103 protein-coding genes, 1 other RNA gene and 5 pseudogenes (1 of these 109 only partly in view) are annotated in these 115,343 nt (G+C 40.3%); 29 read left to right on the top strand and 80 right to left on the bottom strand.

What is annotated here, in order from left to right; genetic code table 11:
- Positions 1–89: 89 nt before the first annotated feature.
- The 4 genes from K5J94_RS03165 to K5J94_RS03150 all read right to left on the bottom strand — a co-directional run bounded on the left by K5J94_RS03165 (position 90) and on the right by K5J94_RS03150 (position 4,961).
- Positions 90–758: a zinc ribbon domain-containing protein gene (locus tag K5J94_RS03165; RefSeq protein WP_002303394.1), complete on the bottom strand. Its 669-nt coding sequence runs from the start codon at positions 756–758 to the stop codon at positions 90–92.
- An 840-nt stretch (positions 759–1,598) separates the two neighbouring features.
- On the bottom strand, positions 1,599–2,402 hold the full coding sequence (gene lnu(B), locus K5J94_RS03160; protein WP_002294514.1) for a lincosamide nucleotidyltransferase Lnu(B): 804 nt from the start codon (positions 2,400–2,402) through the stop codon (positions 1,599–1,601).
- A 53-nt stretch (positions 2,403–2,455) separates the two neighbouring features.
- A complete protein-coding gene (gene lsa(E), locus K5J94_RS03155; protein WP_002294513.1) occupies positions 2,456–3,940 on the bottom strand; it encodes an ABC-F type ribosomal protection protein Lsa(E) in 1,485 nt (494 codons plus the stop codon).
- A gap of 442 nt (positions 3,941–4,382) precedes the next feature.
- Positions 4,383–4,961 (bottom strand): recombinase zinc beta ribbon domain-containing protein, encoded by a 579-nt coding sequence (locus K5J94_RS03150; protein ID WP_088186203.1) that lies wholly within the window; start codon positions 4,959–4,961, stop codon positions 4,383–4,385.
- Between the two features lie 67 nt (positions 4,962–5,028).
- Between K5J94_RS03150 and K5J94_RS03145 the strand changes: the two genes are divergently transcribed.
- Positions 5,029–5,487: a hypothetical protein gene (locus tag K5J94_RS03145; RefSeq protein WP_002325145.1), complete on the top strand. Its 459-nt coding sequence runs from the start codon at positions 5,029–5,031 to the stop codon at positions 5,485–5,487.
- A 50-nt stretch (positions 5,488–5,537) separates the two neighbouring features.
- On the opposite strand, the gene K5J94_RS03140 is transcribed toward K5J94_RS03145, so the two are convergent.
- The 41 genes and pseudogenes from K5J94_RS03140 to K5J94_RS02935 all read right to left on the bottom strand — a co-directional run bounded on the left by K5J94_RS03140 (position 5,538) and on the right by K5J94_RS02935 (position 45,104).
- Positions 5,538–5,828 carry a hypothetical protein gene (locus tag K5J94_RS03140; protein ID WP_010733534.1) on the bottom strand — a complete coding sequence of 97 codons (291 nt, stop codon included), beginning with the start codon at positions 5,826–5,828 and terminating at the stop codon, positions 5,538–5,540.
- Between the two features lie 178 nt (positions 5,829–6,006).
- A complete protein-coding gene (locus tag K5J94_RS03135) occupies positions 6,007–6,816 on the bottom strand; it encodes an ANT(9) family aminoglycoside nucleotidyltransferase Spw (protein ID WP_002294509.1) in 810 nt (269 codons plus the stop codon).
- A 131-nt stretch (positions 6,817–6,947) separates the two neighbouring features.
- Positions 6,948–7,475 (bottom strand): phosphoribosyltransferase family protein, encoded by a 528-nt coding sequence (locus K5J94_RS03130; RefSeq protein WP_002294507.1) that lies wholly within the window; start codon positions 7,473–7,475, stop codon positions 6,948–6,950.
- 43 nt (positions 7,476–7,518) lie between these two features.
- Positions 7,519–8,382 carry an aminoglycoside nucleotidyltransferase ANT(6)-Ia gene (locus tag K5J94_RS03125; protein WP_002294505.1) on the bottom strand — a complete coding sequence of 288 codons (864 nt, stop codon included), beginning with the start codon at positions 8,380–8,382 and terminating at the stop codon, positions 7,519–7,521.
- 32 nt (positions 8,383–8,414) lie between these two features.
- Complete coding sequence (locus K5J94_RS03120) at positions 8,415–9,149, bottom strand: class I SAM-dependent methyltransferase (RefSeq protein WP_000662263.1); 735 nt, start codon at positions 9,147–9,149, stop codon at positions 8,415–8,417.
- Positions 9,130–9,999: a nucleotidyltransferase domain-containing protein gene (locus tag K5J94_RS03115; RefSeq protein ID WP_000228166.1), complete on the bottom strand. Its 870-nt coding sequence runs from the start codon at positions 9,997–9,999 to the stop codon at positions 9,130–9,132. The genes K5J94_RS03120 and K5J94_RS03115 overlap by 20 nt, the downstream gene beginning before the upstream one ends.
- A gap of 102 nt (positions 10,000–10,101) precedes the next feature.
- Complete coding sequence (locus K5J94_RS03110; RefSeq protein ID WP_000567888.1) at positions 10,102–10,347, bottom strand: single-stranded DNA-binding protein; 246 nt, start codon at positions 10,345–10,347, stop codon at positions 10,102–10,104.
- 35 nt (positions 10,348–10,382) lie between these two features.
- Positions 10,383–11,048, bottom strand: a pseudogene (locus tag K5J94_RS03105) (IS1182-like element IS1182 family transposase); the annotation flags it as partial.
- A gap of 162 nt (positions 11,049–11,210) precedes the next feature.
- Positions 11,211–11,471, bottom strand: a pseudogene (locus K5J94_RS03100) (topoisomerase DNA-binding C4 zinc finger domain-containing protein); the annotation flags it as partial.
- Between the two features lie 169 nt (positions 11,472–11,640).
- Entirely contained in the window at positions 11,641–12,378 is a 738-nt protein-coding gene (gene erm(B) / locus K5J94_RS03095) for a 23S rRNA (adenine(2058)-N(6))-methyltransferase Erm(B) (RefSeq protein ID WP_010725603.1), read from the bottom strand.
- A 124-nt stretch (positions 12,379–12,502) separates the two neighbouring features.
- Complete coding sequence (locus K5J94_RS03090) at positions 12,503–12,586, bottom strand: 23S rRNA methyltransferase attenuation leader peptide (protein WP_001814874.1); 84 nt, start codon at positions 12,584–12,586, stop codon at positions 12,503–12,505.
- A 48-nt stretch (positions 12,587–12,634) separates the two neighbouring features.
- Positions 12,635–12,804 (bottom strand): annotated as a pseudogene (locus tag K5J94_RS09720) (MLS leader peptide).
- A 191-nt stretch (positions 12,805–12,995) separates the two neighbouring features.
- Positions 12,996–15,140 (bottom strand): type IA DNA topoisomerase, encoded by a 2,145-nt coding sequence (locus K5J94_RS03080; RefSeq protein WP_000108743.1) that lies wholly within the window; start codon positions 15,138–15,140, stop codon positions 12,996–12,998.
- Positions 15,140–15,757, bottom strand: coding sequence for a recombinase family protein (locus K5J94_RS03075; protein WP_001062587.1), 618 nt, complete (start codon positions 15,755–15,757; stop codon positions 15,140–15,142). Before K5J94_RS03075 ends, K5J94_RS03080 begins: the two co-directional genes overlap by 1 nt.
- 13 nt (positions 15,758–15,770) lie before the next feature.
- Positions 15,771–15,941, bottom strand: coding sequence for a hypothetical protein (locus K5J94_RS03070; RefSeq protein ID WP_000713595.1), 171 nt, complete (start codon positions 15,939–15,941; stop codon positions 15,771–15,773).
- A gap of 105 nt (positions 15,942–16,046) precedes the next feature.
- The gene (locus K5J94_RS03065) at positions 16,047–16,844 is read right to left on the bottom strand and encodes a hypothetical protein (protein ID WP_015695726.1); all 798 of its coding nucleotides are present in this window, start codon (positions 16,842–16,844) and stop codon (positions 16,047–16,049) included.
- Between the two features lie 35 nt (positions 16,845–16,879).
- A complete protein-coding gene (locus K5J94_RS03060) occupies positions 16,880–18,508 on the bottom strand; it encodes a helical hairpin domain-containing protein (RefSeq protein WP_015695727.1) in 1,629 nt (542 codons plus the stop codon).
- On the bottom strand, positions 18,480–18,854 hold the full coding sequence (locus K5J94_RS03055) for a plasmid mobilization protein (protein WP_015695728.1): 375 nt from the start codon (positions 18,852–18,854) through the stop codon (positions 18,480–18,482). The genes K5J94_RS03060 and K5J94_RS03055 overlap by 29 nt, the downstream gene beginning before the upstream one ends.
- A gap of 306 nt (positions 18,855–19,160) precedes the next feature.
- Positions 19,161–19,460 (bottom strand): hypothetical protein, encoded by a 300-nt coding sequence (locus tag K5J94_RS03050; RefSeq protein ID WP_015695729.1) that lies wholly within the window; start codon positions 19,458–19,460, stop codon positions 19,161–19,163.
- A 57-nt stretch (positions 19,461–19,517) separates the two neighbouring features.
- A complete protein-coding gene (locus K5J94_RS03045) occupies positions 19,518–24,155 on the bottom strand; it encodes a PBECR4 domain-containing protein (protein ID WP_221913500.1) in 4,638 nt (1,545 codons plus the stop codon).
- A 13-nt stretch (positions 24,156–24,168) separates the two neighbouring features.
- A complete protein-coding gene (locus K5J94_RS03040; protein ID WP_015695731.1) occupies positions 24,169–24,525 on the bottom strand; it encodes a hypothetical protein in 357 nt (118 codons plus the stop codon).
- 48 nt (positions 24,526–24,573) lie between these two features.
- On the bottom strand, positions 24,574–26,310 hold the full coding sequence (locus K5J94_RS03035) for a DNA topoisomerase (RefSeq protein ID WP_015695732.1): 1,737 nt from the start codon (positions 26,308–26,310) through the stop codon (positions 24,574–24,576).
- Positions 26,311–26,368: 58 nt separating this feature from the next.
- On the bottom strand, positions 26,369–26,512 hold the full coding sequence (locus tag K5J94_RS03030; RefSeq protein WP_015695733.1) for a hypothetical protein: 144 nt from the start codon (positions 26,510–26,512) through the stop codon (positions 26,369–26,371).
- 35 nt (positions 26,513–26,547) lie between these two features.
- Positions 26,548–28,614 (bottom strand): VirD4-like conjugal transfer protein, CD1115 family, encoded by a 2,067-nt coding sequence (locus K5J94_RS03025; RefSeq protein ID WP_117479888.1) that lies wholly within the window; start codon positions 28,612–28,614, stop codon positions 26,548–26,550.
- On the bottom strand, positions 28,614–29,105 hold the full coding sequence (locus tag K5J94_RS03020) for a DUF3801 domain-containing protein (protein WP_161513842.1): 492 nt from the start codon (positions 29,103–29,105) through the stop codon (positions 28,614–28,616). Before K5J94_RS03020 ends, K5J94_RS03025 begins: the two co-directional genes overlap by 1 nt.
- 11 nt (positions 29,106–29,116) lie before the next feature.
- Positions 29,117–29,926, bottom strand: a complete 810-nt coding sequence (locus K5J94_RS03015) for a hypothetical protein (RefSeq protein ID WP_142426136.1) — start codon at positions 29,924–29,926, stop codon at positions 29,117–29,119.
- Positions 29,926–30,201: a hypothetical protein gene (locus K5J94_RS03010; RefSeq protein WP_001006384.1), complete on the bottom strand. Its 276-nt coding sequence runs from the start codon at positions 30,199–30,201 to the stop codon at positions 29,926–29,928. Before K5J94_RS03010 ends, K5J94_RS03015 begins: the two co-directional genes overlap by 1 nt.
- Positions 30,202–30,216: 15 nt before the next feature.
- Positions 30,217–30,603 (bottom strand): single-stranded DNA-binding protein, encoded by a 387-nt coding sequence (locus tag K5J94_RS03005; protein WP_000934359.1) that lies wholly within the window; start codon positions 30,601–30,603, stop codon positions 30,217–30,219.
- An 11-nt stretch (positions 30,604–30,614) separates the two neighbouring features.
- Positions 30,615–31,220: a hypothetical protein gene (locus K5J94_RS03000; protein WP_142426137.1), complete on the bottom strand. Its 606-nt coding sequence runs from the start codon at positions 31,218–31,220 to the stop codon at positions 30,615–30,617.
- Positions 31,221–31,234: 14 nt separating this feature from the next.
- On the bottom strand, positions 31,235–33,898 hold the full coding sequence (locus tag K5J94_RS02995) for a phage tail tip lysozyme (protein WP_221913497.1): 2,664 nt from the start codon (positions 33,896–33,898) through the stop codon (positions 31,235–31,237).
- Positions 33,899–33,934: 36 nt separating this feature from the next.
- Positions 33,935–36,295, bottom strand: a complete 2,361-nt coding sequence (locus K5J94_RS02990) for a VirB4-like conjugal transfer ATPase, CD1110 family (RefSeq protein WP_015695740.1) — start codon at positions 36,293–36,295, stop codon at positions 33,935–33,937.
- Entirely contained in the window at positions 36,261–36,626 is a 366-nt protein-coding gene (locus K5J94_RS02985) for a PrgI family mobile element protein (RefSeq protein WP_117479583.1), read from the bottom strand. The genes K5J94_RS02990 and K5J94_RS02985 overlap by 35 nt, the downstream gene beginning before the upstream one ends.
- Before the next feature lie 105 nt (positions 36,627–36,731).
- Entirely contained in the window at positions 36,732–37,193 is a 462-nt protein-coding gene (locus K5J94_RS02980) for a helix-turn-helix domain-containing protein (protein WP_015695742.1), read from the bottom strand.
- A gap of 9 nt (positions 37,194–37,202) precedes the next feature.
- Positions 37,203–37,955 carry a hypothetical protein gene (locus tag K5J94_RS02975; RefSeq protein WP_117479585.1) on the bottom strand — a complete coding sequence of 251 codons (753 nt, stop codon included), beginning with the start codon at positions 37,953–37,955 and terminating at the stop codon, positions 37,203–37,205.
- A 69-nt stretch (positions 37,956–38,024) separates the two neighbouring features.
- Positions 38,025–38,564, bottom strand: coding sequence for a hypothetical protein (locus K5J94_RS02970; protein ID WP_015695744.1), 540 nt, complete (start codon positions 38,562–38,564; stop codon positions 38,025–38,027).
- Positions 38,565–38,644: 80 nt separating this feature from the next.
- Positions 38,645–38,872, bottom strand: coding sequence for a hypothetical protein (locus K5J94_RS02965; RefSeq protein ID WP_000379152.1), 228 nt, complete (start codon positions 38,870–38,872; stop codon positions 38,645–38,647).
- 196 nt (positions 38,873–39,068) lie between these two features.
- Positions 39,069–42,443, bottom strand: coding sequence for an SspB-related isopeptide-forming adhesin (locus K5J94_RS02960; protein ID WP_117479587.1), 3,375 nt, complete (start codon positions 42,441–42,443; stop codon positions 39,069–39,071).
- Positions 42,444–42,466: 23 nt separating this feature from the next.
- On the bottom strand, positions 42,467–43,276 hold the full coding sequence (locus K5J94_RS02955; protein WP_117479589.1) for an LPXTG cell wall anchor domain-containing protein: 810 nt from the start codon (positions 43,274–43,276) through the stop codon (positions 42,467–42,469).
- A 12-nt stretch (positions 43,277–43,288) separates the two neighbouring features.
- On the bottom strand, positions 43,289–43,615 hold the full coding sequence (locus K5J94_RS02950; RefSeq protein WP_014295381.1) for a hypothetical protein: 327 nt from the start codon (positions 43,613–43,615) through the stop codon (positions 43,289–43,291).
- Positions 43,616–44,005: 390 nt separating this feature from the next.
- Positions 44,006–44,938 (bottom strand): replication initiator protein A, encoded by a 933-nt coding sequence (locus K5J94_RS02940; protein WP_015695747.1) that lies wholly within the window; start codon positions 44,936–44,938, stop codon positions 44,006–44,008.
- Between the two features lie 4 nt (positions 44,939–44,942).
- The gene (locus tag K5J94_RS02935; RefSeq protein WP_006531779.1) at positions 44,943–45,104 is read right to left on the bottom strand and encodes a hypothetical protein; all 162 of its coding nucleotides are present in this window, start codon (positions 45,102–45,104) and stop codon (positions 44,943–44,945) included.
- Positions 45,105–45,515: 411 nt separating this feature from the next.
- Between K5J94_RS02935 and K5J94_RS02930 the strand changes: the two genes are divergently transcribed.
- Entirely contained in the window at positions 45,516–46,847 is a 1,332-nt protein-coding gene (locus tag K5J94_RS02930; RefSeq protein ID WP_221913495.1) for an Nramp family divalent metal transporter, read from the top strand.
- Positions 46,848–47,059: 212 nt separating this feature from the next.
- Here K5J94_RS02930 and jag read toward each other — a convergent pair whose 3' ends face one another.
- The 16 genes from jag to K5J94_RS02850 form a co-directional block, all read right to left on the bottom strand.
- A complete protein-coding gene (gene jag / locus K5J94_RS02925; RefSeq protein WP_221913491.1) occupies positions 47,060–47,944 on the bottom strand; it encodes an RNA-binding cell elongation regulator Jag/EloR in 885 nt (294 codons plus the stop codon).
- Positions 47,945–47,954: 10 nt separating this feature from the next.
- Complete coding sequence (locus K5J94_RS02920) at positions 47,955–48,788, bottom strand: YidC/Oxa1 family membrane protein insertase (protein WP_269437379.1); 834 nt, start codon at positions 48,786–48,788, stop codon at positions 47,955–47,957.
- Entirely contained in the window at positions 48,775–49,113 is a 339-nt protein-coding gene (gene rnpA, locus K5J94_RS02915; RefSeq protein WP_159543500.1) for a ribonuclease P protein component, read from the bottom strand. The genes K5J94_RS02920 and rnpA overlap by 14 nt, the downstream gene beginning before the upstream one ends.
- Positions 49,114–49,515: 402 nt before the next feature.
- On the bottom strand, positions 49,516–50,253 hold the full coding sequence (locus K5J94_RS02910; RefSeq protein ID WP_159548506.1) for a response regulator transcription factor: 738 nt from the start codon (positions 50,251–50,253) through the stop codon (positions 49,516–49,518).
- A gap of 3 nt (positions 50,254–50,256) precedes the next feature.
- Entirely contained in the window at positions 50,257–51,561 is a 1,305-nt protein-coding gene (locus K5J94_RS02905) for a GHKL domain-containing protein (RefSeq protein ID WP_159564414.1), read from the bottom strand.
- Positions 51,548–52,897: a GHKL domain-containing protein gene (locus K5J94_RS02900; protein ID WP_159543298.1), complete on the bottom strand. Its 1,350-nt coding sequence runs from the start codon at positions 52,895–52,897 to the stop codon at positions 51,548–51,550. Before K5J94_RS02900 ends, K5J94_RS02905 begins: the two co-directional genes overlap by 14 nt.
- Before the next feature lie 977 nt (positions 52,898–53,874).
- The gene (gene gltX, locus K5J94_RS02895; protein ID WP_159543300.1) at positions 53,875–55,320 is read right to left on the bottom strand and encodes a glutamate--tRNA ligase; all 1,446 of its coding nucleotides are present in this window, start codon (positions 55,318–55,320) and stop codon (positions 53,875–53,877) included.
- 485 nt (positions 55,321–55,805) lie between these two features.
- Positions 55,806–56,297 carry an LURP-one-related/scramblase family protein gene (locus tag K5J94_RS02890; protein WP_159564420.1) on the bottom strand — a complete coding sequence of 164 codons (492 nt, stop codon included), beginning with the start codon at positions 56,295–56,297 and terminating at the stop codon, positions 55,806–55,808.
- A gap of 130 nt (positions 56,298–56,427) precedes the next feature.
- Complete coding sequence (locus K5J94_RS02885; RefSeq protein WP_221913487.1) at positions 56,428–56,922, bottom strand: beta-class carbonic anhydrase; 495 nt, start codon at positions 56,920–56,922, stop codon at positions 56,428–56,430.
- Between the two features lie 207 nt (positions 56,923–57,129).
- Complete coding sequence (gene radA, locus K5J94_RS02880; protein ID WP_159548488.1) at positions 57,130–58,491, bottom strand: DNA repair protein RadA; 1,362 nt, start codon at positions 58,489–58,491, stop codon at positions 57,130–57,132.
- A 75-nt stretch (positions 58,492–58,566) separates the two neighbouring features.
- A complete protein-coding gene (locus tag K5J94_RS02875) occupies positions 58,567–59,013 on the bottom strand; it encodes a dUTP diphosphatase (protein WP_221913485.1) in 447 nt (148 codons plus the stop codon).
- Positions 59,014–59,329: 316 nt separating this feature from the next.
- Positions 59,330–59,707 (bottom strand): YbaN family protein, encoded by a 378-nt coding sequence (locus K5J94_RS02870; RefSeq protein WP_159548485.1) that lies wholly within the window; start codon positions 59,705–59,707, stop codon positions 59,330–59,332.
- Positions 59,708–59,780: 73 nt separating this feature from the next.
- The gene (locus K5J94_RS02865; RefSeq protein ID WP_159560508.1) at positions 59,781–60,551 is read right to left on the bottom strand and encodes an epoxyqueuosine reductase QueH; all 771 of its coding nucleotides are present in this window, start codon (positions 60,549–60,551) and stop codon (positions 59,781–59,783) included.
- A gap of 272 nt (positions 60,552–60,823) precedes the next feature.
- Positions 60,824–62,608, bottom strand: a complete 1,785-nt coding sequence (locus K5J94_RS02860) for an ABC transporter ATP-binding protein (RefSeq protein ID WP_221913483.1) — start codon at positions 62,606–62,608, stop codon at positions 60,824–60,826.
- Positions 62,608–64,320: an ABC transporter ATP-binding protein gene (locus tag K5J94_RS02855; protein ID WP_221913481.1), complete on the bottom strand. Its 1,713-nt coding sequence runs from the start codon at positions 64,318–64,320 to the stop codon at positions 62,608–62,610. The genes K5J94_RS02860 and K5J94_RS02855 overlap by 1 nt, the downstream gene beginning before the upstream one ends.
- Positions 64,313–64,762: a MarR family winged helix-turn-helix transcriptional regulator gene (locus K5J94_RS02850; RefSeq protein ID WP_221913479.1), complete on the bottom strand. Its 450-nt coding sequence runs from the start codon at positions 64,760–64,762 to the stop codon at positions 64,313–64,315. The genes K5J94_RS02855 and K5J94_RS02850 overlap by 8 nt, the downstream gene beginning before the upstream one ends.
- A 195-nt stretch (positions 64,763–64,957) precedes the next feature.
- On the opposite strand from K5J94_RS02850, the gene K5J94_RS02845 reads away from it, so the two are divergent.
- Together K5J94_RS02845 and galU are read left to right on the top strand one after the other, a co-directional pair.
- Positions 64,958–65,974, top strand: a complete 1,017-nt coding sequence (locus tag K5J94_RS02845; protein WP_221913477.1) for an NAD(P)H-dependent glycerol-3-phosphate dehydrogenase — start codon at positions 64,958–64,960, stop codon at positions 65,972–65,974.
- Between the two features lie 23 nt (positions 65,975–65,997).
- The gene (gene galU / locus K5J94_RS02840; protein WP_159548476.1) at positions 65,998–66,903 is read left to right on the top strand and encodes a UTP--glucose-1-phosphate uridylyltransferase GalU; all 906 of its coding nucleotides are present in this window, start codon (positions 65,998–66,000) and stop codon (positions 66,901–66,903) included.
- Between the two features lie 133 nt (positions 66,904–67,036).
- On the opposite strand, the gene K5J94_RS02835 is transcribed toward galU, so the two are convergent.
- From K5J94_RS02835 to K5J94_RS02825, 3 genes are all read right to left on the bottom strand, one after another.
- Positions 67,037–67,708: a rhomboid family intramembrane serine protease gene (locus K5J94_RS02835; RefSeq protein WP_159564432.1), complete on the bottom strand. Its 672-nt coding sequence runs from the start codon at positions 67,706–67,708 to the stop codon at positions 67,037–67,039.
- A complete protein-coding gene (locus K5J94_RS02830; RefSeq protein ID WP_221913475.1) occupies positions 67,705–68,232 on the bottom strand; it encodes a 5-formyltetrahydrofolate cyclo-ligase in 528 nt (175 codons plus the stop codon). The genes K5J94_RS02835 and K5J94_RS02830 overlap by 4 nt, the downstream gene beginning before the upstream one ends.
- 203 nt (positions 68,233–68,435) lie before the next feature.
- Positions 68,436–68,597: a hypothetical protein gene (locus K5J94_RS02825; protein ID WP_221913472.1), complete on the bottom strand. Its 162-nt coding sequence runs from the start codon at positions 68,595–68,597 to the stop codon at positions 68,436–68,438.
- 169 nt (positions 68,598–68,766) lie between these two features.
- Between K5J94_RS02825 and K5J94_RS02820 the strand changes: the two genes are divergently transcribed.
- A complete protein-coding gene (locus K5J94_RS02820; RefSeq protein ID WP_221913471.1) occupies positions 68,767–69,513 on the top strand; it encodes a LexA family transcriptional regulator in 747 nt (248 codons plus the stop codon).
- A gap of 1 nt (position 69,514) precedes the next feature.
- Positions 69,515–70,093, top strand: a complete 579-nt coding sequence (locus K5J94_RS02815) for a nucleotidyltransferase family protein (protein WP_221913469.1) — start codon at positions 69,515–69,517, stop codon at positions 70,091–70,093.
- A gap of 37 nt (positions 70,094–70,130) precedes the next feature.
- Here K5J94_RS02815 and K5J94_RS02810 read toward each other — a convergent pair whose 3' ends face one another.
- Positions 70,131–71,666, bottom strand: a complete 1,536-nt coding sequence (locus tag K5J94_RS02810; protein ID WP_221913467.1) for a M protein trans-acting positive regulator PRD domain-containing protein — start codon at positions 71,664–71,666, stop codon at positions 70,131–70,133.
- A 386-nt stretch (positions 71,667–72,052) separates the two neighbouring features.
- Between K5J94_RS02810 and K5J94_RS09600 the strand changes: the two are divergent.
- Positions 72,053–73,531 (top strand): annotated as a pseudogene (locus tag K5J94_RS09600) (accessory Sec-dependent serine-rich glycoprotein adhesin); the annotation flags it as partial.
- A 53-nt stretch (positions 73,532–73,584) separates the two neighbouring features.
- Here K5J94_RS09600 and K5J94_RS09595 read toward each other — a convergent pair.
- Positions 73,585–75,237, bottom strand: a complete 1,653-nt coding sequence (locus K5J94_RS09595) for a hypothetical protein (protein WP_269437376.1) — start codon at positions 75,235–75,237, stop codon at positions 73,585–73,587.
- Positions 75,238–75,289: 52 nt separating this feature from the next.
- Between K5J94_RS09595 and K5J94_RS09590 the strand changes: the two genes are divergently transcribed.
- The 13 genes and pseudogenes from K5J94_RS09590 (at position 75,290) to K5J94_RS02745 (ending at position 90,008) form a co-directional block, all read left to right on the top strand.
- Positions 75,290–75,457 carry an LPXTG cell wall anchor domain-containing protein gene (locus K5J94_RS09590; protein ID WP_269437415.1) on the top strand — a complete coding sequence of 56 codons (168 nt, stop codon included), beginning with the start codon at positions 75,290–75,292 and terminating at the stop codon, positions 75,455–75,457.
- Between the two features lie 217 nt (positions 75,458–75,674).
- Positions 75,675–76,916, top strand: a complete 1,242-nt coding sequence (gene secY2, locus K5J94_RS02800; protein WP_221913464.1) for an accessory Sec system protein translocase subunit SecY2 — start codon at positions 75,675–75,677, stop codon at positions 76,914–76,916.
- A 10-nt stretch (positions 76,917–76,926) separates the two neighbouring features.
- The gene (asp1, locus tag K5J94_RS02795; RefSeq protein ID WP_221913462.1) at positions 76,927–78,477 is read left to right on the top strand and encodes an accessory Sec system protein Asp1; all 1,551 of its coding nucleotides are present in this window, start codon (positions 76,927–76,929) and stop codon (positions 78,475–78,477) included.
- 12 nt (positions 78,478–78,489) lie between these two features.
- Complete coding sequence (gene asp2, locus K5J94_RS02790; protein WP_221913461.1) at positions 78,490–80,115, top strand: accessory Sec system protein Asp2; 1,626 nt, start codon at positions 78,490–78,492, stop codon at positions 80,113–80,115.
- Entirely contained in the window at positions 80,112–80,648 is a 537-nt protein-coding gene (gene asp3, locus K5J94_RS02785; RefSeq protein ID WP_221913459.1) for an accessory Sec system protein Asp3, read from the top strand. Before asp2 ends, asp3 begins: the two co-directional genes overlap by 4 nt.
- 10 nt (positions 80,649–80,658) lie before the next feature.
- Positions 80,659–83,046 carry an accessory Sec system translocase SecA2 gene (gene secA2, locus K5J94_RS02780; RefSeq protein ID WP_221913457.1) on the top strand — a complete coding sequence of 796 codons (2,388 nt, stop codon included), beginning with the start codon at positions 80,659–80,661 and terminating at the stop codon, positions 83,044–83,046.
- A 14-nt stretch (positions 83,047–83,060) separates the two neighbouring features.
- Complete coding sequence (gene gtfA / locus K5J94_RS02775) at positions 83,061–84,572, top strand: accessory Sec system glycosyltransferase GtfA (RefSeq protein ID WP_221913455.1); 1,512 nt, start codon at positions 83,061–83,063, stop codon at positions 84,570–84,572.
- Positions 84,565–86,706 carry an accessory Sec system glycosylation chaperone GtfB gene (gene gtfB, locus K5J94_RS02770; protein WP_221913453.1) on the top strand — a complete coding sequence of 714 codons (2,142 nt, stop codon included), beginning with the start codon at positions 84,565–84,567 and terminating at the stop codon, positions 86,704–86,706. Before gtfA ends, gtfB begins: the two co-directional genes overlap by 8 nt.
- 21 nt (positions 86,707–86,727) lie before the next feature.
- A complete protein-coding gene (locus K5J94_RS02765) occupies positions 86,728–87,720 on the top strand; it encodes a nucleotide sugar synthetase-like protein (RefSeq protein WP_159565016.1) in 993 nt (330 codons plus the stop codon).
- Positions 87,721–87,735: 15 nt separating this feature from the next.
- Positions 87,736–87,906 carry a hypothetical protein gene (locus K5J94_RS02760; RefSeq protein ID WP_159548434.1) on the top strand — a complete coding sequence of 57 codons (171 nt, stop codon included), beginning with the start codon at positions 87,736–87,738 and terminating at the stop codon, positions 87,904–87,906.
- Positions 87,907–87,948: 42 nt separating this feature from the next.
- Positions 87,949–89,154 carry a glycosyltransferase family 8 protein gene (locus K5J94_RS02755; protein WP_159565018.1) on the top strand — a complete coding sequence of 402 codons (1,206 nt, stop codon included), beginning with the start codon at positions 87,949–87,951 and terminating at the stop codon, positions 89,152–89,154.
- A gap of 354 nt (positions 89,155–89,508) precedes the next feature.
- Positions 89,509–89,679 carry a DUF6290 family protein gene (locus K5J94_RS02750; protein WP_221913451.1) on the top strand — a complete coding sequence of 57 codons (171 nt, stop codon included), beginning with the start codon at positions 89,509–89,511 and terminating at the stop codon, positions 89,677–89,679.
- Positions 89,680–89,728: 49 nt separating this feature from the next.
- Positions 89,729–90,008, top strand: a pseudogene (locus K5J94_RS02745) (type II toxin-antitoxin system RelE family toxin).
- A gap of 500 nt (positions 90,009–90,508) precedes the next feature.
- On the opposite strand, the gene K5J94_RS02740 reads toward K5J94_RS02745, so the two are convergent.
- The 8 genes from K5J94_RS02740 to K5J94_RS02705 all read right to left on the bottom strand — a co-directional run bounded on the left by K5J94_RS02740 (position 90,509) and on the right by K5J94_RS02705 (position 98,036).
- The gene (locus K5J94_RS02740; RefSeq protein ID WP_231700369.1) at positions 90,509–90,721 is read right to left on the bottom strand and encodes a hypothetical protein; all 213 of its coding nucleotides are present in this window, start codon (positions 90,719–90,721) and stop codon (positions 90,509–90,511) included.
- Between the two features lie 491 nt (positions 90,722–91,212).
- Positions 91,213–91,575: a PTS glucitol/sorbitol transporter subunit IIA gene (locus tag K5J94_RS02735; RefSeq protein ID WP_221913447.1), complete on the bottom strand. Its 363-nt coding sequence runs from the start codon at positions 91,573–91,575 to the stop codon at positions 91,213–91,215.
- Positions 91,576–91,605: 30 nt separating this feature from the next.
- Positions 91,606–92,592 carry a PTS glucitol/sorbitol transporter subunit IIB gene (gene srlE, locus K5J94_RS02730; protein ID WP_221913445.1) on the bottom strand — a complete coding sequence of 329 codons (987 nt, stop codon included), beginning with the start codon at positions 92,590–92,592 and terminating at the stop codon, positions 91,606–91,608.
- 9 nt (positions 92,593–92,601) lie between these two features.
- Positions 92,602–93,153 carry a PTS glucitol/sorbitol transporter subunit IIC gene (gene srlA / locus K5J94_RS02725; protein ID WP_221913751.1) on the bottom strand — a complete coding sequence of 184 codons (552 nt, stop codon included), beginning with the start codon at positions 93,151–93,153 and terminating at the stop codon, positions 92,602–92,604.
- A 12-nt stretch (positions 93,154–93,165) separates the two neighbouring features.
- Positions 93,166–93,642: a transcriptional regulator GutM gene (locus tag K5J94_RS02720; protein WP_221913443.1), complete on the bottom strand. Its 477-nt coding sequence runs from the start codon at positions 93,640–93,642 to the stop codon at positions 93,166–93,168.
- Positions 93,642–95,504 carry a BglG family transcription antiterminator gene (locus tag K5J94_RS02715; RefSeq protein WP_221913441.1) on the bottom strand — a complete coding sequence of 621 codons (1,863 nt, stop codon included), beginning with the start codon at positions 95,502–95,504 and terminating at the stop codon, positions 93,642–93,644. Before K5J94_RS02715 ends, K5J94_RS02720 begins: the two co-directional genes overlap by 1 nt.
- 25 nt (positions 95,505–95,529) lie before the next feature.
- Positions 95,530–96,330 carry an SDR family oxidoreductase gene (locus K5J94_RS02710; RefSeq protein WP_221913439.1) on the bottom strand — a complete coding sequence of 267 codons (801 nt, stop codon included), beginning with the start codon at positions 96,328–96,330 and terminating at the stop codon, positions 95,530–95,532.
- Between the two features lie 356 nt (positions 96,331–96,686).
- Positions 96,687–98,036: a glucose-6-phosphate isomerase gene (locus K5J94_RS02705; protein WP_221913437.1), complete on the bottom strand. Its 1,350-nt coding sequence runs from the start codon at positions 98,034–98,036 to the stop codon at positions 96,687–96,689.
- 189 nt (positions 98,037–98,225) lie between these two features.
- Between K5J94_RS02705 and K5J94_RS02700 the strand changes: the two genes are divergently transcribed.
- Positions 98,226–99,470 (top strand): transglutaminase domain-containing protein, encoded by a 1,245-nt coding sequence (locus tag K5J94_RS02700; protein WP_159565022.1) that lies wholly within the window; start codon positions 98,226–98,228, stop codon positions 99,468–99,470.
- 351 nt (positions 99,471–99,821) lie between these two features.
- On the top strand, positions 99,822–101,063 hold the full coding sequence (locus tag K5J94_RS02695; protein WP_221913435.1) for a Fic family protein: 1,242 nt from the start codon (positions 99,822–99,824) through the stop codon (positions 101,061–101,063).
- Between the two features lie 82 nt (positions 101,064–101,145).
- Here the strand turns inward: K5J94_RS02695 and ffs are convergent.
- An RNA gene (gene ffs, locus K5J94_RS02690) (signal recognition particle sRNA small type) lies at positions 101,146–101,240 on the bottom strand.
- A gap of 336 nt (positions 101,241–101,576) precedes the next feature.
- Here ffs and K5J94_RS02685 point away from each other — a divergent pair.
- From K5J94_RS02685 to K5J94_RS02655, 7 genes are all read left to right on the top strand, one after another.
- Entirely contained in the window at positions 101,577–103,187 is a 1,611-nt protein-coding gene (locus K5J94_RS02685) for an LPXTG cell wall anchor domain-containing protein (RefSeq protein WP_221913433.1), read from the top strand.
- A 271-nt stretch (positions 103,188–103,458) separates the two neighbouring features.
- Positions 103,459–105,000: an LPXTG cell wall anchor domain-containing protein gene (locus tag K5J94_RS02680; RefSeq protein WP_221913431.1), complete on the top strand. Its 1,542-nt coding sequence runs from the start codon at positions 103,459–103,461 to the stop codon at positions 104,998–105,000.
- 271 nt (positions 105,001–105,271) lie between these two features.
- Complete coding sequence (locus tag K5J94_RS02675; RefSeq protein WP_221913429.1) at positions 105,272–106,909, top strand: LPXTG cell wall anchor domain-containing protein; 1,638 nt, start codon at positions 105,272–105,274, stop codon at positions 106,907–106,909.
- 366 nt (positions 106,910–107,275) lie between these two features.
- Positions 107,276–107,563, top strand: coding sequence for a type II toxin-antitoxin system RelB/ParD family antitoxin (gene relB, locus K5J94_RS02670; protein WP_221913749.1), 288 nt, complete (start codon positions 107,276–107,278; stop codon positions 107,561–107,563).
- Positions 107,553–107,900 carry a type II toxin-antitoxin system RelE/ParE family toxin gene (locus tag K5J94_RS02665; RefSeq protein ID WP_221913427.1) on the top strand — a complete coding sequence of 116 codons (348 nt, stop codon included), beginning with the start codon at positions 107,553–107,555 and terminating at the stop codon, positions 107,898–107,900. The genes relB and K5J94_RS02665 overlap by 11 nt, the downstream gene beginning before the upstream one ends.
- A gap of 600 nt (positions 107,901–108,500) precedes the next feature.
- Positions 108,501–108,596 carry a type I toxin-antitoxin system Fst family toxin gene (locus tag K5J94_RS02660; protein WP_159543377.1) on the top strand — a complete coding sequence of 32 codons (96 nt, stop codon included), beginning with the start codon at positions 108,501–108,503 and terminating at the stop codon, positions 108,594–108,596.
- A 664-nt stretch (positions 108,597–109,260) separates the two neighbouring features.
- Positions 109,261–110,868 (top strand): LPXTG cell wall anchor domain-containing protein, encoded by a 1,608-nt coding sequence (locus K5J94_RS02655; protein ID WP_221913425.1) that lies wholly within the window; start codon positions 109,261–109,263, stop codon positions 110,866–110,868.
- 240 nt (positions 110,869–111,108) lie between these two features.
- Here the strand turns inward: K5J94_RS02655 and tadA are convergent, their stop codons facing one another.
- The 5 genes from tadA to K5J94_RS02630 form a co-directional block, all read right to left on the bottom strand.
- Complete coding sequence (gene tadA / locus K5J94_RS02650; protein WP_221913747.1) at positions 111,109–111,603, bottom strand: tRNA adenosine(34) deaminase TadA; 495 nt, start codon at positions 111,601–111,603, stop codon at positions 111,109–111,111.
- A 35-nt stretch (positions 111,604–111,638) separates the two neighbouring features.
- Positions 111,639–112,415, bottom strand: a complete 777-nt coding sequence (locus tag K5J94_RS02645; RefSeq protein ID WP_221913423.1) for an MBL fold metallo-hydrolase — start codon at positions 112,413–112,415, stop codon at positions 111,639–111,641.
- A gap of 105 nt (positions 112,416–112,520) precedes the next feature.
- The gene (locus tag K5J94_RS02640) at positions 112,521–113,054 is read right to left on the bottom strand and encodes a biotin transporter BioY (protein ID WP_221913746.1); all 534 of its coding nucleotides are present in this window, start codon (positions 113,052–113,054) and stop codon (positions 112,521–112,523) included.
- A gap of 510 nt (positions 113,055–113,564) precedes the next feature.
- Positions 113,565–114,707: a tRNA guanosine(34) transglycosylase Tgt gene (tgt, locus tag K5J94_RS02635; protein ID WP_159563908.1), complete on the bottom strand. Its 1,143-nt coding sequence runs from the start codon at positions 114,705–114,707 to the stop codon at positions 113,565–113,567.
- 437 nt (positions 114,708–115,144) lie between these two features.
- Positions 115,145–115,343 carry the 3' end of an ADP-ribosyltransferase gene (locus K5J94_RS02630; protein ID WP_221913422.1) on the bottom strand. It continues 554 nt past the right edge of the window, so 199 of the gene's 753 nt are visible here — the last part of the coding sequence; its start codon lies off the right edge, out of view — the gene reads right to left on this strand; its stop codon occupies positions 115,145–115,147.

The raw sequence follows: 115,343 nt of genomic DNA, 5'->3' as shown, positions 1-115,343 counted from the left end.
GCAATAGTCATTAAAATATTATTATAATCAGCAATTAAAAGAAAACCCACAACTCTACTTCAGAGTCATGGGCTATTTACTTCTGGTTTTCATATTTCCATTTCGATACCTGGTTTGAAGGCTATGACGAAGTGGTCTTCATAGACCTTAACGTTCTGGATTATCTTCCTTACAAGCTTATCATCATATTCTAAGGTGCGGAATTTGTTCTTGCGGATAAATTCAATCAACTCATTGATGCGCTCGTTCTCGCCACTGAGGGAGGCATCTTCTACTAAAAGAGTCTGACGCTTATCTCGCATCTCATCGATCTCATCTACCAGGTATTCATAATCTTGACCTTTATTGGCCAGCTTGATTAGTTCTTTTTGTTTTTCATCTAGTAGGGTATTAATCTCTGAAATTTGGTATTCTGTGGTTTCTCCAATCACAGCATGAATATTTTCTTCCAGTGTCTTTATCATATTGTTGCCACCAGCAAGTAGCTTATTAATTGCGGTCATTACCGCACCATAGAGTTCATCTTCTTTTACGGTTCGGTTCTTACATACCTCGGGACCCTGCTCGATTCTAGTCACGCATCGCCAGACAAATTCTTTTCTGCCATGAATATTCCAATAGGTTCTCCTATAAATATCGCCACAATATCCACAGAAGGTGATGGCACTTAAAGCGTACTTGCTACTATAAATTCTTTTGTTCTTGCCTTCTCCTGTGTAGATATTACTTCTCCGATAAATTTCTTCTTGAGCCTGCAAAAATAACTCTTTAGAAATAATCGCTTCATGGCTATTTTCAACATAATACTGGGGAAAATGAGAGATTAACTACAGTCTCACTTACTGGCTAGTGACAGTAAGCAGACACACTCAACGTTTAGTACTCAGGCGATTTAGGGATCAAGTCAACAAACACTAAAAACTATTGATTGCATAGGATTTTTAAGCATCTCCTAACAACCCAACATCTAATCTATCACTTCATTTAAGTAGGGTATTTTAGTTTCGCTGTTAAAATCAAGCCTATTTTTATCTGTGGATGTAAATCCTACTAATATCCGATTCTCCACTCCCTTAAGCCATGCAAAGAAATTCTAAACCATATTTGCACCAAAAAGAGATTAACCACTAGCGGATCGAAGAAAAACACCTTGTCTCAGCTACGTCAAAAGATGAAATGTGAGTGACGCTAGATTCGTGCTTCAGCAATTCTAGGATCGAAGCGGTCTCGCAGCCCCTCACACAAGGCGGTTTTCCATAGGATAGCGCGAGATTCAATCACCACTATTTGCCAAAGAGCCCAAAAAACCGCTAGCCAAAAATCGGCTACCGGTTCTAAAAATGATGTTTATCCTTTTCGAGTCTAACAACTCGTCAGGACGAACAATAATTATTTTCTTGTTAACAGACATACTGCTTCCACATGGATTGAGAGGACAGAATGAATGTCATTTGTGTATGTCCGTTCTCGGAAACATATCCACGACACTTTTTGCACTATCGGTAGACGGGAACATATCCATAGGCTTCGCTGTTTTTTGAAAAACTGAGGTATGCTGTTAATTTTCAGTACCCAATACTGTGAATAACGTTACTCTCCTATTCACTAATGTAATTCAACAATCTTTCTAAAATGTCATGTGTAACTTTTAAGTTGTATTGTTCAATAAGGTGACTTTGCAAATCCATAACTAATAGCAAAGAATTTTTATAGGCTTCAAATAATTCTACCTTATCTAATCGAGCAGTGGTCTTTGCAAATTTTTTATAATTTTCAAGGCTAATTTCTTTTTCAAGGTTTTTACTCATGTTTAGCCAATTATCAGCATTTTTTTCTGCCATACGTATAAGTTGTAGTGTATTTTTTTGAAGTTGTGATAAGAGTTCTAATGAACGAGCATATTCTCCTCTTTTTAGAACGTTGATTCCCATCAACCATAGATTAGAGAAATTACACAACAAAAAATTAGCATTTTCTTCAGTAAGTCTATTTGGTCTTGCACCACTTATCTCTGATAAATAATTTTCTAATTGCCCTGTTTCATCGTAAATAAGCATAGCCTTCGTATCAGGAATATAACCTGAATCTTTAAATGAGGGGATTATGTTCATATCTTTTTCAGAAAGGAAATGAAATTCCCCACGTATAAGATTATCAAAAATAACTACCTCTGTTCCGTACTCATTTTTATAAAGCATCAAGTACGGAGCTACGTCAAACAACCAGTTGGATGAATCAAAGTTCGAGGTTATACTATCTTTCAAAAATATATAGAACTCTATATCAGAGTATTGGTCACCTTCTCCTTTGGTAAACGATCCATACATCATACAAGCTGTAATTCGTTCATCTGACTCAGTAAGATTCTTAACGTTTGCAATTAATTCTTTTTGTTTTAACATTTCTTCACCCTTTCATGTAAATATCTTTTAGTTATTGTGGCAACTCAAAATCTCTACAAACCTAAATTAATATTTTTCGTACAAATGTTATTGCAAAAAGCATCATCATGCTCCACAAACAATAGTGTAGGACAATATTCCAAAATCATTTTTTCAATTTGGATACGTGAAAAAATATCAATATAGTTCAATGGCTCATCCCATATATACAAATGTGCACTTTCACAAAGGCTTTTAGCAATTAGTACTTTCTTTTTCTGACCAGCACTAAAATCCACCATGTTCTTATCAAACTGCTCTCTATTAAAATCCAGTTTACGAAGAATCGTTTTAAATAGAGTTTCATCGATCTTATTATTATAGGCAAATTCAGATAGATTACCTTTTAAATATGAAGTATCTTGCGAAATATAAGAAATTTTTAGTCCACTTGCTAGCATAAAATTTCCGGTAAATTTAATATCATCTCCATTAATCAATTTTAGGATACTAGACTTACCACTCCCATTTTTTCCGATAATGGCAACTCTATCACCAATATTGACTCTGAAATTAAGATTACTGCATACTTCTTTATCTCCATAAGACAATGATAAATCATTCGCTTCTATTAAGCACTCTTTGTGAAATTCAAGTGGTGAAATTTTTAAGTCATCATATTGTTCAATGTTGTGGAGCAGTTCTGATTTTTGTAAAACGGCTTCCTGATGTCTTGACTCAATATTTTTGGCACGTTTCATCGCTTTTGCAGCCTTATGTCCAACATAACCCTTATCCAGTTTTGAACCAGAATTTGTTGTTCCATATTTACTTTTTTCTACTTTATTTGACCAGTTTGAACTACGTTTTGCTGCATAAGACAACCTTCCTATTTCTTTAAGGAGTTTCTTGTTTTCTGCCAGTTCAAAATTATCTTGTAACGTTTTGTTCTCCCACCAAGAAGTAAAATTTCCCTTTTGGATTTCGATATTCGTTTTATTGATAGATAGTATATGGTCAACACATTGATCAAGTAAGCTTCTATCATGAGATACCAAAATAAACCCCTTCTTGCGTTTCAAATAGTTTTGCACTACATTACGTGCATCGATGTCAAGATGGTTTGTAGGTTCATCAATAAGCAGGAAACAACTCGCTGTAAGGAATAAAGCTGCAAGAAGGACCTTCGTTTGCTCACCATTTGACAATGTATTAAACGGACGATATAAAGCATCTTCTTGAACATCAAGCAATGATATTTCACGAAAAATCTCCCAATCCATACATTCCGTACAAATACTCTTCATTACTTCAATTGTATATAGACTCTTATCTTCCACATCATAAGGAAAATACTCAAACTTAACTGTAGAACTTATATTGCCGGAATACGCATATTTGCCAAGCAGTAAATTTAAGAAAGTAGTTTTACCGCGTCCGTTTCTTCCAATAAAACCGAGTTTCCAATCTGTATCTATCTGAAAACTTACATTTTCAAAAATATTGTCATAACTTCCTTCATATGAAAAAGTTAGATTTGAAACATTTATTAAGGACATATATTTCTTCCTCCTTTACATTATAAAAATTTTATAAGCAAAGTCGGTTTTCGGCATTAATTACTCTATAATGTTATCCAACTCTGCAAGGATTTTGTCATGAATGACATAGTATCATTGTCTATCACGTTTATCTTCCTTTCTTTTACAAATATTAAAAGCCGCAAGAAAGTAAATTCTTACGGCTCAAAAACAAATACTATTATTACCTTTTGTTATACATAACATAAGGTTACTGTAATGTATTATTGAGTGTAGAATACTTAACTTTCTTGCAATTTGCATAACAAAACAAACGGTTCTATAGCCGTTTCTTTAAATATCTTATTATGCATCATATAATTAGCAAGAAAAGTTATACATTCTTCCACCTCCAAGTCGTTTTATTATATCATATTATCTTTAAAAATCCAATATAATTCTTCTGTTCTCTTTCTAAAGATTACCCTTCTACATCAATCTCGACTCCTGATTTGAATTCAACGGCGAACTTATCATGAAATACCGTAACTTTTTCTATAAGCCTCCTTACTAACTGCTCATCATATTCCTCTAACTCACAGGATTGTTCATTAAAGAAATCAGTCATTTCAGCGATTCGTTGCCTTTTTCCTTCACGCTCTGCATTTTCAACAAGTGCATTTTGCTTCAATTCTCGAAGGTGGTAGATTTCATCAGCCACATCTTCATAGTCATTCTTGGATTTTGCTTGGATAAGAAGCTGTTGTTGTAATTCTTCCAATTTGCTATCAATATCATTGGTGGCATTATCATTTTCTTCATTAAGTATAGTAGCTATGTTTTTCTGCAACGCCTGGAGGAAGGGTTCTTTGTTAGCCAAAAGTTCGTTAATAGCCTTGACCACTGCTGTCTGCAATGTTTCCTCGTTTATGGTAGGGGCAGTACATTCAGATCCTTTTTCCTCCAAACGGCTGACGCATCTCCAAACAATAGACTTGTAACCTCGGTTATTCCAGTGTACCCGGCGGTAAATATCACCGCACTGGCGAGCAAACTGCAACTGCAACTATGCAGGCACTTAATCTTAAAAGAACTACTTTCTATAAACTGGTGAAGGAAGTGATTGTATGATGACGATGTGTCCACGATGTTTAGAGCTATACAGTGAAATTTGGTCGAAGCCTTGTTGTAAATGCGCCGATAAGACCATTCCTGTTGATATTGAACTCATCAATGTCGTTCAGATGCTGCTCACTAGAGGCTTCGATGTATCTTATGCCACTTGTTACCCAGATAAAGAACAAGGTGAGATCGAAGCTATGGAAATTGAGATTCACTTTAGGGAATTGTATCCGCAGGCTCTCTTTGATGGTCTCCCACCTGACTGGATTGTAATTGACGAATACCCAGTTCTTGGCGGTAAGGTTCTTGATGAACCTGTTGATATCCTTACATGTGCAATCGAATATCGATTTGAAGAGAGCATCCATATTCAAAAGGATATCGCTATAAGCAATCTGGAAACATGGCTCGAAGAGAAAGACCCGCAATCTTGTAGGGCTATCCTTACATTGGCCGGCTTCTGAAAAAGTAAGACCCTCTCAACAGTAATGATCTGCTGAAAGGGTACTTTACTTTAATCTATGACCTTGAAGTGCCTTAATGCGTCTTTAATAGCTTCTACTTTATATTCTGGTGCTGGTTTATATGGGCGTTTTAGTTCTTCAACTGCGTTTGGTGCGTCGTACATCGGCAGGCCTAAGTTTCTTTTGACCTCTGCAATGTTTGCAGTGTGAACTTTGAAGCCGTACTTTTCTTCGATATACTCCTGAATAAGCCTGTAGGTGATACGATCTGGCTGGATTTTTCGGTCGTCTGCGTACTCCATTTTTACACTGATAAAATCGTCTGCACTTTTGTGGGACAATAAAACACACGTCTCAACGTGGCTCGAGTTGATGGCATTGATGTCTTAAGCTGATTTTTAACCCTTTCGTTCGCGGGAACGTATCAACGGTATTTTGATTATTTTTTAAGAAACTGATATATGGGGGAACATATCGAAGCAATCAATAATGCACATTAACAACTAGTCTTTGTTATATTTAAACTATTCGAAAAGGTAATTGGATATTAAGGGAAGACTCTATAGACTTTTTCATATGATTAACGAGTTCAGCCACCTCAGATTCCATTCCTTCCCACTTGTCAACACACTCTCCTAAATAAGCCTCTCTCGCTTTGTTGAGTAAAGTAGCATGCTCATCGGGTAATTGAGGTATCGCCCATTCAGCTGCCAGATCTTTTGAGCGAATTTCACCAGTAGATGCTGTCAGCCACATTCTGGCTAAAGTTAAAATCACATTGCGTTCGTCACCGTTAATGCTAGCTATCAACCCGGGCAACGATTCTTTAATTGCTTTTCGAATATCTGTCATTGGCACAGGCTCAATTACTTCTGTTGCCTTTGGTCCCAAAAGGTTAATACTATTTTTTCTTAGTTGTGCTAAAAGTATTGCTAAATCCGGATCATAAGTCGACTCAGGAATTTCTCCCTTTTCAAACTGCTCTCTTAGCCACTCGCCATACATAAATTCATATTTGGGGGGGAAATGCCAAGGGACAATATCCTTTTGATTTATGACCGTAACTTCAAGAGGCCTCATATCTTTTATGTTTCCTATTTTCCCAGATATAAGCATTAACCTATTTGTAAGATTCCTTCGAGTTTTTTCAGATAAACTTTGATTTGTTATTACCAAAATATCTACATCGCTATTCATACGTAAACCACCCATTACTGCCGAACCATACAAATACACCCCAATTAACATATTATCAAGTAGTTCCGCTATAGTTTTTAATGCTTGAATTGCTTCTTTCGGAATTTTTTTGTTACTTAAATCTATACTCAACTTCGATCTCCTTTCGTCTGAAAACTGTTTTTTAACGCCTCTTAAAATTTATAAAAAAAGAGTAAACATCTTTCGTTGTATTGTAAATTAACGCCATCCAAAATTTTGATTCAAGATTTTCTTTCGGTTTATTATATGTTTGAGCCAATATAAGCTACAAAACTGCTGTCTATCCATTTTTGAGTAACCTCATTTATATCAATCCCAATAGTAGCCAACCCAATAATGCTGCAATCCAATTTCTCTAACAAAGCTATTAAAGCCTTCATTTGAGAACCTGTCTCTATCCAATCATCTACAATCAAAACTCTTTTGTTCCTCACAATAGAACTCTTAGATATTTCAAAGCTTTTATCTTGACCTGAATAGTCGGTAAAATGTGTCGAAATAATCTCTTCTTTTGCGTATGGCAGCTTATCACCTTTTCTTACTCCAATAAACCCCACTCCAAGTTCTTTGGCTATGGCAGTGCCTAGTATCCATCCAATTGCTTCTGGGGCAGCCACATAATCTACTTTATTTTGAAAATCCAATGATAGTACTTTTACAATTTTATCAAAAACGGTTTTATGTGTAAAAATAGTTAGTAAATCATATTTTCCAATTGAGTTACGAGGTAATATACCTCTAATTTCATTTATAACATCAGTACTTTCCATACATTTACACCCCTTGCTTATGGTTAATAATCTTTGCTAATCTTTAAAAATAGTCATTTTCAACATATTTTTTATACATGTCCTCGGTATATCTTGTTATGTTCTTACCATACTCTGGATAATCAAACCCCAGTAGTTCTGCTACCTCTTTGGACACTTCCCTGAACAATTGGTGGCATATAAATAATGACTTCCAAATATTTTCATAGGAATCCATGCGATATGTAGATAATAATCTATTCCATAGATCTTCATCAATGTATTTGTTAATATACTTATAATTTTTCCCAACACTTAATGAAAATTCTGTCTTTATCCCAACCTTCCACGACATCATCCTAAGTAGTTCAAACCGTAGAATCTGGTTCAGATGATCGATTGCAAACAGTATCTCTTTGCGGCACAATCCTTTAATAACATAAGGTGTTACATTCCAAAATTCATTGCAGCAATCATCATACTCCCTTGCGCTTGGCTTTCTTACATGATAATCTATATCAGTCGGAACTATGTCCCTTTTAATTCTACAATCTTTATCAATTAGAACCTTTATTAATTTATCGCCCTTTAGGTAATTATCTAACTCTTCCAAGGGCAATAAGGTAAGATCAATTTTATTGTAATCATCAAATAGCATAAGATAGGAAAATCCCTTTTCTTCAGGTGGGAATAATTCCATATCCTCCGGCTTTTGCATCATTATTATATTCCCAAATTGATTAAGCCAGTCATCATTAGATATAAACGGTTCTATATCACTTACAAAATATGTAATATCATAATCCTGAAATTCATCTTTAGGTATATTAATATTTGCGCGTGACCCCTCAAGGGTCACAATTCGAATACGTTCATCCTGTTCTGCTAAAGAAAGTACTAAATCCATCATTTCTTTTTCTGATCTCATTTACATACTCCTCGTTTATTTTTTCTATATTATTACATCTTCTTTTTTGCCGATACAATCAGCATCATTGGGCGTCGCATTTCATCCGCCATCCCCGGAATATCCATCATGTTCTCTGGCGGCTGTGGCTCCACAATCTGATTTATTATAAAACTATTTGAAAGCAGTGTATTTAGATATGTGGTCAGTGTTCTATGATATTTTGTAACCTTTTCTTCCAAAAACATAGCTGTCCGTTTGCCCTCATAATAATAATTGTCCACCGGGAAATGCAGTATTTCTCCTTTTTCGTTATAATACCAGTCTTGTGTTCCATGAGCAGTAAAAACAGGATGTTCAACTGTAAAAACTAAATTGCCACCAGCCTTCAGCATCCTATATATCTTTTTTATTAAATTCTCATAGTCTGCTACATAATGAAACGCAAGCGAACTTAGTATTACATCAAAGCTCTCCTCTGGGAAATCCACATCTTCTATGGCACAGCATTCATATTCAATCTGTGGAAAATGGGTTTTTCCTTTTGCTACTTCGAGCATTTTATGAGAAATATCAACACCTACTACAGAGGAAGCACCGTTTTCCATCGCATATATACAGTGCCATCCATAGCCGCATCCTAAATCAAGCACACGCTTACCCTTAAAATCAGGTAGCATCTTTTTCAAAGTCTCCCATTCTCCCGCACCAGCCAGTCCTTTCTGCGAGCGACTCATTTGACTGTATTTTTGAAAAAATATATTATCATCATATTTGTTTTCTTTCATCTGAACTCTCCTCGTTTAAAAAGTTATTTATCTCCGATACAATTTCATTCACTTCATTATAAAGCTTCTCGGTCATGTCGTAGCATTCAAAAAGTGAGATACCGAGTACTTCAAAAATATGATTTACCTTCTCGGTATATTTTTCAGGTTTATGTTCAAAAGTTTCAAGCAGTTTTATAGCTTTCTTTTCGTTGATACAATAAGCATTATTACATGCAAATAACACTTGATTTAAACATGAAACTATACGAAAAACATGACCCGCAATATAATATTTATCGTCTGTTCCCGAATTTGCTTTTACAAACATTAAAGAGAACCCTGCTTCAAACATAAAAAAGTTAACTAAACTTTTCTGCAAAGCATTGGGATAAGTTTCTGCCTGTTTTTTTAATTCGCATAAGCTTTCATTCTTAGCATATAGTATTTTGCTAATCGCTAATTCTCCTCGATACATTGCACTAATATAACCATGGGGATGCCCAGTCTGATAATTGGCAGTAACAATTCCGTGCTCTGTATCTTTCATTATTTGTTCCACACGTTTAATATCACGTAAAATTAAATCCACATGATACCCGTTTATGACTAACCATCCGCCGCCATTAATCCAATCACCCCATGCTCCGGGAGGTACAACAAGGTTATTTCTATGCTCATCATCCAGCTTTGTAGCGAATTGATTAATAGTATTTATGTCAAATGATTCTGAATTGTAATAGATGCCGATATCTATATCCGAATCCTCTGTATGGGTGCCCCTTGCACGTGAACCACCTAAAACAATACCTTCTATATAAGACAGAGAGGATAATTTCTCTGCTACTGATTTAATAATATTATCTACCATCAAGCATGCTCCTTTTATCGATTCACTGCTGTAAAAATTCCAAGCCAAATCTTTTGCTTTTACTCAACATATTTATAATTTTTTTAATTTCACAAAAGATAGTTAAAACTTATCAATTGTCTTTTTATACCTCTGCTGATTAGATGAAGTCTTTTCAATAGCCTTTAAATTACCATTCATTTTGCTAACATGGTTTAAAAATAACGTTCCAAGCAGAAGTCGATCCTTTCTGGGTATCCTATTCCCCACATATCCCTTGAATAAATCTTTAACAAGAAAAACTTCGCCATCATTTAGATTTTCAGTTTCTCTAATAGCTTCTTCCAATAGCTCATTTACATCAATCATGTTGTCCACTCCTTATTAATAATGGGTCAGCCCCCTTCTACTGTTTCGGTTTGGTCAATCGCTTCAATTAATTGATTTTCCTTTTCTTCCAAAGATTGACGAATCCTTTCAATCTCTTCTATAGAAAGTTCATCCTTTAAATCATCTATTAACTCAGGTAAGATTTTTGTTTCCACCATTTGTTGGTAGTTTTCAAGGGCTTTTTGATCAAGGCTATCCTTATACTTTAAAATACTTTTTTTCCAAACGAAAGAGTATTTATTCGCATCCGCTTCAATTTTTGTACCATCAATGTATAGAGCACTGCCACTGATTAAGCCACTTTGAACCAGTAGCTCACGAAATTGAACAAATGAATGATCTAGAATATCGTTCATAATCGGATGAACGCGAAAACGATTAATAGTACGAAAGTTAGGGAATTGCTCTTGAGATAAGTAGCGCATCCGAATACTATCTATCAGCATATTTTGTATTTGGCGGCCCGAATAAACCCCTTGAATATAGGCACAAAGAATAATGGAAAGTAGCATACGAGGATGATATTGGGGTCTACCCATAGATTGATAATAAGGAAGAAAGACTTCATCGGGAATAGAGTCAACAAACTGCACAATGGCATGAGCAAAATCATTTTCTTCTAATTTAATTTCAAGATCTATAGGCAAACAAAGTTGGTTTATGGTATAATTTTGATACATGATAAAGCACCTCTCTCAAATGGATTAATCACCTATATTATAGCAGAGTGTGCTTTATTTTTGTATTCACTTTCAAAAGATAAATAGAGGTCTTTCCACTACTATCTAAATGGAAAGACCTCTATTTTTCATATAGGAGCTACTTTTGGGTCAGCCCCATGTTTATTTTGAAAAAGAGATAAAATCAATATATCCCTTTTCCCCAATTTTTACAACGGCATTGTAGGGCTTTTTCTCTTTGTTTTTGATTCCTTTTACCAGGGTTTCTTTTCCCTCCAGTAATTCTTTTACATTCGTTTTGGTTAGTTTTTTCTTTCTAAAATGTTCAGCTAAAGTAAACTTACATTCAGGATAATTTGAACAACCATAAAACGATTTTTTTAATACAATATTGTTGCCACACTTAGGACATTTTCCTACAAGGGGTCCCGAGCGCTTAGTGGGAATTTGTACCCCTTATCGATACAAATTCCCCGTAGGCGCTAGGGACCTCTTTAGCTTCTTGGAAGCTGTCAGTAGTATATCTAATAATTTATCTCCATTCCCTTTAGTAACGTGTAACTTTCCAAATTTAAAAAAGCGACTCATAGAATTATTTCCTCCCGTTAAATAATAGATAACTATTAAAAATAGACAATACTTGCTCATAAGTAACGGTACTTAAATTGTTTACTTTGGCGTGTTTCATTGCTTGATGAAACTGATTTTTAGTAAACAGTTGACGATATTCTCGATTGACCCATTTTGAAACAAAGTACGTATATAGCTTCCAATATTTATCTGGAACATCTGTGGTATGGCGGGTAAGTTTTATTAAGACACTGTTTACTTTTGGTTTAGGATGAAAGCATTCCGCTGGCAGCTTAAGCAATTGCTGAATCGAGACTTGAGTGTGCAAGAGCAACCCTAGTGTTCGGTGAATATCCAAGGTACGCTTGTAGAATCCTTCTTCAACAATCAGATAGATGTCAGACGCACGGCTTTCAAAAACCACTTTTTTAATAATTTGTGTGCTTAAATGGTAAGGAATACTCCCAACAATTTTATACCTCTGTTTGTTAGGGAATTGAAACTGTAGAATATCTTGGTGAATTAAAGTGACACGAGTGTTCAGTTTTAATTTTTCTGACGATAAGTTGAATAGATGACTGTCTAATTCAATAGACGTTACCTGTTTACTTATTTTAGCCAGTTTCGTCGTTAAATGCCCTTTACCTGTTCCAATTTCGTAAACGGTATCGGTTTCTTTTAAATTCAATTGTTTTATTATTTGGTTGAGTACTTTTTCACTCGTTAAAAAGTTTTGAGAATATTTTATATTTTTGTTCATGTAATCACTCCTGAAGTGATTACATCTGTAAATAAATACAGAAGTTAAACGATTTGTTTGTAATTTTAGTTATCTGTTTAAAAAGTCATAAGATTAGTCACTGGTAGGAATTAATCTAACGTATTTATTTATCTGCGTAATCACTGTTTTTAGTCTGTTTCAAAACAGTAGATGTTTTATCTACATTACGCATTTGGAATACCAACATGACGAATCCCTCCTTCTTAATTACAAATTTTTAGCATCTAATTTAACTTCAATTCCTATTATACACAAAATTTTAAGATACTGCACTATCAACACACTCTTAAGTTTGCTTCTAAGTCTTATTTCCATAACTTCTTTTACGTTTCCGCCATTCTTTGCTGTTTCGATTTTTATGATATGGTGCAAGTCAGCACGAACACGAACCGTCTTATCTCCCATTATATCTTTTTTTGCACTGATTGGTGTATCATTTCGTTTTTCTTTTTGTGCGCCTAAATTTCCCACAATCACTCACTTCTTTCTATTTCTTCTTATTCTTATTTTATCATCAACAATCACAAATCACTTGTGATTTGTGATAAGTGATTTGTGATTAATATATAAAAGCCCTCTTTAAAGGGCTTTTATGTTTATTTTGAGAAAGATATAAAATCAATATATCCCTTTTCCCCAATTTTTACAACGGCATTGTAGGGCTTTTTCTCTTTGTTTTTGATTCCTTTTACCAGGGTTTCTTTTCCCTCCAGTAATTCTTTTACATTCGTTTTGGTTAGTTTTTTCTTTCTAAAATGTTCAGCTAAAGTAAACTTACATTCAGGATAATTTGAACAACCATAAAACGATTTTTTTAATACAATATTGTTGCCACACTTAGGACATTTTCCTACAATACTTTTTTCTGCTTCTTTTTCTTTCTGTTCCTGGTAATCAGAAAAATTTAGTTTTTCTATATCGTTAGGTACAGCTTCCAGTAAATGAACAATGAATTTTTTGATATTCGTAATAAAGTTCTCTTGATTGCCTTCTCTTTTACCGATTTTTTTTAAATACGTTTCCCATTTAGCCGTCATTTCAGCACTCGTTAAAAGGTGCTGACTTTCAACTGCCTGGCACAATAATTTTCCTTTTTCAGTTACAACAAGCTTATTCTTAATCACTTGGATATATTCTTTTTGTTTTAACGCTTCAATAATACTTGCTCTTGTCGCTTCTGTTCCAATCCCCTCAACTTCTTGTAAAATCTTGATTGCTTCTTCATCATCAACCGTTTTATTCGCCGTTTTCATAGCAGTTAATAATGTACCCTCTGTAAAAGCTTTTGGCGGTTGCGTTTCTTTTTCAACACTCTTAACACCAACTTCGGCACGTTCGCCAATGATAACGAGTGGTAACGTTTGAACGTCCTCTTTTTCTTCTTTGGTTTGTTGTTTGAAAAGAATTTTCCACCCTTCTTGCTTTGGTGTCTTTCCGATCGATTGAAACAGCAAATCAGCTACTTTCGTTTGTATCTTGGTTTCTTCATACAAGTAATCAGGTAAAAACATGGCAACGGTCGTTTTAACGACTAAAGCATAAATTTTTCGTTGTAAATCGTCCATTTTCGCTAATGCAGATTCGGTAGGTACTTGTTTTGTTGGGATAATGGCGTGGTGTTCCTGTACCTTACTACCGTCCACATAACGCTTTCTAGGCTCTGTTTGAACCATTTCAAGATCAAGTCCTAAAAAACCGCTATATTTGCCAAAATTCGCTTTTAAATAAGCAAATTCGTTCTCTGTAATAAATGGTGTATCTGTTCTTGGATAACTCAATAATTTTGCTTCATACAGTCCTTGCATAGCTTTTAAAGTTTGGCTCGCTGTCGCTTTATAAAGCTGATTGACTTTTGATTGCAAACTACTTAAAGAAAACAAACTCGGACTATTCGTTTTCTTCTCTTTGGTTTGAACATCAGCAATTATCCCCTCTTGATTGCCTATTTTAGCTTGTTTAGAAGAAACAAAAGCTAAAAGCTCCTCTTGGGTTTTAAAACGCTGTGTGGGGCTTAGAACGCCCTTAAACGACCCTTGGTTTACTTTTATACTAGCTTCCACCTCGAAAAAAGGTTCTTTTTTAAAATTCTCTATGGCTTCCTGGCGCTGAAAAATAAGGTATAAGGTGGGCGTTTGAACACGTCCTAGTGAAAATGTACCTTGTACGCCCTTCTGTTGTAAATTTAACGTATACAAAGGGCTTGCGTTCATGCCGATCAACCAATCGGCAATTTGGCGTGTTTGCGCTTCTTGATAAAAGGGATAGTAATTCATTCCAGGTTGCAAATTTTGAAAACCGCTTCGGATTACATCTTTTTCTAAGCTATTGATCCATAGTCTTTTAAATGTTTTATCTTTTGAAAAGGCATTTGCTTTATGGATAATCGACCAGGCGATATTTTCACCTTCTCTGTCGCTATCTGTTGCAACAATAATTGTATTTGCCTTTTTGAGAAGTTCTGCAACAATTTTAAACTGCTTTCCCTTATCTTTTGCAACTTCAAAATCGTATCGATCAGGAAAAATCGGCAAAGATTCAAGTTTCCAATTTTGCCACTTTTCGTCATAATGACCTGGTTCTGCTAATTCCACTAAATGCCCAAAACCAAAGGTGATAAACGTTTCATCTGTAAATAGTGGGTCTTTGATCTCAAAATAACCGTCTTTTTTGGTGCTTTGTTTTAAAGCACTTGCGTAGGCTAATGCCTGGCTTGGTTTTTCAGCTAAAATAACCGTACTCATTAACTATCCCTCTTTTCATTGTTTTTTCTTTGATCGACTGTCACGTTATATCTTGCTCGATACCTTCTAAACGTTCGGCGATTGATTCCAGTTTGTTCTTCAACTTCTTTATCGGATAAACCATTCAAAAACAAATCGAAAGCATGCTTTAAACGTGGATCATTTTCTTTAAATTTATGCTGACGACCTTTGAATTTGCCTTTTTTCTTAGCAATTTCGATTCCTTGTGCCTGACGTTCCTTAATTTTTTTTCGTTCTGATTCTGCTTGATACTTGTACAATTCAATGACAAGGCTATTAATCAAACGCCTTAAATTTTCATCTTCAATACCATTCATTGAGGGTAAATTTAAGACTTCCAGGGTTGCCCCCTTAATTTGAATTTGATTCATCAATTCTGTTAATTCTTTATTATTTCGTCCTAATCGATCTAATTCAGTAACAATAACAATATCCCCTTCACGAATATAGTTAAGCATAGCTTGTAATTGTGGGCGTTCGACCGATTGACCGCTTAATTTGTCTGAAAAGACCTTAGAAACGCCCTGTAACGCTTGTAATTGCCGATCTAAGTTCTGTTCTTTGCTACTGACACGTGCATAACCAATTTTAGCCATTTTCAACCAACCTCTAAAATTCTCTCGGTTGCAATAACCAATCAGCAATATCTACTTTTTCAATTTCAAATTGCTTATCAGAAATTGTCTTTTCGTAAGCGATAAAATCTTGCGCATATTGTTGCTCATTAAAAATAGCCACCACTTCGTCATTTTCTAAAACTCGATAAATAAATTTTTTCATTTTACTCCTCCTATTATGCCCAACTTAAATGACCTATTCACCAAGTCAATTATACTGCTAAAATCATATTAGGACAAATAGGTATACTTAAATGTCCTTTTTGTTTTACAAATGCAATGCACTCACAAAACCAATTCTTACAAAATAATATGAAAATCCATCCTTGTACGGATATGGAGCTGGCGCTAATGTTTCTCCAAGAACTTGAAAATCTAGAAGCACACCAAGCTCTTTTTTATTTCTTCGAAACATATCATTATAAGATAGCTTTAATTCTATCCGAATAAGATTTTGACTAGTATTTTCATCTTTTAAAAACAAATAATTAGGAAAATTGATGATGACATCTGCTTTTTCATCAACCAAAATATCTCCCATAGACAATGGCAGATTTGAAGCAATATAAAGTTTGCTATCATCATCCCAGCTTACTTCTTCGATTTTTACACTATCCAGTGAGACATCAACTGCTTCTCCTCTTCCCTTATTTTTAAAAAGTACATGAAAAGAAGTCATACATTTCATTTGTTCTTCAGAAATTCTTTCTTTTTGCCCTCTTAAAGGATCATCATTAAAATACCATACTGGAAAACGAACACTTAATTCTCGATTTACAATAAAATCGGAATATTCATTCTCTACTGAAGCAAGTTTTATGATTGGTTTATATTTAATTGCGTCATCCGCTTCTGATTGTTTAGTCTGATAATTCAGAGTCATAACAACACCAACCAAGGTAATAATACCACCTAACAATGAACCATAATAAGAAAGTAAGTCACCTGCTCCCCACTCAGCAGTAAATAATGGAGCTAAATACACTTTAAAGGAAAGGTTGATAAAGATAGGAACAATAACAACTAAGATAACACTTACAAGTATAATAATTTTTTTGTTTTTCATATTTATATATTATAACCTTTTTCCTGAAGTAAGCATCATAATTTCTTACTATTTTTATGTGCCATTTCCTCACGCTCTTCTTTCATCTCTTTTGCAAAGTCATAATCTTTTACAATTTTATCTCTGTGCTTTTTGAGTGTATCACGTTCAATCTGAAGTTCTTTAATTTCTTTTTGCAAGTCTTCTAGTTTTGTATTCTTATCAATTTTACCTTTTTCAAGAAGTTCAAGACTTACTTCTGAAGGAACTATATTATTTTGATAATCTGATAAAGCACCCATAAGTTTATTAAGATAAGTCATCTTTTCATCCAAGAACTCTAAAGTCTTATCGGTTTCATCCAATTGTTCCAAAAATTGATTTTGTAATTCTTCAAATTGTTTTGAATTGGTAACTTTGTTAATTGCCAAAAAGTTAAATTCATCAACTAATCTATCTAAATTTGTAATATTTTTGTTTTTAGTCAAAATCATTTCACCATTTTGAGCAGATAGTTGCTTGATTAAAGTTGTTCCGTTAATAAAACGATTTTGTTCAGAATGGTCAGCATTCAAAAAGTAAAAGAAATCATTCTTTTTAACAAAAGCTGTAAATGTTCCATCTTCATTTTGGTCAAGCATTCTTGCTGGAATAGAAACCGTTCCTTTTCGATCTAAGCCGAAAGTAATTGGAACATAAATAGATTGACTAGTAAGTTGCTGCACTTGCCAAGGTTCAATTGTGATTTGCAACTCAAAATCATCTTGTTTATTTTCCTGTTCTTCATCATATTTTTCCTTTATGACGTTTAAATCATAAACAACTTCGTTTGTCGCAATTTGTTCTTTGATTTTTTCAAGTGAGAACTTACCTTTTTTAGATAATGTACGATCACGAACAAAACGCTCTTGTGGTTGATCCATTAACATATATTTAACGTACTTACCACTCGTATCAATTCGCAAGTTTAAAGCTTTTGCTTTTTGTAAAAAGTCATTCATATCTAACGAGTGCTTTAACAAAAAGTTCAACCGTTCTTTAATCTCAAAACGATAATTATTTTTTCTTCTCCATGCAGCATATTCTGTGTGGGAATTTCTAAGCCTTGGTTCTAAAACTTTCGCACCATAAAGCTCAGCATACTTATTTGAAATTTGAAATAAGTTACGAGCTGTATTTATTTGCCAACGAAATTTTTTTAACGTAACTTCGTTAGTTGTGTTAAAAATGATATGGTTATGTAAATGACCTTTGTCCATATGTGTGGCAACTACAAATTGATAATCACCACCAGTTAATTCTAAAGCTGTCTTTCTTCCAATCTCATTAACTTGTTCAGGTATTAAACCATCTTGCGGAGAAAACGATTGAATGATATGATGCGCTAAAACTCTATCGTCATTTTTTAAATCTGATAAGGTATCATTATTGTATAAAACATCAACTGACTCTTTCAATAAAATAAAATCTTCATAAATCGTTTGTGGATCAGATATATCTGTCAAATCATGACCAGAGACTAATCGTTTCATCACTTGACCATTAACAATTTCAAAAGAATAATCTTCATCACCTTCTAAATGTTCTGTATCTAATTTCAAAGTTGCATTGTCACGTGTGATATAATCAATTGCACGTTTTAAATTGCGACTTGTTTTAATCTGAAGAACCTTCGTCACTACCATTTAATTTTGCATGTCCTTTCGTTTTAAATTCATCAAAAAGCATTTTCTTCATGTCATCAATCTCAGCTTGCAAAGCTTTAAAAAGTTCATTATCAATCTCATCAAAAGTGTTAACATAGCGAACTAACTGATTGACATTTTGACCAATGCGATTAACTTCTATTCTTAATTTTTGCAATTCTGAATAATCATAGGTTACTATTTTTCCATTTTGCAACATCTCTAAAGCATATGCTTGAAACGTTTTTTTGTTGGCGTGAGAAAAGCGTTGACGAATTTTATTAGCTTCATCTTTAGTAGCTCTTAATTTAAATTCAACTGAACGTTTTCGTTTTTTATCTGGCATGTCCTGATTCCCTTTCTAAAAATACGATAAAATGTAGGGCTTTGCCACCCCTCAGAGAAAGGACTACTTTTACTCTGGCAAGATTAGCAAGTGGTACCCCACTTGCAAAAATAAAAAGCAAAAAAGCCTATTTGTAGGGCACCCCACAAACAGACTTTTGACTTTTTATACTTTGAGGAAATCCCCAATCCCCTATTTGGCACTTCGTGCATTTTTCAAAAATGACAATTTTTGATAACTGCATTTTGATAAAATGCAACAATAGAAAAACTGACAATTTTCAAATTGTCAGCATTCTTTCTTATGTCATTTTTCGTTTTTTTGGCTTGGTTCCCAAGAAAAAACTTCTGTTTTTATCTTTTGATAATTGTCTTCCGATAATTCTTCCAGTGTAGCAATGCTAACTGAAAGCTCATCGAGATACTCATTATTATCTTCTGTAGACAATTCTTCAAAATCAGATTTTAACATATCCAATAAATCATCTTTTGATTTTTGGATAATATCAATATTAACTGTTTTAACTCCTTTGAGCCATTCACTCATATCAAAATAATAGCTCATTAATAACTTTTCAGTTGTCATCATCATTTCTTCTGTTATCATAACTTATTTCTCCTTCCACTTTTAAAGTCAATCCTTTTTTATGCGACCTACGCTGCGTTACTGCTTCATAGGTCGATTGACTTTTTTTGATTGTTCTTCTTTAGCGGATGCTGTTTGAACAGTTTCACCTTTTGCTTTTTGTAAACTTTGATAAAATGGATTAGCTGTTTTTTCTAATTCACGTTTTTGATTTTCGTTTAATTTTTCATCTTTTGAAACCGTGAGATTTTGATATTTTGCTAAATGCTTATCAATACGTTTCATGAGAGAACTTGCTTCTTCTTGAACAATTTCAAGCTGTGCTTTTAGATTTTCTAGTCCATCTGGTTCTTGTGACCAAGAAGCAAGATAGGCAAATGAGTCATTACTTGTATCAAAACCTAAATGATTAGATACAACATAAGCAATTGACTCAGCTTGTAATTCTTTTGAAGAACGTGTCAATTTACCTTCAAAACGTTCCGTTAAACTCTTCTTATTGTGTAATTCAGAATGTGCCATTTCATGAATTAGGGTTGAAAGAGTTTGTTCGTAAGTCATCCCTTTTTTAATTGTGATTTCATTTGTTTTAGGACTGTAAGAACCATCTGATTTTTCAAGTTCTCTAAAACGAATTGGAATACCATTTTCTTTTTGAGAAATATCCCTTAATGAGCGGTAAACATTTTGATAATACTCTTTAGTAATTTGGCTAGGAATGACTTCACCCATTTTAGGTAAATTCAATTCTTTACCTTTTACAGGTGATACTTGACTAATATCAAAAACAGGAACAGGTTTAAAGTAGGTAAGAGTTTCTTTTTCTCCCGTTTCAGAATTAATAATAGGGTTGCCATCAACATCCTTTTTAATTACTGTGATTGGTGCTTGAACATAAAGAGCTTTTTCACCTTTATTAACATGACCGTTTCGCTTCTTCCACTCATTAAAAGAGGCAACCATACTAGCTTTAGGTAATTGAGCTTTTATTAACCTAATGTTTCTTGCTGAATAATTGTTGAAGTGTGACATTCCTTCAAGGTAGTTCTTATAGTTGTCACTATCAAAATAATCTTTAATTCCTTCTTGTAAATGTTGATTGAGTGCTGCTGTATTTTTAGCTTTAATCATTTCTGATAATGTTAAGTCACGTTTAGTCATTTCTTCTTTTCGACTGTCTGGTGTATCTGATGGATTAGTGGCATCCGTACCACTTGCTTTTTCAACACTATCTAAAATACCATCTCCATCTGTATCTGGACTGTATGGATTAGTACCTAACGCAATTTCTTCATCATCTGTTAGACCATCTCCATCTGAATCTTTCACTTTTTTATTTTCTTCTTGAATTTTTTTGAGCCACACTTCTCTATAAAAATCTGAATTTTCATCAAGCAGATTATCTGCTCTTGCAGCCTTAACAATAACATCAAAATTATTGTCATATCTTTCAGCGTATTCAAAGTATTTGTCCCAGGCAGGATACAGGTTTTCTGAAATATTTTTTCTGTTGTCTTTTCCGACTCGTGCACCAACATTGTAGACGGCATCTAAGACTTTTGAAAAATCTTCAGCTGTCAATTCTCTTTCAGCTACCTTAACAGCTTTTTCAGGTGCTAGCTCTTGTTCAAGAAATTTGTAAATTTCTTCATTTCTTTCCAAACCATCACCTACATCAAGACGTTCTTGTTGTACTACTTTATTATCTTGAATTTTATTAAAGTAGAATTTATAATAGCCTTCACCTTCACCATTTAAACTTGCTAGATACAAACGATAATCATAATCTTTAATGCGTTCAAGTAATTCTTCTGTCAGACCAGCACCTGTAAGACTAGGGATTTCTACATTACCTGATAAATTAGTTTCATTAAATTCAATAACCCATTCAGCTTTTGGGATTGTATTTGATAAGTCTTCAAGTTGTCCATTTTTAACAATTGATAACATTTTTTCACCACCATCTTTGATAACTTCTTCATTAACAGATAAGACTTTAAACTCTCCGTCTTTTTCACCGATAATACCTAAAACATCTTTGTTATTTGCCATCGACAATTCAGATTCTAGCTTATTAGTAACTTTCATTAATGAAGCTGGAAGATACTCACCATCAACATTTCTAAAAGCAATTAAAACATCCTTGTCTTCAGTACGAATAGCTTTTGCTAAATCAAGTCGCTTCATGCGTTCAACTTCTGATAAATCATCAAAAATAAAACTATTTGAGTCAACAACTGCTTTGAAGTCAGGTAATACTTGGATTTTACTGAAGGTTGCACCTCGATTGGCAATCATAATATTTTGATAATCACCTTTACCAGATGCTAAATCATCTAACGTTTTACTTGCGCTTTGGTCATCATCGATAGCAAAAATACCAACTAGATGTGGATATTGTTCTGCTTTAAAAGTTACATTTAAAGCTTCTAGATTGTCATTGTTCTTATAAAAATAAGTTACATTACTATTAGCCAATTCGTTTTTATACCAATTTGCATTTTCTTGAATTTGAGCTGCATAACGGTTTAATTTATTTAACTCTTTCTTATTAACAGGATGATAACCAGTCTTATAAATTGACTTTTCAGGTGCTGAAATGGTAAAATGAAGCAAAGGTTGAGACTGAGTTTGGGTCGGTGACGACTCATTCAAAGAGTGCTCCTCATGAGCACTAGGTAGAGGTGCTGCCTCCTGACTTTGCTCAGGTAAATCCCCGATTGGGTTCTCAACCTTTTTTTGGTGCTCAAAATTAGCTTTTTCTGTCTCTTGAAGTATTTCAGGAGCTTTTTCTTTTGCTGAAGATAAGCCATATTGAGCTACAATTGTATTAAATTGTTCATCATAGTGATCAATGACCTTGTCCCAAGTTTCATCAACTGCAGTCTTTAAATTCTTCAAAAATAGTACTTTTTTATCAAAAGTCCAATCTTGTTCAGCTAAATAATCTTCAATGCTATCAGTATCAATTGGATTACCATCGAATGAAAGATACCCTGTAACACCATCAGCGGACGACTCCTCAACATAAAGATGAATATTATTTTGATTATACTCAATATCTTTTAGATGATAATGAAAATTGATAAACGCTTCATCAGGTGCGTTTAGGTTTTCTAGTTCTTCATCGTGCCATAAATAGTAAGTTTCACCATCAGTAATATCTGCAATCATTCCATCAAGTGCACGTTGACGTAATTCTTCTCCTTCTTTTTGACTTTCTCCAAAATCATAAATACCTCCACCTTTAAGAACGAACTCACCTTTTTGGGGTTCAACTGCTTGTGTGGTAGCTAAAAACGCATTGACGTCTTTTTGAGTGTATAAATGATTTGTGACTTGATTATCCTTAACCCAATTTTCAAGATTACCTAACTCATCTTCAATATCAAAGTCATTCCCCCAGTCTTCACCATAAGCTAGATAGCCAAGTGATTGTCCATTCTTCATGACTTCAAGTGTCCAAGGTGCTGCAACGTCCGCTAGATTTTCTACCTCTTCGTTGCTATGAATAGCTAATGAAAGACTGTAGCCCTGGTTTAAATAGACTTCATTCATATAAATAACGTCAACAGCTTGAGTTCCTACTAAATCACTTTCTTGAGATAGTTGCTCCTGAATATCATCAATATCCCAAGTTTCGTCAACTGTATTGGTTTTAGGCTTAACTTCCTGTTTAAGAAAATCATTCCAATCCATTTTCTTTTGAGCTGCTTGACGTGGTGGTAAATCTGGTATTACAGGAATACCTTCCTCTTGCAACCCTTTAACAAAATTTTGACCAGCTTCATCATTATCAACCGCTAAAGTAATCATATCTGGATGCTCTTGTAAAAGGTTTGTAGTCTTATTTAAAGCATCTAAAGCTCCTCTTATTTGCTCGCTAGACATAGTTTGTGGGTACTTGCCATCAGTCAACATATCAGCGACATAACGACTAATAACACTCTTTTTAAGCCCATCCATGGCTACTAATTTGACATCCTGAAGTTCATCTTTATGTAATTCATAATAAGACATTAGATCAATTGGAGCTTCAGCAAAGACTAAACGTTTTGGATTTCCAATATCTAAGCTAAAGCCTGCAGTCCCATCTGAGTTCTTCATAATCTGTTTAAGGCGTCCACGTTCGGGGTGCTGAACACGATTTTCAACAATTCCTTGAAGACTTGCACCAATCATTTTACCATCGTTATCACAGCTTTTAAAAACAATAACAGGTTCAAAATAATCACCTTTTTTATGAGTAGCTGTCGCTAAATTTCCTGATGCTAAAAATGTATCAATCGTTTCATCAGACAAACCACGTTCTTCTTTCAAATATTGTCTTCCAATATTAAAATCAGAATGTTCATAGCGTTCTAGATAATACTCAAATGGCTCTTTAACAGGTGGTTGTACCGTTACATTCTCAAATTGACCAGTTTCAAGAAAAGCTGCAGCTTCCTTAAAGCTTGGTTTTTGACCTGTTAATTCTTCTCGTACCACTTGAACCAAGTCAATAGTATTTGATCCAAGACTTCTTGACCACCATCTAAAACTATTAGTATTAGGATAAATATGAAAACTATCATGTTCTTCCCAATAATAAGCACCGCTCGAACCTAGTTTTAATTTCATTCCTAAGGATTCAGCAACTGCTACAATATCCATACTAACTAGTTTTTGTTTTCGTACTTCAAAGCGTTGAGAAAGTAATTCCTGCATGTTTGCCATAAATAAAACCTCACTATCTTAAAGATTCACGAATAAATTTTTTAGTTTCTTTAATCATCAACTTCACTTCATTTTTGGTATATGTTCCATCAGTGAATTTAGGACTAATTTCTTTACGTGTTTCAGTACCGTAAAAAGTATCGTAATAACTAATATTTATTTCACCATTGGTAAATACTCGAACATAAATCTGTTCATTAGACAAGTAAAGCTTGATTTTACTTCCTAAGCCAGAATAGCGTGCAACTGAAAATTTTGTAGATGATTTTCGTAAACGATCGCCTTCTTGACTAATTCTCAACAAATAGCGCTCTAATTCTTGAATAAATAAGCGTTTTGTATCAGCTCTAGATAATTTTTCTTCTTCCATATTTTTTACCTCAATATAAATGCTACTATTTACATAAAATAGTAGCATTTATAATTGTTTTCCTTTTTCAATTTGTTTAGTGATAGCCCATTTTATTTTGTTGACGAAGGCTTCTTTTTGAATTTTTCCTTGTCCGATTTGAGCTAATACTTCTTCCCATTTTCCTGTTGTTTCAGGATTAGTATAAGCAATCTCAAGTTGATCAAGATAATGAATTAATAGTTTTCCTCTTTCAGTTGGGAAAAACTGTCCTGTCTTTTTGTTTTTAGTGACATAACCTTTGTCCTGAATTAAATCAATCATCCCATCACGAGTTGCTGATGTACCTAAATTGTATTTTGGTAGCAATTTCTTTAGTAGAATTTGCTCGGTAATTCGTGTTGGTGGCTTGGTCATTTCTTCTAAGAGTTTGCATTCAATGGTAATAGTTTGTCCTTCCTGGTAATCGGGTAACTCTTTATCTTCTTTTTTAACCGCTAAATAGTTACGCCAACCTTTATCTTTTGTTACAGCTCCAGTTGCTTTAAATTCAAGTCCTTGATTATCAAGAATAACGCTGGTTGATTGATAACGATAATCAGGCGTAAACATCAATAAAGTCCTAAAAACCACCTTCTGATAAATAAGTTTTTCATCATTGCTTAACTCACTCAAATCAGGAATAGTTTCAGTTGGAATAATGGCATAGTGTTCTAACACTTTCTTATCATTCACGTAGTTTTTCCTTGGTGAACGATTAGGGGTTTCTAAGTGCTTATTGATTGCCTTTTGATAATCTTCAATATGTTCAACAAGATAAGCAAATTCATTGGTTGTAATCAAAGTTGAATCGGTACGTGGATAAGAAAGATAGCCTTTTTGATAGAGACTTTGGACCAATTCTTTCGTTTTAGTGGCATCAAAATGATATAGTTTACTCATTTCAGACTGAAAATTGGTTAAGTTATAAAGCTCAGGCGCTTCTTGCACTTTTTCTTCACTCGTAACCGTTTTGACAACTGCTATATTAGCTAACTGTTGTAGCATCTGTTCTGCTTCAGCTTTTGATTGATATTTAATATCGTTGCCAAATGTAACTTTGGCTTCAGGATCAATCAGTTTTAGCTGCCAATAAGGACTTGGTTTAAAGTTTTCAATGGCTTCATCATTTCTAACGACTAGACTAACAATAGGGGTTTGAACACGTCCAACTGACATCGAATGTTCTTTTTTATCCAAGTAACCCTCTTCTTTCATTTTGATGGTTACAAAAGGACTTAAATTGAAACCAACCAGCCAATCAGCATCACCTCTTGCATCGGCTTCATGAAAATAGTTGATTGAGTCTTTTGGATTTTTAAGTTTTGAAAAAGCTTGTTCTAAACCTTTTTTCGTTAAAGAGTTTGCCCACAAGCGATATTTAATTTTTCTTAGTGCACCTGGGATTAATTCTAAAATTCGATAAGCAATGGCTTCTCCTTCACGGTCAGGGTCTGTTCCAATAATAATGGCATCAACTTCTTTAACAGATTGTTTGATAGCCTTAAATCGTTTAGCAGTATCTTTTTTAGGCTCATAAGCAAATCCATCTGGTAAAGCTGGAAGATTAGCCATCTCCCAATTTTCAAAGTTAGTATATGGATTAATACGTTCTACTAAATGACCAACGGCAGGAGCAACAATCACTTCAGCATTCAATACAGATGATTGAACACGCCAAACACCTTTATCTTTTTTAGGGTTTCCTAAAGCGTTCGCATACTTTTTAGCCTGGTCAGGCTTTTCTGCTAAAAGTAAATATTTCATCCATTTTTCACTTCCCTTCACAATAATAAAAGCTACACCGTTCGTTTATCGATGTAGCTTATTTTTTATCTGATAAGTTTAATAGTAACTGTTCAAGTTTAGTAACCAAAGGATCGTTTGGATGCTCCTTTAGATAGTTTAACAATTCATCTTCTGAAATTCCAAGCGTTTTAATAAATGGACTCTGTTTTAATGTTGCCATATAACCCTCCTGGAACTATTATACTTTATTACAGGCTAAACTTCACCATAATACTCACCATCTTCTTCATCTTCTGTTGGGAGTTCAAAGATTTCACCAGTCGCAAAATCCACTGCTTTGATTTCACTTTCTTGTGTCTGAGATTGGCTTTCTACGCTCATTTCAGGCAATTGAACAGGTACTTGTTCATAAACGGGCTCTTCTATGACGTGTGCACTTACTTTATCAGATTTTTCTGATGCAGCTTCAGTTGGTTTTGAAGTATCAATTTCATTGTCCTGGACAAATTGGTCATAGTCTTTCATATCTGGATACCAGATATTTTTAGGGTCAATTTTTCCATCGCGTGCATTATTAAAAAGTTCTGGATCTTCAACCATAAAACGAATGTAATTATACCATTTTCCATCATTTGGATTATTAGATAATTCGTCTTTCATTGGATGGTCTGTCACCATCGCTTTTTTATCACGAAAAACGTTTTGTTTTGAAATAAATACCAGGGCTTCATCTACGCCGATACGTGCAATTTCATCAGGTGTCATCAAATCACGTTGATGGGCTTGCGTACTTGTAGATCCTGATACACGTTGACCACGTTGTTCAGAATAGCTTTTTTGAGTAATAGTTTGTTTACCAGCCCGCATCGAGAAGTAACGCATGGTGTCTTCATCGTTAGTCCCCAAAAATAATAAAGTTGCACAATTATTGACCATAGATTTTCTTGCTTTATCACCATAAATCGTATCAAGCTGACTAATCGCTTGAATGATGATTTTAACAGACATTTCACGACTACGAATAGATGCTAAAACTTCATTGAAATGAGGGATTTTACCAATGTTCGCAAATTCATCAAAAATAAATTGAACATGCACCAAATCATCAGCTGTGTAACCATCTTTCTTTCCTTGAATAATAGCATCGGCGTTGTGTGTTAATTGGTCAAACATGACTGTAAACAAAGTAGATGCTAGGAAACTGTAAGCTTTATTAGTTTCTGAAATGGCAACAAAAACTGCTGTCTTTTCAGTGTTCCAGGTATCCATCTCCATAGTGTCAGCCATAATCAAATTGGTGACAGCTTGGTGATCGAAGATCGAATATTGTGTAGCAACAATCGCTAGCACACTAGTTCTTGTTTCAGCTTCAAAGTTGCTGTTAAACAAGTCCCATTGACGACAAGCATAATTTCCAGGCATGGCTTTTTCGAGGTTTGCAAACATCTTTTCAACTGGACTTGGTTCTTTTTCATTTGGACGTTTCATGTTACGAAGTAATTCAGAGACCATTGATAGGTTAGGGGTGTAATTTTGAACCTGACTATCAAAATAGAGATAACCAATCAATGCACGATTAAGTAGAAGTTTTGCTTGATTCCAGAAATCTTCACCTTCACGATCACCTTTTTTACTTCCTTCAACGATTGCTTCTGTGATACGGTCAATATCTAGTTCTGATTTCATGTAGTGAAAAGGATTGAACATATCTGATTTAGTGAGGTTAACTAAATCAAATACTTTAACCTGGTAGCCATGTTCTTCAAGCATCTTACCAGTTTCACGAACTAAAAGTCCTTTGGGGTCGGTAACAATAAAGCTTGAATTCATTTGCATTAAATTTGGTTTAACATAAGTAAATGTTTTACCATCACCAGGAAGCCCAACAACAAGAACGTTTTTGTTAAGTTGCCATTGAAATGGAAGGTTCTTATTAAATAAGCCCATCTGAGCATTCTTTGTGAAAATCATATTATTAGTTGGTTCTGAGTCCTTAAAGCCAGATAATTCTTGAGCAGTCGCAAACCTTGCTGAACCTGCTTCTTCACCATGACGAAGAGTTTCAGCAGGTTTAATTTTTAAATAGAACATCATGCCAATAAATAAGCCAACCATTGCCGCTAAAATAGCAAACGGACTAAAATCAGGGTAAAAATATGGTGGCTCAACATATTTTTCCAGGACATAGGTATATTGACTAAATAAATTGCTCATATCTGGTTTGGGAGCTATGCTATATAATGCATAAGCTCTGTGAGTTAAAAAAGCTAAAACCAGACTAATGATTAGATAAGGGATAAGAGGTTTCTTTTGAAGTTTCATCAGATACTCTTTCCTTTCTTCTTAGTTTTAACAGTATCAAGTTTTTCCTTAGTTGCTTTCTTGATTTTGTTAATCTGTTCTTTTGGAGTCAACTCTTTTTCTGATTTCATATACTTTTCTTTGGCTTTTTTAGGGTCATTAATGATTTCATTAAGGGTATGGCTTAAAGCATCCGCAATAACTCCCCTATTAGGTGCTTCAAACCAAACTTGTTTTGTACCATCACCTAGGTCTTTAAAAGCAAAGCGAACGCCAGATTTTTTCAATTCATCCGTAAACTTTCTAAGGTTTACATCTGCTTCTAAAAAATCAATATGATCTTTCGTCAAAGATGACTGATTTAATTTTTTAAAGGATTGTTGACCGATTTGCTTTTGTTCATCATAAGCTTTATATAGTTGTTGCGCTGCATATGCCAAAAATTGAAACAATTGTTTACCTGTTTCAAGAGTGACACGTGCACCTCTATCAAAAATTTGTTCTTGATCCATCTTTCTCCCCCTTATGGATAAGCAGTTAGTTTAGGAGCTTTTGAGACTAAATAGCCATATTTAGCTTCTTTGTTTTGTTTTACGGTTAGTGTCAAACGTTTGTTAGCGGTTGAATTATCGTCATAGCGACAATTAATAACATAGGTTAAAGTCGTTACTTTTTTAGTCATCACTTCTTTTTCTAACAAAACACTAACTGTTGTTGCTTTGTCAGTATCAAACTGTTTTAAATCAAGCGAATTAGAAATAAAATCCTCACGAGCTGATGAGTTTGCAAAATAATTGCTGATGAAATAGCGACAAAAAACATCAGCTCCTTGATCAATGGTAGTTTGAGTTTGTTCCACTTTAGGTTTATCTTCAACTTTATTGTTGTAGTGATTAGTAAGAGAAATCGCTAAACTAAAAATTGAAAATAATAATGCTATCACTACCCAAAAGCGATTAGAAGACTTGGGAGTTGTTTTAACAGATGGCTTTGATTTGCTCATATTTTCGTTTGCGGTTGATAATTCATGTTTTTTCTTTTGAACTCTTTGAGTTTTTTCTTGCTTAGCCCCACGGCTGAAGAAGAATTTCTTGGTCTTTTTTAGTCCAAAGTCACCTAAAAGCTCTTTAACGTCTTGTTCCCCAGAAGATGGAATAGTGAGTTCCATTGACTCTAGCAGCTCTTCATTTTTATCAAGATGAAAAAGTTGAAAAGTGGCTGTTGTATTTAGCTGCAAGCAACGATTTTCTTCACCTTCCAAGAAAAATTCTAACTCTTCTCGATTTTGAAAATCGCGCTGTTGACCATTACTTAGGTTTGTAATGCGAAACATTACGCATCACCCCCAAGTTTATCCTTGTTATCAGCTAAAAAGGCTTCTAAGTCCGATAGACTCATACCGTATTCTTTGAGAATTTCTTGTTGGCGTTTAGCTTCAAGTTCTTTAATATCAGCTTCCAACTGTTTAATTTTCTTTTGAGCAGCTTCAAGGGATGCTTTCGCTTTATTAAGTTGTTTCAACTTATCTTTTAAGCGATCACTTGTTGATTTTTGACGGCGTGCTGATTTTGAAGTGTGTTGTTCTGTTCCAAAAGTAGTTTCATTCATTTTCTTTTCTCCCTTTTATAGTGATAAATTATCTAAGCTATCATTAACAATTGTTTTCTCTTTAACAGGATAATCACCTTGATTTTGATTAACGGCAACAATATACCATTTATCAACTTGAACTTCAGTTACTTTATGAGTAACTTCTTTTTTATCTTTATAAGTTCTAGTTTGTAGTCGTCCTGTTACCTGAAGAGTGTCACCTTTGGCTGTTAACGTGTTAAAGCTTTCAGCAGGTGCTCCCCACAAGACACAGTCAATAAAGTCAGCTGGATAAGAACCATCTTCTGTTTTATAGTCTCTACTTGAAGCAAGTGTAAAAGAAATAACCGAACGGTCGTTGACTTTTCTTAACTCTGTATTTTTAGTCAGACGTCCTGTAATAATACTTTGATTTAACATTGCCTTCTCTCCTATTCATCATTACTAGCAATGACATCTCCATAAGAATTTTGTGAAGCTGTCGGATCTTGAGAATCTGTAATTAAAAGCGTACTCATGTTATTTACGAGATATTTGCCATCAACTTTATTGTAAGTTAATTGAATAATAGTGTTATTATCTACGCCTGTTTGAGCACCTTCAGTTGAATTCTTTTTCTGAAGTAAATCATTTGTGTAATTAACATAGCAAATAACTTTATCATTGGTTTTATCAATATAAATTTGAGCATCTTTAAACTCAAAATTAACAACAAAGCCTTTATAAGCTTGATTTTGTGCTGTCTCTTCTTCAGAAACAGTAGCATTATACATGCCATCAGTCATATAATCTTTGTATCTGTTACGATTTTCTTCAAGATCTTTTTTAGTGTAATAAGCAATCAAAAACTGCTTAACCCAACCTTCAGTCAACTGATGACCTTCTTTAACCTTTTTGGTTAAAGTTGTATGACTTGAAGATTGATTATCTGTTTTCTTGCTCATTGACCCAAAACCTAAGCCAATGAGAAAGATAATAATAATCCCTACAATCATCATGACACGCTTAAAAAAGGTCACTTTAAATTCATCTATCATTATTTTTCCTTTCTTTAAGGGGTTGCGAATGTATAATATGGGGCGTTACGACAAACACGCCAGTGAATTTGACTTTGATTGCCTGCATAATTACATTCAGATACCAAAAAACTACCATCAGCGTTGACTGCTTCAACAATCATAACGTGTCCATACTGAGGATAAGTGCTATCAAAGCCACCAGCCGTTGAACAAACAGCTCCTGCCGTTGGCATTGTACTAAATTTCCAACCTTTGGCGACAAGATTTCCTACCCAGCTTTTACCATCACCAAGGTGACCATAACTTCCTGATAAATCCGTAATTTCACCTAGTTCAACCAGACGATTATAAGCATACCAAGTACATTGACCTGCAGGATAATCGTTACCAGGTTGTGTTGTCATGCTAACACCAGTTGGCATGCTCTTAATTTTGTCCCGATACTCCTCAGGGAAATTCCAAGAGGAAGCCATTGTTCCACCACCTGCGATTGATTGGTGGAACCAAGACAATGCTTGTTTAGCATAGCTTTGACGTTGAGAAAGTGTACCATTGTTGATACCTTCCCACTTTGTTAAGAAGGTTCTGGTAAGACTATCTGTATCAGAATTAGAACTTAACACACTTTTTAAAATGTTTTGATAATAAGGTGAATCACCTTCTAACATAAAGCGAATTTGTGTTTCTAGCTCATACCATTTTTTACCAATAGAATTCGCATAATTGATTAGCATAGTATGACGAGTACCGCCATCGGTGGTATCCGTCCATTGACCAAGTCCGATCCCACGATGAAGGATATTAGGATAACCACTACCGTAGATTGCTGTACCACCCATGTTTAACCAATTTGCATCATCCCAGCACCCATCAGATGCTCCGATGGGTGGGCTAAGATAATCACCTTCGGCTCGTTTTGGGGTAATGGATGACTCAACGGCAAAGTTTCCAACCACGGCAGCAACACCATTATCAGTAGCACTTGGATAAAACTTCTTCATTAAGTCATAAAATTGTTTAGCACGTCCACTCAATTCAGATGATGTTCGCATAACGACAGTTGTTTGAGCGTACTTAACAAACGGGAAATAAAAACCAGGATTAACTAACACCCAAACGTTTGTCTTATTTTTCTTTGTCTGCTCCGTATAACCATATGAAACATCTTTATTTTTTATGTCTTGCAACCACTGAGAATCTTTAGCATCGACTTCACCATAGTTTTTGGCATAGGCAATCTTTTGTGAACCACCAGAAACGGTTCCAAGCTCGGCTCCTGCTTCAATTTTATCACCTGTCTTAACTCGAATAGCTGAAACACCATAATAAATGAAACGTGCATCACTATCTGAAATAATTAAGTTAGTTGTTTTCGTTTCGTTACCTTTTAAATCTTTTGTTGTAACCGTAACCTTACCATCCATGACTGCATAAAGCTTTTGACCTGATTGAGCCTGAAGCGTTGTCGTTGGATCAATTTTATCTTTAGACGTATATCCATATCGCTTTGAAACAGTTAGATAATCTGTATCGCTTTTTGCATCATCAGCGGAATAAAATGGATTAATCAATTCTTGAGTAGCTAAGTATTTTCCTGTTTCGGATTGACTCTCAAGAATTTCTTTATAATCTGCTAAATCATCTTTATCTAACTTCATCCAGGCTTTACCGTTGGTATAAAGTTCCGCCATGGTTTTTAGATTGTCAATATCACTGTTCTCCTCTTTCCAGATATCATCAAGAGCATCAGAAAAATGATTAAAACCAAGTGCGCCAGTTAATTTACCGCCTGTACCATCATCCCAGTTAGCATCAGGTTCCCATTCACCACCATAGCGGAAATTCATGTAAAGCAAGATTGAGTCAATATCTGTGTAGTACTCGACCTGATCAGACGATTTTTGTCGGTCAACTTGTGAAATATGAAGCCATGACTGATTAAGCGTGAAATCATTTTGTTGAATGACATTACTTGAAAAGATTGAGGAAACAATAATTATCAAAAACAAGATAAAAGCAAGAACAGCGCTGACAATCCATGTAATGGGATTAGCTAATAAGGTTGCTGCTACACTTGCTGCCGTTTTTACAGCTGAAGCAGTTGCTTGTGCTACTTTTGTAGCAGCTTTTGCTGTTGTTTTAGTTGCAAACTTAGCTCCTGCTTTTGTGCTTTTATAAGCTCCTCTACTAACTTTAACCATGCCTTTACTTTTTCGATAGGCTAGTTTAGCACCTCGCCAAGTCACTTTACCAGCTTGTTTTGCAACTGCTTTTGACTGTCTCGTTCGATACTGTAAATTTTGTAAATCTGACAAAGTATCATCTTGATCCATCGCAGTTGTTTTTATCTGATGACTAGCATTCAGCGCTATATTTTTACCAGTTCGTCTAGCTTTCTGACCAATGGTTGGATTAGTCTTTCTGACTTTCTTTTTGATTTTCTTAGTAGCTTTCTTTTCAGCTAGCGCTTTCTCTAAGTCGTCTACAATCTTTTCACCGTCAACATCTTTATCAATGCCTTTCTCAGCTCTCCTTAAAGCTGCTCTAGCATGTTTCACCTTAATCTTAGCTTCATGATGCTCCTTTTTAGCAGCGTTTTGAGCTTTCTTAGCTGATAACTGATTGTGACGTTGAACACTTTCTTTAATATGACGCTTTCTGACTACACGCTTCCTTAAATCATCTTTGTTGGACATGATTCACCCCCTCTCTTATTTATTCTGATAAAGCAATTAATCAATTTGACGATAAGCATCCGTTGCAACTAAGCGGAATAGTTCAGTATTTTTAGGAATTGGATTTTCAAACGGTACTGCTGTTTGACCTGCAATAATTAAACCAGTTCCTTTTGCTTTCGGTTTTTCAACATAACGAATAAGTGCATCTGTCAAATTGATAGTTTGAGTTAAGTATTGTAAATCTGTTTTCTTTTGCTTCAACAAAACAATAAACTCACTATTTGAAATCAATTTACGTCCTTCAGTACGAGCTAATAGTGTTTCAACGTTTTGAGTAATTCCAGTTGGGATAGCACCATACTTACGAACACGAGCGTAAAGGTTGGTAAAGAACTCTGCTTGATTATCTGTCAAGAATTGATTTTGCATTTCATCAAAATAAATGCGAGTTGTTAACTTACCTTGATTATTAACGACCTGGTTCCAAATGTAATCTTGTACAACCATTAAGGCAAATGGTTTTAATTTACCATCAAGTTTTTTCAAGTTGAAAATAACCACTTGATTATTCAAGTTAACATTAGTCTCATGTGCAAAAATATCTTGAGAACCATTCGTATACGATTCTGACTTCAAAGCCAAATCTTGAGCTACATCTTCAGGTTGTTCCAACAGAATGTTGTACCAATCTTTTAAAGTCGGTGTCCTATCAGTGATTCGTTCATAACATAAACGTGTAACACGGTCAATAATTGAAAAGTCTTCATCCGTAACTTCTTGAAGAATATTTTCAAAAAGTCCCATGATAAGTGATGATTTTTCACCAATTGGGTCAGCATCTTCAGCAGATAGATTTTCTTCATCTGGTAAATCCATCAAATTCAAGTGAGTCTGTGAGCCTGGGAAAATATCAATCAATTGAGCATCAAAAGCACGTCCAATATCTGAGTACTCATCTTCAGGATCAACAATGATAATACGATCATCAGGATATCTTAAAATCGTTGGAATAACTTCACTAGTCTTAACAAAAACAGACTTACCTGAACCTGAAGAACCTAGGATAACACCAGATGATGTATTTAAATCACGTTGACGGTCAAGCGTAATAATATTGTTTGAAATTTGATTTTGTCCGTAGTAAATCGCCATTGGACTACTACTTTGCAAGTCAGTATTTGTAAATGGAATCTGTGTAGCAATATTTGTTGTTGTCATATCACGCATGAAACGGCGTTTAACATCCAAATAAGTTTTTCCGATTGGCAAAATGGTATTAAGTGCTTCTTCTTGGTGGTAGTAAGTTTCTTCAAAATCAACCACATGCTTACGTCCTGCTTGTTTGACACGGTTGGTATAATCAGCAAGTTCTTCAGGTGTATCTGCTTTTAGCATGACTGCAAAAATACCTGAAAACATTTTTTGGTCATTATCATTAATTTCAGTACTCCATTTAGCGGCTTCTTCTGCAGTAGCTTGAGCTACACCTGATACTGCTAAATTTCCTGAGATACCTTTATCTGCAGCAACCTTTTGAGACTTAATCATATCCATTTTGACACCTGCTTCAGCATTATTAATTTTCTGAACAGCATCTGCTGGATCATACGGTTTAGCATGAATAGTAATAGCTAATTCAATCCCAATATCTGTGATTGACTTGATAAGACGGTCATTTAGAAAAGCTGGGAAGCTCCTAGCAAAAAGAACTTTGCAGTACTTTTTATCCATCATAAATTGGTCTTGTTGGAACCAAATACGTCCAGGAGCAATAAAAGATTTTGTTGTTAAACCACTAATACGGACATCTTTATAATCAACATTCAAATAAGGATTGCCACGTAACAAATCAGCAAAAATATTTAATCGCTCTGTTCCTGTCAAAGGCGTAAAAGAAATATCAATCACTTGAAATTGTTTTGAAAAGTTGTTTTCAACATCATTCAATTTACGGTATGCTTGTTTGCGATCTCGTGCAGACGTTGAAACCGTTATAAATTTTTCAACCTTAAAATTATTTTGGTCAGTCGCAAAACGTGACGTAATCATATCATTGTATTCTTTTCGATAGATATCACGGTCATCACTTTCAAGTTCATAAGTAATTTGACTTAAAAGTGTTGACGGAACTGGACGATTAATAATCAACAATTGATAAGTATTATCACTATCTAAGCCGTTTAAAGCTTCAACATAATAATCAATAATATCAAGCTTTTCATCCTCATCAGCCGTGATATAATTAGTATCACCCAACTCCCAAGTCTTAGAGTATTCTTCATCAACAATATGCATCAACCCATCTTCAAATAAAGACGTGTATTTAATTGTATTTTGAGTGCTAGCTTTCAAAGCTTTTTTAAGTTGCTTTGCTCGCTCTTTATCTTCTTTCGTCAAAGGTGTCGTTCCATTCATGGACGCCCTTTTGTTGAATAAACGTACCATTCATATCCTCACTTTCAAAATCTGTTTGATAAGCACGTTCTTGTACTGTGAATTTAAACATCAAAACTTCTTTAATTTGTTCGTCTTTTTTTATGCCATAGATAAATGAAGGTGGAACCGTCAAAGCTAATGCCAGATAAAACAAAATATCAGGCAATTTCAAGAAAGAGATCAATGTTGCTAAAGCAACACCAGTGACAATCCCAATTAGCATAATAAGTTGTCTCAAAGTAAAACCACCAATAACGCTTCGTTCAAATTGATCAATAGCTTTAAAAAACTCAGACCCTAATTTGTTCATTTTTCTCCTTCCATCAAAAAACAGTTCACTTTAAGTGAACTGCTTTTAATCATAATCCGTAACCTTTGAATAAACTTCAGTTTATTTTGGGGTTATTTCTAACATTTAATTATTAGATAAATTCAATTTATCTGGTGTAAAACTTAATTCATCGTTTTCAGTAACAATATCCAATTTCCCTATGACTTCTGATAAAGTATTTGCTATCAGTAAGTGATGTTTGAATTGCACCCTATAATCGTTATCAGCATACTTAACTAAAGTCTCTAAGGAATTTTTTAACAACTCTTGAGCAACTAAGATATTATCTCCTGCATCTAGCACTTCATGAATTACCATTATTTTCTCTAATGAGTCATTTAATGCTGGCGGGTTATCATCCAAGCCAAGCAAATACGGAACAGATACCCCAAAGTAGTCTGCAAGTATCTGGGCATTTTTCTTTTTAGGTGTCCTAATTCCTTGCTTGTATCCCGATAAAGTTGGATAAGCAATTCCAGTCTCTGCAGATAATTCCTTCATTGTCTTTCCAAATTGTTTTCGTAATTCATTCACTCTATTATCCATTTTCGCCTCCTATGATACATTCAACAATTGTTTAGCTTTACGTTGGGAACCAATCAACAAAATCAAGAACACTACGCATTTTCCAATATAACTAATAGCAGGAGCATAACTTCCTAACCATCCATTTTCATCAATTGTTACTGCCGTATCAATTTTAAAAGCTTGCCAAATGACAAGCGTTAAAACAATAACTGCTCCTTGAAGCGCAATTGCACCAAAAGTTTTTAAAAAGTTAGTGGCAATATGACGTGTATTATCACCCATCCAAAAAGCAACAATAATTGGTGCTATCGCTTTAAAAAAATATAGTTCAATAAAACGTAATAAGACCATCACTTTCACAGATAGTTGTGCTGCAGCTCCAATAAGAAATGCAAGAAGATTAAGACCCGTTCTAATACCATAAGCACCTTTTTTAATTGCTTTAAATTCAAATAGGTTATTTCCGCTTAAATCAACACCAATCAGTTTAGTAACACCATTTGTAAACCACATAATGGCATTTAAAATTGCTCCTGATTGTGCAACTAGAAAGTAAGCAATAAAATATTTAACTGCAACTTCTAAAAAAAGCTTCCAAGTCATCTCACCACCTTGATTTCGAATAAAACGGTACCAAGAAAGCATTTCAATTAAAAATAAAACCGAAACCAAAATATAACCAATTGCCATCAAAGACTTATTAATGGAATTAATTGAAGAGTTAACAGTTTTATTATAACCACCTAAAGTTTTTGTTAACTCGGTAAGTATATCTTTCATTGTGCTCCTTTCTAATTAAAAATAAAAAAGAACCATAATTGGTTCTTCGTATAATATTAATGGTTGTCACTATTCGACTGAAGAGAATGTCATTACGGTTGCAAAAAGAAACATAAAAATAATACAAATAACTATGTCGACTCCAGTAACGTAAATTGGTTCCAACGAGTTAGTCATAAAATCTTGTGCAAAAACCCTAAGAACAGCTGGCGCCTCAGATAAGTTAGAAATATTCCTTCCATCAAGAATTTCTGCAATTACAACACCGACAATTCCTTTTGTGACAATAAGCATAACTGCAACAGCAATTGCAGATTTTATCATGTTAAAGAAAAATAAAGTTAAGTAAATAGGAGACTTAAGAACAAAGAATAAAGCTTTGAAAAATCCACGTCCTAGAAAGCCTAAAGCATCCTTTAAGTGTTCGCCCAATGTTGGCTTATAAGATGCGTTAATGCGTTCCAACTCAGCTTGTGACTCTTCTGGTGTATGCCATCTAATACCGAAATGTTCCCATTTAGCATTATCAAGTTCATCCGCTGTTGGTGGACGTCCATTAGTGGCTTCAAAGTTTTTTGCAAAAGCTACATAATCAAATTCCTTGTTCATTTTCTTTTCTCCTTGTAACCCTTTTACTTACCTTTATTATACCACTTTTTCAACTGATTATCTTACATGTATGTAAGTTATTAGAATGAGATTGAGCGCATAGCCGCAACAATTGCTGCCGCAACACCTGCTGAAATAACTGCAATAGCTCCACCTGAAACCATTGAAGTCATGCCTTGGTCCATCATAGCTGGATTACCATTTTTACGTCCTGAAAAATAGTCAAAGGCTCCTGTTAATACCCACCCAAGACCTACGATTGAAAGAATTGCTCCTAAAGCTGTAACTACACGAACTGCTGTATCCATAATAAATTTCTCCTTTAAATAAAAATTTTAATAAAAATAAAAGGCTGTAAATTGTCTTATCAATTATTTTTATAGCCTGAAATAAGAAGGCAGTTACCTGCTCCTAGAAGGATACTATCAGGAGATTTAGACGTAACAATTATTTAGGCAAGATAGAATCCTTCTAGGAACAGGCAACGCCTGTCCTTAATATAAATTAATTATGTTTTTCTTTTTTGCGAAGACCAAAAGCTGCACCAGCAGTCAGAATTAGACCAACAATTGTTGCAAAAACATTCAATGGTGTTGTTTTCTCACCAGTCATTGGAAGTGCTGCAGCTTTAACAACTGGGACTTCTTCAATTGGTTTAGCTGGTTCTTCTGGTTTCGCTGGTACCTCAGGTGTTGGCGTATGAGTTGTTACTTTAGCAACTAACTCACGACCATTGATAGTATTGATGAAAGTGTTTTCAACTTCACCATCTTTAATACGTTCTACTTCAATCCAGAAGTCTGCATCAAAAGTACCTTCAACACCTAATGAACGAAGGAAATCTTCGTTAATGCTATAAGCCCATTCAGCTTTTTGAGCATCCCAAGTAACCTTAACAATTTTATTAATGAAATCATCATTAGTATCTTGGTTAAACTCAAAGATAAAGTGATAGCTTGTTCCAGCTTTGATAGTATCACCTGCTTTGATGAGATTACCACCTTCAGAAATCACGTCATAAGGTAAAGTCATATCCTCTTTGGCAGTGTATTCTGTGCCAGTGATGACACCCTTCCAGTTTCCTGTATAGCGGTCATGTTCAACATCTAGTTTATCTTTACCATCATATTGCCAAAGTGTATCATGATCTTTCTGAACAGTTACACCATCAAGTTTGTAATTAAAGACTTGATTAAGTCCGACTTCTTGACCATCAAGAACAGTACCATCTTTGCTAATAGCGTGTTTTTCTGGTGAAACATCTGGAACTTGAACCGTTACAAGATTTGATTGATAAGCATTTCCGAAGTCAATTTGATAGAAATCATTAGGAACAACAGTGCCTGCATCTGCTGTGAGATAGGCAGGAAGGTCAATGGTAACGTTCTTACCTGCCTTAACATAGTTTGTATAGAAACTTGCAGGTTCTTTAGCTACCCAAAGATAGAATTCACCAACTGGTGATAAACCTGATTGATCCAAAATAGCTTGAACTTCATCTGAAATAGTTTCATCTGCTAGAACATGATACATTGTAAAGAGGTCATTCAACTTATTAACAGCAGTTGTTTCTTCGCTATCGTTATCACCTGTATGGTTAGTTGATACGCCGCCTGCTTCTGTAACATCTGCAATGTCAGTAGAAAGCGTTGTTGTTTCGCCATTATCATCAGTCAAACGGATAACAATACCGTCTTCATTAACAGTAAACAAGCCATCTTCAACGTCATCTAAGATAGCAAACCCTTTAGAAATAGCATCTGTTGAAGCTGTTACATCTGTATAAGGTGTGTAATCAGTATTGAGGTGGAAAACAACGTTTTTATCGAAAGTTGTTGACCCATCAATGTCGTTACCATGAGTATCTGTGATTTCCTTCGTTGGTTGAGGCGCTTCTGGCGTTGGTGTTTTTACTGTATTTGAATAAACTTGATAAAGGTTGTCATTAACAAGCACTTTATAAGTGTTATCGTAATAAGCAGCATCATAGGCAGGCGCCCAATCAACCGTTGGCACAACTAATTTTTCACCTGTATAAGTTGTTTTATAAGTGAACGTTTCTGTTGCAGCATCGTAGCTGACTTCCCAACCATTCGCAACTGCCGCAGCAATATTGTCATCAACGTTGTAGTATTCCCCTGCTTCGAGTGGATCGATAATCGTAACGGTATCACCAACGTTAAGGTTAGCATAGAGATTTGAAATATCAAGTGTATCTGTTAAGACATCACCTTTAACAGCAGTCTTACCATCCATATCAACACCATCACTATTGGCGCGATCTTTTTCAACCATTGGGCTGTAGTTAAGCTTGTAGTCATGGTAACTTGCTTTAATAGTTTGATTTGTTGTGTCTGACAAACTTGTCAATGCCAAACTTGGTTTTTTTGGATTGACAGCCGTTACCAAATTCGCTTTGACCTCAGGTGGATTTACAGGATCTGGAGCTTTATTGGTATTCGTAAAGCTAATAACGGCTTGACCATGTGTGTTGTAGATCCAGTTATCATCAATATTCAAGAAACCAACATTAGCCAAGGTATCACCGACAGAAACACCGTGTTCATAAGTTAAAGTTGTTGAGCGATTAATGGTATCTGTAAAGGAATCATTACCAGTATGATAAGTACTGTAAATTTCAGTACCGCCAAGCGTATAAACATGGAAGTTTAGATTTTGATTAACCGCATAGTTTGGTCGATAAGCTGTATAAGAGTAAGTATAGAGCTCAACGCTATCCAAATAGACGGTAATATTACCATTACCTTGAGATTCTACATGGTAATTAAGTTTTCCTGTTAGCGTACCTGTACCAAGTGTGCCATAAGTATCATTCAAGCCATCGTTCATATCATGAGTGAAAGTAAAGGTACCATCAGCGTTGATTGTACCATTCATGAACGAATTACCATACGTCAAATTATCAACATCTTGTGTCTTAACACCTGCAGAGACAGAAACGTTTGTCCCATTGTTAAATGCAGCTAAATCAGCTGCATATTGTGCCAAAAGCGCATCAACAGCAGCTTTTTCGCTATTGGCTTGGGCAATAGTGGCATCATTTTGCGCTTGCAAGGCTTCAACATCAGCTACAGAGTTGACAACTTGACTTGATGTTGTTACCGTAACACCTTTATTCTTCAATTCGTTAGCTGCTGCTTCAACCGCTGCATTCAGCTCTTCTGCTTTTGAAACAGTGGCATCATAGTTAGCTTTAGCTTCTACATATTCAGCAACTGCTTCTTTGTTATCAGCTAAGGTTTGTTCAGCTTTTGTTTTAGCTTCGTTATTGGCACTAGCTGTACCGTCAGTAGCTGTTGCTGAATCATTTGTCACTGTTACAGTTGTTTCTGAACCGTAAGTATCTTTAGCATTATTAACATAATCGTTATTGGCATCAATAGCAGCTTGCGCATCTGCATACGCTGTATTATTAGCGTTTTGTGTTGCTGTTGCTTGTTCTAGTGAGTCGACTTGTTTTTCTTGGTCGTTAGCAATTTCTGATTTTGTATCATTTAATCCATCAGTTGTTGTATCTGTTCCATAGTCTTTAACAGCTTCTTTTGTCACGTCAACAGCAACGTTGCTAGCTTCTGTCGCAGCAGCTTCCACATTACTGTTATCAATATCTACTGCTAGTGTCCCTTCAGAAGTATTAGCATTTTCTGCATAAACATTGTTATCATTGATGCTTTCGGGTTGACTCGTCACAACTTCTGTCGTGTTATCTGTAGCCGCTGTTGTTTCATCGGCAGAAACACCTGTTGCACCTGCAAAGGTAATGACAGCAGCTCCTAGGGCAATACCTGAAGCTAACCCTTTTGCCCATTTTTTCTTCCGAAAATAACCATGTCCTTGTAATTGTTCTTTCTGATTCATTTGTTTTTCTGCTATCCTATTTTTTAATTAAAGTATTGGCGTTTCTTAAAGAATAAACCACCAATAGCGGCTAAGGCACTTCCTAAGATACTTAAAAGTGTTGTATTTTCATCACCTGTCATCGGTAATGTGGTGCTTTCACCAGTTGCGGTTGTGACTGAGATAGTCCCATCACTGTTTGTCGTTGCTCCGATTGATTCAGGACTGGTAATCGTGCCATCAGCCAATACGACTGAGCCATTTTGGGTGCTCACAATCGTAGCGCCTGTGTTGGTGTAGACTGGTGAGTCTGTCGTTACGTCTTGCACGATTTGGCCTGTAACCGTTGAGGTTGTACCAACTTGAGATGCACCAGCATTAGCTGCTGTTTCAGCTGAGATATTTGGATTGTTGGTAGGTACAGATGTGTCTGGAGTGACTGTCGCTGTCCCACCATCCGTTGTTGGAACGGTATGATTTGTTGCCACACCGCCTGCATCATCCACATTAGGAACCGCTTCACTCGGATCTGTATTACTTTCCGTTTGGGTATCGCTATCACCTGTGTGATCTGTTGTCACACCATTATCATCGGTTACCTCTGTAACGTCTGAAGAAGGATTTGTTGGATCAACAGGGACGGTTGGTTCCATTGTAGAACCTGTGTCTGTTGACGGGGTGGTTGACCCCTCATCAGGGATAACAACCTCTGATGAGGGAGCTGTTGATGGTGTCACTTGCTCTGTTGAGGGAGAAGTGGTGCCATCTGAAATCAATTCATCCGCATAAACTCCTGTTGAAGCCGTTGCTAAAATAGCTGTTGAAAATAAAGCGACTGCTTTAATCTTTTTCATTGGTTTCCTCCTTTATTCATTTCGTTGGCGATGATAGCCAACTCCTGTTAACACAAGAAGATTATCTCCGTTTCGATTAATTCTCTCAGCAATGATAAAGTGTTTTCGCTTGACGGTTAGAATTGCTGAGTAGATCTCGTGAAAACGGAGAATCTCTTCACTAACAACTTGCCAATTGCCATTAACCATTCGTTTTTCTTGCACTACTGCAAACTTTGGTCTGACAATGGCTTGCCTTCCGTCAACAAGGTAAAGAATAGCTTCACCTTGTTGTCCAAGAAGACGTAAGTCTGATAGAGTCATTTCTGGTCTATCAAATACTTTTTGTAAGTTTGGCATAGCAAACTCCTTTCTTGCTTTTGTAGAATATAATTCTATCCGCAATAAACAAACGCATGAGTAATACTCACAACTCCTAAACAGGAGTTAAGCCAGGACGTGCCTACTACTTTAGCAGGCTGTAACACCGCCTTCCTTATGCATTGTTATTCCATAGGCTTGCTGATCAGATCGGTGTTGGTATTTAATTATCAAAGGTCACAAGTAGTTTTGTGACTTGCCCAGGTCAATGATTGCTGTTAAGCAACATTGTGTGTTTTGTGAGTGTTGTGGTTTGGATATGATATTGTTGTCATTTCATCATCAGCCAATAATGGAGCATTGTGAGCTTCAACAGTAACTAAGGTAATCCCTATGATAGCTACAAAACTTATGACTACGAATACGACACTAAACATTTTCATCACCTTCTTTTTTCATGCTATAGTAATTTTCAGCATTTAAATGTGCTATACTTTTTTGCTCATACAGTCGTTCTTGTTTTAAGTTTTCTAGTGATTTCAGCAAATACGCTAATGGAGAAGTGCTATCTTTCGGAATACGTTCAATCATGTTTAATACTTCAGCACTTGTTACATAGCCACTTGCTAAATATTGTCCGATTTTCATTTTCTGGTTATGAGTCATTGTTAAAACAGTAGGAAACCCAAACAGTTGCTCATTGTATTTATCAGCAATTATTTGCAAGAGAGAATAATACTTTGGTTCAACGAATGGAGTTGATTGATTTTGTGATAATGACTGATTAGTTTCAGTTGACTGTGAAAATTCATTAGAATTTTTCTCAGTCTTTCTAGAACTAATATGATCACTATAATTAGTCTCGTTATATTCAGTCTCATTAGGGGCTGAATTTGACACCACCCCCGTATTATTTTGACACCCCCCTGGTCTAAATTTGACACCCCCCTGGTCTAAATTTGACACCCCGGGTAATTCATCATCGTTAGCGTCAAAATCATCAACAATCAAGTTTCCAAGATAAATACGATTAGCAAGGTTTCCTTTACTACTAGTTGACTGTTGAACTTCCTTAATTAAATCGTATTCAGCTAATTGTTTTTTTATCCTTAACAAAGTTGACTTTGATACTTTAAGAATTTTCATCAAACTTGTATTTGAATAAACTAGATAAATTCGTCCCTCTTCATCAACCCAATTATTTCTTAGGGAAAGGCTTAGTCTATCTTTTAAGATTGAATAAGATACTTTTGAATCTAATCGCATATCTTCATAACGAGGACTTTCAAATAAAAGTTTTGGAAGTTTAAAATATCGTTCAGACGTTTCATACTGTTCTACAGTTATTGCATTAAAAACCATAAATCTATACCATTTTAAAATAAAGCTGACCATTTGGTTTTATTTCAATAAGACCAAATTTTTCTAATTCAGCAAGTTGACTTTGACTTTCTTTACGTGAAATTTTTAACTCAAACATCAAAAATTCAATGAGTATTTCACGCGAATGTAGTTCATTAGAAGTCATGTTTGTATCCTTTCTTTTTAGTACAGAAAAAGAGAACAATTTTCATTGCTCTCTTGACTTATAGATTTATTTTATTAATTCTCAAAACTCTAGACACTTACTTCATATCTGCAAGGGATAAATCCCCTCTTCCAAAAAGCATTTTTTCTGACTAGTGATATAAAACCACTTCCTGCTTACTAGCAGCATTTTTTCTAAGAGAGGGACTGAGCCTTGTTGACTAGAGCCTTGAGAGCGACATCTCACCTTTTGTTGGCAGTTCCTGGGCTTTTGGTTACCCTTTTGGATAAGGGATAAATGACCACTTCCTATAAAAGCGAGGCAGAAAAAGCCGCTTAGCTCATTTTGTGGTATAATGAATTATTAAGTAAACTTAATATTTAATTAAACACCACTTAGCGGAGAAATCATATGTCTACTGAAAACTCTCAATTGCTTGATACGCCTCAAAAAATCCCGGTTCAGTCAGGAGCCTCCTTTGGCCGGCTCCTGCTCGCTTTTACCGGGCCAGGCATGCTGGTCGCAGTTGGCTACATGGATCCAGGCAACTGGATTACCAGTGTCGTTGCAGGCGCCAGCTATAAATACATCCTCTTAGTGGCAATCTTGCTTTCTTCGGTGATTGCCATGCAACTACAACAAATGTCCGGAAAACTTGGCATTGTCACCCAGCGGGACTTGTCGCAAATGATTGCCGAGAAGTGTTCTAAACCACTGCGTTATTTCTTTTTTATCATTACGGAACTCGCCTTAATGGCCACTGATTTAGCGGAGGTTATTGGGGCTGGGATTGCGCTTCACCTGCTCTTTGGCTGGTCTATCTTGTTTTCCATTGTGTTAACCATTACAGATGTCTTCTTACTATTATTGCTGATGAAGCTTGGTTTTCGCAAGATTGAAGCCATCGTGGGAACCCTGATTTTAAGCATCCTGGGCATCTTTCTTTATATGGTTTGGCTCGCTCAGCCAGACCTTAACCTCCTTTTGAAGGGCTACCTGATTCAGCCGGCGCTTTGGCAAGCACCAAAAGCAGGGCAAGATTCTGTCTTAACACTGGGCTTAGGCATTGTCGGTGCGACCGTTATGCCTCACAATTTATTCTTGCATTCTTCTTTGTCGCAAACCCGAAAAATAGATTATAGCTCGCGTAAGCATATCAAAGAAGCTGTGCGCTTTATGACCTGGGATTCTAATATCCAATTGTCGATTGCCTTTGTGGTCAACTCCTTATTATTGATCTTAGGAGCGGCGCTCTTTTACGGTCATGCAAATGACATTAGCGCCTTTTCTGAAATGTATCAGGCACTTAGCAATCCGGCTATTGCTGGCCCGATTGCTAGTCCGCTTTTATCTACCCTTTTTGCTGTGGCGCTTTTGGCTAGTGGGCAAAATTCTACAATTACAGGGACCCTTTGCGGCGAAATTGTGATGAAAGGCTTTTTGCACATCAAACTTCCTGCATGGCTACTGCGGTTAGTCACGCGCTTAGTCGCCCTCCTACCTGTCCTGGTGGTGGCCTTCATATTTGGAGACCAAGAGCCTGTACTGGATCACTTACTGATTTATTCCCAAATCTTTTTATCCATTGCCCTGCCCTTTGCTATCTTTCCTTTGGTCTATTTTACCTCCAAAAAGGAGCTCATGGGCGAATTTGCCAACCACAAAATCAATACTGTGTTAGCCTATGGTGTTGCCCTGATCCTGACCTTCTTAAACTTGCAATTAATCTTAAGCCTCTTTTAACACTATCGCCTGCTAGCCAGTAGGGGGCTGTTAGCTAAAAATGCTCCTCTTGGCTCCTTGCCTTAGTAAGTCTGTAAAGACAGGCGTTTGTCTGGCTAAGAGGCCAGCAGGTGACACTACAACCTAAAAAGCCCTTGCACTTTCTGTCACTTTGACAGAGAGTGCAAAGGCTTTTTGAAGTTCGGTTTTTAAATCCAGAGCTAACCTCAACCTCATTTTTGCAAACTTACAACAACAAAACGATTGGGGTCATTGCCTTCTGAAAAGCTAGTCACGCCTTCGATTGCTGAGATGGTTTTATGAACAATCTTTCGTTCACTGTTACTCATCGGATCCATAGTATAGTCCTTACCCGTTTCCAAGACGCGCGTAGCCACCTTTTGGGTAAAATCAATCAAGGTTTCTGTTCGATGCTCCACATAGTCATGGACATTTAAAACAACTGAAAATGATTTAGAGTAACGGTCATGTAAAAAGTTCTGAGCCAGTAATTGCAAGGATTTTAAGACCTTGCCATGATAGCCAATGACTCGGCCGGCATCTGGCGTTTCAATTTGTAGGTTGATTTGGCGGCGGTTATGACTGGTGTCAATACTCGCTTCAATGTCCATTTCATAGATGATCTTGGTCACATAGTCGGCCACTTCTGCGGTGGCTTGGTCAATATCATCGCTAAGGGCAGGAGCCATTTGTACTGAGACTTGATCTAAAAGGCTATCTGCCTGAGCTAGGTCTTTCTCTGACTGAGCCGGCTGCCTTTGTGTCTCACCCATCTGAGCTTTAGCCTCAGCTGTTGTCAATTCTGGTTCGGGCGTAACAAGGGTTGCTGATGCGGCGGATTGGGGCGCGCTAGCTGCTTGGTTTGACTCTGTTGGTTCAGAAGGCTTCGTAACTGTCGGTTCTGACTGCGCTGTTTGTGCTGCCTGGGCTTTTGAAATATCTTCTACTTGAACCTGCGCCAGCCGTTTGCCAAAACCTAAAAAACCTTTTTTTTCTTTTGAAATTACTTTAATGTGTGCTTTTAAGCGGGGCAATTGCAGGTCTTTTAGGCCTGCTTCAATTGCTGCTTCAACCGTTTTGCCTGTATAAATTCCCATTTTTTAACTCCTATTTATGACGTTTACTTGCTGCTTTTTTCCGGGCTCTGAGTTCACGCTTTCGGCGTGCTTTTTCTTCTTCTAGTAATCGCTGACGCTCTGCGATAATCGTAAAGGGGTTATTTAGCAATAAGACTTGCAAGACTTGGAAGGCATTTGATACTACCCAATACAAGACAACCCCACTGGCTAGGCGAAAACCCATGAAGAAAATCATTAGCGGCATGACATAAGTCATAATCGTCATCGAAGTGTTCTTTTCTTTGGCTGCCATATTGGTTAGCCAGGTTGATAAAAAAGTAAAGGCAGCGGCTAAGATAGGTAAAATATACCAGTGATCATGGTGTGACAATTCGACCCATAAGAAGGTACCCGTTTTTAAGGAAGGAACTCGACTTAGGGCTTGGAAAAGGGCAAACATGACTGGCATTTGGATGAGTAGGGGAAAGAGACTGGTATAAGGATTGACACCGTATTTTTTATAGAGGGCTTGACTCTCTTCGGCCAGCGCCATACGACTATCTGCGTCTTTGCCAGGGTATTTTTTTTGGAGGGCTTTTAATTCAGGTTGCAAATCCTGCATTTTTTGGCTGGATTTCATTTGAATATTAAAAAGCGGCATTAGAATAATCCGGATAATGATTGTAAAGAGAATAATCCCAATACCAATGGAATGATTAAAGGACAACCATTCAATTGCCTGAGCAAAAAAGTAGACCAGCTGATCCCAGCCATTGGTCGAACGGGCAGATACTTCTCCATTGCTACAAGCAACTAGAAGTAAAGACAGGGGTAGCAAACTTGCCAGTTTAAATGTTTTTTTCACCTTCTTAACCTTCCTCAAGTAAGTGCGCTAGTATCAAAACATGCTCTAAATTCGCTTTGACAGCTTGATAATCTAAATCTTGAACGCCTTTTCGCGCAATGACGACGAAATCTTCAGATTTGAGCCTGTCTTTAAATTCTAATAGAACGTGTCTGATTTTTCGTTTAATGCGGTTTCGGGTAACGGCATTTCCTAGTCTTTTACCGACGGAAATCCCCACTCGAAAATGATCCTGCTGGGTTTGTAAATGATAGATTACAAATTTGCGATTAGCAGTACTGTACCCGTGATCAAATATGACCTTAAAATCTTTCTCACGCTTGACACGATAGGATTTTTTCAAAATGTAACTCCATCTCACTAAATTAGTATCATTATACCATAAATTCACAAAAAGCCTCAACTCGATTAGAATTGAGGCCCACCCATGCTAAATTTAACATTAAGATTAAGTCAGGCTAAATCTTTATAACTATAAAACCAGCATTGTGTTATCCAAACAAAGACAACTGATGTCATCAACAGCCAAAGACTAAAAAGTCGCATCAAAAATATCATTTAGTTATGGAGAGAGAGAGAAACAATATTTTGATTGCATCAGGGATACCTCTCAGCCAGCTGAAGATTGGTTAGTCTTTATTTATAGTAGTTATTATAGCTCCTTTTTAGCTAAATAATCGTATTTCTCCTGAAATGTCGGGTTTTCGTCCTAAAATGTCAAAAATAGTGGGTAGAAAGCCTCTTTTTAAGGTAAATGCTGCCACGTTTCGACCAAAGCTTTCATTTTCAAACGGGAAACCATACAAAAGTCACCATTTGCAAAATAGGCCAGCTGCTTGGTTTTATCAATGCGCACAATATTTTCAAGATTAACCAGATAAGAGCGGTGGCACATAAACAAACGGGGAAAGGCATTCCTAATGTCAGACAATTTGCCATAGAGTTCTAGCCGTTCCGTCTTTGTCCATAAGCAGACCTTATGCGGTGTGGTTGAGGTTGCAAAGTATAAAATATCCTTGTAGGGTAGTCTAATCCGTGTTTGAGGCGTTTCAAACTGAAACATATCTTCAGTGATATGATTTGACATCAAGCCTTGGGTGTATTTGATGCATTCTTCGATCTGTTCTTTAAACTGGTCTTGATCCACAGCCTTATCAATAAAATCTAAAGCAGAGACCTTATAGCGAAAGGAAATAGGTGCAAACTCTGAATGCGTGGTGACAAATACAATAACCGCATAGGGATCTTTCTTTCTGATCTCAGCTGCTAGCTCTAAACCTTTTTTGGCTTCGTGCTTGATTTCAATATCTAAAAAGAACAGCTGATGCGCCCCTTTTTCTTGGATACTGTCATAGAGTTTTTTTGAGCTAGAGAAGATATTTAACTGATAATACTGGATGCGCTGCTCAGCAATTATATCTTCAATCACGGTTTCAATGCGCGTTTGTTGCGCAAAGTCATCTTCTAGAACAAATATATTCATCTATTACCTCATTTCTAAGATTTGACGTAAGCGATAATGCTGGCTTTTTGTCGAAAAGATGGCCGCAGGGTAAGCATCAATAATGTCAAAAAAGCGCGAAAAATGATGCTCTTTTTGACTGCCTTCTTGCTGTTTTTTATTCTCAAAAAAGTGAGCCATCTGAATTTGCTTACTTCTAATGCTATTTTCAACGATGAAAAACTGCTTGGCATCTTGACTAAAGTAAGCAAGGGAAATAAAGGGGCGCTGACTGCCCTTGGTCGTCTCAATCGCAGTGTCCAAGACAATGCCCAACAAAACCACTAAGTCCATTAATTTTATGGTATTGCCTTCAATGGAAGCTGGAATGTCCACATAAAGCTCAATTCCCTGGCTTTGGGCCTCATGGCATTTAGCATTCAAAAGGCTTCTGATGACCGATTCCTGGACATTTTCCAAATCGGTAAATTCAAATGTTGTGTGTAAGAGAGATTCTCTTGCCTCCTTAATCACCTGCTGGTAGACTTGATTTATCAAGGTCAAATCCCCACTATCAATACTTTCTTTCAGGCTAATCAAAATATTCTCTGAATCATGCTTAATCGTGCGAATATTCCGGTACAGACTTTCAATGTAAGCATTGTATTTTTCCAGATTGGTGATGCGTTCTGCCTGAGCGCTAGCTAATTTTTTCTCTAATTCGTCCTTAGCAAAGCGATCCAACCGAAAAATAAAAGCAACAATCAGGGCCAGGTAGACCAAAAAAATGTAAGGACGACTCTCTAGATAGAAAACCGAGGGCGTTTTATCGCCTGCGCTCCACCACTCCATCAGGAAAAAATAAGCAACCATGACCAGGTTCATTACATTAACTCTACTTGTCAAACGCTTCTCACTAATAAAGCGAATCAGTGAAATATCAATACTAAAGAGGTATTTGAAGATAGCATAGCTGGGCAAGACAAAGCTGTAAGAAAGGAGCACGAGCTGCAGCTGCGAAACGTGTGCCAAAAGTGGGGAGCCCTTAAGAATTGGCAAAAACAAAAAAACAAGCGTTCGAAAGATAATCTCAACAAAAATATTAGCAAACAAACCATAAAAAAGGGTTTCTGATAGGCTTTTTTGGGGCAGGTTCACTAATCCAAGCATGATAAAAAATCCCTGATTGATTAGTAAATTGCCATTAAAGAGCACATTGATCAGGACAAATACCAGTCCAGTCACAGCAATGCGCCGAAAGCGCCAATTAATCCCTGAACTTTTAGCAAAAAAGTACCAGGTATCCCCAAAAAGAATGAGATAAAATAATAGTTGACTAATGGAATGCACGGGACTCTCCTTCCACTTCTGGTCCAATGACTAGTGTTTGGCGAAATTCATAGCAAGCACTCTTGGTGCTTAAGGAAAGTCTGGGATACTTCTTCAAAATGGCTTGGACATTGGCTAAGCCAATACCACGGACCTTTCCCTTTGAGGAATAGCCCTCTTTAAAAATCTCCACAATATTGACACGTTCTTCTTTGATGCTATTAGCCACCACCAGCATTTGCACCTCAGCATTGTTAAAATAAGCAATTGATAGCTCACGCGCCTCACTCAAAACAGCAGCTTCAATGGCATTATCACAAAAAATCGCAATCAACAACACCAGGTCCAAAGGCGCAATGGACGTATGAGTAATGATGTCAGGCACTTCCAAATGCACAGAGATGCCTGCTTTTTCAGCTTCGATGATCTTGGCAGACAAGATACTTTTGATAGATGACAGGTGAACGTTACTGAGCTTGGCTAGATTATAATGCTTATTATCCCAATATTCAGCTGCATTGCCTACCGAATCATAATAGAGGGCTTGAATCTCCTTAATCGATCCACAAGCAATGGTTGCACCCAGTTGATCTAAGCGACTGAGGTAGGATTTTTTAAAATTTTCAATATCTTTATAGAGTTTTTCCAGTTCAACGCCATAGCTTTCTAAATTACCAATATAAGTAACCTGTTCGGTCAATAATTTTTCTTCTAAAATGTGGCGCGCCGCTCGGTTAAAATAGGAAAAGAGCAAAGCAAAAAGCAACATAAAAATCAAAAAGAGCATTTTATAAGATGGAAACACAACCATCAGATGTGAAAACCGCATAAACGGATCCGCAAAGCCCAGTACCACCAGAATATCAACATAATAAACAAGGATACAAATCAGATACACCATGTAAAATTGCTGTGACTTCTGACCATTTTCAGACTGGACAATCGTTTGGTAGTCTTTCCCAATAAAATAGTTGGTCAATAAAAAACTTGGATAGACTAAAGCATAAGCTATCATTGTCATGAGCCCACTTTCAATCATCTTCATGCAGTCTGAGCAAAAATAAGGAATAACCACCGCAATCATAAACCGCGATGTCAAATCACTAAAAAATGCCGGAAAGAAAGCCAGAAAAAAGCTTTTCAAACGCCATAAAGGCTGCTTTGCCATTGCTAATACCACTAGAAAAATCAAAGGATCAAGCAGCAAAGGTGACAAAAGCCTGTTTTGGTTCATAAAAAAGGCTAAGGCTAAAATAAAGCCTTTTTTCCAAATGGGAAAAGAGACCCCTGAAAGCGAAGAAAAAATGGCGATCTCTGTGGTATAGTAAATCATAATTGAAACAATCAAATAGAACATATGGCTAGATAACCATCACTTTCTTTTTCCTTAACGATTAAGCTACCCCAAAGCAGCAAAGCCCTGTCATACTCCAAAAAGATAAAACAACACTCTTACCACCCTATTATCTCATCTCTTTCTTATTCAACTTTAATAGTATCAGAGTCTTTGATTATAATCAGCTCAAAATATTTTCATTAGTGATAAAGGTTAAAAGGCTTAAGATAAGAAAACGCTGAGCATAAGACCACTGGCTTGCTAGTCTGGGTCCCACCATTATAACATGAAATCCGACTTTGCTCTAATACAGTGCTTGTTATTTTATTATTTTTATCTCATTTTTATCTTTTTTTCTGACTATTTACAGCAACTCAGCACCAAAATGAATAATATGGTGGTTAACCAAACACAACTTCAAACAAGCTCAAAAGGCAATACCTACACTCGCAGACAGCATCACACGACAAGAATGACCAAACATTGACGGGATAACCCTTAGTAGCCATGATAACGGAGTACCACTGCTGGAAAGTCAGCCATGTTAACACATTAGAAAATAAAGGGCTCACGGCTAAGGAAGAAGTCCCTCGCACATTGGTCTTAGCATATATGACATCAAAAACCAGCGAGCTTTATGGTAACTTCAGCAGAAAGAGCCCTTGGCCAGTTTGGTGAGCTGTATATTTCTTACCCTTCTTCTTAGTCAAGGTCGTTTAGAGCTAACAAAAAATGGCGAGCATTTGCACCCATCAGTTTAAAAAACAGGCTAAATGAACATAGCAGGTTTCAAAACGTCGACAAACTCCTATAGAATGGCATCATTTGACTTAGCCTAAGTGGGTGGCTGTTACATTATTAAACTCTTAGAAACGTTAATCTGGCAATGTTTCTGAGAGTTATTAATGAACTTCACAGAAAAAAAGATTGAAGAAAATTGTCCAAAGTGGACTTTTTCTCCAATCTGATCCTGCTAAATGAACATAGCAGGTTTTTTCTTATAGCATGTTCGCTAAATGCGCGATGGATTTCTCACGGCCTAATAAATAGATGGTATTAGGCAAGTCTGGTCCGTGCATTTCTCCAGAAACAGCGATTCGAATTGGCATAAAGAGATTTTTCCCTTTTATGCCTGTTTCTTTTTGCACAGCTTTGATTTGTGGGAAGATATTTTCAGGTTGAAAATCGTGGTCCGACATCGCCTCTAGCTTTTCTTTGAAGGCTTTGAGGACAATTGGCACTGTCTCACCAGCCATGATTTCTTTTTCGGCAGCTGTCAATTCGGGAAAATCAGTAAAGAAGAGATCGGTTAATGGAATAATCTCGTCAGCTGATGTTAACTGGGGCTGGTAGAGCTCAACCAACTTTTCAGCTTTCTTTGTTAGGCGCCCTGCTTTTTCTAAAAAGGGCTTACACAGTGCATAAACTGTTGCAAAATCCGCATGTTTTAGGTACTCATTGCTCATCCAATCCATTTTCTTTTGGTCAAAGGCTGCTGGTGATTTGCTAAGGCGATTTTCATCAAAGAGCTGAATCAATTGGTCACGGCTAAAGATTTCGTCTTCACCACCTGGATTCCAACCAAGTAAAGCAATAAAGTTAAACACTGCTTCTGGCAGGTAGCCTTTTTTGCGATAGTCTTCGATAAACTGTAAGGTGTTGGTATCACGTTTGGATAATTTCTTACCCGTTTCTGAATTGATAATCAGCGTCATATGGCCAAATTCTGGCGCTGGCCAGCCAAGGGCCTCATAAACCATCAGCTGTTTTGGGGTATTGGCAATATGGTCATCACCACGAATCACGTGTGAAATCTGCATATCATGGTCATCAATCACTACGGCAAAGTTATAAGTGGGATAACCGTCTTTTTTTTGAATAACCCAGTCGCCACCGATGTTGCCACCTTCAAATTCAATCTCACCTTTGACCAGATCAGTCCATTTGTAAATAGCTGTTTCATTAACCGCAAGACGCACTGTTGGAATAATCCCTGCTGCTTCACGCTCAGCGATATAAGCAGCTTTTTGCTCTTGTGACATGCCAAGAAATTCATTGATATAGCGTGGCGTTTCACCGGCTGCCTCCTGGCGCTCACGTTCGGCTGCTAATTCTTCCTCTGTAACGTAGGACTTGTAGGCCTTGCCCTCGGCCAATAATTGGTCGATGTATTTTTGATATAGATCAAGGCGTTCTGATTGACGGTAACGAGCATGCGTTTCTGGACTTTCATCCCAATCAATCCCTAGCCAGCGCAGATTTTCCAGCTGCGAGCGTTCGCCATCTTCCACATGGCGCTTGCGGTCTGTGTCTTCAATCCGGATGATAAAATCGCCACCATGATGACGAGCATAAAGATAATTAAAAAGAGCAGTACGCGCATTGCCAATGTGTAGCAAGCCTGTTGGACTTGGTGCATAACGCACACGAATGGGTTGAGTCATGACATTTCTCCTGTTTCATTACTTGGTAATCGTTGATTTTCTCGGGTAAGCTGGTAAAATCAACCATTTCGCTATCTGCTGAATAAGATAGTAATCTATTTTATTATAGCATACCTTAGCGAGCTAGGCGCAAAAAAATCCACGCAAAATGCCTTGGGCACTGGTCTAGCTAACCCTTGATGGGCTTTAGCGGGGTAGTTTCACGTAAATCACTTGGTTTAAAGCGTTTTCAAGTTTCCTACTCAGATAAGCTCGCCCATTACCGGGGTACACCCTTCCTAACAAGCTTACTCAAAATGATCCTGATCCTAAACCATACTAAAAAACAGTGGGATTTGCTCAATCCCACTTACGGCTGTGTCCATTATTTGTTTCAAAAACGTTACCTAGTCCAAAAGCAAGCAGCCAGGCTCTGCCCTACACACCGATCCTAGCAGCGCAGCCCAGAAAAAAGCTGAGTTTTTGAGGGAAAATAGCAAAGCTTTTTAGCCAGTCGAAGCGCTGCTTGCCTCGATGGCTTTCACATAATCAATAGCAACGACCAATGAGATAGCAAGATCCGCCAAGGCGTCATCATAGAGTTCCAAATCATAGGTTGATGGCAGGTGCAGCCAACGTTGATGAATCCTAGCTGCCTCACGCCCTTCATCAAGCAAGCTAAAGTTCATGTTCCAAAAATCACCCTCTACCTCTAAACCAAAATCGGAAATCGTATAGTTGGCTCCTATCCAGGTGAATTTTTTGCGAATCCGAATGACTTGACCATCGGCCAGGGTGACTGTAAAAATAGGCAAAAACCAGTTAAAGCGGTGCTTGATACGGCTAACAAAGCGCCCTTCTTGATCCGTTATTGTAAATTCTTTTGGGAATTTAAAAAGGGCGCCCTGAACGTGATAGGCCAGCTGGCCTGTCTCATCATTTATGTCAAATTGGCCCGCAACAGACCAAAGCTTTTGTTTAATTGTAAACTTTCTCATCTTGCCTACCTCCCAGCTGACTGCTTGCGCAGCGATTTTGTATCAAAGAATTAATACAATAATGATAACACGCGCTGATGAACTTGTCAAGGCTTAGGGCGCAGGCTTCTGTCAGGCAAACGGCTAAGCGCTAGTCGACCGCGGTCATCTGGCCCGTCGTCACGTCATAAACCGCGCCATTAATGACCACATCAGCTGGAATCAAGGGTGAGCCTTTTAGAATAGCCATGTCATCTTTGACACTTTGGATGACATCGGTAAAGGGCAGAAAATCACAACCTGATACATCAAGGCCCAGCTGATGCTGAATCTGCTCTGTAAAGCTAGCATTGGTAAAGGTCTGAGCCCCACAATCCGTGTGGTGCAAAACCACAATCTCACGTGTGCCCATTTGCTGCTGCGAGATCACTAGGGAGCGAATCATATCATCTGTCACCCGACCACCGGCATTGCGCAGGATATGGGCATCGCCTAAGGCCAAGCCCAGGGCTTGCGCCACATGCAAACGCGAATCCATACAGGTGACAATAGCCACACGCATCTTTGGCTTAGCAGGGAGCAGCGCCATACCATGTAGCTCCACATAGGCTTGATTGGCTGCTAAAAAATGTTCAAAATAAGACAATCTCTTTTCCTTCACCTTCTCTACTGATTTTCTTTTATCATAACACGACCACCCACCTAATAGGTAGTGTCTTGCTTGATTCTCTGCTAATCCGCAAACTAACAACCCAGATAAAGCAAAAGAAAGAGGTCGCTCCCAAACCACCGTGCTTACAGGGCTGACTGATGCGTAAGCAGCTAACTCTGGCAACTAGGTTTTGGTGCTTTTTTACTTGAAGATAGCCTTTAGGACTTGGCCCACGGTGGCTGCGCCATGCACCTGAATCCCAGTAGGCAAATCAAGACCATGCAGGGCAGTTTTTGGCACATAAATCTGTGTAAAACCAAGTTTAGCAGCCTCTTTGATCCGCTGCTCAATCCGCGTCACCCGCCGCAACTCCCCAGTCAAGCCAATCTCACCCAAAAAGGCAGTCTGCGGGTCGGTAGGACGGTCCTTATAGCTAGAGGCAATCGCTACCGCTACTGCTAGATCAATGGCTGGCTCATCTAGCTTAACTCCACCAGCCGCCTTCAAATAAGCGTCTTGATTTTGTAGCAAGAGACCACAGCGTTTTTCAAGCACCGCCATAATCAGACTAACTCGGTTGAAGTCTAAGCCAGTGGTTGTGCGCCGCGCATTACCAAATACGGTCGGGGTGACCAGGGCTTGCACCTCTGCAAGAATAGGCCGACTGCCTTCTAGCGTGACCACAACGGCTGAGCCTGTCGCATCAGCCAAGCGCTCCTCCAGAAAAACCTGACTGGGATTGAGCACTTCAACCAGGCCGCCTGATTGCATCTCAAAAATTCCAATTTCATTGGTCGAACCAAAACGGTTCTTGACAGCCCGCAAGATACGAAAAGTATGATGGCGCTCGCCCTCAAAATAAAGCACAGTATCCACCATATGCTCTAACATCCGCGGTCCAGCAAGGGTCCCTTCCTTGGTGACATGCCCTACAATGAAGGTCGCTATCTGGTTTGTTTTTGCCAGCTGCATTAACTCTGCAGTCACTTCTCGGACTTGACTGACTGAGCCTTGCACACCGGTTAGTTCTGGACTCATCATGGTTTGGATAGAGTCAACGATTAAAAAATCAGGTTGGATCGTGGCTATCTCTGCTCGAATCTCTTGCATATTGGTTTCTGCATAGAGGTAAAAAGCATTGTCGCGATTGCCCAAACGGTCGCTCCGTAGTTTGATCTGCTCTGCTGATTCTTCGCCTGAAACATACAGAACGGTCCCCTTATCTGCTAGCTGAGTGGACACTTGCAGCAGCAAGGTTGACTTGCCAATACCTGGATCGCCTCCAATCAAGACTAAGCTGCCTGGTACCACACCGCCACCTAAGACCCGGTTAAATTCCTCCATGTCGGTCTTGGTCCTGGCATAATGGATATTTTCGACATCCTTGAGCTTAACGGGCTTGCTTTTTTCCCCACTTAGGCTAACTCGGGCATTTTTGACTTCCTTAACCTCGACCTCTTCTACAAAAGAAGACCAAGCGGAACAATTGGGGCAACGCCCCAAATATTTAGGGGAACGGTAACCACATTCCTGACAAACATAACTTGCTTTCTTTTTCGCCAATTTGCTTTCCTTTTTTTCTATAAACTGCTCCAAACAGCGGATCAGACATAGGTCTTGCCAATCAAAAGAGCGGTCTTACTTACCAGTGCTGCCAAAACCTCCTGTGCGAAGCCCAACGGCCTCATCCCCATCTGCTAGCAAATAAGGTGCAAAGACGGCCTGTACAATGCGATCACCCACCGCTAAATGGACCGGCTGGTCTGTGATATTTTGCATCTGGGCAAAAATATGCCCCTTATTAGCAGCGTTATTATAGTAGTCTCCATCAATCACGCCAACAGAATTAATCAAGATGAGGCCTTTTTTGCGGGGATTAGAAGAGCGATCATAAAGGTAGAGCACTTCATTAGCCTGCATATAAGCCTTGACGCCGGTCGGCACTAGCTTTATCTCACCGGGCTCAATCCTTGTGGCCTGAGCAACCTTTAGGTCATAACCAGCGGCATGAGCCGTTGCTCTTTGGGGTAATAGCTGAGCCTGATTGGCATAATCTCTGATAAGTTCAAAACCGCGCTGCTTCATTGTATTTTTGTTCCTTTTCTATAAAGATAGCCCCTCTATTATAATGTATTCGAAAAAGAATAGCAAAATAGTAGCCATTAGCAAAAAAAGAGTCAAAATCCTGATGACAAATCAGCATCTCAACTCACGATTGGTTTAGCATCGGCCTTGAAATTAGCCGCTGCGCTTTGCTTACCAAGCACCTAAAAATTTCTGGAGCTGTTCCAGGCCAGGTTCAGGCAAGGCTTTAAGCCTAAAGCACGTAAACTCAAGCTCTTCGTCTCACCCCAACCCAGGCAAGCAAACAGCGAACGCTGAGAACCAAGTGCCAAGCGGACTACTTGTCTTTTTCTGTGAGCGTTTCCGGGACAAACCGCCACAAGATCCAGGACATGCAGCTAGTCATCACAAAAAAGCCTATCTTCAAAAAGACAAGAGGTACAAAAATAATGGAAATCCCCATTAACAGCCAAACCTGAACAAGGATTTTCTTCTTGCGGTCACGCGCAATAACCCGAGTCTCCAGGTAGTCACCGACATAGTAACGATAAACCTTGGTTTGTCTGAGCCAGTGATTAAAACGGTCTGAGCTGCGCGAAAAGCAAAAGCCCGCCAAAAGCAAAAATGGCGTCGTGGGTAGAATGGGCAAGGGAATGCCTAAAAGCCCCAAAGCAAAACTCACACAACCTATCGTTATGTAAACAATCTTTTTCATCACTGTCCTCTACTTCTTTACTAGCCATCAGAGCAAGCCCTGTGCTTACTGTGCGCATAACCTTATTTGTCACCTAAGAAAGTGTTTGACCATTATAGGAAAAACGGATGTGGGGATAGTCCTTTTGGCCGTCTTTACCTTGCATGGCTTGTTCTGCTTCTTTTTTTATCTGGACCAGATCAATCCCTTGGGCTTTGGCCGCATAGACACATCCGCAATAGCATTGTCGGTAAATATCATATTCGTCACACATTTCGACTGATCGGCGGTAGCCGTTATTTTTTTTGAAATCGCTGGGCAGATAATGCGTATCATACAATTTTTGAACTTCCAGTCCGACCGTATTAATCACCTGAGCATTCTTATGAGGGCTAATGGTCAGCGCACTGGCAAAGTAATCAAAAGCAAGATCCAAAGCTTTTTGGGCTGTTTTATCCAGTCGGTAGTCAAAGCAAACCCGGCAGCGATCGCCTCCTTCAGGTTCTTTTTCTAACCCACGTACCTTTTGTTTATATTCATTAGGTTGGTAGGCTTCTTCGATAAAGGAAACCTCATGGCCTGTCTTAGCATTAAAGGCTGAAACAAAGGCCTGTGTTTCATAAGCTCGGCGTTGATACTCAGCTTTAGGGTGGATATTTGAATTGGCAAAATAGACGGTAATATCAGCATATTGACAGAGGTACTCTAAAGCATAGGTCGAACAAGGGGCGCAGCACACATGCATCAAAATGCTGGGCCTGCGGCCTGCTTTTTCCCACACAGCAATCATCTTTTGCAATAGTCGATCGTAGTTCACTTTTTGGTCTGCAGCCTGCTTGGTCAGCAACTCTGTCATATCAATCATTATATCAAATCCTTCCACTACACTAGCAGCTGTGCCTTTTTACGCAAGGCTCAAACGGCAAAACGAGCTGTCGCTACTAGTATACCTGATTCTTAGCATTTGGCAAAGGGTAAACGACTAAAAGCCAACAGCTTTGCTGTGCAGCAAAAAAGCCCCCAGGCTTTAGAGCTAGCCTTAGGGCTCAGCCCAGTAGAAAAAAGGGCCTTTTAGAAAATAACTTGCTGTTAACGAGGCGTGCTGGGTCTAAATCTCTTACGGCTGTGCAGCAGGGCCTATTCAAAGACAAATTGATTGTGATAGAGCTCTGAGTAAAAGCCCTTTTCCTTCAATAACTGGTGGTGGTTACCACGCTCGATGACTTGACCATCTTTTAAAACGATGATTTCATCAGCATTTAAGATTGTTTTTAAACGGTGGGCAATGACAAAGCTGGTGCGGCCGGCAACGATTGCTTCCATGGCTTTTTGAATCTTACTTTCTGTCACGGTATCAACATTAGATGTCGCTTCGTCTAAGATGAGGACCTGTGGATCTGTCAAGAGGGTACGCGCAATGGAAATCAATTGTTTTTGGCCAGTTGAAAAGACATTGTCGTCATCTGATACCTGCGTTTGGTAACCCTCAGGTAGGCTCATAATAAACTCATGAATATGAGTGGCGTAAGCAGCGGTCTCAACCATTTCTTGGCTGACTGTATCATCACCAAAACGAATATTATCAGCAATGGTCCCTGAAAAGAGGACTGACTCTTGCAAAACAATTCCCACGTTTTTCCGTAAACTATCAAGATCATAGTCGCGAATGTCGATTCCATCAAAGGTGATCGAACCACTATCTACATCGTAAAAACGATTGAGCAGGTTCATAATAGTTGTTTTCCCAGAGCCTGTAGGCCCAACCACTGCGACCATCTTGCCTTTTGGGGCCTCGATGGACACGTCCTTTAGTACCTTTTGATCTGGTCGGTAACCAAAATCCACATGGTTGATAGCCACGCCTTCTTTTAATTCCTGAAATTTTGGCGCAGTTTGCGGGCGGATTTCTTCTTGCTCATCAAACATTTCCTGAATCCGGCCAGCACCGGTAAAGGCCAGCTGTAATTCGCCCCAAGAAGAGGCAATCTGCATAATGGGTTGATAATATTGCTGCGAGTATTGGACAAACATAACTACTAAGCCAAGACCAGCTGCCATTGAGATGGATTTATCATTTAAAACAATGCCAGAGCCAATAAAAATCACCAAGGCTGTATTTAAAAGACTCATCCCATTCATGACCGGAAATAACAAACCTGAAAAGAGGCGGCCTTTAAAGGTTGCTTGCCTTACCTTTTCATTATGGCTGATAAATTCTCCAATGGTTTCTTCTTGCAAACCTTGAACGATAATCGCTTTTTGACCCGAAATTTTTTCATCCATGTAGGCATTTAAGGCTGAGACTTCTGTTTGCTGAATAGTCGTGTATTTACGTGCCATTCGTACAATAAAGACTAAAAAAAGCAAGGCAAGAGGCGTTGTCGCCATCGTTAAAAGTGCTAAGCGACTATCTTGTTTTAGCATCATCCAGACTAAGCCAATATAAAGCGCCACATTGGTGGCCACCTGAACAAGCGACTGATTGAGGGTGTTTTGAATATTGTCCCAATCGCTGGTAAAACGTGATAGGATATCTCCATCGCGATGTTTGTCAAAGAAAGCCACCGTTAGCCGCTCAAGCTTGCCAAAGAGGCCTTTACGCATCCGGTTAGTCGAATGCGAGACCATTCGCGTGAACAAGAGACTATAAATCAAATTAGCTAGCGCGGTAAAGATATAGGTCAGTAAAAGCTTCCACATGACGGTCATAAAAGCGGTCTGGTCTGGCTCAAAATCAGGTTTACCAGCCATCTTAGCCCCATAATAGGCTTGGCCGATTTTCCCCAATTCTGTCAAAGACTGGCCAAGAAAAACTGGTGCTTTGACCTGTAAATAGGTTGCCGCAATAATCGCCAAGATAATCACAGCAAACGACCCTTTGTAGCGTTTAAAATAAAACCAAAAAAAGCGTGCAGTTTTCATTAATCCTCTTCCTCCTTGCCTTTTTGCGTTTCATAGATTTCCCGATAAACAGCATTGTTAGCCACTAAGTCACTGTGGGTCCCTTGGGCAATCAACTGCCCGTCATCAAGCACCAAAATCTTGTCCGCTTTAACCACCGAGGAAATTTTTTGAGCAATAATAATAGTTGTTGTGCCCTTTAGATCCTTATTGAGTGCTTCTTGTACCAGCTTTTCTGATTTGGCATCTAAAGCTGATGTGGAATCATCTAAAACAAGGATTTTGGGCTGTCCGATCACACCGCGCGCAATGGACATGCGTTGTTTTTGTCCTCCAGAAAAGTTATTGCCGCGCTCCTCAACATGACTATCATAGCCTTGCTCCATGCGATCAATAAATTCGCTGGCCTGGGCAATCCTGGCTGCGGCACGCATAGTGTAGTGATCAGCGTGAGCATTGCCTTGCCGTAAATTATCGGCAATCGTTCCCGAAAAGAGGATGGCCTTTTGAAGGACAATGGCCACTGTTTGGCGCAAGGTGGCTTGACTTAGACTCTTTAAATCCTTGCCACCGATGGTAATCTGCCCTTCTTGCGGGTCAAACAAACGCGGAATCAGCTGCGCAAGCGTTGATTTGCCAGCACCAGTCGCCCCAACTACACCGACCATCTGCCCGGCAGCAATCTCAAAAGAAATATCTTTAAGCATAGGCTTCTCTTCGTTTGGATAGGTGAAACTGACGTGGTCAAAAACTAAATCCCCATTTAAATCTTCAAGGTCAGTGCTCGTAAAGGTCATTGCCGGTTGGGTGTTTAAAATTTCTTTGATACGGCCGATGGAAATAAAGGCCCGGCTAGCTTGCATCCCCATAAAGCCGACCATAATGATGGAAAACATGATTTGCATCATATAGGTCATAAAAGAAGCAATACTACCAACCACTGTCGGTTCTGTTTTAACCATTCCAGAAACCAACAAAATGGAGATGTAAATGGCTAGATAAGAAACCAAGCTTAGGGCCGGTTGCATGATGGAAAAGCCATAACCAATAAAGAGATTCAAATCCAGCAGCTGATTAGATGTTTCTTTAAATTTTTCATATTGCTGGCGCTCCTGTACAAAGGATTTAACCACGCGAACCCCGCGTAAGTTTTCCTTAGCAATCTGGTTAATCCGATCCATCAAACTTTGAAATTGACCAAAACGCGGTCCCATCTGACTCATGACCAATCCCATAATCAGAGCAATCAATAAAACCATTAAGATAATCACCCACCATAGTTTTGGTAGTGTCTGAATGGCCATGATAAAGGCTCCAACAAATAAAATCGGCACTCGTAGCAAGACTTGAAAAACCATCATCATCAGATTTTGAATCTGAGTAATGTCATTGGTCATCCGCACCACTAGATTTCCCGCATTAAAATCCTCAATATTGGCATAAGAAAAGCTCTGAATCTTGCGGAAAGTGGCTTCTCGAATATCCGCTGAAACCCCTTGGGCAATCTTTGCTGCTAAGACTGTATTAACTGCCCCTGCGATTAATCCGACAAGAGCAATGATAACTAGCATAGAACCAAAGTCCTTAATGGTTTGCTGGTCATTTTTTAATACTGCCGTTAGGACATCTTGTAAATAATGCGGTTGTAACAAGGTGCTTGCCACGACCGCAATAACCATCAGAAATGATCCTAAAGCATACCACTTATAGCGCAGTAACGTTTCTTTAAGCATCTTTGTTTTTCTCTCCTTCTAACACGTTTTGCTTGAGTTGATTAATAACTTTCTCAACGGTGGCAAAGTCTTCTTTGCTAATTTTTTGAAAAAAGCAATCTTCAATGGCCTTGCGACAGGCTTGCAACTGAGGTAAGCAGGCCCTGCCTTTCTCTGTTAAAACAACTTGTTTATAGCGTTTATCTGTCTGATCAGGAAGCACTTCAATAAAGCCATTGCGGGCCATGCGCTTGACCAGACTGCTTGAAACTGATTTTGAGATCTGTAAACGCTTCTCAATGTCTTTTACAAATACTTCTTGATGAGCTTGTTGCTCTAAAAAGACTAAGACATGGCCCTGTGGACCCGCCAACTGCTCAATCCCATGTTCCTTTGCAATCTGTTCACACACTCGCTCAAGCTGATGGGCAATATCACGCAATTGACCAATAATTCGCGTCATCTGGTGCCTCCTTCGATTAGAATAGCCCCTATTTTAGTTCGCCTAGGAACTATTGTCAATCATTCTGCTTGTTTCTTTGTAAAAAGCAGCGCCATCTCACCCTAGGCGTGGTATCAGGGACGTTTTCTAATAGAGGAGGTGCGTGATTTATGTTATAATGAAGTGATTAGCGCATCAAGCATCAAGGAGAAAGATATGACAAAACAAAAAGTAGCCGTCTTAGGACCTGGATCTTGGGGCACCGCACTTGCCCAAGTGCTCAATGACAACGGCCACCAAGTGTGCCTTTGGGGGAACCACGCTGCCCAAATCGACGAAATTAAGACCCACCACACCAATACCCATTATTTCAAGGATATTGTCTTAGACGAAGGCATCCACGCGACGACCGACCTAAAAGAGGCCTTAGCTGATACCGATGCGGTGCTCTTTGTCGTCCCAACCAAAGTCACCCGCCTCGTTGCCCAGCAAGTGGCCAAGACCCTAGACCACAAAGTCATCATGATGCATGCGTCCAAGGGACTTGAGCCTGGGACCCACGAACGCCTCTCCACCGTGATTAGCGAAGAGGTACCCACTCAGCTGCGTGGCGAAGTCGTGGTCGTCTCAGGCCCTAGCCACGCCGAAGAAACTATTGTCCGCGATATTACCCTAATCACCGCCGCCTCCAAGGATCTAGCAGCTGCCAAATACGCCCAGTCGCTCTTTAGCAACCACTATTTTCGCCTTTATACCAACCCCGACGTCATCGGTGTTGAAACGGCTGGCGCTCTGAAAAATATCATAGCAGTAGGAGCAGGTGCCTTACACGGTCTAGGTTATGGCGACAATACTAAAGCAGCCGTCATCACGCGCGGTCTGGCTGAGATTACCCGCCTTGGGGTAAAATTAGGGGCCGATCCCTTGACCTACAGCGGACTTTCTGGTGTGGGCGACCTTATTGTCACAGGAACCTCTGTGCATTCCCGCAACTGGCGCGCAGGGGACGCCCTAGGACGGGGCGAAAAACTAGAAGACATTGAACGCAACATGGGCATGGTCATTGAAGGCATCTCCACAACCAAGGTAGCCTACGAAATTGCCCAAGAATTAGGCGTCTACATGCCCATCACCACTGCCATTTACAAATCCATCTATGAGGGTGCCGGCATCAAAGAAAGCATCTTAGGTATGATGTCCAATGAATTCCGTTCGGAAAACGAATGGCACTAAGCATCCTGCAAAAAGGAGATACCATGAAAAAAGTTAGAAAAGCGATTATCCCCGCTGCTGGGCTTGGTACCCGTTTTTTACCAGCGACCAAAGCCTTAGCTAAGGAAATGTTACCAATTGTTGATAAACCAACCATCCAATTTATCGTTGAAGAAGCCTTAAAATCAGGCATTGAAGAAATCCTTGTCGTTACTGGTAAGGCCAAACGGTCCATTGAAGACCACTTTGATTCCAACTTTGAATTAGAATACAACCTTGAAGTCAAAGGCAAGACAGAATTGCTCAAACTGGTCGATGAGACGACAGCGATTAACTTGCACTTTATCCGGCAAAGCCACCCCCGTGGTCTGGGTGACGCTGTTTTGCAAGCGAAAGCTTTTGTTGGCAACGAGCCTTTCATCGTCATGCTTGGTGATGACCTGATGGATATAACGGACAGCTCCGCTATTCCCCTAACAAAGCAACTCATGGATGACTACGAAACCACTCACGCCTCGACGATCGCCGTTATGCAAGTGCCGCACCAAGACGTCTCGTCTTATGGGGTGATTGCCCCGCAGGGTGAGACGGTCAATGGCCTCTATAGCGTGGATACTTTTGTCGAAAAACCAACACCAGAAGAGGCACCCAGTGACCTGGCGATTATCGGCCGCTACCTCCTAACCCCAGAAATCTTTGGAATTCTAGAAAAGCAAGCACCTGGTGCTGGCAATGAAATCCAGCTAACCGATGCCATTGACACGCTCAACAAGACCCAGCGCGTGTTTGCTCGGCAGTTCACTGGCAAGCGCTATGATGTCGGTGATAAGTTTGGTTTTATGAAAACCTCGATTGACTACGCTCTCAAGCACCCGCAAATCAAGGATGATTTAAAAGCTTATATCATCAAGCTTGGCCAAGAATTAGCTGCCACTGAGAGCAAAGACTAAAAACGAACCAAAACAAAAAAAACTGCAGGGAACGTCGCTTCTTTTAAGAAGGGAAAACGCCCTGCAGTTTTTCTATGGGCCCAGCAAGTCGGCTTGCTGGGCCCTTTTTTATAACTATAAGCTTTCGCTTACTTCAAGCAAAACTATAGGCCACAAGTCCGAAAAAGAGGACCAAAAAGCCTAGCGCCGCTAACCAGCTGCGGCTCTTAGTCAGTGGCTGCTCGCCTATTTGATTAGGTAGAAAAAGCGCCGCCAGTGCCCCACCAATAGCGCCGCCTAGATGGCCAGCAATCCCGACATTGGGCATAAAGAGATTGAGCACAAGATTCACCACAATCAGTGAGAGGTAGGAGCGCCCTAGTGAGCGCAGCAGGGGATTTTTGGTCTGAAGACCAAGGACCATAATCGCCGCAAATACGCCAAATAAGGAAGTGGAGGCCCCTGCAGCTACTGCTGCTGGACTCAAAGCCAGGGTAAAGGCATTTCCCATCATGCCAGCCAGCAGGTATAGTAAAAAGAAGTTAGCCGAGCCCCAGATGCGTTCGGCCAATTGCCCGACAAAATAGAGGGTCAACCCATTCACCAGCAGGTGCTCCCAGCCGATATGAACAAAGATGGGGGTCACTAAGCGCCACAGTTGACTAGGCATGGCGCGAACGGCCAAGCCAAACATCCCGCCAAACTGATAAATGACCTGGGGTCGTGTCGCCTGGGGTCCATATAAGATCTGCATCGCAACAAAAACGACCAGTGTTACCGCTAGCAGCAACAAGGTCACGCGATGGCGTCTAAGCGTATAATTCATCTGCTCAATACCTCCAAAACAGCAATATCATGGGCTTCAGCAGAGAACTCTGCCAATTGCTGCGCGTAAATCGTACTAATCGTCTGGCCCTTAAAATCAGCTAGGTAGCGGCCATAATAGCCGCCACCATAGCCAATCCGATAACCAGCAGCATTAAAAACTACCCCCGGCACATGGATCAGATCAATCGCTCCTTTAGCAACAGCTTGCTTTCCCTTAGGCTCCAAAAGGCCATAGCCAGAAACCTCTAAGGCTTTAGGCTGGTAGGGCAAAAAGACCATTTGTCCTTTGCCCACAACCTTAGGAACCAGGATTTCTTTGCCATCTAACAAGGCCTGCTCAATGACGAGATGCGTGTTAAACTCATGCGGCATCGCTAGATAGGTGGCAATGACCTGTGCTTTTTGATAGGCCGTACTGGCAAGCAAAGCAGCCAAGAGCTCAAGATCAAGCGCCTTTTTCTCAGTCGGCTGCATAGCCCGTAGGCCCGCTAGTGTTTGTTGTCTCAGTGCTTTTTTTGTCATGCCTCTATCATAACACGAAGTTTCTGCATTTGTCCCAAGGTAAAGCCCAGCAGGGCAAGTATCAATCCAGCGAAGACTCAACGAGACTTGCTCCAAGCACGCTTCCTAAAAAACCATAACGATGAGTTCACGGCCAAGGACCAGAGGCACAGCCCACAGCGCACACGCCGCCGCACACCTGCCAAAACTAGCGGCTCACTTTTTTATCCTTTTTCCAAAAACCAAGCAATCAGCCAAGCGATGCCACCTAGCACCAACAGTGCTGGCAATACACCACCTTCAAAGGCAATGCTTATCTTTTCCTTGCCATCACGCCTAGTCACCGTGCGTGCTAAGTCGCCAAACAGCAGCTTTTTCCAATTCATGCGATTTCTCCTTTTGTTTAGTTGAATTCCTTGGGCTTGATTATAGTTTAATCCGAAGTTTCTTTTTTGTCAACTATTTTTTGTGTAACATTTGTCAACCTTTTTTTGTTGACATTTTGTAAACGTGCCATTATAATGTAACTAATTAACAAACAAAGGAGGAATTGAGATGGCTTCCACCATCGCATTCCCTGCAATGCTCAAAGAGCTTAGATTGAGCAAAAAGTTGACTATGGAGCAGTTAGCAGAAGGGCTTGGGAAAACAAAGTCAACTATATCAAAGTGGGAAAAAGGAACGCGCTCGCCAAAAATATACGAGATCGAAGAGATAGCAAAATACTTCGAGGTAGAACCAAAGATAATGATGTTTGGGAAACCCTCCACCCCTATCACCTATCAAGTAGAGGCAGTCTCATCCACCCTGCAAAAAATAACAGAAACGTCTTCTCAGTTAGAGCATAAACGTCAGCTTACAGTTTTGGACTATATAGAAACACAGTTGGACCAGCAAAACACCCTAGAGAAACCACAAGTTATCCACTACACCTACCACTACTACGACCAGGCCGCGTCCGCTGGTACTGGCCAGTACTTGAACGATGCGCAAGTGGAGACCATTGAACTACCAGTCAATGTGCCCGCTGACTTTGTTATCCCTCTTTATGGTGATTCTATGGAACCTAAATACCATTCGGGTGACTATGTCTTTGTCAAGCTATCTGTAGAGCTCTCAGACGGCGATATAGGCGTGTTTGAGTACTATGGTGATGCTTATGTCAAGCAATTGCTTATAACCGATGAGGGAGCATTTCTGCATAGTTTAAACCAATGTGGAGATTATCCAGATATACCGATAGGCGTAGATAGCGACTTTCGGATTATTGGCGAAGTCGTAGATAGTTATAGGGAGGGATAGTATGCTAGAAAAAGTGGAACGCTTAATCTCGGAAATTAACAGAATACACCTTGTTTATTCGCAAGATTATTTTGAGACTGGGAAAGTTGAAAAGATTAACCTAAAACATACCTTTTCAAAAGTACCTGTCCAAGCTATTTTAGATTACCGCTTGAATTTGCACGAATCCATCAATGATTATTTGATGAAAGCTGATGTCAAAGATATCCCTTATGTCTATCGTGTCAAAACGTCAGAAAGCATCTTAGACAAAATTGAACGTTTTGCAAAAAGGCAAGATGGCTATCCTGTGAATTCTATTCTTAATGACATTTTTGGCGCTCGTATCATTCTATCGTCTGAGGATATTTCACAAGTGATGCAACAACTCGATGACTGGCAGGATAAGTTTGATTTAAAAAACTGGTATTTACGAGATACAGATAGTTACACAGGGATACACGTTTATTTCAAGAATAAGAGTAATCACTACTATCCTTGGGAGTTGCAAATTTGGGATGAGAAAGATGTTGATCACAACATTGAAAGCCATAAATTATTTAAACGTCATTTTGTATCATCTGCCGTTTCACGCCGCTAGAAAAGAGGGTGCCAAAAAGCATCCTCTTTGTGTTAGCCTAAACATCAGGCTCCTGAGTGGCAGAAGTGGCAAACTGCTCAGTCATGATTTTCTCGTACTTTTCTTCCTTGAGGTCCAAGATGCGTTTTTGCAGCTGCGAGACCCGACCATTGAAATCAGGAGAAGAAAAGTCCAGGGTAGCCACATTTGGCGTTAATTCCTTCTTGACAAAAGGGATGAGCTTTTGATGCGTGATTACTAGGTCAGGCTCTAAATCACTGATCTTGTAAATATCATCAATCAAGAGGTAAAAGGAATGAACAGCAACGCTTTTTGGGGAAAACAAAGCAGAAATAGCATCCTTGAGCAAGCGTGCATTGACAGCATTAGCCGCGATACACACCAGCTTGATTGGAGGCTGGCAATTTCTGAGCAACTGCTCCAAGTGATTGCACAGTAAAAAGAGATGCTGGCAGTGAGGGCCCTTGGCCCCAATCGCACGTAGCCATTGGTTAACGACCTGATTAACCGCTTGGAAAAAGCCAGCATGTCCCTGATAGGTCCTAGAGGAACAGCGCACTTGCTCAGGAATGAGATCTTGCAAGTCAAAAAGGAAATACAAGTAAAAGTAAATCAGGATGTGCACTAAATCATCGTTCTTATCCAAAAACAAGGGCGAGAGCTTCTGGATGGCCCGGAGTAATTGTGAAAAAGCAGGATCAGCCTCAAAGATGGCTCTGACTTGCTGGATATGCTCTTTGGACCACTTTTGGCTAGCAAAGGAATTACTAGCAGTCAGATAGATTAAAAAAAGGTAATCCAAGTCATCTTTTTGAAATGTCAGGCCGGTCTGCGGCTGGAGGATCTCTTCAATGCTCTTGGCCAGTTTCTCATAGATAAAGATCCGAGTCAATTTGTTAAAAATCGCTGATTCAGGAAGCCGGACGCTTTTATCATGGCGCTTCCATGATAGGGACAAAAGAACATTGTAAAAAATAAACGACTCTGACAATAGATGAGAAGGTCTGAGATGGCTGGCACTATCAAAGAGAAAATGGCGCGTAATGAGCTGGTCTTTTGGGGTTAACTCGTAAATGTCAATTCCAAACTTGGTCTGTAAAAAGGCAATGAGGTAGCGAATCCGATACTCCTCACCGACAATGCTGTTTTTCACAAGCCTTAGGCCGATCTCCTCAATATAGGGTGCTATCGCTTCTCTTAGCCGATAAGCAGAAGCTGTCGAGATAAACTGCTCCTTGGCAAAGTGCGCCAGAGACTTACCGTTTTTGATTGGATTAATGATAAAAAAACGAAGCAACTGCAAGATCCCCGACTGGCGGTACAAGGGGTATAAAAACGTTTCTAAGGCAGCTGGCTCGGTAAGGTCCGCTTGGATATGACCTTTTGTAAGGGTGATGTTTAGCCTGCCGCTATAAAGCAAATCTAACTCTTTACAATATTGCCTTACCTGCAAGGAAGTTAAGCCGACAATCTCTTTGACCTCCTGCAGGGAAATGCTTGGTCTATTAAAAAAGAGCATCACTAGATGGGCTTTATCACGAATGGTTTGTTCAATATAACGATTTTCTAACAAGGGTCTCTCCTTCCTTATAGATAATGTATTACCTTAGTATAGCAGTAAAAATGCAAAAAACAAACAACTTCATCTCTAATAAAGATAAATATTCTGTTAATTTTAATTATTCCAAAAAATTTTCTCACCAATTGATTCAAAAGGAGAAAAAATTGAGAAAAAGATGCTGTTTTGACTATAGCAATCTCAGCATTACTATGCTAAATTGTGATACGTATGCTCATTTCAGCCGATTAATTGTTTTATCAACACCAGAAGGTACCAAAAGGCCTGAAAACCAGCTTGACTCCCATTTTTTATATCCCATGAAGCACAGCAGGATATAAAAGGCAGAGTCTTTTAATTTTACTAAAAGCTAGTAGTAAAATGAGACATTACTACGATTGATGCGTTACATGTTATGGAGAGAGATCATGTTAAAGAAAAACTATCACTACCAAGAAGCCTCGCGCAAAACGCGGGTCAAGATGCACAAGTCTGGTAAGCACTGGGTCCGGACGGTCATCTCAAATATCGGGCTCTTACGTTTTTTCAAGGGTGCTTCACCAACAGACGTTCGCATCCAAGAAGTGGAAACTGAGTTAGCCTCCCACTCACCAGCGATTAGCCTGCTAAAGGGAATAGCCGCAAGTGGCGCCATGCTTGGCGGGGCGCTGGTCATGAGCGACCAGGTCCTGGCCGAAGAGGTCACACAAGAGTCCGTGCAGCCTTTAGCAACAACAGATACCCTGACGATGGAGACAGGGACTGATCAAAGCACACTTGCAGCAAAAACTGCTGAGCCCACCACCCAGGTCAGTAGCGAACTATCTGAGTCAAGCTCGCTAAGTCAGTCCCAATCCCTATCGAGTAGCGAGAGCACCTCGGCCTCCCAGGCCGCCCTGGCCTCAGAAAGCGCAGCAAATGACAAGGCCGTTGCCCGGCCCAGAGCCGTGCGGTCGGTTAGTGAGGAGTCGGGCATGGAGCCGGTGCCGGTGGGAGAAGAAGCCGAAACTGTGGCAAAGCCTGAAGCTTTGGTGACTGAAGGGAAAGATGTAACAGCTCAATTGCAGAATGTTCAGATTACACTTCAAGAGAGAAGTACAACACCTGGAACAGTTAAATTAGATAATTCAGAAAATCTTTTTTTAAATTTTGATTTCTCTATTCTTTCAGTTAAAGAAAATGATTTTTTCACTCTTGAGCTCTCAAAAAATCTTGACACACAGGGTGTTGGAACTAGTACTTACCCCCAACCAATCGTGGATCAAAAAACGCAAAAAACATTAGCAACTGGAATTTATAATCCGGACAGTCATCAAATAACATATACTTGGACAAAACACGCTGCAACTTTATATAAAATCGATGCTAGAGTAACAACACCAGTGTGGCCAGACCAACGGGTTGTATCTCGAACAACCCAAACCAAGGAAATATTTACAGCAAGATTAAATGGTACAGAAGCTTCTATTGAGGAATATGTAGCTTACAATAATCCAGCGGAATATGGGACTCTAAATATTAAATCTAGAATTATGAAAATAGATCATACGAACGATAGAGAAACCTATATCACACAAATTAATCCTAATGGAACTGATATATATTCTCATTATCGGACTTTACAAACAATAATTGGGACAGCCGTCTCATCGCAGGCGAAGATTGATCTATCTCAGGCGATTGTTACAATTTATCAGACAAATCCACATAATTTAACAGATAGCATGGATCAAAATTATAGTCTTCCTAATTTTATTGATGTGACTTCCCAATTCCCACCTCAAAAAAATAGCCATAATATTACAATTGATTGGAAAAACTATTATATCCCTAGAAATGTTTCCTACGTTATTAAGATTGAGACACCAATACAGAGTGGAACATTTTATTCAAGAATTTCTGATCAGTGGAACTACGCTGATTATAAGTATGGCTACACCCAGGTAGATGGAAAATCAGACGCAGATGCTAAGACGAAATCTTTATCCGAAAGCACCTCAGCCTCCCAGTCAGCTTCGACCAGTGCTCGGGTCTCTGAGTCCGCTTCTACTTCAAGCAGCTTGAGCGCGTCTACTAGTGCCAGCCTATCGGCTTCTGAATCCGCTTCTACTTCAAGCAGTCTAAGTGCGTCTACCAGCGCTAGCATGTCTGCTTCTGAGTCGGCATCTACGTCTAGCAGCTTGAGTGCGTCTACTAGCGCTAGCCTATCGGCCTCTGAATCCGCTTCGACATCAAGCAGTTTAAGTGCGTCTACCAGCGTTAGCCTATCAGCTTCCGAATCCGCTTCGACATCAAGCAGTCTAAGTGCGTCTACCAGCGCTAGCACGTCTGCTTCTGAGTCGGCATCTACGTCTAGCAGTTTAAGTGCGTCTACTAGTGCTAGCACGTCCGCTTCCGAATCCACTTCTACTTCAAGTAGTTTGAGCGCTTCAACAAGCGCTAGCCTATCAGCTTCCGAATCGGCTTCAACTTCTAGCAGTTTAAGTGCTTCAACAAGCGCTAGCCTATCGGCTTCTGAATCGGCGTCTACGTCTAGCAGTTTAAGTGCTTCTACTAGCGCTAGCCTATCAGCTTCCGAATCGGCTTCGACATCAAGCAGTTTAAGTGCTTCTACTAGCGCTAGCCTATCAGCTTCCGAATCGGCTTCGACATCAAGCAGTTTAAGTGCGTCTACCAGCGTTAGCCTATCAGCTTCCGAATCCGCTTCGACATCAAGCAGTCTAAGTGCGTCTACCAGCGCTAGCACGTCTGCTTCTGAGTCGGCATCTACGTCTAGCAGTTTAAGTGCGTCTACTAGTGCTAGCACGTCCGCTTCCGAATCCACTTCTACTTCAAGTAGTTTGAGCGCTTCAACAAGCGCTAGCCTATCAGCTTCCGAATCGGCTTCAACTTCTAGCAGTTTAAGTGCTTCAACAAGCGCTAGCCTATCGGCTTCTGAATCGGCGTCTACGTCTAGCAGTTTAAGTGCTTCTACTAGCGCTAGCCTATCAGCTTCCGAATCGGCTTCGACATCAAGCAGTTTAAGTGCTTCTACTAGCGCTAGCCTATCAGCTTCCGAATCGGCTTCGACATCAAGCAGTTTAAGTGCTTCTACTAGCGCTAGCCTATCAGCTTCCGAATCGGCTTCGACATCAAGCAGTTTAAGTGCGTCTACCAGCGTTAGCCTATCAGCTTCCGAATCCGCTTCGACATCAAGCAGTCTAAGTGCGTCTACCAGCGCTAGCACGTCTGCTTCTGAGTCGGCATCTACGTCTAGCAGTTTAAGTGCGTCTACTAGTGCTAGCACGTCCGCTTCCGAATCCACTTCTACTTCAAGTAGTTTGAGCGCTTCAACAAGCGCTAGCCTATCAGCTTCCGAATCGGCTTCAACTTCTAGCAGTTTAAGTGCTTCAACAAGCGCTAGCCTATCGGCTTCTGAATCGGCGTCTACGTCTAGCAGTTTAAGTGCTTCTACTAGCGCTAGCCTATCAGCTTCCGAATCGGCTTCGACATCAAGCAGTTTAAGTGCTTCTACTAGCGCTAGCCTATCAGCTTCCGAATCGGCTTCGACATCAAGCAGTTTAAGTGCTTCTACTAGCGCTAGCACATCTACCTCTGAGTCAGCATCAACGTCAGAGTCAACTTCAACCTCTAGCAGCTTGCCGGCATCTGACAGTCACAAGCCGTCAGGCTCTGAGTCTGCTAATGCCTCGCGCGCTCTGCCTAAGACCGGTGAGCATGAGTCCTTAGCCACTCTAGCCGGTATTGGTGCTCTGCTAAGCGGTAGCCTATTTGGCAAGAAAAGAAAATCGCGTCAGGATAAATAGCTAACGTTTTCTAGAAAATCTGCCTTTTTCTGTTTTTGCGATTACTGATAAGGAAATTCCCACAGATTCCGGTCTTCGTGGGAATTTCTTTATCCCTTCTCCTAGGTACAGTTCAAAGAAGGCGTGGTGGCGGGCGGGCTGATTTTGGGGAAATTTTGCTATAATAAGCAGTAGACGGCCGGTTAGGCCTGAGTGATAGGAAGCGTAGAGGATAAACATGAAACATTCCCTATTAGGTAAAAAAATCGCATGGACCTTTGGTATGGTCTTTATCTATATGCTGGGGCGGGCTATCCCCGTAGGCACGGTACCCTTAGACGCGGCTAGCTTGCAACCGCAGGCTAATAAAGACCTTCTGGCCGCTTTGGCGTCTGTGTCTGGTGGCCACTATGAGATGATGACACTCTTTAGCCTGGGGATTGGCCCTTATATGACCATGCTGATTCTGTGGCGCAGCTTAACCGTCTTTAAGCTGCCAGGCCTTGCCAGCTTGACCAAGAAGGCCAGTTGGTTTTGGCAAAATGCCTTGGCCCTTGGTATTGCAGCCATTCAAGCCTTTGGCTTGACCGCGACCTTGACCTATGTCAGCTTTGCCCCACGGCAGCTGGATAATGCCCTGCTGGGGCGGTTTGCCACCATGGTGGTGCTGGTTGCAGGCAGCATGGTGCTGACTTGGCTGACTCAGGTCAATACCAGATACGGGCTAGGTGGGCCGGTGGTCATTATCTTGGTCAATATGTGTCTCAACCTCTTGCAAAATGGCACCAGCTTTTTGGCAGAAAAGCACAGCAGTCAGCTGATGGCTGGGCTGGCTTTTGCTGGTTTTGCGCTTTTGCTGGTCGGCTTGGCCTGGTGGACGGTGCTGGTCTATCGGGCTGAATACCGCATCCCCTTAAGGCGCGTTGTCATCCATAGTCGTTTTGAAGAAGCGACCTATCTGCCCATTCGCTTGCTGCCAGCAGGCGGCATGCCCTTTATGTACAGCATGACCCTGATGACCCTGCCTGCGCTGATCCTACAAGGGCTGCTTGGGATCTTCCCGACTTCTAGTCTGCTGCAGGATTTGCTGGCAAATAGTAATCTAGACAGCCTGCCTGGTGCGCTGTGTTATCTGGTGATTCTCTATGTTTTGTCCATTGGCTTTGCCTATTTTAACTACGACGCGCAAGAAATAGCCAAAAACTTTCAACGGGGCGGTGACTACATCGAGCAAGTCCGGCCTGGCAAGGCTACTTATCGCTATATTGAGCGAAAGCTTAGTTACTTTGCCCATATCGGGGCGGTGCTTATCACCCTGATGGGTGGGCTGCCAATCTTGCTCAATTTCTTTTTCACCGAGCAGCCCCTTGCCTTTGTCATGATGATCAGTAATGGCTTTATCATTGTCAGTCTGATGATGACGGTGATTGAGCAGATCGAAGCGTTGAGAGTCTGGCAACGGTATGAGCCATTAATCTAAAGGAGCCCCTATGTTTTATTTTATCCCTTCTTGGTATCAGTCTAAGCGCAAGTGGTACCACCGGACAGCTTATTGGTACCAGCTGCGCCAGGAGATGGCCTTTGATGATACTGTCAATCAAGTCAAGCTCTTTTACGATGATCTGACAGAGGTCGCGCTGCTAGTGTTGAACTATCAGCCACAGCTGCGCTATTTCTTGCATCAGCAGGGGCTTTTGGGTCTTGGTTACTGGTCCTTTTTTGACGATATTCAAAATAGCCACGCAAGCAGCACTAAGGCGATTGATTTTAAGGAATTGCACTGGCCAAAGGGTGTGCGCTTTATTTACACAGCGTTTGCTGTAGTGGTTAAGCTGGCTGAAACAGAGCTAGCAACTGTGCATTTCGCCCAAGATGGTAACCTGCACAGCATTATTTATAAAGATCAAGGACAGACTAGTAGAGAGTATGTCTTTGATGATCGGGGGTTTTTATCTAGTCTTTTAGTCTACCAAGAAGGTAAGCCCCATCACCAGGATTACCTGAATCCTCATGGCGTCTGGCAGGTTCGCGAATATTTCAAAGGGAGCCAAAAGGGCTTAGCCATCAATCCCAAGGCCGATCAGCATTTTAAACAGTCACACTACACTTGCTGGGAAGACTTGCTGTGTGAGCGTTTGTCGCTCTTAAAAGCGCACAAACTTAAGGCTGATGATAAGCTAATCATCGCGGCCCATCCGCAGCACAACCACCTGCTGCTCCAGCTCTTCCCCGAACAAAAGAAAGTCCTGTCCTTTTTTGGTAATCGCATTGCTGCTGGGCTGCTGCCACACATGCTTGATAGCCTAGCAAAAGCTCAGCTAATTGTCGTAGACACCCAGGAAAAAGAAGCCCAGCTCAAAGGGCTCATGACGAGGCAACTGAGTCAGGCACGACCAGTGCTTAGGGTGACGCCCTTTGATAGCCGCCTGCGTCTGGGCCACAGTCAAAATTACAAAGAGCTCGAAGTCTATTATTTCATTGACACTATTGATGAGACAGCTTACCAGGCTAGTCTGATGCCCTTGCTAGCGCAGCTGCAAAAGCACAAAGACATGACCCTAAAGATCATTAGTTTTGACTTACAGCGAAATCAAGCAGCCATGCGAGCTGACCTTGAAGAGCTGATTGCCACGCACTTTGACCAGGAGGCTTTCTACCAAAGCCAAGCCATTGGTGAGAACCAACTCGAAGAACAGCTGGTCTTGAGCCGGATTGACTTGCAATGGCTTAGCAGTGAGCATGAGGTTATTGCAGCCCTTGATCGGGCCCGCCTGGTGCTTGACCTGGGAGAGCGACCTGATCTCTACACACAGATTGCCAGCATCTCAGCGGGTATTCCCCAGATTAATCGGGTGGCCACTGACTACGTGACCCATCAAAAGAACGGCTGGATTTTGGAGTCATTAGATGATCTAGATCTTGCTTTTGATTATTACTTTACAGGCTTGGCCAACTGGAACCGCGCCTTGGTGGACACCGTGCAAAAGATGGCCGATTACACCAGCGGGCAATTGCTAGCCCAATGGAAAAGGTATTTATAAGGAGAGAAGCCTATGGCTAAGACGATTCGTATCCTACAGGTGGGCGGCAAGGACAAGTCAGCCGGACTAAGCCTGCCAGAGAAGATGGAGTGGTATCATGTGTCCCTTGAGGAGGATTTAGAGGCCTTTTTACAAGGCCACCTAGCGGCGCTCTTAGCCCAAGAAGCAGCCAAAGATGAGCAAAAACACTTAGTGTCACAGCAACAACAGACCAAAAAAGCAAAGGCTCTACAGGCCAGGCGGCAATTTGATGCCCTGCTCATTATGAGCACACTAGATGAGGCACAGCTTGAGCCCTTGGCCCAATGGGTCGAAGCTCACTGTGTCTTCTATGCGGCCGATCTCTCCCTAGCAGCTAGCCCCAGAGGTTTTCTACGGCGAAAAATGGCCAGGCCCTTGGACCTTTTGACACAAGGCGAGGCCAGTCAGCTGATTACCTTTTTGCATCTTGCCTTGTTTAAAGGCCAATATGGGGACAAGCTCCAGGTAAAAGATATAGATGTCTTTCCTGGTTTTCCAGGCCAGGTTTCCTTTCAAGGCCATGCCAGTCTGACCTTTGAGGGCGATTTTGGAGAAGAGCTGACGCCGCTTTTCACCTTTAAGTATGGCATCAGCATGGACAAAATTGCCACAGAATTATGGTGGGAGTATGTGAGCGATGGTGCGGTGACACTGGCTATCGCTATTGATAGCATTTATGCTGGGGCGATTGATGGCGTAAAGTCCAGTCGCTTGGTCAGTGGTAATGACCTCGAACAGCCGATTTTGCTGTATCCTGATGCTGAGGTCGGTCAGTACAATGTCACCGTGTATGCCAAGGGCCAGGGAAAGCTGCTAGCTGGCCCCTTACATCGCCGCTTGTCACATCTAGGATTAGGTGAGCTGCTAGTCGGCGGTCAGATCCACCGCGATGCAAAGCGGCAGGAAGTCTTGAGCTATTTCCATCCTGGCGACATGAAACCTCCCTTATCAGTCTATTTTTCAGGATTTCGTGCGGCCGAAGGCTTTGAGGGCTTCTACATGATGAAAAAAATCGGCTCGCCTTTCTTGCTCCTATCTGATCCGCGGCTAGAAGGCGGCTCCTTCTACCAGGGTAGCCCGGCCTACCAGGCAGCGATTGTCAAAGCCATCCAAACAGCCCTAGATTATCTCGGCTTTGATCATTCCCAGCTCATCCTCTCAGGGATTTCCATGGGCACTTACGGCGCCCTTTATTATGCTACTATCTTGCAGCCCCACACAGTCATCGTAGGCAAACCCTTTACCAATATTGGTGATGCGGCCATGAACCTGCGGCTGCTGCGGCCCGATGAGTTTGAAGCAAGTGCAGATATGCTGCTAGCCTTGGTTGGTGACAATCACGCAGCTGCTGTTCAAAAAATCAATGCCCGTTTTTGGCAGGCATTTAAGCCAGCGGATTTTTCTAAAACCCAATTTGCCATTGCCTATATGCTCAATGAAGATTATGACCCAAAAGCTTATGAGCGGCTCTTAGACTATGCAGCCGATAAGCAGATTCACCTATTTAGCAAGGGCTACCTAGGACGGCACAACGATAATAGCGATGCCATTACCAAGTGGTTTGTCGACCAATATCAAGCCGTGCTAGCAAATGACTTTGAAAGGAGCAAGCCATGACCAAAACCTTAATCCTTCACCTAAAGCCAGCCGACCCGGCCCGCTGTGACAAGTACCTCTATGGCACGCACCTAGCAACAGAAAAGGGCCAGCTGGTCTTTGATAACCCTTGTATTGCCCCGGGCAAGGCCCTCTTAAGCTGGCATTCCAAGCGCCACTATCAGGCCCATCGGGTCTGTCCCGACTTGCCCCTGCTGATCCCAGGCGACTCCTATGAATTAACCTATCAGGTACAAGTCCTATCAGGAGGTGCCTGCTACCTGCAAGTTAGCTTTAAAAACCAACAAGATGAGCTGCTTGAGGTGTTGACTCTGCGAGACCAGCAAGGACTTTTCACCTGTCCAGTAGATACTGATCACTATGACATCTCCTTGATGAGCGCGGGCTGTCATCAGCTGCGCTTTCAGGAGCTCAAGCTCTATGCCTGTGAGGCACAAAAAGTCTGGCAAGAAGCTCCAAAGGCCAAGTCTTATCAGGAGCAAGATTTACCAGCAGAGCTAGACCTCATCTGCTCCCTTATTCCATTAGCATAGAAGGAAAATCATGACCGCAAAGCTTTCATTAGCCCCATCAACCCTAAAGTTAAAACCAATTAAAGGCATCTTAAAGCGTATTAACCAGCTCGCTCAACAAATGGCTAGCTTGTCTGATAAGGACCTGTGCCTACAAACCAGCCGGCTAAAAGAGCGCCTGGCCCAGGGGGCTAGCTTAGAGGCGATTCTCCCTGAGGCCTTTGCAACTGTGCGCGAAGCGGCCAAGCGGGTCTTAGGGCTCTACCCTTTTGATGTGCAGGTCCTAGGAGCTATTGTGCTACATCAAGGGCGCATTGCTGAGATGAAAACTGGCGAAGGCAAAACCTTAACAGCCACCATGCCCCTCTATCTCAATGCTCTGACAGGCAAGGGAGCGATCTTAGTTACGACTAATGATTACCTCGCTAAACGCGATGCCATGGAAATGGGCCCTCTCTACCACTTTTTGGGCCTTAGCGTTGGCATTGGTGTGGCTAAGGACAAAGACAAGAAGCTAACCGCCAAGCACAAAAGAGCCATCTATCAGTCTGATATTGTCTATACCACCAGCGCCGCGCTGGGCTTTGACTATTTAGCCGAAAATCTCGCCAGCTCTTGGCAGGACAAATTCCTGCGGCCCTTTCATTACATTATTGTGGATGAGGCGGATGCGATTTTATTAGACATTGCTCAGACCCCGCTGATTATCTCTGGCTCGCCGCGTGTCCAGTCTAATCTCTACCAGGTCTGCCAGCAGTTTGTCGATACATTGAGTGACAATAAAGAATATAAACACATCCAAGATAAACAGACCGTCTATCTCTTAGAGGCAGGTATGGACTGGGCAGAGACCTTCTTTGATGTGGCCGACATTTACAGCAAGGATGCTATCGAGCTCAATCGCCATATCAATCTCGCCCTACGGGCCAAGCACCTCTACCAAAAAGGGCGTGATTACGTGGTGCAAGATGACGAAGTTAAGCTCTTAGACAATCGAACAGGGCGGATTTTAGAAGGAACCCGCCTGCAATCAGGCCTTCACCAAGCAATCGAAACTAAAGAAGGCGTCAACAGGACCTGGGACAGTCGAGCCATGGCATCTGTCACCTACCAGAGTTTGTTTAACATGTTTCCAAAGCTCTCTGGTATGACAGGAACCGGCAAGGCAGTCGAAAGCGAATTCCTAGAAACTTACGGTATGGACGTCGTTCTTATCCCAACGCACCGGCCAATGCGGCGCAAGGACCTCCCAGATAAGATCTTTGTCACTCTACCTGAGAAACTCTATGCAACACTGGCTGAGGTAAAAACGCGCCACCACAAAGGACAACCGATTCTTTTGATTTCAGGTACCGTTGAAGTGGCTGAGATTTACTCTAACATGCTCTTACAAGAAGGGATTGCCCACTCGCTATTGACCGCCAACAACCTGGTCAAAGAAGCCCTCGTCATCCAAGAAGCCGGCCAGCGAGGTGCTGTTACCGTAGCAACTTCGCTAGCAGGTCGCGGGACTGACATCAAGCTAGGACCAGGCGTAGCCCAGCTTGGCGGTCTTGCGGTTCTAGGCACAGAGAGAATGGCCAATAGCCGCATTGATTGGCAGCTACGAGGACGTGCCGGCCGCCAGGGCGACCCTGGTATGAGCCAGTTTTTCGTCTCCCTAGAAGACGACCTACTCATCAAGCAAGGCCCCAAGTGGCTGGACACCTATTTTGACAAAAATAACCACACCAAGCGGGCAAATTATGGCCTGCCTTTGGCTGGTAGACGCTTTAGGCGAGCTATCAAGCAGGCCCAGCTAAGAAGCGAAGACCAGGCTGCCAGCATGCGCTATCAAACGGTCCAATTTGACGAGGCGCTACGCATCCAACGTAAGCTCGTCTATGGCTTGCGCGAAGAGTTGATTCATAAGGAGCGAACCGTAGGACAAGAAGTCGCAAAGGTCATCAAGGAAATGGCGCACAGCTTTGCCACCAAGCGAAAAGGCCGAAGCAAAGGAACCTTAAAACGGCATATTTTAGAGAATTACAGCTACCATTTCAAGCACTTCCCTGATGGCTTTAATCCAGCATCTGACCAGGCCGTAGAAGACTTGCTCTGGCACTTGTATACTGAGGAGATGACCAAAAAGCAAAAACTCCTCAAGTCCAAAGCAAGCCAAGAAGAGTTTTTCAGACTTTGTGTCCTAAAAGCCATTGACAGCTCTTGGATCGAAGAAGTCGATCACCTGCAGCAGCTCAAAACAGTGGTGACCAGCCGGGCTTTCGCCCAGCGCAACAGCATGTATGAATATTACCAAGAGGCCTTTCGTTCTTATGAAAAAATGGCTGGCGCTGTCAAAGAAGAGATCGTGCGCCACGTCATGCTCAGCACCATTTTGGTGACAAAAGATGGAGAAAGATCTATTTATTTTGCATAAGCTCAAGGAGAGACATGACCATATATAATATTAATTTAGGGATTGGCTGGGCTAGTTCTGGAGTTGAATACGCTCAAGCCTACCGTGCCACCCTCTTTAGAAAGTTAGGGCTTGCTGCCAAGTTTATCTTTACCGACTTCATTACAGGAGAAAACATCCAGCACCTGACCCAGAACATGGGTTTTAAAGATGATGAAGTCATCTGGCTCTATAGCTTTTTCACCGATATTCCTATTACTGCCACCAGTGTGACACTGGCAGATGTCAAGACCGAGCTCATCTACCCGATCCAGCGAGAAGAGCGCTTGGGTAAGGTCGTTCGCTACTTTAATGATGACATGGATTTCTTTATGACCTGCTATTGTAACGACGAGACCAGCCACTTGGTCCAGCGGGTCGAGTATGTTTCTAGAGGGATTTTGATCCGCAAGGACTATTTCACCTCAACCCGCCTCTTTTCAGAATATTATGCCCCAAAAGATGGAAAAGCTACCGTCTATTTGCGGCGCTTTTTCAACCAAGATGGCAGCGTGGCTTATGAGGAAAACGTTGATGGAGTAGAGAGTATTTTTCGTTTCAAACAAGCCATCTATGATGACAAGTCGCAGCTCCTTAAGGAAATGCTCGCGCGACTGCAATTGAGTAAAAACGACCTGCTTATCTTGGACCGCTCAACTGGTATCGGACAGACCATTTTCCAAGAGCGTGGCCCAGCCAAGCTTGCTGTTGTCATTCATGCTGAGCATTTCAGTCCTCAGAGTGTGACTAAGGATACTATTTTGTGGAATAATTTTTATGAATACCAGTTTACCAATGCTGACAAGGTGGATGCCTTCATCTGTGCGACAGCCGGGCAAAGCCAGCTGCTAGCAGAGCAATTCAAGACCTATCAGGCTTGTGAACCCCGCATTGTCACTATTGCTGTGGGAAGTCTGCCCGCCTGCTCTTACCCCCAAAAAGCGCGCAAGCCCTTTTCTTTGGTCACGGCTTCTCGCCTGGCCCCAGAAAAACATGTGGATTGGCTAATCAAGGCTGTCATCAAAGCCAAGCAGCTACTACCAGAACTCAGCTTGGATATTTACGGGACAGGTGGCGAAGAGGCCAAGTTAAGGGAGTTGATTCAAAAACATCAGGCGCAAGATTACATCCGCTTGCTCGGGCACAAGCAAATGGCAGAGCGCTATCAAGCCTATGAAGTTTACCTGGCTGGCTCAACCAGTGAAGGCTTTGGCTTAACCTTAATGGAAGCTGTCGGATCTGGCTTAGCCTTAATTGGTCTGGATGTGCGCTACGGCAACCAGACCTTCATCAAAGACGGCCAAAACGGCTATTTGATTCCACGAAAGGAGCCTGATGATAGTAAGGTCATGGTTGAGGCCTTTGCCAAAAAAATCCTTGACCTCTACACCAAGGCCGATTTAGCTGCTTTTAGCCAGAAATCTTATCAGATCGCTTCTTCTTTCTTAGAAGCAGCTGTCATGCAAGACTGGCACGATTTTTTAAAGGAGGTGGTGGGCAATGATTAGACTCTACGACTGGCCCAGTCAAGAAACCTTTGATTTGGATTACTCTCTCAACCAAGCTGGTTTTTCGGGACCTTCTGTCGTGATTAACGACCATGGCTTTTTGCCGCAAAACATGGAATCGCCCTATGGCTATTTTTGTGGTATGCTCGGTCAAAAAGGCCGACCCCTCTATTTTAACCAAGTGCCCGTACCAGAATTCTGGCAGATCGCAGGCAACAATCTTCAAGCTGAGGTCCTAGATGGGGAGGTCAAACGAGCTAGTATTTTCTACATGGAGCCCAAACAAGAACGCCGGGTCAAAAATGTTGATTGGTTGGACCGCAAGGGCAAGGTCCGTTTTACCGATCATTTCAACCAATGGGGCTTACGATTTGCTCAAACGGCTTTTGATGCGAGCCAAACAGTCACTCTTAAAACCTATTACAATGCTGCTGGTCAAGAAATCATTGTGGAGAATTTTAAAACTGGTGATATTATCCTAAATTGGCAAAACAGCCAGTATTTCTTTAAAAATCGGGTAGAATTTCTCGCCTTTTACTTCCAAGAAAGGCAATTTGACACCGATGCTATCTGGTATAATTCACTGTCAACTCCCTTTTTTGTCAGCCGTTATTTAGCCAACCGCACAGCCCAAAAGGACATTCTCTTTTGGCAAGAAGAGATCACAGATGAGATTCCAGGCAATATGCGCCTCATCTTTGAGCAGCCAAATGAAAACACTCAGCAAGTCATCGTCCAAAAATACCGGACCTACCAAAGACTTTTAGACCTCTTGCCCTTGCAGCATCATGACAAAGTTCATTATCTGGGCTATATTTATCCAATTTCTAAGAGCGCTAAAGATCGCCACAAAGCCTTTATCCTGACCAATTCCGACCAGATTGAAGGCCTGCAAACACTGGTAGAGCAATTGCCACAACTGGATTTTCATATTGCGGCTTACACGGAAATGTCACCACGCTTGCTGGCCTTTGAAGACCAGGCCAATGTTTCTTTATATCCCAACAGCACAAGAAAGCTTGTTTTGGAAAAATTCAAAGATTGTGGCCTCTACCTGGACATCAATCATTACAACGAAGTTGATCATAGCATTCGCCAAGCCTTCGAAGAAGGGGCTTTGATCTTGGCTTTTGCCAACACTGTGCACCAGCCAGACCTCCTGGCGCCTCAGCATATCTTTGAGCAACCAGACCAGATGGTTTCGTGCTTGCAAGAGCTGCTGGCTGAGCCAGCATCCTTCCAGAAAATGCTGACCAACCAACAAGAAGAGGCCGAGGTGACTGATAGCCAGGCCTACCAAGAACTCTTAGCCACCCAAGATGACAGGCCCTTTGCCAATGTTCTTGGCATCCTTGAGACCTGCCAATTAATCAGGGAGAAGCAGCTTTCTGTAGTGCGCTTTGGCGACGGGGAGATTGACATCATGGCCGGACACAGTATCCCTTATCAAGCCTATCACGAGGACTTGGCTAAGCGTTTAAAGGCCATCATCACAAGGCCTAGCAATGACCACCTCTTAGTCTGTCTGCCGGATGTTTTTAGAGATTTACAGCGCTATACTCCCTCAGCTAGGCACTTTTGGGAGACGCATCTACAGCACTACAAAACGCTCTATCAAGGTCTTATCCAGTCAGATTGGTATGGCACAACCTTTTTATCCAGGCCTTATATTGATTTACAGGATAAAAAAGCAAGTCCTCTGTATTTTGCCGCATTAAAACAGCTCTGGCAGGATCAGCAGCTCCTGATTGTCGAGGGAGTCACCTCACGCTCAGGTGTTGGCAACGACTTATTTGCCAAAGCAAAAGCAATTAAAAGGATTATTTGCCCCTCACACCATGCCTATAGCCGGTATGAGGACATTAAAAAGGCTGTGCAACAACACGCTAAAGACCACCTGATCCTTTTGATGCTGGGCCCAACTGCCAAGGTCTTGGCCGCTGATTTGTCAGAACAAGGCTTTCAGGCCATTGACATTGGCCATATCGACTCAGAGTACGAGTGGTTTCAGCTAGGGGTCGATCACAAGGTCAAGCTAGGTCACAAGCACACAGCTGAATTTAACTATGATGAGGGAATTATTTTGGCAAAAGACCAGGCCTATCAATCACAAATCGTGACCGTCATTGATTAAGAAAAAGGTGAGTAGAAACAGATGAAAGTTCATATTACAAATTTGCACGGCATGGCCGCACAAAGCACCGCACAAATGGCTCAAAATAAGGTCGCCAAAATTGCGCGTGACCTTGGCTTTTATGAAATTGGTGTGTATTTTTTCGATACCAAGGCCGATTCCCCTTCTGAATTAGCTAGACGCATGGATGGCATGATTGCTAGTGTCAGCCAAGGCGATGTCTTGATTGCACAATTTCCCACTTGGAATTCCGTCGAATATGATGATGCCCTCATGACCCGCTTAAGCTTTTATGGCAACAAGGTCATTATCTTCGTGCACGATATTATTCCTTTGATGTTTGCCTCCAATCGCTACTTACTGCCAAAAGTCATCGCTACCTTAAATCGCGCAGCCCTGCTCATCCTACCATCCCAGGCCATGTATGACCTTTTAGTAACAGAGGGCTTAACCGTTCAACATTACTTGATTCAAGAACTGTGGGATTATGAAACAGACATCCCTGTTCAACCTGCCACCTATCAAAAGCTGATTCATTTTCCTGGTAATCCCAGCCGCTTTCCCTTTCTCCTCGATTGGCATGATGAGGTGAAACTGCAGCTTTATTCTAACGAGGTCATCTCTGAAAATGCTAGCTTGAAGCGATTTGACTGGCGACCAACGCAGCAGCTAATCATGGAAATGGCTCAAGGTGGTTTTGGGCTGATCTGGCACCGCGATGACGACTTAGAATACATGAGCCTTTATTGTCCCTACAAATTAGCCATCTTTATCGCAGCAGGTATCCCTGTCATCGCACGGCGCGGGATTGCCAATCAAGCTGAGTTAGAGAAAAAAGGCGTGATTATCGTCGTTGATACCTTAGAAGAGGCAGCAGATACCATCAAGCACATGAGCCCTGAAGTTTACAATAGCTACTGCCAAAATGTCAAAAAAGTAGCCAAGGTCACGCGCCATGGCTGGATAACACGGCAGCTATTGACCAAGGCCGTCTACACTGTCATTAATGAATAAGGAGGCCTGTCAGCCATGACCAAAAAAAATAAACTGCTAGAAGCAGACATCGCACATAAAATCAAAAAAGCCCGGCAAACAAGGCCAAAAGAAGACAAAGAAAAGAAATCCCTTTTCAACTTACTCATAGTGCTTTTAGTGACCATTGCCGTCCTCATCTCACTATGGGTCTCCCTCGGGGGCTAAAGACTTCTCTTTTATCCAGAAAAACATATAAGGAACGTAAAAATGCCAAAAAAAGCAGTTGTATTTTGTGGAGATTTTAATTCACATCTATGGCTAGAAACTGCCATAAAATCTGTTACCAGACATAATTCTCATATTCGTTTTTATATCATTAATGAAGATTTCCCCCAAGAATGGTTTGCTTATCTAAGAGAATACTTGGATCACTGCCACTGTGACATACAAGATATTAAGATCCCTCAGGAGTATGTCCAGGAATTAGCCTTGTTTGAGGGGACCATGCCCTATCAATCCTTCTTTAGGTTCCTCATTCCCTTATTTATTCCCGATGAAAAGGTTCTGTACTTGGATACTGATGTCCTTGTAACCCAGGATCTGGCACCGCTTTTTGAGATTGATTTGCAGGACAAACCCCTAGGTGCCATTAGGGAACCAGAAGGCACCGGGGCTTACCTTGGCCTTAAAGATTATTTTAATGCCGGTGTATTATTAATTAATAACAAAGCCTGGCAAGAGCAAAAGATCTATGAGCGCCTCGTCCAGACGGCTCATGAAAAACTGTCTGAGGTCCTCTATGCGGATCAGAGTATTTTAAATCTGACTTTTCAAAAGCAATGGCTACCGCTATCAAATACGTATAATTACTTAGTTGGCCTAGAGTTAAACTGGGCCTTAGATAAGCGACCTGATTTGATCGCATTTCGGGATAGCTACCCTGCTATTGCCCATTTTGCTGGCCCAAACAAACCCTGGAAAACCAAGCTCTATTCCCGCTTTCGGGACCTTTGGTGGCGCTATCATGATTTAAACTGGATTGACATTGTTCGAAATGTAAGCTTAGCGCCGCGGCAAACACACGATATTCTCTTATTAGTTTCTAGTGATCAGCTGCTTTATATCGAAGAGATCCTCCAGCAAAATAAAGAGGTCACCTTTCACATTGCCGCCCACACACTGATGTCACCCAAGCTCAAAAACCTCATTGCTCACAGCAACTGTAAGGTCTATGAAAGCATTTCAGATTACGCCCTTGAGGAGATTTTAGACAAGTGTCAAGCACTCTTAGAAATCTCACCCTTTGCCAATGTCAATCACATCCTAGAAAGAGGCCTGACCCTCAATAAAACCATCATCTCCTGGGAAGACTGCTGGATGCAGCCGCACGAGCAGGTCTTCTCATTAAAAGCAGGGGATCTAAAAGCGATGAAGGCAGCTATCAATCAAGCCTTAGCCCTGCCGCTTCCTTAAAAAGCGTAAGGTTTTGTGCCTGATCAAGCATAAAACAACAAGCAAAACCAAGGGTGGCACAAAGCCTGTGATGAGACAAAAGCACCAAGCGACGCGACACTTGGTGGAAGAATTGCAAAAAGGTTACCAGTCACTTCGGACAGAAAAAGGGGAGTATTTCAGCGGAAAACTTTTTAAAGGAGTTAGAAAAGGACTCTGATTGAGTACGCTGTAGGCTTACCCATACAAGCTAGAAGAGAGGCAAAAAAGCCGTTTTTTACAAAAGGGCACTGGGTGCGAGAGAAAATAATGCAGACTTGATAGTAGAAATAAATAAAGATATACTGTATTTATAAAAAATACATCAAGATGACCATGATGTCTGTACCTGTTGCCATAAGATTTGATAATGATTTAAATGCTCTCCTGACTAGAGTAGTCAAAGAACAACATACTACTAAAACTGATTTTATTAGACAAGCAGTAGTTGAAAAATTAGAAGATCTGTATGATATTGAAATGGCAGATAAAGCTTATCAAAAATGACTTGATTCTGATAAGAAAACGTATAGTCATGAAGAGATGATGAAACGTTATGGCTAAGTATACCGTTAATTATGCAGAAAGCTTTTTTGAGGACATGGAAAAAGCTAGATAAAGAAACACAAAAACCAATCGCTAAATGGATTGATAAGCATTTAGTAGGTGTTGATTTTCCGCGTTCGCCAGGAAAATACCTTACTGGAAAATTTTCAGGATATGTTCGGTTTAGAGTAGCTCATTATCGTATTATTGCCAAAATTGATGACGGTAACTTCGTCATTACTAATCTTCATGTAGGTCATCATTCAGATATTTACAGGAAGAAACAATAGCTAAAAATTATGAGCAAAAAATAAATCGCCCTTTCTAGCAGGTGCTCAAGTGTGCACACTTTGACCACTTTTTGAATTTTTGCTGCTTAAGACGGTATGATTATTACGGAGAACCAACTAAAAAAGACGTGCTCCCAGCACGACCCCGACAAAAACAAAATACGAATCGCCTTTTGAATTGGCTTCACAGTTGCCAAATTCAGCCGAGTCACAATAGAAAAAGTAAAAAAGACAAACTGGCTCATCCTCCAGTTTGTCTTCAATCTGAGGGCCTTTCTAAGGTCCTTTTTTAGGGTGGAAAATTGGGTGCGATTTTTCGATAGAAAACTCTAATATCTAAAGAGTACCAGGACTGAGCTGCACCCCAATTGTTAGATTTTTAGTCTAACTCTTTGTGAAGTAGGACACAAAAACCAGTGATTTGATTTATTTTTCATGAAGCAAGCGGCCAGCCATTTCATCCCGTAAGCTACTTCAAAAGCTTCTAAATTCAGACTTTCTTATCCAGAATAACCTTGTCTAAAGCGTTTCAAAATATCTTTTGGCGGACTTTTACGGTTTACCTGCAAGACGTGCTCCCTTGTATGGGTGCCTTTTGTTAAGGCATCTTGGAGAGTTGTTTTCTGAAAAGGTGTTAGACTAGGGTTTTGCAACAACTGCTCCACATCAGCAGCGCTTAGTTTCGTTTCCTCATCTTGAATAACCTTATACAAGTAACAAAACCATAAATCGCCGTCTCTTCTAGCCTGCTTGCTCTCCCCGTGTAATCATACCATCTTGTCATTAGTCATCCCCCTTAGTTTTTCTAGGGTTATAGCGCATCATCATCCAGAAGCTTTTTGCCACAGCAAAGGCTTTTAACCCTGCCATCTGCTTGGCCATATCATACTAATACAGCTTACCAACCCTATTATAATCCAGCCAGTCGCCTGTGTAAAATTGCACTGACTCACACATGCCTTTAACGCTTTGACATTTAACCAGCCACCTTTGCATTGTTTACTTTCTTAGATTTTATGGCAATCGATGAAATTCCAAAACCGATTTCAGCAAATCGCGGCAGCTCGTGTTTACAACTTCGTCAAAATCCCAAAACAGGCTCTGTCAATTCCAGAGAGGTCATAGTGAGTAAAAGTCTGCAACGAAAAACCGACAGAACCCAAAGCAAAACCTTAGAGTCTATAGATAAGTAACAAGTAACTCTTTACTGATATATAATCACTTCTGTTCCCTTTGCCAGTAAGGGTAAGCTTCCACCTGCCACATATAAAGTCCCTGGTAATAGCGAAGCAGGAACTTGATCAAAGCAGACACTGATATGCCCTAAGTCTGTTAAATTTTGTTCCACTAAACTGCCAACTGCCTTGACCTTATAAACAAAGCTGTCAATAGCTAAAGTGTCACCTACCTCTATCTTTGCTTTCAATTGCTGGTTGTCAATCATAAAGCAATAATCTGATAAATCTAGCGGAGCCCCCTCGCCAAACAGAATCAGCATATTAGCATCCGTAATCATTGTCTGAGCTTTTGGACCCACTTCCTTAACTTTCGTATAAAATTTTTCCACAGTTTTTTCCTTCTTGTTTCATAAATTATGCTAATACATTCCTATACTAGCAAGCCATGCTATAACTACCCGCGGTACTCCATTCAAAAAACGCGAATACAAAACAGAGGGAACTCCGACCTCAACTGTTTGCGAGTCAGCCTCTGCTAAGCCTAGTGCTACTGGGATAAAATCACAGCCGTTTTGGGTATTAATTGCAAACAAGGCCGGCAAAGCCATTTGTGGCGGGATATGACCTTTACCTATCTCTACCCCAATGAGAGTCCCAATAATCTGAGAGATAACTGCACCTGGTCCCAAGAGCGGAGATAAGAAGGGCAAGGAACAGATAAAGCCAATTAGTATCAGCCCCCAGATATTTCCAGCCAAAGGCACCATCAATCTAGCCAGCCATTGACCGACTCCAGACCCCTGGATAAAACCAATCAGTAAAGATACAAAAGCCATAAAGGGCAAGATAGTGTTAATTAAAGTCTGAATAGCTTCTCGAGCAGCTTGATTAAAGGTTGCAACAATTTTACCCGCTCCCATCCCAATTTTTGCGACAAAGCTAGTTTCTGCCTTTTGTTCCGTTATTTTTTTACGTGTATCATAAGTCAAGCTACCACTGTTTGCTGTTGGATTTTCTACTAAAACACCACTATCTGCCGTAGATGTAATTTGGTTTAGCCCAACTGCTGATACATAGATAGATTCATTAATATATTGGGCCAACGGACCACTCTTGCCAGTAGCAACAATATTAATCGTAGGAATTCCCTTCTTTGGATAGATTCCACAGCGCAAGGTCCCACCACAGTCAACAATAGCTAAGGCTATCTCCTCATCAGGGATAGATGTTTTAAAACCATTTACTGCCTCCATACCGGTCAATGCAACTATTTTATCAACGATTTCTGGCTTATCCCCACCACCTGTAATATAAATAAATTTATGCTTAGCTTCAGTCGGGGTAATCACCAGCGGACCACCGTAACCACCACTACCTTTGACAACTTTTATACTTTGATATGTCATGTGCAAACCTCATTTCTCTAATTCAATCGTCTTACTAAGTGTGACACCTTGTTGTTTAGAAACATAAGCAGTCGTAAAATCGGTGACCCAGCCACTTACAAAATTCATAAGTAAACCAACCAATAAATACCGGATAGCAAGTTCAATCTGACTTAAACCCAATGTTTTAATACCGGAAGCAATCCCCAGCCAGACAAATAATTCGCCAGGATTTATATGTGGAAAAACACCATTCGATGTATGACAAAATTGCATTTGTGAAGCCACATAGCTAGGCTTATAGTACTCCGGCATAAATCGTCCCATACTAATAGCCATTGGATTCCCCAACATAAAGGCTGATATAAAAGGCAAAATCATATAACGGCTGATTGGATTTCGAGCAGATACCTCTGCCAATTTATTTACTTTTTCCTCACCAAGAATTCCAATTAATGCATTCATTGCTACTAACAACATTAGTACTACAGGTACAATCCCTGTCATCCAACTAACAAACGTTTCACCACCTAATTGAAAAAGTTTCATGAATCCTTCTGCAAATTTTGTAATATAATCCATCATGCACTCCTTTTATTTTTTTAATTGTAATTTTAATTTTGTTAAGACATGTTTCCATTGTAGGCGGATATCAAAAGCTGATGCGACTTTTTCACTTCTTGGTAGTTGACTTGCTTCTGATCTTAAATATAGCTCTCGGGCATCCTCAATTGCAATCTGCAAGAGCTTATTTTCTTGGCGAACAAGTGGATTATACTGATCAAAATAATGAATATCCTCTCCCTCATATTGATTCAATTCCTTAAATTTTGCCCACACCGTTACACCTTGCATTTTCCTAGCTTGAAGCACCCTGCCATTAGGGTCTACAGCAAACATAACAATCGTTCCTGAACGAATTTTTCCTGCTCTTTTACCAATCACCACTTTCCCTCGTTTTCGTAACCCTGAGTAAGTTTCATTAAAGTGCTTTAATTGTCGAAAACTTAGAATTATTTGAAAAATATAGGCAAGTATCAGGATTAGTCCAAATATCACGATATGATTCATCAAAAAACCTCTTTTTCTTTAACAAAGTCATAAAAATCCCCTTCGCTGGAAATTTGTCGTAACTCCTCTTTGATAGCATCGTTGCTTGCTATTTTAAAAATATCGTCATAAAGTTCAATTAATTCTGACTCTATTTTAGGGGTTACTGTTTTGGGGATTGCTACCATAAAGATAAATTCAATGCTCTTATTGTTACTAACGTAAGCATGGTTTAAAAGGCCAAGCATAAGAACAATTTTTTCCTCCTTGTTATTGATGGTATGAGGAAAAGCAATTCCATTTTCAAACAAGGTAGACTGAATTGACTCTCTATCTAGTAACCTTTGATAAAAGTTGTCGTCTACCAGTTCCTCCATCACCAAATTATCTGTCATCTGCTGTAAGTACTCTGCATAAGAATGTTTGCAAGATAGCCTCAGAAACTTTAATACCGTGCTTTCCAAATGCTTTTTATGAAAAGTGGTCACTCTTTGCCATTCATTTTGGAGCCATTGATCATCAAATAAATTTGTAATCTGAACAATAGGAGATTGTAAGTGTTCAAATTTCAATGGAATGGTGGTGAATATTGCAAAGTAATTATCTTGCTCCGAAGTAAATGACTCTTCTGAAAATTGTGATATTTCGATTTCCTGCCCCAGTACCTGATTCAGTCTTTTGCAAATGATATTTGCAGTTCCCCTACCTGTCGTACACACTACTGCTATTTTCTTTTCGGTGGACCTATTAGAAAAACTAGGATTCCTCAATACCATTTCAAAATATAAGGCAAGATAACTCCGTTCAGAGAGTAAGAGTGGCTGACCAAATTCTTCTTCAAGCACTTCTGCTGCCACATTTGCCATCTCAAAGGCCAAAGGATACTTATCTTTGATTTCTCCTTGAAATATATCACCAAGGGGAACATGAAAGATAAGCCTATTAATCAGGTATTTTAGATGATTTTGAATATCACCATATAATAATTCCTCATCAAAAGTAACGAGCAATTTTGCTTTAATGTGCTTAACCAGCTTTAAATAAATGTGGTATAAATTGTCATTATCATCATTTTTATCTCCTAATCCATCAATATACTGGATTGTCAAGGGAAAATTCAAAAATGCTTGCTCATATTGACTAAGTGTTAACTTATAATTAATCTCCATATAGACTATTAACTCAGTCATTAAGGCATTTGAGGTAAACTCATTGGTAGAAAACGTCATAGGGCTAGAAATGAGATGCCCTGACGCCACTCTCTCGATAGTCAGAGAGAGTGATTTGGTCATTAATTCTTGTATTTTTCTAGGAAGGTGATATTTTTGATATAAATCAGATAAAAAAGCAATCGTTTCAGCGTTTATATGGTGTAGTTCGAAATAACTAAAAACATGATGAATATACATCAATCTTAGATTTAATTCAGAGCCTTCAACTTTAATACCATTATTTGGTTTACCGACAATAAAGCTGGAAAATTGATGAGCAATCTTTTTGACAGTTTTTAAATCTTTAATGACCGTTCCTCGACTTACCGCAATATCATCTGCCAAGTCGTCAATACTAATATAATTGTCGCTTTCGATGAGACGCTTAATAATATAGGCTACTCTTTTACTAGCTGAATTGAAATCACTTTTTCGTCTTAAGCTGCCTTGCAATATTGTTTCTAATCTTGAATAATCATATACATGTAAATGATAGTTACTATGATTTAGTATAATCTCTGCATCACCATCTAACATGTCATTTAATTGGGCAATTGTTTTCACAAGTGTTTGTTGACTGATTCCTAGCTCTTGTCGTAAATGTTCAATTTCCACTTCATGTGCACTTACTAACAATTCTAATATCTGATACCAACGATTAACTAAAGTCACCCTTATATTCCTTTTTCTTTACGAATCACCCTCGAGTTTTTCCACCAGCAATATTGGTAGTCACTCCCGTAATATAACTTGAACGATCAGAAAGATAAAATGCAACTAAATCAGCCACTTCTTTTAATTTACCACTTCTTCCAAGCGGTGTCGTACTGGTAGAAGCATAGCCTGCTCTTATTTCGTCAACAGTTTTACCTCTAGTATATCCTAATGCTTCTTCGTATGCCAAAGTTCTTAATCCTGTTGCCTCCATAATGCCCGGAGCAACACCTACAACACGAACCCCATACTTACCTAATTCTTTTGCCCAAGAACGCGTGTAGCTATAAACAGCAGCTTTTGTTGCAGCATAGGCACTTTGACCTTCTGACCCTTCTAAACCTGCTTCAGAAGCCATATTAATAATCACACCTGATTGTTTTGCAACCAGAATTCTTCCGACTGCTTGACTAACTAAAAACATTCCCTTTTGGTTGATCATCATAATCTTTTCAAAATTTGCATCATCTAATTCAAATTGCCCATGGGGGTGTTTAGCATCTACTAACAAACGGGGGATATTAATTCCAGCATTATTAACAACGGCATCAATCGTACCGAAAGTTTCTACCGCTGCTTGCACACCATTTTCCACTGCTTCACGATTAGTAATATCAACATTTAGGTAAAGGTAATTATCATTCTTTAAATCATTATGCTTAACATCAAAGTTTATAACATTTACTTCTAGATGTAACAATTCCTCTACAATTGCTTTTCCTATTCCTGATGATCCCCCCGTTATCAGTACCGTTTTACCTTTAATATTTAACCAGTCAGTCATATGTGCCTCCTTAATTTTTGATAGTTTTATTTTAAAACGCTTTCATTTTTTTATTAATACAGATATTTTTTTGAAAGGAAAAAAAGTTCTGTATTAATGCAACACTTCTTTTGTTAGCTGGAGCAAACACTATCAAAACTATTTTAGTCTGACAACAATACCACTTACAAACATATTTAGCTGCCCCCTAGCACTCAAAAGCTGACCTTAGTAAACTGCGGTATCTAACTTTTGCACTTGACAAGCCAAGCGGCCAAGCGGGCTACTGAACTTAGCACACAGACCCAAAAACCCTTAGGTCGTCAAAGGACCTAAGGGTTTTCTTGCTGTTATGACTAACTAAGCTAACTGACAGCTTAGAGGCGGGCATTTAGTTCAGCGCCAAGCTCTTCAAAGCCTGGTTTGCCTAGCAAGGCAAACATGTTTTTCTTGTAAGCTTCAACACCTGGTTGATCAAATGGATTAACCGCATTGAGGTAGCCAGACAAACCAATTGCTAATTCAAAGAAGTAGATGGTGTACCCAAGTGTGAACTCGTCTTGTTCTGGCAGGGTGATAAAGGTATTTGGCACGCCACCATCTGTGTGGGCCAAAAGCACACCATCAGTGGCTTTTTTGTTGACAAAGTCAACATCCTTACCTTGGAGGTAACCAAGGCCATCTAGATCCTCAGCCATCTCTGGAATAATGACGTTTTTACGTGGTTTGTCCACGCGCACCACCGTCTCAAAAATGTTGCGGTAGCCTTCTTGGATAAATTGGCCCAAAGAGTGCAGGTCAGTTGAGAAGTTAGCTGACGTCGGATAGATACCTTTTTGGTCTTTTCCTTCTGATTCACCTGCCAATTGTTTCCACCACTCACCAAAGTATTGAAGGGATGGTTCGTAGTTAGCAAGGATCTCAGTCACATAACCTTTACGGTATAAGATATTGCGGACCACAGCGTACTGGTAAGCAATATTATCAGCGATTTTGTCTGATGATAATTGCTCGCGCGCCGCATTAGCACCTGCCATTAGCTGGTTAAGGTCAGCACCAGATGCAGCAATCGGCAGCAAGCCTACAGCTGTAAGGACCGAGAAACGTCCTCCAACATTATCAGGCACAACGAAGGTTTCCCAGCCATTAGCATCCGCTTCGACTTTGACGGCACCTTTCACACGGTCTGTCGTTGCGTAAATCCGATTATTGGCTTCTTCTTGACCGTATTTTTGCACCAAGAGCTCTTTAAAGACACGAAAGGCAATCGCTGGCTCTGTAGTTGTTCCAGATTTTGAAATCACGTTCACTGAGAACTCTTTATCTTGCACATATTCCACAAGATCAGCAAGGTAGGTTGATGAAATCGAATTACCAGCATAGAGGATTTGTGGCGCCTTGCGCACACCAGCCGCTTGCAAATTAGCAAAATGATTGTTTAAAAAGTCAATAGCTGCTTTAGCACCTAGGTAAGACCCACCAATACCAATAACCACAAGCACCTCACTGTCAGATTGGATTTTCTTGGCAGCTGCTTGAATGCGTGCAAATTCGTCCTTGTCATAGTTTTCAGGAAGGTCTAACCAGCCCAAAAAATCAGCCCCTGCCCCTGTACCTTGACGCAACATCTGGTCGGCTGCCGTCACTTGTGCTTGCATGTAGTCCAATTCGTGTGTGGCAACAAATCGGCCCAAAACTTTGGAATAATCAAATTGAATGTGTGACATAATATACCTCTTTATCTTTTTTGCGTTCCTTATTATAGTAACTCTTTAGGGACCTTTTTTCAAGTTTTGAATAGGCTTTCACAAAATGCTTGCCAAATTTTCAAGCATTTTCAAAAAGTCAGCCCTGCTGACTGGCTAGCTATGATATAATGATGTCATACGATACTTTTTTATTATTTAGGTCATAACATGAAACAAAAACTATCAATCCTTCTTCTCCTGCCCTTGCTCATGTTTGGGATGATTGCTTGTCAGCAAAAGGACAGCCGACAGATGAGCAAAGCCAACCCGCTGGCTCTACAAGGCAAAGCCAGACAAACCACCCTCAAAGAAGTTGAGCACCATTACTACTATCAACAGCTCAGCCATTACCAAAAGGAAAATTACCTTATCTTACGCCAAAAGGCGCGCCATTATCACGACACCATCCACCTTGCGCCTGATAGCCACCAGGGGCTCCTAAAGACGCTCGATGCCTTTATCATGGACAATCCTGACTTATATTGGCTGACAGGCTCTAGCTACCAACTTGAGGAAAACAAGGATGAGGCCTTTATATCCTTTAAGGTTCCCAAAGAGGCCAAAGCCAACTACCAAACCCTGCAACAGCTAGGCGATCAGATCGTTGCCTTGGCACCCCAGCAAGACGACTACCAAAAAGTGGCTTATTTTTACAACTATATCATTGATCATACAGAGTATAATAGCAAAGCTTTAGAGCAAGAGCAGGCGGGTAACCCAGCATTAGTGGCAGCCAATCAGGACATTAAGAGTGTCCTCATGGATCATTTATCCGTCTGCAATGGCTATGCGCAGACCTTTCAATTCCTCTGCCAAAAGGCAGGCCTAGATGCCATCTATGTCCGCGGCCGCGTCCAGTCCAGCAGAAACAAACAAGACATTAACCATGCATGGAACCTGGTTAAGATCAACCATACCTACTACGCCGTTGATACCACCTGGGGCGATCCCACTTTTAGCCAAACCGTTTCTGGCCAAGCAAAACTCCAAGTCCCTAACAAGGGACAATTCCTCTGCCTACCAGATAAACTCATGGAACAAACCCACCAAGCCAACCTCAAACTGGCCATTAAACCCAATCAAACAAAAAAAGACAGCAAAGAAGATGGCGACGTGTGGACCCTGCCCAAATGCCCAGACGACTCCCTACTCTTTGCAAAACAGCATCATTTTTACCTAGAACACTTCGAACAAAGCCAAGCCCTCACCCTATTAAAGCAACAGTTAGCCAAAGGCGAAGCAACGCCAAGCATCCAGGTAGCAAACCCAGATGACTATCATCGCTTAGAACGCTCCTTGACCCACAATGCTACCAGCTACCACGAGCTCTTTCAAGCCTATTGGCCTAACTACCATGGCTTTACCTACCTCTCCTCACCAGAAACCAACAGCATGACCTTTTTTAACCACTGATGGCCCTGTAGAAAAATAAAAGCAGTCACAAAGACCAGGTAGCAAGAAAGCTTAGCAAGGCTGATGTTGTGTAAAGCAGAGCTTGACACCACACCCCACGATATGAACAAGACTTACTACACTTACCCAGCAGCTCCCAACGACTGCTGGGTTTTTGGTGCTCTTGCCTATCAAAAACACAAAAATCTGCCAACACAGACTGAACTTCTTAGCTATATAAAAAATGCGTAACAGCATCTTAACTGTTACGCAATAATAAATTGTTGAAGTCACCACAGAGCAGTTGATTTTGGCAAAATAATTCGGTAAACTATTTAAAATATCCATAAATTTAAAAAAGTTGGTGACAATATGGAATACAAACCGCTAAAAATCACGAAATATAGCAATGAAAGCGACTACGAAAGTGAGTACAGTAAAAGAATTAACAGTTTTGGAATTATAAAAACTAAAATGTATCCTACTCTCATGAAGCGAGGGGTAAACAAAGGCAGAGATTTCCCTCTTTTTGTAGTTCCATTGTTAGAACTTCAAATAATAACGCAACAAATACAAGAAAAATCAATAATAATAAAAGAACTAGCCGATCAATTACCCGAGGTTGCAAAACATCAGTTTTACAAAGAGCAATTATATAAAGCTATCATAAATACAAATGAGATTGAGGGAGTCAAAACGACTAGAAGAGAAGTCTCTGAGGCATATAATGCAGTGCTTAACAGAAGTCAAAATGAAAAAATTAGACTTCTCTCAACAGTAAGGATGTATCATGATATACTCCTAAATAATGTTTTAAAAATAGATAGTATAGAGACCATAAGAAGTATTTATGATGAGTTAACAAAGGGAGAGATTGAAAAGGGCAACGAACTTGACGGTGACTATTTCAGAAATGATTATGTTACTATTTTAGACCAAAACTCTGGAAAGTTAGAACACCTCCCACCCGTTAAGGAAACAACTATTATGTTAATGTTAACCAGTTGGCTAACGTTTATTAATGACAAAACCATTCCATTTTTAATAAAAGCAAGTTTAGCCCACTTTTTCTTTGAAAATGTTCATCCGTTTTATGGTGGAAATGGAAGAACAGGACGCTATATTTTATCTAGGTATTTGTCTAGAAAATTGGATATTTACTCTGGACTTGTCATTTCTCAAAAAATTAATGAAAATAAGAAAAAATACTATGATGCTTTCAAAATAACGGGTGATTATGATAATAGAGCTGAAGGAACTTTCTTCGTTCTTTATTTATTGGAATTATTAAAAGACGGTCAAGATGATATAATAGGCATACTTGATAATAAAAAAGCCATTCTAGACGATGCTTTTAACACTCTTGAAAGCAGGGATGATTTGACACCTATTCAAAAGCATATCTTATTTTTAGTTTTTCAATCAACTGAATTTGTAGATGATCCTAAAGAAGGCATTAAGGATAACGAAATAATAGACATCTTATCAAGGACATATCCCAAGAAAACGATCAAAGATAACATAAAACGCTTAAGAGAGAACACTATTATCACTAAAACCACTAAAGCTCCTAGCCGGCATACGCTGAATTCTGTAAAATTATTTAACGATTAGAAAAAGCACCTGAACTGTACTGACCCCAAAAAGTTGGACACAAAATCTAACGATTGGGGTGTAGTTCAAACCGGTGCTTTTAAAATGTACAAAAAAGAGCACACACTCGACATCGCTTAGGGCTGCTGGATTCCTCCCCTGACCCGCTTCACGCACAAGTGTTGCTCCATTTATTATTATAGCGCATTGTGCCAGCTTTTGCAAACCTAAAACATCCCAGCCACACAAGCCCAGCCGCCCCGAGCTCAAGAACTGCTCTGCTTTTTTAAAAAAGAGCAGCTGCTCCTTGCCAGACTCCCACAGAATTGACCTGAATAAAGTCCCAAACCTCGCTGCCACCAACCAACCGAAACCCAGGACCAACCCCCGAAACAGCAGCTCCTAGCCACCTTCGCCAAAGCCCTCATCTACAGCTCTGTTCATCTTTTTTAAAAAAATGTACTGCCTGACCTTGAATATATATATATATATATATACTGATGGGTGCTATAAATGAAAAGGAGATTAGAAAACATGGCAAAGCACCATTGGAGCAAGAAGGCGGTCCTAGCCACGCTTGTCATCAGTGCAGGATTATTGAGCGGACAGGGAAGTGTACGAGCGGAAAATCCAGAATTAAAGCAAGAAAAAGAGTATACAAAGAATCTAGTGACTAGATTGAACAATCTTTCAAATCGATTAGAAAATTCGCAAAATATTGCTAATGGTATAAAAAGAGGAATACAAAACGTTGATTTAAAAACTTTAAGGGCTCAAAATAAAAATTTAAAAAGTGAATTAGATGATATAACTAATGAAGAGGCATTGCTTATAGCTCGAAGCGCTTTTGATTTTGCCCTAGATGAAATAAAAAAAGAAAAAGATGCAGTTTCCAAGCTTACTGCTGAAAAAAACAAGTTAACTGAACAAGACAAAAAAGTTCAAGCTGAGTTAGAAAGTTCCAAGAAGGCAAATGCTGAATTAGATGCCAAAATGAAAGACTTACAAGCAAAGTCTGAACACACTGAACAGTCTTTAAAAACAAGTCAAGAGCAAGTAAGGGAACTTAATAAGCAAATCACCGAATCAACTAAACAAAATCAAGACTTAACATCTAAGCTGGAGAAAGAGGAAAAAAATCTAGCTAACCTTAATCAAAAGCTTCAGGCAACAGAAGCTGCTAATACTCAAAATGCTGAAGCAAAAGCTAAGCTGCAAGCTGAATTAGAGACTAAGAAAACTGAGGTCAGTGACTTGCAAGCTAAGGTAGAAGAAAGCCAAGCAACTGTTAACAAGCTAACCTCTGAAAAGCAAGCGGCTGAGAGTCAGGTTTCTGCCTTAACTGCTGAAAAAGAGCAACTCACCAAGGACAAGGCTACTATCCAAGAGCAGCTGAACAGTCAGACCCAACTGAGTGAGCAAGAAAAGGCTAACTTGGATGCGAAAATCAAAGATCTTGATAGCAAAATCAAGGCTAAAGACTCTGATATTAGTAAGCTACAAGAGCAGTTAAACACAAGCACGCAAAAAGTCAAAGATACCGAAACTAAATTGGCTGACTTAGCGGCCCAAAAAGCTCAAGTCGAATCTAAACTTAAGGACTTAAGTAGTCTCAGCTCCGAAGAAAAAGCCAAACTGCAAAAAGAGTTAGATGCTTTAAATGCTCAGCTGAACACTCTTAAAAAAGAGCAGGACAAAGCTCCAAGCACTCCGGAAATGCCTAAGGTTCCTGAGACTAAGCACGAGGAAAAACCAGCTGAGCCGAAAGCTCCAGAAACACCTCAAGTCAAGCCTGAAACAGACAAAGACAAACCAGGTCAAGCGGCTCCGCAAACTGAGCCTAAAAAACACAGTATTCCTTGGACAGCGTTGACCCCAGCGACTCCAAGCACGGATGCTAAAGGAATTAGAGCCAAGAGTGACAAAGACGGCAAAACCACACCAGCTGACAAGCAAAACAAGAGGAAGGTAGCTTCTACTAGCACACCAAATCCAGCAGCACATACTGCTAAGACAGCACCAATGCAACACATTGCTGCGTCATTGCCACAAACGGGTGACAGTGTCAACCCATTCTTCACTGTGGCAGCCCTATCTGTTATTGCTTCTGCTGGTGTACTGGCGGGCAAACGCAAAGAAGACTAGACAGATTTAAACTACATTTCTACTCCATAAGATAAAACCTTAGTGATTAACAAAATGACTTTCCACACTTCCCGTGGAAAGTCATTTTTGCTTGCTTTAACTGCTGCTGTGATTCCTCAAAATCCCTTCATATAAGCATTTAAAGCGCTTCCTAACGCTTTAATCATAACTTTGCAAGCCCGGCAATTCCTGACCTTAAGTATATATATATATATATATATACTGGTGGTTGCCGTAAAAAGCTTAGAAATGAAAAGGAGATTATATTAATATGGCAAAGCACCATTGGAATTGGACAAAAAAGGCGGTGTTAGCGTCACTCATGTTGGGAGCAAGTGTGTTGGTGACCAGTACAGGGGTAAGTGCAAATGATTCAAAATTTGAATTAGATGAAAACACTAAGAATCAACGATTTGATAAAAACGTAGACATGTTATCGCCTTTCTCCAGTAAAGAAAATACCATCAAACGTACAAATGAAATTCAAAATATCCTAACAGCATTTGATACAGAGGAATTATTAAATTTACTAAAAGACTTGTTAGGTTTAAATTATGTATATGGTCAAGATTTTCTAACCACTTTAGAATTTATTGAAGCCCCTACTCCATTCTCAGAAGAAGGTCAACGTGAGACACGTCATGGGTTTGGGCTAAAAAATTTAAAAACGTCATCAGGGCAAACAGATTTTTCAGAACTTTTGCAAGAAGAAATCTTTCGTCGCCTTAAAGACTATGAAAAAACTATTGATAACGCTAAAAACCTAAGTAAAAAAGGCAAACAAGTAGAATCTGAGCTTGAAGCTGCTACCGAAAAGCAAAATCAACTAAAATCTGAGATTGAAACTCAGAAAAACGATTTAACGGCACTCAATACCAAGAACAATGATCTCACTACTGAACTCGCTCACTCCGAAGAAACTAACTCTGACCTTCAAACTAAAATGAAAGACTTAGAGGAGCAATCAAAACAAACTACAGAAAACTTAAAAGCTAGTCAAGAAAAAGTTCAAAGTCTTTCTGAACAAGTATCAGATTCCACAAAGAAAAATCAGGAACTCCAAGATCAACTCAATACTGAAAAGAATAACTTAGCCGCGCTTCAACAACGTTTCGATGCTGCCACAGAAGCTAATCAAGAAGAAAAAGCCCAACTTCAATCCGAACTAGAAAACAAGAAAACTGAAGTAGCTGAACTACAGGCTAAAGTAACTGAAAGCCAAGCAAGTCTTGATAAGCTAACTGCTGAGAAAACTGCGGCTGAGGCTAAAGTAGCTGAGTTAACAACTCAAAAAGCTGACATTGAGGCTAAACTTAAAGACCAAAGCAAACTTAGCGAAGAGGAAAAAGCTAAGCTTGAAAAGCAATTAGCTGATGTCCAATCTCAAATCAAAGATAAAGAAGCTACTATCAAGGGTCTTGAAAGCAAGCTGGCTGAAACTAAACCTGAGGACAAACCAGCTGAACCGAAGCAGCCGGAAAGCAAACCAGAAGTTCCGAATCAGCCAGAGGTACCGCAAGTGCCAGAGGTGGCACCGGCACCTAAGCCTGTGCCTGAACTGCCTAAAATTCCAGAAACTAAGCCTCAAACGCCGCAAACTCCAAAAGCTGACAAGAAACCAGGCAAAGGCAAATCAGCAGCACCAAAAGCCCACCACGCAGCAACGCCTGCTACTCCACACATGGCAGCACAAAACACTGCTGCGCAATTGCCATCAACAGGTGAAGCTACAGCTAACCCATTCTTCACTGTGGCTGCTCTATCTGTCCTTGCTTCTGCTGGTGTGCTGGCGGGCAAACGCAAAGAAGACTAGACAGATTTAAACTACATTTCTACTCCATAAGATAAAACCTTAGTGATTAACAAAATGACTTTCCACACTTCCCGTGGAAAGTCATTTTTGCTCGCTTAAACTGCTGCTGTCATTCCTCAAAACCCCTTCACAAAAGCATTTAAAGCGCTTCCTAACTACCTAGCCATATCTTTTAAAACCCAGCAATCCCTGACCTTAAGTATATATATATATATATATATACTGGTGGTTGCCGTAAAAAGCTTAGAAATGAAAAGGAGATTAATTTAATATGGCAAAACACCATTGGAGTAAAAAGGCGGTCCTCGCATCACTCATGCTAGGCGCAAGCGTTTTAACTAGTTCAAATATAAGAGCAGAAGAGAATTCACAATTTGAGATTGCAGATACCATCACTAACCAAGCATTTAATAATGATCAATTTATCTTTGGAACACTATCTGCCTCTCCGGATTCTTCAGAACGCACTAACAAAATTATAGATGCTCTTAAAAATATGAAAACGGCTGATTTGCTGGACTTATTTGGAAATATTATACATCCCAAACGCTATGCTGATACATTAAATAGTTTACAATTCATAGAATCCCCAAAGAAAGAAGATAGAAATGCCCAAGGTCTTTTAAGATACTATAATAATATCCCAGGCTTAGGTTTACTCCTATTAACCTCACCCAATAATGATAATAATCAGCGTACTGTTTCCTTTAGAGGTTTATTAGAAAGGGAAGTAGAACGTCGTCTTAATGGCTATGAAGAGGTTGTTGGTAATGCGCAGCAATTAAGCCAAAAAGGTAAAAAGATAGAAACTAAACTTACAGAAGCAACCGAGCAACAAAAACAACTTCAGGCTGAAATTAAATCCAAAAGAGATGAGGTCACTAGTCTTAATGCCAAAAGCACTGAGCTCACTAGTCAACTTAAGGATTCTAAGCAAACCAACAGCGACCTTCAAACGAAAATGAAGGACTTAGAAGCTCAATCTCAAAAGACTTCTGCTGATTTAAAAGCTAGCCAAGAAAAAGTTCAAAGTCTTACAGAGCAAGTCTCAGCCGCTGTACAAGAAAACACAAATTTACATAACAAGCTTGAACAGGAAAAGAAAAACTTCAGTAACCTTCAACATAAATTGACTAATGCTACTGAAGAAACTGCTGAACAAAAAGCTGATAAAGCGAAACTGCAATCAGAGTTAGATGCGAAAAAAGCTGAAGTTGATGGTCTGAAAGCCCAAGTTGCTGAATCATTTGAGAAACTTCAAGCTCTTGAAGAAGCGAAAAAAGAGGCGGAGGCGAAAGTTAACAGCTTGACAAGTGAAAAAGCTGACATTGAGACTAAGCTAAAAGATCAAAGTCAACTCAGCGCAGAAGAAAAAGCGAAGCTTGAAAAGCAATTAGCTGATATTCAAAGCAAAATCGCTGAAAAAGATGCCTCGATCAAGTCACTTGAAGGTCAGCTTGACGCCCTCAAACAGCAGGAGCATGACACAGCACCAAGTACTCCGGAAACTCCTCGAGTGCCTGAAGTGAACCCTGAGGACCAACCAAAAGCACCAAGCACACCAGAGCTGCCTCAAGCTCCGGAAACCAAACCTCAAGCTCCGCAAGCACCTGAAACTGGTAAGCCAGGCACACCGAAGAAACCGGAAATCAAGCCGGCTCCAACTCCTGCTATTCCGGAAGTGAAACCAAGCACACCACACACTCCGGAAAAACCAGGCAAGGCTCATCCAGCGGCGCCAAAAACCCACCACGCAGCAACGCCTACTACTCCACACACGGCAACACAAAATACTGCTGCGCAATTGCCACAAACAGGTGAAACTACAGCTAACCCATTCTTCACTGTGGCTGCTCTATCTATCATTGCTTCTGCTGGCGTCCTCGCCACTAAGCGCAAAGAAGACTAGTCAATTACCTTTCTAGCCACGCTATTGGCACAACCGCCACTCTTTTATAATCCTTTCAAAGCAAAAAAGGGGCTGCTCTCTCCTATCAGCCCTCACTCTAAAAACCAATTCCAATGACAAGCTTTCCACGATACCTAGCGTGGAAAGTTTTTTGCTTAGCTGGCTGTAAGAGTGGTTCCCCCAGGCATCAGTTGAGCAGCGTTCAGCAACAACAGACTGACTAAGAAGCTTTAAAAGGAAAATTTCTGTAGGCAAACTTTCGCAGCACGCATGACAAGAAAGCAGCAAGCTATAATCTATCTAAAAGTAGCTCCATATAGTTTTGTCTGAGATTATGATATAATGATTGTCAAAGGAGATGCTATGATGCACGTTATAGAAAAAAATACACAGGTGAATTTTAAAACAAACAGTATTTTGCTAGAAAAAGCGAAAGCTATTGTCACCGCCCAAAACCTTGATATGACAGCTAGCTTTAACTTGTTTTTAGAGAGCATTGTCGAAAATAAGGCCCTACCATTTGAAACTAGCGCTGATAAGGAGCGGCAGGAACTATTAGCAGAACTACGTTCTGAGATTGCTCAAAGTTTTACCGACTTGGAAAATCGTAGAACTTATAAGCTTAACGAAGTGAGGGCTAATCTTGGTATCTGATGACATTACTTACAGCCTTATTATCCCCAAAACCGTACAAGAGCAGCTCGAGGCTATTAAAAACACTATTGCAACGGCATACTTTTCAGATCAGGCGGGGGCTAACACCGTTAATAATATTCTTTATGGGTTAGAACGCCTTGAAAGTTTTCCAGAAGCAGGCTTTAAGGCAGACGAAAGAGTGGGAGCAAGCATCTACTCGCCCTATGAAACGCGGGGCATGATTTTAGGGGAATACCTAGCCTTCTACCACATCATAGAAGAGCAAAAAATGGTCTTTTTATCTGACATTATCCATAGCAAGCAAAGCTATATACAACTGCTCAAGAAGAAATAAGGCCACTAAGATGAATAAGATTTGGCTTTGAAGTTTTAAATGGCTGAGACGCTTAGAAAGCGGATTACAGTAGCTTTGCAACTTGACAATAAAAAACTGGGTGATTAACAAAATGACTTTTCCGCAATTAACTCACGGAAAGGTCATTTTTGCTGGCTTGAACTGCTACTGCGATTTTTAAAAAATCCCATCACATCAGCGATTAAAGCGCTTTCTTATTTCTCAACCATAAGTTTATAAGCCCGGCAATTCCTGACCACTGCACAATTCTTTTTCTAAAGTTTTTTTGCCCAATACCATCTGGAGTATCAATCTACTGTCCTGTTCGATACATTTCTACTGCATTTAACTTAAACGTATAATTATATTTCATACAAAAAAACCTTTCACTAGATTAGTCCAGTAAAAGGGGTACATATCAATTGTAGTAACGGAAAGTGTTTTTAATTGAACAGAATAATTTCCGTAGCACCATCTAGATAGCGGCTAGGTGGTGTTTGGTACTTTTAAACAAAAAAGTACGCTATCCAATTGATAACGTACATGATATAATGATTGACTGGCACTACTATACCTGCCTTAGCTAAGGAGGTGACGTCTATGTGCGAAATTATCTTCACAACTATCATCGCACCGCTATTGGTTGGAATAATCCTGTTATTAATCCAGAAATGGCTTGATGACAGTGCTGATTAGTGCTTCTATTGCAAAATAGAAAAAACCCCTTGCATTTGTAGGATTTTGCAAGGGGTTTTTATATTCGCCTATGTGCGACGAAATTATCTTCACTTCACCTACATCATAACATATACAGTATTCAATTGTCAAAGTACTTGTAAATAAGAAAGTTAGTAAACAAATCACATTTTTATGTTGACTTGTTTTACACATAACTGTGAGACAAGCAACGATTGATACCGCCAAACACATAGACAAGCATATTTTATTGTTAATATCTGAATAAAGATGAAGTCAGATAAATTGTTGATTACTTTAAAGATAAAGGGAATCAGCGTATGGTTATTGTGACTCACGTTTTATCCTTGACAGGCCTAGGGATTGGCGAGCTCTTAGCTCTAAGAGAGCATGATGTAGATTTTAAAAATAATAAAATTGAAGTCAGTGGCAGTTATGACTGTAAGCGAGGACTCAGAAGGAGCAACTAAAACAGTGCAATCTATTCGCACCCTTTTTTAAAAAATAGAAAAAATAAGCATCAGAAACGCTGCTAAATAAGCCTTTCTTGTTACAATCATAAGTTTATAAGCCCGGCAAATCCTGACCTTAAGTATATATATATATATATATATACTGATGGGTGCTGTAAAAAAGCTTAGAAATGAAAAGGAGATTAAAGACTATGGCGAAAAGTCATTGGAATTGGACGAAAAAGGCAGTGTTAACAGGTCTTGTTCTCAGTGCAGGTCTATTGAGTACACAAACTAGTGCACAAGAACTTAGCCAGGAGCAAAAAACCGAAGCTAAAAAAAATGGTAACACAGTATTAGAAGCATTAGATAAGTTAAAGGCTGAATGGAAAGTTTTAACGCAAAAACGAGATTCATTTGAAGTTATGGTTAAAAATGAATACTTACCAGATTCTATGTACAGTGAGTTAATTACTGAAACTGAAGAATATGAAAGATTAATAGAAGAACTCACACATAATCAAAAGGTTAAAACACTTCAAGACGAATCAACTCAAAATAAAGAGAAGATTAAGAATTTAACTTCTGATAACGAAAAACTAAATACCAATATCAAAGAAGAAAAACAAAAAAGTGCTCAATTAAGTGAAGAACTCCAAACTTCAAACTCAGAAGTGACAACTTTAAAAGCTAAAGAGGCGGATTTAAACACTCAATTACAGCAAAAAGAGAAGTCTAATGTTGAACTAAACCAACAATTAACTTCCTTAAAAGAAAAAGAAGAAAACACTGAGAAAAGTTTAGAAGCTAGTCAAGAAAAAGTTCAAAGACTTTCTGAACAAGTATCAGATTCCACAAAGAAAAATCAGGAACTCCAAGATCAACTCAATACTGAAAAGAATGACTTAGCCGCGCTTCAACAACGTTTCGATGCTGCCACAGAAGCTAATAAAGAAGACAAAGCGAAGCTTCAATCCGAACTAGAAAACAAGAAAACTGAAGTTGACCAACTACAAGCCAAAGTTGATGAAAGCAAGGCTACTCTCGATAAGCTAACTGCGGAAAAAGCTGCGGCCGATACTAAAGTTGCTGAATTAACTGCTGAAAAAGAAAAGCTCACTAAAGAAAAGTCTGACATCCAGACTCAGCTTAATAGCCAAACTGAGCTCAGCACAGAAGAAAAAACTAGACTTCAAAAAGAACTTGCTGATATTCAAGCTAAGATTACTGAGAAAGACGCCTCAATCAAGTCGCTTGAAGGTCAGCTTGACGCCCTTAAACGGCAAGAGCATGACACAACACCAAGTACTCCGGAAACACCTCAAGTGCCTGAAGTGAAGCCTGAGGACCAACCAGCTGAACCGAAGCAGCCGGAAAGCAAACCAGAAGTTCCAAGTCAGCCAGAAACACCTCAAATGCCAGAGGTAACGCCTGCGCCTAAACCAGCACCAAAGCTGCCTCAAGCTCCGGAAACTAAACCTCAAACCCCACAAACACCAGAAACTGACAAACCAAGCACACCGAAGAAACCGGAAATTAAGCCGGCTCCGACTCCTGCTATTCCAGAAGTGAACCCAAGCACACCACGCACTCCTGAAAAACCAGGCAAGACTCATCCAGCGGCACCAAAAGCTAACCATGACAAAGCTAGCCACGCAGCAACGCCTGCTACTCCACACATGCCAGCGCCAAGTACACAAAACACTGCTGCGCACTTGCCACAAACGGGTGAAGCTACAGCTAACCCATTCTTCACCGTGGCTGCTTTATCTGTCATTGCTTCTGCTGGTGTACTTGCTACTAAACGCAAAGAAAACTAGTCCCTTTTCCCGTGCTAGTCAATCCTAGTGCTGCCAGATTCTTCTATCAGACTAAAATAGTTTAAAACCGGAGCTAGTCTCTCTCCTAGACTTCCGCAACCATACCTAATTTCATGCAAATATGCAAAAGCAGCCAAGCACGATCAAGTGCTTGGCTGCTTTTTTTATCCTCACTCGCCTTTGCGGCTCTTACCTTAGCTAGTTGGCTAGCTAAGGCTGGACCACTGCTTCTACTCCTGCTTACCTGTCCGCAGCAGGCTGCTCTTGCTGGTCTGAGCTTGGTTTTTTTGCTTTTGTCTGATGGGTCAATCGGCGCTGCCGGAAAAAGCTTTGCAACAAGGCGGCACACTCCTCTGCTAGGAGCTGGCTTTCAACGGCAACGCGATGATTCAAACGCTGATCCGTCAAGATCTGATATAGACTCTGCGCCCCGCCAAATTTTTGGTTGGCAGCTCCGTAGATGACCTGGGGGATGCGAGCCAGCCCAATCGCCCCACTACACATGACACAAGGTTCAATCGTCACAAACAAGGTGGTATCCAGCAAGCGCCAGTTGCCAACAACCGTATTGGCCTCACTGATGGCCATCATTTCGGCATGCATTATCGCTTGGTTAAGCTCTTCTCTGGCATTATGCCCGCGACCAATAATCTGGCCATCCTTGACAATAACACAGCCAATCGGAATCTCGGCTTGGGCCAAGGATTTCTCCGCTTCCTTGAGTGCCTCTCGCATAAAGGCTATCTTTTCTGCTTGGCTATATTCCCTCACTACTTACTACCTACCTCACGGCTTTGATGCGGTAAGGACAGCTCCACCGGAATCCCGGTCGCATACTTTGTTGCCTCTTGCTGTAAAACCTCCAGGTGCTTTTTAGGGTCAATCCCTTGCGGTGGGACAGGCGGTACATGGGTCAAGACTAGCTTACCAACCCCAGCAGCCTTAGCAATTAGCCCTGCTTCTTTGGAGGAGAGGTGGGCAGGATGGTTGGCCACATCCTCATAAAAATAAACGTCCGCCAAAAAGAGGTCCGCACCGCGCGCAAAATCAACCAGCTCAGCAAAATAACCCGTGTCGCCAGTAAAGACCAAGACCTGACCCGTTGCTCGCTCAACAATCCGCAAAGCATAGCAGACCACCGGATGGACTGTCTTGATAAAGGTAATCTCAAACGGTCCGATCGTCTCTGTGCCGTTGACATTGTAAGCACGGCCTTCTGAGACTTCTGGCATGGTTAATTTGGCAAACTCATGCTGGTCGGCATCATGACCATAGATGGGCAGGACTTTGGGCTGCCACAGGTGCTTAGGGTAGAGCTGGCGATAGTGGCGCAGCACACCTAAATCAGCGACATGGTCTGGATGATAGTGGGTAATAATGACAGCATCCAGGTCCAGGGGGCTGATTTCCTTTTCTAATTCGGTTAAGGCACGGCTACCCGCATCCATAAGCAGGTGAAAACCGTCGTGCCCAGTGATTAAATACGAGGTGGTTCCGCCATCTTGATAGGGATAGCCACCCCAAGATCCTAAGGTTGTTAATTTCATAATTGCACGCTCCTTTTACCTTCTATTATAGCAAAAATAGCAAAAAGGCGCTGGGGTGGCGGCTAAAAGCAAGTGGAGGGGAGTGCTTGAGAGAGGGGCAAGCTCCTAGAAAGAACCACCTAGCTTGGCTTGTCTTTGGGCGATAAGGGTCGCTAAGAGGGCCTTGATAGTGTCGCCAGGCACAAAGGCGAGGTTAGCGACTAGGGCCTTGTCTAGGGGCATCCCTAGATGGCCTGCTAGCCAGACTGCTCCGAGCACATCCACTAGCAAAACGCCGCTCAGCCAGATATAGCCAAAGGTCCGACCAAAGCCATTAGCTGGCGCTAGCAGGGTTAAGCCCTCAAAGGTCAAAGGGACCAAGAGCCATGCCAGGACATAGCCTGCAGTTGGACCGACTAAAAGCGGCAGGGTTGTGGTGTGACCAGAAAAAATCGGAATAAAGCAGCCGATGAGCAGGGTCAAGATAATGGCTAGACTGCCTTTGCGGCCACCTAAAAGCAAAGCAGCAAGCATAACCCCAAGGTTTTGCAGCACCAGAGGCACTGGAATAAAACCTAGGGGAATGGCCGGAATCAGGCCTAAAACACTGATTAGAGCTGTCATCATAGCTATTTTGGCTACATCACGCGTGGTAAACATATCATCCTCCATCATAAAAACATCATAAACAATAAGCGGCATGCTGATGCTAGGGTCCCAAACAGAGCTTGACTCCGATAAAACCTGGGTAGGCTTTTTAACAAAGGAGCGCGCAGAGCGCTTTGGGATGCTAGCTCTGGCCGTCTTTTTTTTAGTCTAATGGAGTTGGGCTTGTTTGTCAACTTGATTTTTCACAAAGGTTAACAAAGATGATAGACAAAAAGAAGCCAGATCTTCTGAGATGGCTCCTTGATGATTTCTGATTTCTTTGAGGTTTCTGATGGCTGTTAAAGTAGTCTGACATTAGCAACAGCGGACACAATCAGCTCCACCAGAATCACAGTAGCAGCCGAAGTCAACAGGTAGCTAGCGCCAGCAATCAGCCTGGCAGTCGCAACAGCGGACACAGCCAGACAGGCAAGGGCAGGCTGGCCAGGACCAGAGCAAATGCAGGTTCACTAGAGAGTCACAAGCAAGGCTGGTTTTTAATGGCAGTGGTCTTGGTAAGACTTAGAAATTCCGGGATGATTTGTTGTAGCCATAGCGTTCCAAGAAGTCGGCTCGAAATTCCAAAAGCTGGTCATCCCTAATTGCTTGGCGCACCTGCTTCATCAGGTTAACCAAAAAGTAGAGGTTATGGTAGCTGGTCAGGCGAATACCAAAGGTTTCATCTGCCTTTAGGAGATGACGCAGATAGGCTCTGCTGTAATGCTGACAGGTATAGCAGTCGCAATTGTGGTCAAGCGGGGTAAAGTCTTCTGCAAATTGGGCATTCTTGACCACTAGCCGGCCCTGGCTGGTCATGCAGGTGCCATTGCGGGCAATCCGCGTGGGCAAGACACAATCAAACATGTCCACCCCACGAATCACACCATCAATCAGGCTATCAGGTGCCCCAACCCCCATCAAGTAGCGGGGCTTGTTCTCTGGCAGCAAGGGCGTGGTGAAATCCAAAACGGCATTCATTTCTGCATGAGACTCACCAACAGCCAGCCCGCCAATGGAGTAACCAGGAAAATCCATGCCAACCAGATCAGCAGCCGACTGACGGCGAAGATCTTCAAAGCCAGCCCCTTGGACAATCCCAAACAGACCTTGGTCATGGGGGCGACCATGGGCTTTGAGGCCACGCTCTGCCCAGCGGCTGGTTCGTTCGATAGACTTTTTGACATAATCATAAGGCTGGTAGAATTGCGGGCATTCATCAAAGCTCATCATGATGTCAGAACCTAGATTGTTTTGAATAGCGATAGCTTTTTCAGGGGATAGGAACATCTTTGACCCATTGAGATGGTTTTTAAAGGTGACCCCTTCTTCGGTGATGTTGCGTGAATCTGCTAAAGAATACACTTGAAACCCACCGGAATCCGTTAAAATCGGCTGATCCCAATTCATAAATGCATGCAAACCACCTGCCCGCGCAATAAGCTCATCACCTGGCCTTAACCAGAGATGGTAGGTGTTGGCCAAGATAATCCCTGAGCCCATCTGCTTAAGCTCTTCGGGTGACTGGGTTTTAACGGTAGCCTGGGTACCAACCGGCATGAACATAGGTGTTGGAAAGGTGCCATGCGGCGTGATAATCTCACCAAGACGCGCTCCTGTGTGCTTTTCTTTCTTGATGAGTCGGTATCTGATCGGACTTTCTGTCATTATTTCCTCGCTTTCAAGATAAACAGTCTTGTGCAATCTTTGTTACTACTTCTAAGAGCTTTCTTATTCTACCAAAAAAACAGCCGTTCAGCTATATGAAAGTCATAAAATTTCTGCCTGCCTTTTTTGAGACTAGCCCTTGTTTGAACTAAAATATCAGCTTTTTCCTAGAATTTTTGACAATAAAAAACCGCCTCAATACCTTCATGTCCCTTAGCTTTAACTGGGTGGAGCAGCTAAAAAGGACATCCAGGTAAACAAACGGTTAGGGACTGGGCTTCCCTGGCTGGCTTTGAGGCCACGCGCAGCTGAAGCCGGACAAAACGCACAGCTGGACTCAGGCCAAACACAGCGACAGCTAGACTCAGAAAGGTCTAACAGAGGTTGCTCGCCTGCCAGGCGACAAAAGAACGGCTAGCTGGCAAGGCACTAGCTGCCTATTCCAGGCTGCCTTTAAGGCTGGTTTCAATATTAAGCCGTTTCTTATCAGCTGATAAGGTTGCGCCGATTACCTCTAACTCACTCTGTCTTGGTAGTAAGAGTTCCAGCTCATAGGGGTAAAAGGAGTAGGGGGCAACATAGGCGGCCTTGGCGCCTTGGCTAACGCGAATGCGGAGTTCAACCGGCCTATGAGGC

The organism is Streptococcus halichoeri (assembly GCF_019774635.1).
Lineage (GTDB): Bacteria > Bacillota > Bacilli > Lactobacillales > Streptococcaceae > Streptococcus > Streptococcus halichoeri.
Note: the sequence above shows the minus strand (reverse complement) of the source record. Positions and strands in the feature narration are given on the sequence as shown.

Bases quoted from the DNA above. Each gene is read 5' to 3' on its own strand.
- K5J94_RS03145 (WP_002325145.1), top strand. From the start codon at position 5,029: ATGATGACGATGTGTCCACGATGTTTAGAGCTATACAGTGAAATTTGG.
- K5J94_RS03130 (WP_002294507.1), bottom strand. From the start codon at position 7,475: ATGGAAAGTACTGATGTTATAAATGAAATTAGAGGTATATTACCTCGT.
- K5J94_RS03125 (WP_002294505.1), bottom strand. From the start codon at position 8,382: ATGAGATCAGAAAAAGAAATGATGGATTTAGTACTTTCTTTAGCAGAA.
- K5J94_RS03120 (WP_000662263.1), bottom strand. From the start codon at position 9,149: ATGAAAGAAAACAAATATGATGATAATATATTTTTTCAAAAATACAGT.
- K5J94_RS03115 (WP_000228166.1), bottom strand. From the start codon at position 9,999: ATGGTAGATAATATTATTAAATCAGTAGCAGAGAAATTATCCTCTCTG.
- K5J94_RS03110 (WP_000567888.1), bottom strand. From the start codon at position 10,347: ATGATTGATGTAAATGAGCTATTGGAAGAAGCTATTAGAGAAACTGAA.
- K5J94_RS03090 (WP_001814874.1), bottom strand. From the start codon at position 12,586: ATGTTGGTATTCCAAATGCGTAATGTAGATAAAACATCTACTGTTTTG.
- K5J94_RS03080 (WP_000108743.1), bottom strand. From the start codon at position 15,140: ATGAGTACGGTTATTTTAGCTGAAAAACCAAGCCAGGCATTAGCCTAC.
- K5J94_RS03075 (WP_001062587.1), bottom strand. From the start codon at position 15,757: ATGGCTAAAATTGGTTATGCACGTGTCAGTAGCAAAGAACAGAACTTA.
- K5J94_RS03070 (WP_000713595.1), bottom strand. From the start codon at position 15,941: ATGAAAAAATTTATTTATCGAGTTTTAGAAAATGACGAAGTGGTGGCT.
- K5J94_RS03065 (WP_015695726.1), bottom strand. From the start codon at position 16,844: ATGAAAAACAAAAAAATTATTATACTTGTAAGTGTTATCTTAGTTGTT.
- K5J94_RS03060 (WP_015695727.1), bottom strand. From the start codon at position 18,508: ATGGTAGTGACGAAGGTTCTTCAGATTAAAACAAGTCGCAATTTAAAA.
- K5J94_RS03055 (WP_015695728.1), bottom strand. From the start codon at position 18,854: ATGCCAGATAAAAAACGAAAACGTTCAGTTGAATTTAAATTAAGAGCT.
- K5J94_RS03050 (WP_015695729.1), bottom strand. From the start codon at position 19,460: ATGATAACAGAAGAAATGATGATGACAACTGAAAAGTTATTAATGAGC.
- K5J94_RS03045 (WP_221913500.1), bottom strand. From the start codon at position 24,155: ATGGCAAACATGCAGGAATTACTTTCTCAACGCTTTGAAGTACGAAAA.
- K5J94_RS03040 (WP_015695731.1), bottom strand. From the start codon at position 24,525: ATGGAAGAAGAAAAATTATCTAGAGCTGATACAAAACGCTTATTTATT.
- K5J94_RS03035 (WP_015695732.1), bottom strand. From the start codon at position 26,310: ATGAAATATTTACTTTTAGCAGAAAAGCCTGACCAGGCTAAAAAGTAT.
- K5J94_RS03030 (WP_015695733.1), bottom strand. From the start codon at position 26,512: ATGGCAACATTAAAACAGAGTCCATTTATTAAAACGCTTGGAATTTCA.
- K5J94_RS03025 (WP_117479888.1), bottom strand. From the start codon at position 28,614: ATGAAACTTCAAAAGAAACCTCTTATCCCTTATCTAATCATTAGTCTG.
- K5J94_RS03020 (WP_161513842.1), bottom strand. From the start codon at position 29,105: ATGGATCAAGAACAAATTTTTGATAGAGGTGCACGTGTCACTCTTGAA.
- K5J94_RS03015 (WP_142426136.1), bottom strand. From the start codon at position 29,926: ATGTTTCGCATTACAAACCTAAGTAATGGTCAACAGCGCGATTTTCAA.
- K5J94_RS03010 (WP_001006384.1), bottom strand. From the start codon at position 30,201: ATGAATGAAACTACTTTTGGAACAGAACAACACACTTCAAAATCAGCA.
- K5J94_RS03005 (WP_000934359.1), bottom strand. From the start codon at position 30,603: ATGTTAAATCAAAGTATTATTACAGGACGTCTGACTAAAAATACAGAG.
- K5J94_RS03000 (WP_142426137.1), bottom strand. From the start codon at position 31,220: ATGATAGATGAATTTAAAGTGACCTTTTTTAAGCGTGTCATGATGATT.
- K5J94_RS02995 (WP_221913497.1), bottom strand. From the start codon at position 33,898: ATGTCCAACAAAGATGATTTAAGGAAGCGTGTAGTCAGAAAGCGTCAT.
- K5J94_RS02990 (WP_015695740.1), bottom strand. From the start codon at position 36,295: ATGAATGGAACGACACCTTTGACGAAAGAAGATAAAGAGCGAGCAAAG.
- K5J94_RS02985 (WP_117479583.1), bottom strand. From the start codon at position 36,626: ATGAACAAATTAGGGTCTGAGTTTTTTAAAGCTATTGATCAATTTGAA.
- K5J94_RS02980 (WP_015695742.1), bottom strand. From the start codon at position 37,193: ATGGATAATAGAGTGAATGAATTACGAAAACAATTTGGAAAGACAATG.
- K5J94_RS02975 (WP_117479585.1), bottom strand. From the start codon at position 37,955: ATGAAAGATATACTTACCGAGTTAACAAAAACTTTAGGTGGTTATAAT.
- K5J94_RS02970 (WP_015695744.1), bottom strand. From the start codon at position 38,564: ATGAACAAGGAATTTGATTATGTAGCTTTTGCAAAAAACTTTGAAGCC.
- K5J94_RS02965 (WP_000379152.1), bottom strand. From the start codon at position 38,872: ATGGATACAGCAGTTCGTGTAGTTACAGCTTTAGGAGCAATTCTTTCA.
- K5J94_RS02960 (WP_117479587.1), bottom strand. From the start codon at position 42,443: ATGAATCAGAAAGAACAATTACAAGGACATGGTTATTTTCGGAAGAAA.
- K5J94_RS02955 (WP_117479589.1), bottom strand. From the start codon at position 43,276: ATGAAAAAGATTAAAGCAGTCGCTTTATTTTCAACAGCTATTTTAGCA.
- K5J94_RS02950 (WP_014295381.1), bottom strand. From the start codon at position 43,615: ATGCCAAACTTACAAAAAGTATTTGATAGACCAGAAATGACTCTATCA.
- K5J94_RS02940 (WP_015695747.1), bottom strand. From the start codon at position 44,938: ATGGTTTTTAATGCAATAACTGTAGAACAGTATGAAACGTCTGAACGA.
- K5J94_RS02935 (WP_006531779.1), bottom strand. From the start codon at position 45,104: ATGACTTCTAATGAACTACATTCGCGTGAAATACTCATTGAATTTTTG.
- K5J94_RS02930 (WP_221913495.1), top strand. From the start codon at position 45,516: ATGTCTACTGAAAACTCTCAATTGCTTGATACGCCTCAAAAAATCCCG.
- jag (WP_221913491.1), bottom strand. From the start codon at position 47,944: ATGGGAATTTATACAGGCAAAACGGTTGAAGCAGCAATTGAAGCAGGC.
- K5J94_RS02910 (WP_159548506.1), bottom strand. From the start codon at position 50,253: ATGAATATATTTGTTCTAGAAGATGACTTTGCGCAACAAACGCGCATT.
- K5J94_RS02900 (WP_159543298.1), bottom strand. From the start codon at position 52,897: ATGTTCTATTTGATTGTTTCAATTATGATTTACTATACCACAGAGATC.
- gltX (WP_159543300.1), bottom strand. From the start codon at position 55,320: ATGACTCAACCCATTCGTGTGCGTTATGCACCAAGTCCAACAGGCTTG.
- K5J94_RS02890 (WP_159564420.1), bottom strand. From the start codon at position 56,297: ATGAGAAAGTTTACAATTAAACAAAAGCTTTGGTCTGTTGCGGGCCAA.
- K5J94_RS02875 (WP_221913485.1), bottom strand. From the start codon at position 59,013: ATGAAGCAGCGCGGTTTTGAACTTATCAGAGATTATGCCAATCAGGCT.
- K5J94_RS02870 (WP_159548485.1), bottom strand. From the start codon at position 59,707: ATGAAAAAGATTGTTTACATAACGATAGGTTGTGTGAGTTTTGCTTTG.
- K5J94_RS02865 (WP_159560508.1), bottom strand. From the start codon at position 60,551: ATGATTGATATGACAGAGTTGCTGACCAAGCAGGCTGCAGACCAAAAA.
- K5J94_RS02860 (WP_221913483.1), bottom strand. From the start codon at position 62,608: ATGAAAACTGCACGCTTTTTTTGGTTTTATTTTAAACGCTACAAAGGG.
- K5J94_RS02855 (WP_221913481.1), bottom strand. From the start codon at position 64,320: ATGCTTAAAGAAACGTTACTGCGCTATAAGTGGTATGCTTTAGGATCA.
- K5J94_RS02850 (WP_221913479.1), bottom strand. From the start codon at position 64,762: ATGACGCGAATTATTGGTCAATTGCGTGATATTGCCCATCAGCTTGAG.
- K5J94_RS02845 (WP_221913477.1), top strand. From the start codon at position 64,958: ATGACAAAACAAAAAGTAGCCGTCTTAGGACCTGGATCTTGGGGCACC.
- galU (WP_159548476.1), top strand. From the start codon at position 65,998: ATGAAAAAAGTTAGAAAAGCGATTATCCCCGCTGCTGGGCTTGGTACC.
- K5J94_RS02835 (WP_159564432.1), bottom strand. From the start codon at position 67,708: ATGAATTATACGCTTAGACGCCATCGCGTGACCTTGTTGCTGCTAGCG.
- K5J94_RS02830 (WP_221913475.1), bottom strand. From the start codon at position 68,232: ATGACAAAAAAAGCACTGAGACAACAAACACTAGCGGGCCTACGGGCT.
- K5J94_RS02825 (WP_221913472.1), bottom strand. From the start codon at position 68,597: ATGAATTGGAAAAAGCTGCTGTTTGGCGACTTAGCACGCACGGTGACT.
- K5J94_RS02820 (WP_221913471.1), top strand. From the start codon at position 68,767: ATGGCTTCCACCATCGCATTCCCTGCAATGCTCAAAGAGCTTAGATTG.
- K5J94_RS02815 (WP_221913469.1), top strand. From the start codon at position 69,515: ATGCTAGAAAAAGTGGAACGCTTAATCTCGGAAATTAACAGAATACAC.
- secY2 (WP_221913464.1), top strand. From the start codon at position 75,675: ATGAAACATTCCCTATTAGGTAAAAAAATCGCATGGACCTTTGGTATG.
- asp1 (WP_221913462.1), top strand. From the start codon at position 76,927: ATGTTTTATTTTATCCCTTCTTGGTATCAGTCTAAGCGCAAGTGGTAC.
- asp2 (WP_221913461.1), top strand. From the start codon at position 78,490: ATGGCTAAGACGATTCGTATCCTACAGGTGGGCGGCAAGGACAAGTCA.
- asp3 (WP_221913459.1), top strand. From the start codon at position 80,112: ATGACCAAAACCTTAATCCTTCACCTAAAGCCAGCCGACCCGGCCCGC.
- secA2 (WP_221913457.1), top strand. From the start codon at position 80,659: ATGACCGCAAAGCTTTCATTAGCCCCATCAACCCTAAAGTTAAAACCA.
- gtfA (WP_221913455.1), top strand. From the start codon at position 83,061: ATGACCATATATAATATTAATTTAGGGATTGGCTGGGCTAGTTCTGGA.
- gtfB (WP_221913453.1), top strand. From the start codon at position 84,565: ATGATTAGACTCTACGACTGGCCCAGTCAAGAAACCTTTGATTTGGAT.
- K5J94_RS02765 (WP_159565016.1), top strand. From the start codon at position 86,728: ATGAAAGTTCATATTACAAATTTGCACGGCATGGCCGCACAAAGCACC.
- K5J94_RS02760 (WP_159548434.1), top strand. From the start codon at position 87,736: ATGACCAAAAAAAATAAACTGCTAGAAGCAGACATCGCACATAAAATC.
- K5J94_RS02755 (WP_159565018.1), top strand. From the start codon at position 87,949: ATGCCAAAAAAAGCAGTTGTATTTTGTGGAGATTTTAATTCACATCTA.
- K5J94_RS02750 (WP_221913451.1), top strand. From the start codon at position 89,509: ATGATGTCTGTACCTGTTGCCATAAGATTTGATAATGATTTAAATGCT.
- srlE (WP_221913445.1), bottom strand. From the start codon at position 92,592: ATGACATATCAAAGTATAAAAGTTGTCAAAGGTAGTGGTGGTTACGGT.
- srlA (WP_221913751.1), bottom strand. From the start codon at position 93,153: ATGGATTATATTACAAAATTTGCAGAAGGATTCATGAAACTTTTTCAA.
- K5J94_RS02720 (WP_221913443.1), bottom strand. From the start codon at position 93,642: ATGAATCATATCGTGATATTTGGACTAATCCTGATACTTGCCTATATT.
- K5J94_RS02710 (WP_221913439.1), bottom strand. From the start codon at position 96,330: ATGACTGACTGGTTAAATATTAAAGGTAAAACGGTACTGATAACGGGG.
- K5J94_RS02705 (WP_221913437.1), bottom strand. From the start codon at position 98,036: ATGTCACACATTCAATTTGATTATTCCAAAGTTTTGGGCCGATTTGTT.
- K5J94_RS02700 (WP_159565022.1), top strand. From the start codon at position 98,226: ATGAAACAAAAACTATCAATCCTTCTTCTCCTGCCCTTGCTCATGTTT.
- K5J94_RS02695 (WP_221913435.1), top strand. From the start codon at position 99,822: ATGGAATACAAACCGCTAAAAATCACGAAATATAGCAATGAAAGCGAC.
- K5J94_RS02685 (WP_221913433.1), top strand. From the start codon at position 101,577: ATGGCAAAGCACCATTGGAGCAAGAAGGCGGTCCTAGCCACGCTTGTC.
- K5J94_RS02680 (WP_221913431.1), top strand. From the start codon at position 103,459: ATGGCAAAGCACCATTGGAATTGGACAAAAAAGGCGGTGTTAGCGTCA.
- K5J94_RS02675 (WP_221913429.1), top strand. From the start codon at position 105,272: ATGGCAAAACACCATTGGAGTAAAAAGGCGGTCCTCGCATCACTCATG.
- relB (WP_221913749.1), top strand. From the start codon at position 107,276: ATGCACGTTATAGAAAAAAATACACAGGTGAATTTTAAAACAAACAGT.
- K5J94_RS02660 (WP_159543377.1), top strand. From the start codon at position 108,501: ATGTGCGAAATTATCTTCACAACTATCATCGCACCGCTATTGGTTGGA.
- K5J94_RS02655 (WP_221913425.1), top strand. From the start codon at position 109,261: ATGGCGAAAAGTCATTGGAATTGGACGAAAAAGGCAGTGTTAACAGGT.
- tadA (WP_221913747.1), bottom strand. From the start codon at position 111,603: ATGCGAGAGGCACTCAAGGAAGCGGAGAAATCCTTGGCCCAAGCCGAG.
- K5J94_RS02645 (WP_221913423.1), bottom strand. From the start codon at position 112,415: ATGAAATTAACAACCTTAGGATCTTGGGGTGGCTATCCCTATCAAGAT.
- K5J94_RS02640 (WP_221913746.1), bottom strand. From the start codon at position 113,054: ATGTTTACCACGCGTGATGTAGCCAAAATAGCTATGATGACAGCTCTA.
- tgt (WP_159563908.1), bottom strand. From the start codon at position 114,707: ATGACAGAAAGTCCGATCAGATACCGACTCATCAAGAAAGAAAAGCAC.